Raw genomic sequence first — 115343 nt, 5'->3', positions numbered from 1 at the left:
GTGGAATAATCAGGAATCAAACCCTTTGCGAAGATTTTCCTTCGCCAAAGGGTTTTTCTATGCTTTATTCAAAACATTGCAAAAGTTGTTATTCTTGTTGAATATTTTGGTTTGTGTGGCAAAAGCTATGTAAAAAGGTGGGGTAAAGAATTAGTATAAGATGCGTAAACAGAAATAATGTTAAATAGGAGCATACTTCGATGAAACAGTTTTTAGATAAAGATTTTGTGCTGCAGACAGAGACTGCAAAGCATCTTTTTCATGATTATGCTAAGGATCTGCCCATAATCGACTATCACTGTCACATCTCACCTCAGGAGATTTATGAGGACAGACGCTTTGAGACATTGGCAGATGTGTGGCTTGGCGGATATCAGCCTGACGGCTCAATAGCAGGAGACCACTATAAGTGGAGACTCATGAGATCGAACGGAATGCCGGAGGAACTGGTGACAGGAAGAGGTGACGACTTTGCACGCTTCAAGGGCTTTGCAGAGGTACTTACCAAGGCTATCGGTAATTCCATGTATCACTGGTGCAACTTAGAGCTTCAGAAATACTTCGGAATTACAGAGCCTCTTACACCGCAGAATGCGGAGAAAATCTGGAATAAATGTAACGACAAGCTAAAGAACGATCCGCAGATGTCGGTTCGTGGTCTCATTAAACAGAGTAACGTGGAATACGTTGGTACAACCGACGATCCTATAGATTCACTTATCTGGCATGAAAAGATTGCAGAGGATAAGACCATAGACTTCCTTGTGCGTCCTTCATTCAGACCGGATAAAGCAGTAAATATCCACAAGGAAGGCTTTGCAGAATACATTAAAAAGCTTGCAAAAGCAGTAAATAAGGAATCACTTGATTCCACGCAGGACGTAATTGATGCACTTATCGAGAGAGTTGAATTCTTTGCTGAGCACGGCTGCGTGGCATCAGATCATGGTCTTGACTATGTGCCTTTCAGAAAACTTCCTATGGAAGAGTGTGATAAGGCATTCAAAAAAGCTATGAATGGCGAGGCAGTTACTGTAGAAGAAGCAGAGGGCTATCAGACAGCACTTCTTGTAGCTCTTGGAAAGGCATACCACAGACTTGGAATTACTATGGAGCTTCATTATTCCTGCCTTAGAAATATAAACGAGAGACAGTTCAAGACGCTCGGTCCTGATACAGGATATGATGCAATGGCAAATAATTCCTGTGGCGGAAACCTTGCAGCATTTTTATCTGAGCTTGATAAAACAGAAGAATTGCCAAAGACAATCGTATTTTCATTGAATCCTGCTGATAATGAGCAGATAGGAACAATTATCGGCGGCTTCCAGTCAGCAGAGGTTCCCGGCAAGATTCAGCACGGACCTGCATGGTGGTTCAATGATTCCAAGTCAGGAATGGAAGAGCAGATGAAGTCACTTGCTAATCTCGGACTTCTTGGCAATTTCATAGGAATGCTCACAGATTCAAGATCCTTCCTGTCCTATACAAGACATGATTATTTCAGAAGAATCATGTGTAATCTCATAGGTAACTGGGTTGAGAACGGCGAGTATCCAAATGATGATGAGGCCCTTAAGTCAATAGTTCAGGGCATTTCCTATTACAACGCAAAGAGATATTTCGGGTTATAAATGGAGGTATGAAATGGATTTTAATTTAAGAAAAGATGCTGCTTTTGATGCAGTTTCACTTGGGGAAATAATGCTGAGACTCGATCCTGGCGAAGGAAGGATCAGAACGGCAAGACATTTTAATGCATGGGAAGGCGGCGGAGAATACAACGTAGTAAGAGGTCTTCGCAGATGCTTTGGCCTTAAGACCACAGTTCTTACAGCTTTTGCAGACAATGAAGTAGGTAAGCTTATGGAGGATCTTATTCTTCAGGGCGGCGTTGATACTTCTTTTATTAAGTGGATGAAAACAGACGGTATCGGCAGAGAGTGCCGTAACGGTCTGAACTTTACAGAGAGAGGTTTTGGTATACGCGGAGCAAAGGGATGCTCAGACAGAGCAAACACAGCTATTTCCAAGGCAAAACCTGAGGATTTTGATCTTGAGAGACTTTTCGGCGAGCTGGGTGTTAAGTGGCTTCATACAGGCGGCATATATGCGGCACTTTCAGAGCAATCAAGTGAGACAGTTATTGAAGTTATCAAAACAGCGAGAAAATACGGCACAGTAATCTCTTATGACCTTAACTATCGTCCTTCCATGTGGAGCGCTATCGGCGGTATCGAGAAGGCAAGAGAAGTAAATAAAGAGATCGCAAAGTACGTTGACGTAATGATCGGTAACGAGGAAGACTTCACTGCATGCCTTGGATTTGAGATCGAGGGTAACGATGAGAACCTTGCAAAGCTTGATATTGAAGGCTACAAGAAGATGATCAGAGAGGTAGTTAAGACCTATCCTAACTTCAAGGCAGTTGCAACAACCCTGAGAGAGGTTAAGACAGCTACAGTAAACGACTGGAGCGCACTTTGCTTCGCAGATGGCGAGATTTACAAGGCAAAGGATTACAAGGGCCTTGAGATCATGGACCGTGTTGGCGGCGGTGATTCCTTTGCATCAGGACTTATCTATGGCCTTATGACAACCGGCGATGCACAGCTTGCCGTTGATTACGGCGCAGCTCACGGAGCACTTGCAATGACTACACCCGGTGATACTACCATGGCTGATAAGAGCGAGGTAGAGGCTATCATGGGCGGAAAAGGCGCAAGAGTACAGCGCTGAAGCGCTTTATCAGGATGCGCACTGGCGCGAAAGTAATGTATTTAGATAGATTGGAGAGAAATAGAGATGAGTGAAATACTTGAACAGCTTGCCGGATATGGCGTAGTACCTGTTGTTGTAATCGACAGAGTAGAAGATGCAGAGCCTCTTGCACAGGCACTGGTTAATGGCGGATTAAAATGTGCTGAGGTTACCTTCCGCACAGCAGCTGCTGCTGATGCAATTAAAATAATGACTGATAAGTACCCTGAAATGCTGGTTGGAGCAGGCACAGTTCTTACAACTGAGCAGGTAGACCAGGCCATTGCAGCAGGTGCAAAATTCATCGTAAGCCCCGGCTTTGATGCAGAGGTAGTAGATTACTGTTTGGAAAAGGGATACACAGTTGTACCCGGCGTTGCAACACCCTCAGAGGCTGCACAGGGCATAAAGAGAGGACTTAAGGTTCTTAAGTTCTTCCCCGCTGAGCAGGCAGGCGGACTTCCTATGATCAAGGCTATGGCAGCACCCTATACAGGTATTAAATTCATGCCTACAGGCGGTGTAAATGAGAAAAACATGAGAGATTACCTGGCATACGACAGAATTGCATGCTGCGGCGGAAGCTGGATGGTAAAAGGCGACCTTATCAAAGCCGGAAGCTTTGATAAGATCGAAGAAATGACCAGAGAAGCTGTAAATGTTGTAAAGGAAATCAGAGGAGATCGCTGATCTTCTTATTATAGAAGAAATCATGTTCCATCTTGTAAAATTCTTCCCACATGGGGAGGGTTTTACAGATGGATTTTCTATCACATTCGTAGTCTTCATCAGCAAGGCATGCAACAGGAGCAATTGAGCCTTCCATAAGCTCTATTACTTCGCCAACTGTGTATTCATCTGCAGGTCTTTTAAGCTTATATCCGCCGTGCTTTCCGCTGGCACCTTCAATTATTTTCCCCTTAACAAGTTCTTTGGCAATAATCTCAAGATATTTCTTGGAGATATCCTGCCTTTCCGCTATATCTTTTAACGGAATGAATTCATCCGAGTTCTGGCTTGCCAGATCTATCATAACTCTAAGTGCATATCTGCCTTTCGTAGAAAACATATTGTACCTTCCTTTCCCATATCACTTTCACCTATTATATCGCAAGGTGAATAGGCAAATCAATATAAAATTATGTGATACAATTGTGATAAATGGTAAAGTATATTAAATAAAATAAAGATGATTATATTTGAGAGGGGAAAGTTATTATGAAAAACAGAATGGTAGCATTGGTAATTGCAGGTATTATGGCAACATCACTTTGTGCTTGCGGCAAAACGGCAGAGACAGGAACAGATACTCAGGCAGAGAATACTGTTCAGGAAGAGCCGGCACAGGAAGAAGTTACAGATACCACAGAAGCTGAGGCAGAGGAGAGCTCTGAAGAGGCTCCCGCTGAAGAGATCATAGAGGGGACAACTGAAACAGAAGAAACATCAGAAGAAATATTCTATGCTCCTGACATCGACATCTCAGGTTGTGATACCTTCACTCAGATAATCGATGAAAAGCTTACAGATGGAATGGGCTATGCAAATGAAATGCTGGATCAGACAGATGTTTTCATGGTTTGCAGCAGTGCTTATGATAACCTTGACGGAAACATGGCAGCCATTGATTCTGCGATTTTTATTTATAAGGATGGAGTTCCTTTTGAGGTAGGAAGGGTTGAGTCCGGCGGCACAGCCAATCCTCTTGCAATCAAGGATGGCAAGCTCTATGTAGGTACACATCATAATATGACAAAGTACACAATTACAGACGATAAGCTTGTTGTAATGGAGCAGGCAGATGTTACCTATGATGCAGACGGTAACGGCACCTATACATACACATCTGATGATGGCGGCGATTACAGCAACATGGACAGCGCAGAGGCAGAAAAAATCTTTAACCAGCTTTATGAGGAATATTTTGACGCAACAGTTGTAAACTTTAGTGTTGTTGGCGGCGGCGAAGCTGCTGCAGTTACAGAAGGAGCGCTTCCCGCATACGAGTATCCGGGTCCCGAGGTTTTCTATTATGAAGTATATAAGGCTGTAATCAATGAGTTTGGTGCGGGTTATGATCCTGCCGATGTTGGAATACCTTCAATTAACATCGCAGCTGAGGATGATTCAGATCCTGAGGATATGCGCATTTATGGCGATTTCTGCTACTTTAATTACAAGCTTAATGGTCAGACTCTGGAGACTCAGTCAGGCGGATCCTATCCCGGATGCATACACGTGAAGAACACGGATGAAGGCTATGAAGTAACAAATATCGAGGTTGTTGCTGACGGATCAGATTTCGATGAAAGTGCAAAGAAGATCATGGGCGATCACTATGATGAATTTATCAAGCTCTTCTCAGATGACGAAGCAAAGGAACAGACCCGCTTGCAGATCATAGCAAACTATGTTGCGGCAAACGGATTAAACATCACAGAAGTTCAGGATTTTGGTTGGGATCCTGTGACATTACCTGAAGAAAACATTGATACTTTTTACAGTGATCTGTAATAAATTGAATAGATAAAAGGTTAGCAGGAGCTCTCACATATAAATGTGGGAGCTCCTATTTTGTGGCACGGATTTTTTTTAACACAAGATATAGTAAAGCACAAAAAACGTGATATTTTCTGGGTTTTTGAGGTTGACACGGTGGTCTATTTGAGGTAGACTCTGATTAATAAGTCGATAGCGAATAGACCAAAGAGGGGGGTTGTCATGGCTGTTGAATTAGGTGAAGTTCAAATGCAATTTGCCAAACTTATATGGGAGATGGAGCCTGTGGGTTCAGGAGAGCTTGTAAAGCTTTGTGCCGAAGAGTTTGGTTGGAAAAAATCTACTACGTACACAGTTTTGAAGAAGCTATGCGAAAAAGGACTCTTCAAGAATGTTGACGGTGTTGTTACATCGTTGATTTCTCAGGAGGAGTTTTATACAAGGAGAAGTGAGGAATTTGTCGAGGAAACATTTGGCGGATCATTACCCGCTTTTCTGGCGGCATTTACATCGCATCAGAAGTTGTCAAAAAAAGAGTTGAACGAAATCCAGAAAATAATTGACAACGCTGTAAATTAAATCAGAAAACGGCATAGGCATATATACGGCTATCATACAAGTGCAAAGTAGTAAAAAACGTGAACTATAACATACTTAGTCAGACGGAGGATAACAAATGGAAACGATTTTTATGAAAGTAATGGAAATGAGTATGGTAGCCGCATGCCTTATTGCCGTAGTAATTCTTTTGCGTTTTCTACTCAATATGGCACCAAAGTGGTTTATGGGTGCGTTGTGGTCTGTAGTGGCTCTGAGGTTGATGCTGCCATTTCAGATTCAGTCTAAGATCGGAGTACTTCCGAATTTTCACGGTATTGTAAAAGTTTTTAAATATGAAGAATTCCAGTGGATATGGTTAGCCGGTGTTTTAATCGTGCTTACACTCATGGAATTAAATTATATGAAGATCAGGAAAAAGGTTCGCGCATCGGTAAGAATGCCGAAGCTTGGCAGGAATGTATACAAATGCGATGACATTGATACACCATTCGTAATGGGCTTTTTAAGACCTGCAATTTACATTCCTTCAGGACTTGATAAAGCAACTATTGAAAATGTGCTGGCTCACGAGAGAGCACATATCAGAAGGGCCGATCATTTAAGAAAACACATCGGATTCCTGTTACTTGCTGTTCATTGGTTCAACCCACTTGTATGGATTTCATATGCACTATTTTGTAGGGACTTAGAGCTCTCCTGTGATGAGAAAGTAATTAGCCGTATGTCTCTGGATGAGAAAAAGTCCTACGCCACAGCACTTCTTCGTTGCAGTACCAACAAAAGATATGTTTATACATACCAGCTCGCCTTTGGCGGTGTCGGTGTGTCATCAAGAGTAAAGCATATCTTTGGCTACAAAAAAGCCACAACATGGCTGGTTTTGATTCTGTCGGTTTTGACTTTGGGTCTGGTTAGTTGCTTCTTTACAAGCTCTGCCGAAAAGGGCTCTGACGAGGCTGAAATAGAGATTTCGACAGACAAAATTCCTCGCGTGGATTTCAAGGATTCCTACGCTGAGATTGGCGAAGCTTCTGCAAATAATAGCGGGGAAGAGAGTAGCAAGGTTGTCGTGGACGGAGTTATTGTAGAGTCCAATGAAGTAAAGGTTCAGTTCGAGGAAGCCGCAAGTGCACAGGACCCTGGCAGTTCAGAAAGCGCAGAGGTTGTCGCTTCCGGTGATCAGGCTGATGCCCCGGTTTCTGTTGAATGGAGTAACGGTAAGATCAGAATTATGCGTGGATCGGAAGAAATCGCTTTCCTGACCAAGCAGCAGATCAAGCAGTATTACATGGCTGAAGGATATACTGAGGCTGAATTGTCTGATATAGAAAAGATTTTTGCAAGAGACGACGTAATAATTGATGACAGTTCCGACGGTCTTGTTATAGAAGAGGATGGTTCTGAAATGAACATCAGATTCCAGCTGTCCGGAAAAGAATGGCGTTCTGTTACCCTTGGTTACATCGATCTTCATTTGTCCAAAAATGATGACGGAAGCTGGAATGATAAGCCGGAGTTTGTTTTGGATTATTGATTTTTGATGTATTAAACCTCATACAATATATGAATAAAATCGATGCCACTGCAGTGAAATCGCAGTGGCATCGATTTTTTGTGTGATAAAAAATATATAAAATTTTATAAATAGTTTATGTGACGGTTTTTTGAAACAAAAATATGTATTATTATAAAATAAGGTGAGTTTAACAATTCATAATTATGGAGGGGAAAATGCATAAAGTACAGTCTGAACACGTAAAAATCGCGAATTTGGAATCAGCACTTGAAAGCGCGTATGGGACAGTTGATTCCTACATTGCTGAGACGGGTATTAAGGACAAGAGTGCCCTTCGTCTCAGACTTCTTTCAGAAGAGGTTCTAAGACTTGCAAAGTCCATCATTGGATACGGAATCATTGAATTTTGGTTGGAGGGAGATGCAAGAGTTTCAAGAATTTTCCTAAAGGCCGAGAATCATCTTGACAGGGATAAGCAAAAAGAGCTTTTGTCAGTGTCATCAACGGGTGAAAATGTAAGCGAAAAGGGCTTTTTCGGACAGCTCTTATCAGCTTTCATGATCGAATCACCCAGAAATTCAAATTGGTCCTTAAAGGAATATGAGGACGATCTCAGAAAAAAGAAGGAAACTGACAAGTTTTCTCAGGAAGCCTGGGATGATCTTGAGAGATCCATCGTTGCTAATCTGGCAGATGATATCGAAGTTGGTATCGATAAAAATACAATTCAGATGGTTGTTACAAAGGATTTCTCAGAGGCTCTTAATACCATAGGTTCAAAGCCTGCGGAGATCGTCAGCGGAATAACTATTATCGAGAGCAGCAAGCTCGACGAGGAAAGAGTTTATAGCAGAGGTGACGAGCTTGTAAGTGAGCTAGAGGTTTCACCGAAGGATGAAACCAGACTTAAACTCATTTATGAGGAGACAGTCGGAATGCTGAAGGCCATGACAACTGAATATAAGGCTGAGATATGGTTTGAAAGATATAAAAAGGAGTGCTGTCTTAAGCTTACTGCCAAGACCAACATGAGTGCTCCCGCAAAGAAAGAGCTTATCGATGTTTCAACCGATAAGAGCAACAGCGCTGTTAAGGGCGTAATGGGTAAGATCGGTGATATTATCGAAAACGGTATATTGCATTATACCGAGGTTATGAAGCTTTCTCAGGAGTATAACGGAACGCCCGTGGGCTACGGAACACTTGGTGTTTACGGTGCTATGGATGGAATAGATCCTGCAGTTATGTGGTCATTATCTGATTACAGAGAAGCGCTTCCTGAAGTTGATGTGGAGAAGGAAGCTATCAAACAGGCGACCGATGAGCTTGAAAAGTCTATTGTTGGAAGTCTTGCAAAGGATGTTCTTGTAGGCGTTAAGGGCAACAGAGTAGATATGACCATAGTGTACGAGCTTAGAGGTTGAGACAGACCCTTTAAAGTAAGTGAGACATAATTTTTTACCAGGAGGATAGAAAATGACAATAAATAAGACAGCAAATGGAAGCGAATTACTTATATCTGTGGCAGGGAGACTGGATACAACCACATCACCGCAGCTTGATGATGAGCTCAAGTCCCTTGGTGGTGTAGAAAAACTTGTTTTTGACTTTAAAGAGCTTGAATATATTTCATCTGCAGGCTTAAGAGTTCTGCTTTCAGCACAGAAGCTTATGAATAAGCAGGGCAGCATGGTTATAAAAAATGTAAATGAGACCATAAATGAGATTTTTGAGGTAACAGGTTTTGTAGATATTCTTACTATCGAGTAAGGTTAAGGTAGCGGGCGGAAATCGCCCGCTATTTAGGAAAAGGCGGATCCCTATGATTTTGGAAATGATTTTATATTATTGGCCAAGAGTTGTAGATACCTTCAGAGAAAGCTTTGATAAGATTCTGGAGATTCAACAGAAATATGCGGACTAAGAAAATTGCATAATTTATGAAAACAGCTCCCGCGGTATTTTTCAAAATTCCGTGGGATTTTTTTGCTCAAAACTCTTTACAGTCCTCTGTATTTTTTTGAAAGATACAGGGATAGCAGGAAAAGGCCGATGGTCTCTGTTGCGTGGTAAATAAGGGATGTCCATACGATGCCCACTGAACGGCCCATAAGATTTACCGTTTGCATCTGTAAGACCCCAAAGGCCAACATGAACAAAAGCAGAATGATGAGGGACGCTACTCTAAGGTAGGGATCACTTAAGAAAATACCGGTCATTACGACTCCAAGCAGTATGGCGCAAAGCATCTCTATGTATTTAAAGCCGTGGGTCATGTTGTAGAGCATGACAAATGTACCGTCGGTAAGACCGTCACCCACAGACAGTGCCGACATCAGAGCGCTGATGAAACGTCTGTAGGTAATAGATGTAAAAACATAGACCAGCTCCGAACCCACGAAAATAACGGTCCATAGCTGCAAAAGCCTGCTCACGGAGGATCCGGAGAGAGAGGCTATTTTATCGTTTATAAACTCCTTCTGAAGAAGACCCATTTTCTTCCTGTCTTCCGCGGGAACAAGACTCATGTAGTGATCAAGTTTTTTCCATGCAAAAAAGAATACCAGAGTGGCAAGGATAATCTGAACGCCTGAGTTGATAAGCTGCAACCTCCAGAGTACTGTATCCAGCATATCGGGGCTGAGGGAATTCTGTTTCTGAATGAAGAAACGCAGACCTGCCTCGCAAAGGGCAGCTATTATTTTTATGATTGCAACAAGCATTATGGAATTAGATAAAATATGTTTCTTGGCATTTGTATACATATTTCCACCAGATGTTGTATTATAAAAAGGATTGCTTTATATAATCTTATCATATTTTATATAATCAATGATTAGTTTTTGGGACGGGGAGATACTATCTTAATGAGTGAAAATCAGGCAAAAGAAGGCAAGAGAAGATCTATCTTGGAGAAGACAAAGTTTTCCATCGTGAAAACATCGGTAATCCTTGGCATCATGGCTCTTTTTGTTTCTCTTACTTTTTACGCAATGTCGCTGACAAAGCAGTATATAAGAGTCGCTGACGGCACAGCAAAGCAGACAAAAATGTCGATAATCCACACCACCGATATAGTCAATTTTTCAAAGCAGGTCATGGATATCTACAACAGTCTGTCTGAGGAAGAAAAGCTTATGAACGGGACAGATGAATATCATAAGTTTTTTTCAAAGGTGGATAAAAGGCAGGGCGGAACCTATGATTTCATGGTGCATTTGCTGGATTCTATTTGCAAATATCATGATATCTATGATGTTTACATCGCAATGTATGACCCTGAAAATAACAGGATCGTATATATCGTTGATTCCGACGATGTTCCTTCAGAAAGGCTCTATCCCGGTGAGTGGGAAGATGTAAATCACGAAGGCTTGATAAGATTTTTAAGCGGAGGAAAGAGTACAATCCTCACGGATATCGAGCTTACTGAAAAATATGGTCTTCTTTGCACTGTTGCTGAGCCAATAGAGGACGATGACGGAAATACATGTGCCTTTGTCCTCGTGGATATTTCTATTCATGATATCGTGACGGGAATGGCAGAGTTTTCCTTTAGACTGATTCTTGTAATCATTGCGGTAACCATACTGATTTCATTGCTTCAGACCAAGCGTATGAGGGAGGATCTGGTTGAACCCATAAAAAAGATCGAGAGAGCCTCTGCAAACTATGTAAAGAGCAGGCACGACGGCGCTTCAAATAATGAGCTTTTTTCAGCCCTTGAAATACATACAGGGGATGAGATTGAGGATCTAAGCAAGACCATGATTCAGATGGAGAAGGAAATCTCCGAATATGAGGAAAACCTTAAGGGAATCACTGCTGAAAAAGAGCGCATTGTCACTGAGCTTTCGCTGGCAACGAAAATTCAGGCGTCAATGCTGCCAAGCACTTTTCCGCCTTTCCCTGACAGGCATGAGATCGATATTTTTGCAATGATGGATCCGGCAAGAGAGGTTGGAGGAGATTACTACGACTTTTTCTTTATTGATGATGATCATTTGTGCGTGCTTATTGCGGATGTTTCCGGAAAGGGAATTCCTGCGGCGCTGTTTATGATGATAGCAAAGGTTATCATGCAGAGCTGCGCAATGCTTGGACGATCAGCTGCAGAGATTATGGAAAAGACCAATGAGGCCCTTTGCACAAACAATAAGCTTGGAATGTTTGTCACATCATGGCTTGGAATCCTTGAGATTTCCACCGGAAAAATGACCTGCGCTAATGCCGGACACGAGTATCCCGCGATAATGCGAAAGGGTGGTAAATTCGAGCTTTTCAAGGATAAGCACGGCTTTGTTATAGGAGGTCTGGAGGAGTCCAAATATAAGGAATACGAGCTGGAGCTTTTCCCCGGCGATAAGATTTTCCTCTATACAGACGGCGTTCCGGAGGCTGAGAATTCGGAACAGGAAATGTACGGAACAGGTCGTATGGTGGATGCGCTAAACCTTGAGCCTTTCGCATCACCGGCCAGGGTCCTCGAAAATGTTCGCTCAGATATCGATAAATTCGTTAATGATGCAGAGCAGTTCGACGATCTGACCATGCTGTGCATGGAATACCGCGGAAAATAGCGGGTAAAAAATATATTTTTGTAGGAGATAAAATGAATTTAAAATCATTACCGATTGGACAGTCGGCAGTTATAAAAACCGTAGGAGGAAGCGGTGCACTCAGACAGCACTTTCTTGATATGGGAGTGATTCCCGGAGCGGAAGTGACGGTTATTAAGCTTGCGCCCATGGGCGATCCCATGGAACTGCAGATTCACGGCTATGAGCTTACGCTTCGCCTTGCTGATGCGGAAAAAATCGAGATTGAGACAATTTCCGAGAGAACCAACAAACACGAGAGAATCACTAAGATTGAGAACTCGGAGCACCCGGGTCTTGGTGAGGATGGCAGATATCACGCCCCCGGTGAAGGCGAAAAGCTTCCTGAGGGAACAGTTTTAACCTTCGCTCTGGTGGGAAATCAGAACTGCGGAAAGACCACACTTTTCAATCAGCTGACAGGTTCTAATCAGCACGTTGGTAATTTTCCCGGAGTTACGGTGGACAGAAAGGATGGACCTATTAAAGAGCATCCTAATACCCTTGTAACCGATCTTCCGGGCATTTATTCAATGTCTCCCTACAGCAGTGAGGAGATTGTATCCAGAAATTTTGTACTTTCAGAGCATCCTAAGGCAATAATCAATATCGTGGATGCCATGAACATAGAGAGAAACCTGTATCTCACCATGCAGCTTCTTGAGATGGATATTCCCATGGTAGTTGCGCTTAATATGATGGATGAGGTTAAAGGAAATAACGGCTCCATTGACATTAACAGAATGGAGCAGCTGCTTGGGGTACCTGTTGTACCTATTTCTGCAGCGAAAAATGAAGGTGTTGCGGAGCTTATAAGGCACGCCATCCATATTGCGGATTATCAGGAGAGACCTGTTAAGCAGGATTTTTGCCAGAAAACAGATCACGGCGGAGCGATTCACCGTGCCATACATACCGTTGAAAACATCATAGAGGATCACGCAGAGAGAGCGGGACTTCCCATCAGATTTGCCACCACCAAGGCGATAGAGGGCGATTCTCTGATTTATAAGCAGCTTGATCTAGATGAAAATGAGCTTGAGATGATTGAGCACACCATTGTTCAGATGGAAAAAGAGAGCGGAATGGACAGAAGCGCTGCAATTGCGGATATGCGCTATGATTTCATTGAACGCGTTTGCGAGCAGACTGTGGTTAAGCCCGGTGAGAGCAAGGAGAGAATCCGTTCCGAGAAAATAGATAAGATATGTACCGGAAAATGGACAGCTATTCCCTGCTTTGTACTTATCATGACACTGGTATTTTATCTGACCTTCAATGTAGTAGGCCCGTTTTTGCAGGATATCATCGCCGCCGGGGTTGAAGCTTTGCAGGATAAGGTTGATGCCTGGATGACTTTTGCAGGCGTTAATGAGGCCATAAAGGCACTTGTTATAAAGGGTATATTTGAGGGCGTCGGAAGTGTTTTAAGCTTCCTTCCCATCGTAGTTACATTGTTCTTTTTCCTGTCACTTATGGAAGACAGCGGATATGTGGCAAGAGTTGCCTTTTTCATGGATAAGCTTCTAAGACGAATAGGTCTGTCAGGCAGAAGTATTGTGCCTTTGCTGATCGGCTTTGGCTGTACTGTGCCGGCTGTTATGGCCACAAGAACCCTTCCTTCAAGACGAGACAGAAGGATGACCATACTTCTGACACCTTTCATGAGCTGCACTGCGAAGCTGCCGATCTATGCGTTTTTTGTAAGTGCATTTTTCCCGGGAAGAGGCGGATTTATCATTACAGGTCTGTACTTCCTTGGAATTATCGTGGGTATTTTGATTGCTCTTATCTATAAAAATACGTTGTTTAAGGGCGAAGCGGTGCCTTTCGTAATGGAGCTTCCTAATTACCGCATGCCCGGCGTCAGAAACGTGCTTCAGCTTTTGTGGGAGAAGGCAAAGGATTTTATCACCAGAGCCTTCAGCATCATTTTCCTTGCAACAATTGCAGTGTGGTTCCTGCAGAGCTTTGACCTGCACCTTAATTATATAACCGACTCATCAAGCAGTATTATGGCAAAAATAGCAGGTGTTTTGGTTCCGCTTTTCGTGCCTCTTGGGCTTGGAGACTGGAGGGTTGTAACCTCCCTTATCAGCGGATTTATCGCCAAGGAAAGCGTTATCACCACCATGGGTGTCCTCTTTGAGGACGGCGTGGAAGCTGCCCTTACCACCACCGCAGCTGCAACCTTGCTTGTATTCTCCCTGCTTTACACACCCTGTGTAGCAGCCATCGCCTCAATAAGACGGGAACTTGGCTCAAAATATGCCATCAGCGTCGTTGTGTGGCAGTGCATCATAGCCTGGATCGCCGCCTTTATCGTGAAGCTGGTTGCATGATGTAAATTTGGAAACTCCCATGCCGGTATGAATATAAGAAGCCTGGGGCCCAGCGGATTATTCCGAAAAGCTCCGGCTCCGATCCGAAGGGGCAGGCAGTATTTCCTTCCTCTGACGAAATTCCGAAATCTTCAGCAGGTTATATGTGTGATTTTGCAACATGTCTGAGTACATTTCCACTTGATAGCACAGCCCCCTGAAGTTATTTCTTGTCTCGTTATCTTCGCGAGATTATTCTAATGCCCATGCATCCATCGTTTATGGCGCGCTCTCGAAATAAACTCACAAGGGCTTCAATTCATATAGAATATGAAGCAATCTAATACTAAGAAGCCCTTGTTCAAACAATTTCTTCGCGCGCACAATAGATGCTTATGGGCATAAGAATAATCATCACTCAGCTATAGAGACAAGAAATGACTTCAGGGGGCTTTTTGCTATCTTTCGGAAATGTGCGAGTTTTGCAAAAATCACACATGTTTATAACCTGCGGAATATTTCGGAATGTCCTGAGTCATGGAAGGAAACCCTGCCTGCCCATCTGGATCGGAGCCGGAGCTTTTCGGGCTACACATCCGCTGGGGCCCAGGCTTCTACATCATACCGGCATGGGAGTTTCCAATTTAAATATGATACAGCAGGCGCTTGGAGTAGGTGTTGCGGTAGGCACTGGGGGTTAATCCCGTAACGCGCTTGAAGGTACGGGAGAAGTTGTGCATGTCGGAAAAGCCCACTTCTGAGGCTATTTCTGTAATGGTTCTGTCACTGTCAGTCAGGTAAAAGCTGGCAGTTTCTATTTTTGTAGATGTTATAAATTGTTTGAGGGAGATGCCTCTGACCTCACTGAAAAGGTGTGAGAGGTACTTTGGGCTGTAGCCAAAGGCGTCTGCAATATCTGTAGTCTTTAAATTCTTGGAGATATTTCGTCTAATATAGTCTGTGATATCTGAATAGATTTGTTTGTTGCCGATGGAGTCAGTATCCGTGGGAAGTTCTATGGATAGCTGCCCGTAAAGTTCTGTTATAAGGGCGGTTATCTCGGCATTTAGTGAGATATCGGGGTAATTGTTCCTCTCCATATCCTGAAGCTGTTTCATTTTCACTATCATCCTTTGGGGACTGGGAACAGCAGCGGCCTGAGGAATCATGAAGCAGCCTGCTCTTTCATAGGTGATCTGCTCACCTGGGCGGATTCTTGCTGGAATATGCCCCAAATCGACAGTGAAATGCAACCAATAAAAGGAACAATAGGCTTTTTTTAGTCCCTTACGTACAGAATCACTGGGAGGGAGAATCAGATATTCTCCGGTCATAACCGTGAAATCTTCATCCATATATCTCAGGTACAGAGTTCCTTCTGTGACCACTATCAGCTCATAATCAAATTCAAGAGGAAGTACCTCGTGTTTCCAGTTTTCAGAAAGAGCCTGAAATTTCCCTGATCGTAGATAGCGAAAAAGTTGTTCCTTGGGGAAAACCATCAGTTTATTTTCAGGTTTAAATGATTTTTTGTTAGACATATTGACACCTTTTGTAGAAAAATGATACTTGCAACAACTAAATTAACACTAAAATGTATTGCAAATACAATTATAAGCAGTTTATATGCTGTTTTACAATACAATCCTAAATGACACATATTCTATCCTTGTACCATTCTAATCCCATCCTCAAAATGATAATCTTAGACACAGAGTGAGATAAAACTTTGTATGCCGCCCAATACGAATTAGAAATATCAGGCGCATTTTTGCAGTAATAGAAATAAACATAAGGATGGGAGATTTTCAATGGAAAAAATGTACTACGCATCAAAACTTGCAGACGTTAGTGTGAAGGACAGATATTTGGATGAAGCTTTTCATCTTGAAGTAAAGAATTTGCTTTTGTTGGATCCGGACAGGCTCCTTGCGGGCTTTCGTGAGACTGCGGGACTGATAAAGGGAATGGATGACGATGGCTGCATCGCCCTTATGAAGGGGAAAAAGCGCTACGGCGGAATGTGGGAGGATGGACTTATCGGAGGACATACTCTTGGACACTATATTACAGCACTGGCACAGGCTGTGGTTAATCCTGCACTTTCTGCTTCTGAGAAAAAGGATGTGGCTGACAGATTGACCTATATTTTAGTGGCACTTAGGCAGTGTCAGGAGCTTGTAAAGGGTACAAAGGGCGAAGGCTTTTTGTTTGGCGCAGCCTTTCCTTCAAAGGAATTCAGGGACAATCCGTTCCTGCAGTTCGATAATGTGGAGCATGGACTTCAGGAGCTTTTCACACAGGCGTGGGTGCCGTGGTATACGATGCACAAGATTTTAACCGGCATAAATGCATCCTTTAAGATAGCAGGAGATCCTCTTGCGTTGGAAATCGCAAATGACCTTGGAATTTGGATCGCAAAAAGGACAGAGAGCTGGTCTGAGGAGGTAAACAGGACCGTTCTCAGCATAGAATACGGTGGAATGAATGACTGTCTTTACGAGCTTTATCAGATAAACCGTGATCTTAAGGAGAGCGGCAGCACGCTGTATCACCCTGAGTTTGAGAGGTTTGCTGAGGCGGCACACCGCTTTGATGATGAAGAGCTTTTCGAGAAGGTTTTATCAGGAAAAGAAAACATTTTTAATAACGTTCATGCCAATACCACTATTCCTAAATTTATAGGCGCTCTTGCAAGATATGAGACCTTCCATGAGGAGACAAGGTACCTTGAGTACGCCGAGGAATTTTTCAATCTTGTTGTAAACAAGCACACCTATGTAACAGGCGGAAACAGTGAAAATGAGCATTTTGGCGAGGACAATGTGCTCGATGCAGAGAGAACCAATGTAAACAACGAGACCTGCAACACTCACAACATGCTTAAGTTCGCAAGACGTCTCTATGAGCAGACTGGGAAAAAGAAATATCTTGATTATGCAGACAGAACCTTTGTAAATGCGATCATGCCTTCTCAGAATCATGAGACCGGCTTTACTACTTATTTTCAGGCAATGGCAACGGGCTATCAGAAGGTGTTTAACAACCTTGACGGCAATTTCTGGTGCTGCACGGGAACAGGCTATGAGAATTTCACAAAGCTTCAGGACGGCGTATTTTTCACGGATAAGGAAAAGCTGGTGGTTGCTCTTTATATGGCGGCTGAGCTTAAAACAGAGGATTATTCTGTAGCTATGGATTGCGATTTTAATGCCTCTGACGAAGTGAAAATCGCCATGACTCCTGAAGAGGGCAAGAGCCTCACTAAGGATCTGTATCTTGCCATTCCCACATGGGTTCAGGGGAAGTTGACTGTTAAATTAGGCGGCGATGAGTATGCTGCTGCGGAAAAGGACGGTTTTCTTGTAATTCCTAAGGATGAGCTTTCCGGTGGCTGCGAGATAGAGATCAAATTACCCATGGGAATTACCTGCCACAACCTGCAGGACGGCAAGGACACCTACGCATTTATGTATGGCCCATACGTGCTTTCTGCAAGGCTTGGCACAGCAAAAATGATGACCAAATCCCACGGAGTTGCTGTGAGCGTTGCCTGTGAGAAGGCAGTGGACTCTGACGAAATTAAAATAGATAGTGAAAAGAGTGTGGATGCTTTTATCGGCAATATCGATAAATATCTTGTAAAGCGAGATGGCGAGATGGAATTTGACCTGTTAGGAACAGATAAAAAGCTGGTTTTCACAACTCACTATAATCAGTACAAAGAAAGTTATGGAATTTATTGGACATTTGTTGGACAGAGGCGATTATAATGCAAAATGTAAATTAAAAATTTCTTTTGTGAGGGAGAGAATAACAATGAAAAAGATCACATTTAAAAACGGTATTATAATCACCTTGGCTACAATGATGGCTATGGCAGCAATGACAGGCTGCTCAAAAAATGTTGCAGAGGACGAGGGTATTGCAAATGAGATAGCAGATGAGGAAACTCCTCTTGCTTCTGCAGAAGAGGTTGTTTCAGAAGTTTCCGCTGCACCTTATTTTTCTAAGGGCGTATATGTGAACTACGCTAAGGATGCAGAGAATCCGCCTAAGACCTATTTCTATGTTTTCAGTGATGATTCATATGGTTATACAGCAGACGGTGAGAACGACGACATTGGCGTTCCCTTTGATATTACACAGACTGACGGACAGGTAGAGTTTTCCTTCGGCGGCGCAGAGGAATCAAAGGATGTTCTTGTAATAACAGGTGCTGAGAACGGCATGGTATATGGATGCTTTGAGGATGTTCCTGATCGTGAGCTGGTATTCGAGCCTGTAGCAGATGCTGATCCCGAGAATTTCAGTGCTGTTAATTATCTGAGTTCTATGACCGGCGGAGATAATGTTTACAGAGATGCAAACGGATGGAGCGTGCATTACAATCCTTCATGCATCACAGTTAATCAGGGTGGCCCTGTAACAACTTTCGTTTACACAGGTGACTGCGCAGGAACATGTATGATAACTGCTACATACGATGTTGATAAGGATGCAAAGACAGCGGCAGAGGATCTTGCTGCTTCCTATGGCGATCAGGCAATGGTTTCAGATTGCGTATTTCCCGGAACAGAGGATGTTGAAGGCTTCTATGTAGATGCAGTTCCCGGACAGACAGGCCCCGGCCTCTATGCTTCTGCTTTTGTAAGAGAGTATATGGGTGGATACCTTATATTCGAGTTTACGCAGCATGTAGCAGGAGATGATGAGATGGATATGGCTGTATCTGACAATCTCTCAGCAATCATTGATTCACTTTCATTTGAATAATATCAAATACCAAACGGTGATGTGATAAATCCCTTAAGCAGATATCTGCTTAGGGGATTTTTAATGTCATAAAATATTTTTCCAGGCTGCATAATGTTTGCCCTAACTTTACTACTTTACTATAATATTCATGAGAAAAATCAGTGAAACAAAAGCTTAGGAAAGCAAACATAGAGATTGTAAAAACAAATGAAAACAAACGTAAAACTGATTACACTTGAAAATGTCACAAAAAAATACGGCGGCGAAACCATAATTGACAGTGTTTCGCACACCTTTTACAAGGGAGAATCCATCGCGTTTTGTGGGCATAATGGATGTGGGAAGAGCACGATGCTTAAGCTTATCTCAGGTATTATTCCGATTAGCAGTGGGAAGCTGCAGTACCATGAAAAACTGCGATTTTCCTACGTCCCTGAGAAATTTGCAGGTATGGAGATTGAGATGATCGACTATCTTCGCGGTGTGGAGCGGATGGAAGGGGTGGATCCTTCTGTGACGGATGGGCTGATAGAGGATTTCTTTCTGGAGTCCATGATTCACACGAGAATGGACAAGCTTTCCAAGGGGAGTCTACAAAAAGTCGGCGTAATTCAGGCGCTAATGGCGCCGCATCAGGTCATCCTGCTTGATGAACCACTTTCCGGTCAGGATGCTGATTCTCAGAAGGTTTTCCTGGATAAGATGAATGAGCTTCGAGGTCAGGGGGTCACGATTTTCATGGCCTGTCATGAGGAGAAGCTGATAGATGCACTTTCCGACAGGGTTTACACCATTGAGAAGGGTATGCTTTTGGAGATGGATGGGAGATAGCAGGCAGTGAAAAATACACTTGAATTATTCACACTACGACGAAAAATCTTACAAAAAGGGCAGGTACTGATAGTACCTGTGGTTGCAACTGCACTTTTTATAGGATTCATGTATTCCATGGCTCCTATCGGTGTTACCGGCAGTTTTTTGTTGTCAGCTGCATTCCTGTATTTTGTTTGCGTGTTCATATCCATGACTTTGAACGGGAAAGAGAATGATGTGTTTGAAGAAACGCTGATGATGCACTGCGATTCACCCCTTAATTACTATGCTTCCAGGGAGATGCTGCTGATCACGCAGTGTTTTGGATATACGCTCATCTTGACGGTGTTTCCTTCGGTGCTGTATTTGCTTAGAGGTTCCATGTTTATCAGACCCATAGGAATAAAAGATGTTATTCTGGGTGGCCTGTATATTTTTTTAAGCGGGCTATGCGGCATGGCGACCGGAGATTTCTTCCATCCGCGATTTTTACAGAGGAGAAAAGACGGAATACTGGGCGCACTCACGGTTTCAGTTCTTACGATATGTAAAGAAGGACTGATAGAGCACTTCATGCCTTTGGTGGCTTTGAATTTTGTACTTCCGCCTTTTCTCGATGGGTTTAAGTTGGTTGGCAGCTCGGATATCTTCGAACTACGTGGAATGGTGCTGATTTATCTGCACATGGTAATTTATACTGTGGTTGTGACGTGCCTTAAAGTCTGGGTGCTTGAAAAGAAAAAATTCAGGTATTGATGAGCCACCAAATGCATTATTCCTGATTCATCTCATGAATATAAATGTATAACTGAATCAGGCCCCGCAAGGTATAAGCGCCTTGCAGGGCCTGTTGTTACTGTATATTATTTTAGACCAAAAACCTCAATTTTTACTGTCTTACTTACACCGCTTCCGTCAGTGGCCGTGGCAGTTACTTCGATTTCTGAGGAGTCTGTATAAGCATGAAGTAAACCATTTTCTTCCATGGCATAATTACCATTAGACTCAGCTATTTCCTGATCAGAATATTTGCAGCTCCACTTTACTTTCTGACTTGCATTAGCCGGTAGTACTTTTGCGTATAGTTGTAATTCCCGAGATTCGTAAACCCAAAATTCTCCTGTTTCAGATGTTATTTCGATAGAGGTCGCAAGAGTGGGCACTTTAATCTGAAGAATAGCCTGCTTGTTGGAACCGTCAGTTGATTTAACGGTTACAGTGGTTTCTCCTTCTGCAATAGCAGTAACAAGACCGTTGGCATCAACTGTGGCAATGGCTTCATTTGCACTCTCATAGGTGCAGGTCTTGTTGGATGCATTAGCAGGAGCAACTGGAATTTTGAGGTTCATTTTTGCTTAATTTTAACGGAATGAATTTGCTCGAAATTCGCCTTAATATGCTTATCAAAATGAGATAAAATACATAGTAGACGCTACTAAATCACTGAGGAACAATAATTGAAACAAAGAGCTTATGTGGCAATAGATTTAAAGTCCTTCTATGCATCCGTCGAATGCATGGATATAAGCCGCGACCCGCTGACCACGAACCTTGTGGTGGCGGACAGAAGCAGGACCGAGAAGACCATATGCCTTGCTGTATCGCCGTCCCTGAAAAAATGGGGAATACCGGGGAGAGCAAGGCTTTTTGAGGTGGAACAAAAGCTAAAAGAAGTAAACAGAGATAGACTTAGAAAGGCACCAGGCGGTGTTTTTACAGGTGAATCCGATGATGACGAGGAGCTCTCTAAAAATCCATCACTCAAAATCGGATACATCGCCGCAACGCCCAGAATGGCCAGATACATGGAACTCAGTACCAGAATCTACAAGTGCTATCTCAAATATATCGCTCCTGAGGATATTCATGTTTACTCAATCGACGAGGTTTTCATGGATGTGACGAACTACCTTGGGACCTACAACATGACCCCCAGGGAGCTGGCATCAACCATGATAGAGGAGATTAGGAAAAACACGGGAATTACAGCGACTGCAGGCATCGGAACCAACCTTTACCTGTGCAAGGTTGCCATGGATATAGTTGCTAAGCATGTAGAACCCGACGAAAAGGGCGTGCGCATAGCAGAGCTTGATGAGATCAGCTACAGGAAAAAGCTCTGGGAGCACAAGCCCCTTACTGATTTTTGGCGGGTTGGAAGAGGATATGTGAAAAAGCTCACAGCCCTCGGCCTTGAAACCATGGGAGATATAGCAAGATGCAGCCTTGGCGGCGACAGGGATTTTTACAATGAAGAGCTTTTGTACAAGACCTTCGGCATAAATGCAGAACTTTTGATTGACCATGCCTGGGGTTACGAGCCCTGCACCATGGAGATGATTAAGGCCTACAAGCCTGAAAACAACAGCCTCAGTCAGGGACAGGTCCTCCACCACCCCTACACCTATGACAAAGCAAGGATAATCGTCAGAGAGATGGCGGATGCGCTGGCATTCCAGCTTCTTGGCGAGCACAAGGTGACAGACCAGATAGTATTGACCGTTGGCTACGACAGGGAGAGCCTCGATAATCCGGAAATTGCCCGCAAATACAAGGGTAATATCAAGAAGGATTACTACGGAAGAGCAGTCCCGGAGCATGCCCACGGAAGCAGGAATCTTGAAGAATTCACCTGCCTTGGCAGCCACATAATAGATGCAGCGCTTTCTATTTTTGATGAAAAGGTTGACCCTGATCTTCTTATCAGGCGTGTGAATATTGCCGCCATCCACGTGCTTGACGAAGAGGATGCGGTAAAGCTTGAGAGCGAATCCTTCGAACAGCTTTCGCTCTTTGAGGACATCAACCAGAAGGAAGAGAAAAAGCAGCTGGAAAAGATTCTTAACGACAAAGAAAGGGCCCTTCAGGAAGCAGCTCTGGAGATAAAAAAGCGCTTTGGCAATAACGCCATAGTAAAGGGGACCTCCATGCAGGAAGGAGCAACAGGCCTCGACAGAGGACGACAGATAGGCGGCCACAAGGCCTGAGTACGAAAAATGGGAAAATACGACGACATCATCAATCTTGAAAGACCAATATCGAAAAATCACAGGCCCATGGCTCTGGAAAACAGGGCTGCACAGTTCATGCCCTTCGCTGCCCTTACGGGCTACGATGATGCGGTGGAGGAGACAGGGCGCCTTACCGCAGACAAAATCGAGCTGACAGAGGAGCGAATCCGTGAGCTCGATGAGAAGCTGTCTGAATTAGGGGCAAAACTCCAGAACGGACCTGTGAAGATGTTTGTCACTTACTTTGTCCCCGATCTCTATAAATCCGGCGGAGAGTATGTGACAAGCGAAGTTACTGTACGAAAGATCGATTCATACAAAAAATGCCTTATCCTTACGGATAAGTCCGAGATTTTCATACATGATATTTATGATCTGTGGGAGTGATTCCAGGCAAAATCAGTCATGCATAGTTTATATATATTTTAGAAAAGTAATAATCGAAAAATGATAAAATAATATTACGTTGTAGCATAAAGGAGTTTAGAATAGTGCGATAAAACGGAGATTTTTTATATGGGAAAATCAAATGAAGACATAATTTCTATACCTGAGAAAATAGCTACTATTGCGAAAGAAAAGCCAGATGATAGCGCTATTATTGCCTCCGACAGAATTCTTACATTCAGGAATCTGGATGAGATGAGCAATAAGGCGGCGTATGCAATTATATCAATGTGCCCGGATTTGAAGGAAGAATCTGCCATAGGTCTTCTTTTGGATAGAAAATCATATGTTTTTCCTTTGGAGATTGGAATTGTGAGGGCAGGCTTTGCATACATTCCAATGACAGATGAATATCCTGAGGATAGAATCAACTACTGCATGGAGAATGCAGATAGCACACTCCTTATAACGACCAAAGAAATTCTTAATAAAAAAAGCGGGCTTGATACCGATAAATATAGGGTATTGCTGGTCGAAGAAGTGCTTTCCTATGAAGGGGAAGCTATGCCTCTGCCTGAAATAAGAATGGGCAGGCTTTCTCATATTTTCTACACTTCCGGGTCAACGGGGATTCCTAAGGGTGTCCGAAATACTGTATTGGCAGATTCAAAGATAGTTACTGTAACGGAAGACGATTATCCATTCTTTGAATTCTTTAAAGAGCCTAAAATATGCCTTGCCGTAACCCAGATATCTTTTGTGGCATCTTTGATTGATTATCAGGTTCTATATAGCGGTGGTTGCATTGTTTTTGCAGAGGAAAAAGACTATAAGGATATGACTCTGCTTATCAATAAGATGCTTGATCACCAGGTTCAATGTTTCTTTGCGACTCCATCATTTGTAAACAATCTTCTTTTAATAAAACAATCAAGACCGGCACTGGCTATTCTTGATTGTTTGGTTTTGGTGGGAGAAAAACTTGATTCCACTATTCTTGATCCTATATTTAAAATCAATCCTTGGCTGCACATTGTTAATGCCTATGGAATGACAGAATCCAATTCCTCTATTTTCAGCAAACTGATAGTAAATGAAGACAGAGAAGTCAACGTTGGTAAGCCTATGCCCATGATGACGATCATAGTTCTTGATGAAGATGGAAATATCGCACAGACAGGTGTTACCGGTGAAATTATCATAAGTGGAGATGCTGTCACTCAGGGATATCAGAAGCTTGAAGAGAAAAGTAAAGAAAGCTTTATTGTGATCGATGGCAAGAAATTTTACAGAACCGGAGATCTTGGCTGTTTTGATGAAAAAGGCGAGGCTCATTTATCCGGCAGAGCCGATGATATGGTTAAGTATCATGGACAGCGAGTTGAACTTGGTGAAATAGAAAGTGTTATCAGGCAATATCCCGGTATTGAGCTATGCAAGGTTCTGATGAAGAACAACGGAATAGAAGATTTTCTGGTGGCATTTTTTACTTCCGTAGAAGAAGTAAGCAACAAAGAAATCATAGAATTCTTAAAGCAGAAGCTCCCTCCCTACATGGTGCCCGGAGTGTTTGTTCATCTCGATGAGATGCCCCTTAATACAAATAAAAAAATAGACAGGATGAAGCTCCTTGAAATGGAAACTGACTTTGGCGGCGGAGATTATGAGGAGCCGGAGACAGAGCTTGAGGCAGTGCTTTGCGGACATTTTGCAGATGTCCTTGGCCTTAAGAAAATAAGCGTGACAGGTGACTTTTTTGACTACGGTGGAACATCACTTTCAGTATCGAGACTCATTTCGGAGCTTGATAAAGGTGGTTACAGCGTATCCTATGGTGATGTTTTTGAAAATTCCACCCCAAGGGCACTGGCTTTCTTTATTGAAAACGCAACCAGTAAAGCTTCCATACCGCCTATGGACAGGGATGAGTATCCTCTGACTAAAACGCAGCTTGGAATATATCTTGAGGGATTAACAGGCGGAAGCAAAGAAACCTACACAACGCAGTATATGATGGAAGCTGATCCTGATATCGATGAGAATCAGCTCATTGCTGCGGTAAATGCACTTTTCGACGCTCATCCTGCCCTTAAATATGTGATAAGGTGCCGGGAAAATGAACTTCCGTATATGGAGATGGTTCCGGACTATAAAATAGAGATTCCGGTATTTGAAGGTGAAAGTAAAAATCGCATTGATTTTATTGGCAGTTACATGCCTGTAGTTAAAGTGCTTGATAATCTGCTGTTTAATTTTGCTGTCTATAAGACTGAAAAATGCTGTTATCTGATATTAAAGTCCCATCTTATTGCATCTGATGGCACGTCACTTAGCCTTATCATTTCCGATCTTAACAGAGCCCTTGGTGGCAAAGAACTGCTGATGGAGGAGTGCTCAATTCAGCAGGTTGGCATGTATGAAGAAGCTCTTATTAAAAACGGAGCTTATGAAAAGGCAAAGGAATATCACAAAAATCTCTTTGCCAAAATGGACAGCATAGATCAGCTTATGGGAGATCTGAACAATCCTCTTACTCCCGGTGTCAGTATGAATTTCAGATATGAGCCCGGAACACTTAAGGCGCAGGAGGTGAAGGAGTTCTGCACCAGGACTCAGGTTTCAGAGAGTGCATTTTTCATGGGAGCAATGGCTCTGCTTCTTGGAAAATATCTTTATGCAGATCAGGTATCCTTCTCAACAGTTTATAACGGCAGATCCGTAAAGGAGATGGATAATACCATCGGAACTCTTATCAAGAGAATTCCTGTTTACGGAGATCTGACAGAGAACCTGACTGTGGCACAGTATCTTTCTGCCATGAGCAGGCAGGTGTTTGCCAACATGAGCAATGATATTTTCTCCTTTGATGAAGTATTAAAAAGCTGCCCTGTAAACGAGGATGTGGAGCTTATTTTCCAGGGAGATCTTTTTACAGATAATATGGGCATGGATGCCGGAAAACAAAGGCTTAAGAGTGACTCATATTTTATGGAACAGTACCATACAGGCATGGTCACAGGCTGCATGTCTATTCAGCTTTTCTCTACAAATGGTCTCTACAACATGACAATAGAATACAGAAATGAGAGATTTTCCGAAAGCTGGATAAACCGTTTTGCCGATCACCTTTTTATCATTGCCGATCAGCTGCTTTCATGTGAGAAAATCGGCGACATCGTTATGATGAATGACGATGACAGGGCTATAATCGAGAAGTTCAACGACAAAAAGATTGAAATGGAGTTTGTTCCTGTCCATAAGCAGATAATGCTTCACGGAAAGAAGACTCCTCAAAAGACGGCTGTAATATGCCAGGGAAAATCCCTTTCCTTTGAAGAGCTTTATCTTTTGGCAAATCAGGGAGCTGAAAAGCTGCTTTCTTACAAGGTTACAAAGGACGTTCCGGTGGGCGTACTTTTAGACAGATCAGTTTATGTTTACGTGGCTGAAAATGCAATCCTAAGCGCCGGAGGAGCCTTTGTTCCCTTTATACCTGAATATCCTGATGACAGAATCGATTTTTGCATGAGGGATGCCGGCATAGGACTTTTGATCACTACAGAGGCTATAAAAAAAGAAAGAGAAGGCCTTCTGGGAAAAGAGTACAGAATACTGACTCTTGAGGAAATATACGGCGTAGCTGATCTGTCAGAGATAAAGGCAGATCAAAGGTATAAGGACTTTGAAGCTTATAGCTCAGAAAAAGAAAATCTTGCTTATTGTATTTACACCTCCGGCTCTACAGGAAGACCCAAAGGTGTAATGATTGAGCACGGAAATATTGCCAATTATGTGCACAAAAATGAGAAATCTGTTGAGATAATGCACTATGCAAAAGATGGAAGAGTGAGTCTTGCTCTTGCTTCCTTCTCCTTTGATGTCTCTGTTGTAGAGGAGTTTGTTCCCCTGTGCAACGGAAATACTGTTGTTATCGCTACTGAGGATGAAATACATAATCCGGACAAGCTGGCAAAGACTATCATCGATAACGACGTTGACGGTATAACCTGTACTCCGACTTACCTTTCAAGCCTTATTTCGATTCCATCGTCAAGAGAAGCAATTAAAAATATCACCTTCTTTGATGTAGGTGCGGAAGCTTTTCCTTTATCGCTCTATGACAAGCTGCGAAGTCTTAGGACAGACAGCGTCATCCTCAATGTATACGGACCCACAGAATGTACCATGGGATGTTCTGCAGATGTTGTGGGGGACACAGGGGCTATTACAATTGGTGAACCCATAGCCAACACTTATTTTTCTATCTTTGATAAGTTTGGAAATGAGCTTCCGGTGGGAATACGAGGAGAGCTTATTATCGGTGGAGACCAGGTAGGAAGAGGATATGTGGGACTCCCTGAAAAAACTAAGGCATCCTTCTTTGAGCATAAGGATTATAAGGCTTATCACAGCGGGGATTTATGTGCCTGGACAGATGAGGGCAAGGTACGAATATTCGGACGAATTGACAATCAGGTTAAGCTGCGCGGATTCAGAATTGAGCTTGATGAGATAGAAAGAGTAATGGCTGAATTTGGGGGAATCAAAGCCGCGGCTACCAAGATTGTAAAAACTTCCTCCGGCGAGTTCCTGACAGGATATTACGTGTGTGAGGATGCACCTGATGAGGATGCATATAAGGATTTCCTCAAGGAAAAACTCCCGGAATACATGGTGCCTCAGGTTATGAAGCAGGTGGAGAGTATGCCGCTTACTGTTAATGGCAAGATTGACAGAAAAGCTCTTCCAGACCCTGATGTTTCAGAATTCAAGGCAGAATATGTTGCGCCGGAAAATGAAATAGAAAGAAGACTTTGCGAGGCATTTGCCAAGGCTCTTATGCTTGATGACAGGATCGGAACGGCAGATGATTTCTTTGAGCTTGGAGGAGATTCACTAAAAGCAATGGCGGTACTGTCGGATGCGACCATAGATGGACTGACTGCGGCTGATATTTTCCAAAAGAGAACACCAAAGGAAATCGCAGAAGCAGTTAATGAAAGAAATGCCCTTGGCAATCCGGATGAGCGTGAAAAGAGGGCAAGGTCTGTTCCTCACATACTTACGCCAATGCAGATAAAGATGATCGATTATCAGCTGTATAATCCCGGATCCTCCATGTGGAGCAATATGCATTTTCTCATAAGACTTGGAAAAGAAATAGATCCGGAAAAGCTTTGTATGGCATTAAAGAAGGCCATAGAGAATCATCCCGGACTCTGCGTTATCTTTGAATATAACGATGATCTGGAGCTTCAGCAAAGATATGCGCCTGAGGTTATGCCCAGTATAGAAATTGAAGATATAGAAGAGGAGGATATAGAAGAACTTAGGAAGACCCTGGTGACGCCTTTTAAAAGAATATTGAAATCCTGTCTTTTCAGGACACGCATCTTTAGGTCCAAAGAGGCTTCCTATCTGTTTTTTGATGTGCATCATCTGCTTATGGATGGAGGTTCTCTTGGGGTTCTGCTTCAGGATATTACTGATGCTTACTATGGCAGAGAGCTTAAGAAGGATTACTACTTTATGCTGCTTGAAAACATGGAAAAAGCCCGCAAGGACGGAACCTATGAAGCGGATAAGAAATATTTTGAAGAGCAGTTTGGACCTGAATCGGAAAAATATCTGATTATACCAAAGCCGGATCATGAGTCCAACAAGAACTCGGCTGCAGGAAGGATAAAGAGACTTAAGTTTAATGCAGAGGAAGTAAAAGCAGCTGAAGAATACTGGGGCGTTACACATTCCTGTATGGCGATTGCCAGTGCTCTTATCGCTTTATCAGAGCATGAAAAAGTAAGTAAGGTTATGAGTAACTGGATATTTAACGACAGGCTGGCTCCGGAGTCTGAAAATGTCGTAGGTCTTTTGATAAAGAATCTGCCTGTAGGAGTTGATATGGATGCCTTCGAGGATTTGCAGGATCTCCTTTTAGAGGTCAAAAGGCAGATTGGTGAAGGAATTGCCCATTCTTCATACGATTACTTTGCGGAAACGGATTCTGCATTTTATTCAGACCCCATGGAGGTTAATCTACAGCTTGGAATAAACGGAGATGAGCTTGATGAGCTTTCTGCGGAGCCTGTTGAATTGGATGATCCATATTCGGCGGCCAGCGCCAGACTCGAGCTTGAGCTTTTGGAAAATGAATATGGTGATGGTGGTTTTGACGCAGAGCTTGAATATGTGAAAGAGATATTTGATGAGGATAATATATATCGTTTCCACGATACTTATGTAAGGATGCTGGAAAAGCTTATAAGTGACGGATCAAGGAAATAGAGCTGTATTTAAGAAAGGCGAGAGGTTCGTTTTATCAACATGGAAAAAATAAAGTTATCGGATCACTTCACGATTTCCAGAATTTTGCTTTTTTCCCTGCCCAGCATCGGTATGGAGATTGTGGACAGTACCTATCAGGTAGTAGATGGTTTTTTTATTTCCAATTATATCGGTGAAAGTGCCTTTGGTGCGGAAAACCTCATTTATCCGCCTCTGCTGATCATTATGAGCCTGGGACTCATGTTCGGAAGTGGTGCCAGCGCTCTTTTATCAAAGGAGATGGGAGAAGGACATGGTGAGCGGGCTAACAGGCTGATGACCATGCTGACCGGAATCCTGACCGGTGTAGGCATTGTTCTGTCGCTTGCGATGTTTTTACTTATGCCAAGGGTGGCAAGATGGGTGGGCTCATCTGATGAAATGCTTGGAAACTGTATCGCCTACGGCCGGGTACTGAGCATTTTCATGCCCTTTCAGATGCTCAGTATGGCCTTCCATGCTCTGCTGATTGCAGCTGAAAGGCCCGGACTGGGGTTGGTGGTGACTATATCCAACGCTGGTTTGAATATCATTTTGGACTGGGCCTTTGTGGTCATATTTGGATGGGGCATGGAGGGTGCTGCTGTGGCAACAGGCTTGTCATGGGTCATCAGCGCGGCCATTCCGTTTGTATTTTTCCTTAGAAAAAATAGTGAATTGCACTTCACAAAGCCAGCATTTGACCTGAAGGCTCTGGCTCAGACCGTATACAATGGTGCATCAGAGATGGTGGATGCTGTGGCATATGCTGTTGTGGCGGTAATTTTTAATTTGCAGCTGATCCGGTACTTTGGTGATGCAGGTGTGGAAGCTTATGCGGTATGTGAGTATGTAGGCGGTTTCTTTAATGCGGTGTTCTATGGAATCAGCATGAGCATCGTTCCTGTAGTTGGATATCATCTGGGACAGGCCAATAAGAAGGAGCTCCATAGCCTCTGGCACAGAGGAATGATTTTGATGGGCTCATGTGATCTGGTTATTACCATGATCTGTATTGGCTTTGCAAGGCCCATAGCCAGCGTCTTTGTGGGATATAATGCGGAGCTTACAGCACTGTCTACTCACGCACTTAAGCTGGTTTCGCTTTATCTTTTATTAAATGGCGTTACGATATACGCAGGCTCCTATTTTACAGGATTAAATCAGGGGACGGCATCTCTTGTCATAGCGCTTATTAAGGGAATAATTGGGCCGCTGCTGTTTATCTGGATGCTGCCAGTGGTATTTGGACCTGATGCAATATGGCTGGCAACCCCGGGATCTGAGTTTATTGCAGCGATTGCGATGTGTTTGTTTATAGCATGGTGGTGGCTGGGTGCTGAAGACCGCCATCTGGGCGAGAAGGAGGAATAAAATATGGCAATGGTACTTATGCTGAATGGAAGTGCTCATGAAAATGGGAATACTGCTGAGGCTCTAAATGAAATGGACGTTGTTTTCAAGGATGAAGGAATCGATACAAAAGTGTTTCAGATTGGAAATCAAGCTATTTATGGCTGCGCAGACTGCGGTTACTGCGAGGAAAATGGTAAATGTACCTTTGAAAATGATGCGGTCAATGAAGTAGCTGCTTTGCTGGAAAAGGCTGACGGACTGATAGTAGCAAGTCCTGAGTACTTCAATTCCCCAAGTGGAACAGTGCTGGCCTTTTTGGACAGATTGTTTAGAAGTGCACGGTTTGACATGGGGATGAAGGTTGGAGCCGGCATTGTGACAGGAGATAGCAGCGATCCTGCCGGAAGTATTGATACATTAAATCAGTACTTTGCAATTGGTGGGATGAAGATTGCAGCCATATCCTTCTGGGGGCAGAATTCCGATAATAACCCTGATAAAAAGGAGCCGTTTTGGCAGGTGCGACAGCTTGCCCGTGATGTCAGTTCAATGATTAAAGCCCTGACGACTGTAGCGGAAAATGGGGAAGAGCCTGACACTGACATAGAGGATATGTATAAAACTGATTATACTGATGGGGATTTTGAACAGATCATTAAGCGACCTACCAGTGTGTTTATCTTAGATGAGGAGAATCCGGTTTTCCCTGATCCGAGATATGCATCTCCTACAGGCCTTTTGGCAGTCGGCGGCGGATTGTCAGTCGAATGGCTTATAGCCGCCTATAGAAAAGGGATTTTTCCATGGGCTGATGATGGACTGCCGATGATGTGGTTCTGCCCGAAGGAACGCTTCGTCCTTAGGCCTTCCGATATCCATTTGTCCAAAAATATGGCAAGGTTTATGAGAAACCATACGGTTACACTGGAGGTAAATCGTGATTTTGCAGATGCCATGCACCATTGCAGGACAGTAAGGGAAGAAAAAGGAGAAGAAACCTGGATATCTGATGAAGTTGAAGAATTATATCTTGAGCTGTGGAAGGCCGGATATGGATACTGCGCAGAGGCGTATATCGATGGAGAGCTTGCAGGCGGATCGTACGGAATCCGCATTGGGAAATGTCTGATTGCTGAAAGTGGATTTTCTTTGTTGCCCGACGGATCGAAGCTGTGCATGTATTTACTTGCAAAAAAGATGGAAGAGGATGATGATCTTCTGTTTGATGCGCAGGTATATTCGGAATACCTGGCCCGGATGGGATTTAAATCAATGTCATACGATGAGTATGTGGAAATAATGAACAGGGGATTACAAGCTGATTAAGCAAATAGGGGGCTGTAGTGCCACTGGGGACGGTTCTTTTTGGCACGCTTTGCCATTGTCGTGCCAAAGAGAACCGTCCCCAATGGCATACGGTATAAAGCGGGATGGATTCCTACAATTAGTAGGAGCGATAAACCTGAGAAATGCGGCTGCGGACATTTGTTGGACATTGTGTGATAAAACAGTGACAGTAAGATTGATATGATGAAATCAGCATCAGATCAAGCGATGTGACTAAAATTATTAATTGTTTCAAAAGGGGGAACAACAAATGGCTGGAAAAGATAAAATTTATACAAATGATAATACTCCTTCAGGAGATAATATTATTGAAAGCTCCGAGAATCAGGAGAAGGAAATAATAGATAATCCTTATTTAAATGACGATCAGAATGATCCTGAACATAATCCTGATGAGAATCAAAATAATAATGTGTTCGGCGATATGTTTAATATCAGAGAGCCCGAGCTTGGTGAAGTATACATCGATGAAGATGTAGAAGAGGTCCTGGAGAAATACAGGGAAGAGCAAAGACAGCGCGAAGAGGAAATTCGCAGAGCAAAGGAAGCTGAGGAAAAAGCTAAGTATGATCTTGAGCATCTCCGTTTTGTAAACAAAAAACCTGAGCTCTATGATATCGAAGATGAGGCAAAGGAAAACCGGGTCAAAGATCAGAATGATAATGATTTTAGTATCTTTTCAAATTATGAGAAGCAGAATGAAGATGAAGAGAAATATGTAAACACACCTACCGGCAATGAAAACTCTGAAGCGAAGAAGCCTGACGACATAGGCGAGAATCCTTTTGCTAAAGCCAGAAAGGATAATGTAAAGAAGGTAAGTGCAAATGACCTTCAGAAAGAAGTGATGGCTCAGCAGAAGCAGGTTTCCGGCATAGAAAAACCATTAAACAAACAGATGGTCGACGATCCCGACATCATTCCTGTAATGGACACTCCTATGCCTATGACTTCTAAATATAAAGGCGATGTCATCGTTAAAGAAAACCATAATGGCATTATAAATGACATTATCAACGCCGGAAGCAAAGAAAGCAGAATTATTGATAATGAATCTGTAATTATCAAGGAAGATAAAGCTGTTAAAAGCATTAACCTGATCAACATTGAAGAATCCGTTAATGGCGGAAATAAACGTCAGAATAAGTCGAAGGGATTGCATTACCAGCCTATCTTAGGTAGTGAGACTCCCGGCTGTCTGAAAAAGACATATCCTGTAAATGGGGATACCGTTTCTTATTTGCAGGCCATGGTTGATACTGCTAACATGAGCCGTGGATTTTTCCGCGATTCAAGGCAGTACAACGAGTTTGTACACGCTATGGTCATTTGCCATGATTTAGCATGGGATATTAACAAGCATTCAAAGAAAAGAAATTATGACCCGGCAAAGCTGGCTCGTGAACAGAAACAGTACGACGAAGCAGTTGAGCACTTAAAAGAGACAGCCAGAGCTTACAAGGCGTACAAGTATTCAAGTAAGGAAAAAGAACTTGATCCTGCTAAGAAGAAGCTTAACAGTGATGACAGGAAAAAGCTTAAGCTTATGGATGATGTTTTAGGTAACAGAAATCGATATTTTAGAGGAAAAGATCCTCTCAATAACATTTCTCTGTAAAAAATAATTTTTTTAATCATATAACCTAAAGTAAATAACAAATTATCCGATAATATTATCAGAAAGATAAAAATACAGGGAACGCGACAAGACTCCGGTTTCTGTATTAGCACTTCCCGAGAGGGCCCGAGCTCTCAGAGGTTGAACCAAACGAAGCATAACTAAAGAGCTGAAACCCAATAACGATAGTAACGAGATAGAACTCCTTTTTTTAATTCCTCCCATATAGCAATAGTGTAAAAACAGTCCGGTTCGCCATTTCCGGACTGTTTTTATTTGTAAGATACGTACAACCGTATTAGAATAGTAAATGTGTTTTGCACGAATTATAGTAGAAATGGAATTTAATCATGGTTTTCAGCTCAACAGTATTTTTGTTCTGCTTTCTTCCGGTGACCATAATCGGATATTTCATTATAAATAATCCTACATACAGAAACACCTGGCTGCTTCTAATGAGTCTGGTGTTTTTTGGCTGGTCTCAGCCGGGGTACCTGTGGATCATCATTGTCAGCATTATCGTCAATTACCTGTCGGCCTATATAATTGCTTATTCTAAGGAAAAAGAAAACAGGCATATTCCCACGGGATTTATCCTGTTTGTGGCAGTTACGATAAATCTGCTCCTTCTATTTTACTTCAAATATCTGGATTTCATGATACAGACAGTGAATGATCTGGCCCACACGAATTTAGAGCTTAAAAACATCGTGCTTCCCATAGGTATTTCATTCTTTACCTTCCAGGGAATGAGCTATGTTATCGATGTTTACAGAGGTGATGTGCCGGTTCAGAAAAATCCTCTGAAGGTTGCGCTCTACGTGGTGCTTTTCCCTCAGCTGATCGCAGGTCCCATTGTCCGTTACATCGATATCGCAAATGAGATCAATGACAGAAAACACACCATCGATGATTTCACCAAAGGAATTACAAGATTTGTAATAGGTCTTGGAAAAAAGGCTATCATAGCCAACACTATGGCAGAAGTCGTTGACAGCGTCTGGAATGCAGGCGTTACCAACAACACGGTTGCAATTGCATGGATTGGAAGTATCGCCTATTCACTGCAGATTTTCTATGATTTCTCAGGCTACAGTGACATGGCTATAGGTATCGGCAGGATTTTCGGCTTCCATTTCATTGAAAACTTCAACAGACCATATATTTCAAAGAGTATTACTGAGTTCTGGAGAAGATGGCACATTTCACTGTCCACCTGGTTCAGGGATTATGTTTACATCCCTCTTGGCGGAAACAGAAGGCATCTTTACAGAAACCTCAGTATAGTGTTCCTGCTTACCGGTCTTTGGCACGGTGCTTCCTGGCATTTTGTGCTGTGGGGTATCTGGAATGGCCTGTTTATGGTAATCGAAAGGCGCTTCAGGAAAAAGCCTGCAGATAAGGTGACGACTAAAATCCTCGGTCATATCTATGCTCTTTTTGTAATAAATCTTGGCTGGGTGCTCTTCAGGGCAGATAATTTCAGCCTTGCCCTTAAGTACATAGGTACCATGTTCGGCGTTGGAATTTCGCAGACACCGGGCTTTACCATTATGTGGTATTTGAACAACTGGGTTATTTTCGTATTTATCCTTGCGGTTTTGGATATTGCAGGCGGTTTTATGGGGCTCAGAAAGGTTGTGGAAAACAGCTTAAATCCGGCACTTTGCAAGGTAGCGAAAATAGTGGTGGTTTATGGAATCCTGATTCTCTCTATCATGCGAGTTATGTCGGGCACCTATAATCCTTTTATTTACTTTCAGTTTTAAGAGAGCAAGGAAATTCAGAGATGTAGGAGCTGCAGGTTAAAAGCTCCCTCGGAGTAACAATATATGGAAAAAAAGATTTTTGAAAAAATATATATCGCCGGCGTTGCGCTGATATTGCTGCTTCCGGTTCTTACGATAAACAGGGATCCGGACGCAATCTCAGAGAAGGAGAACAGACCGCTGACAGGGCTTCCCAAGATCATAAGGGATGGCAGTATAAATAAGAATCTTCCTACGGATATCGAGAGCTATTTAGACGACAGAATAGGTTTCCGTGACCTTCTTATTTCCGCCAATGCTCTTTTGCAGTATCACGTATTTGGAAGAATGGAGGATGGCACCAGGTACAGACTTGGTCCTGACGGCGAGTTCAATATCGTTGAGAACGACATGGTGGAGACCTATCAGCATGCTAACCTGTTTTCAGATGAGGAACTGGCAGAAATAACAAGTGATTTCAAATCGATTTCGGATGGATTAAAGACTAAAGACTGCGAGTTTTATTATATGCAGTGCTGGGATAAGCAGTCTATTTATCCTGAGTATTTTCCTGACAGTGTTCTTCAATACGGCGACATCTCAAGGACAGATCAGGTGCTTACGTCCCTGGCGGAAAATACTGATGTAAACGTAATTCCTCTCAAGGATAAATTCATCAGTGAAAAACCAAATTACGAGGTTTACAGTAAATATGGTGATCCCGTCCACTGGACTCCAAGAGGAGCGCTTATTGGCTATGCAGAGACCATGAATGCCATCAATGAGGGAAGGGATGAGCCCTTTAAGGTCCTTACCGATGACGATTTCAACATAACCATGACTGATCAGGGAATGAGCTTTTACGGCGGTGTAAAGAGAAGCAATATCTCCGAGTCCTTCGAGAGAAAAGAGACACACGCAGTTATGAATGAGGATTACGATGAGGAGCATGAGGCCTTTGACGGCTACAGAACCTATCATTTCACCAACGAGAATGCAGGAAATGACACGAAGGTCCTCATAATCTGTAACAGCTTTATCGTCAATTATCTCAAGGAGGATTTTGCAGAATCCTTTGGAGATACTCTGGTTGTCTGGCATGATGTAAACAAGAAACTGCCGGCCTGGATAGAAGATTACAATCCCGATATCGTGATCTATGAGATGGTTGAGAGATATGTAGAATACAAGCAGCTCCACAAGGCCGGAAAAGCCATGAGAAAAGCTTATGACAAATAATAATAAGTCCTATCGCGAAATATTAACAGCGATGGGACTTATTTTTGTTTAGAATTTAATGTTAGATGATTAAAAGAGGAGGTACTTTTAATGAAAGCACTTTTTATTGGTGGTACAGGAACAATCAGTATGGGGGTTGTGAAAATGCTTGCGGAAGATCCTCAGTGGGAGGTTTATTTATTGAACCGAGGAAATCGCGCGGATGAAGTTCCGGAGGGGGTTCATCAGATAACAGCTGATATAAATGATGAAAACAGCGTACTTTCAAAGCTTGAGGGTATGAAATTCGACGTGGTAAGCGACTTTATTGCCTTTGATGTAAAGGCTGCAGAGCGTGATTACAGATTATTTAAGGATAAGACAGCTCAGTACATTTTCATCAGCTCGGCATCAGCGTATAACAAACCATCAGCAAGCTATGTGATTACTGAGGGAACAACTCTTGCCAATCCTTACTGGGAGTATTCCAGAAATAAGATAGCCTGTGAGGAATTCCTTATGGAAAAATATCGCAGCGAGGGCTTCCCTGTTACTATCGTAAGGCCCAGCCACACCTATGATGAGAGAAATGTGCCCCTTGGCGTACATGGAAATAAGGGCTTTTATCAGGTTATTAAGCGTATGCAGCAGGGCAAACCCGTAATTATTCAGGGTGACGGAACATCTCTTTGGGCACTGACCTTTAACAGAGATTTTGCAGTTGGTTACACAGCTCTTATGGGCAACAGACACGCTATTGGCGAAGCTTTCCAGATTACAGGCGATGAAATTCTCTCATGGAATCAGATTTATCAGACAATCGCAGATGCTCTTAGGGTTGAGCTTAAGGCCTGCCATGTTTCATCAGAATTCCTGAGCGCCGCCGGAGAGGCATACGGCTATGATTTCACGGGAAGTCTTATAGGAGATAAGGCAGTGTCCGTAGTTTTCGACAACAGTAAGCTTAAAAAGCTTGCGCCTACAATGACAACGACAATTCCTTTCCATAAGGGTGTCAGAATTTCTCTGGACTACGTGCTTTCACATCCTGAGAAATATCAGGAGGATCCTGAATTTGACGCATTTTGCGACAATGTGATAGCTGCAATGGAGAAGGCAAAGCAGGAGGTTATTGCAGCAAAATCTGTCAAATAATGGTGAAATGCGACTTTTTGATATTTAATTCATAAATTAATAATAAGTTCATAAGAAATAAATTATTAATGATTTGCTATAATTGTATGTGGCACAGTATTTGTTGTAACTCTGCATACGAAAGGCGGATTGCAGCTATGAATTTTCAAAATGTGGCAGATAGCATAAAAGCAATGACCTGTATAGTATCCGTTGAAAAGCTTGAAGGTGGAGGCCACGGCACTATACGAATTGTAACCGGCAATAAGGCATATATTGACTCCATAGAGCACCCTATGGATGGCGTTGCTATGCTTACGAATAAGTTTGTTCCAAACTGTGAGTACACAACATATTTGCCAAAGGACCTGAATTTTGAGGATTTCTGCTACAGATCTGCTGTTGAGAAGAAGTGTCTGCATTCCTATGCACATCCGGATCGTTTCGATGTGTGGTTTAATATGACTTTTATGCCGCTGTGGCCTGATGATGGGAATATCTGCTATTGTACGTATTCCATGGAAATCAATCAGGAAGCAGATGCTGCCAGAATGTCCAATATGTCCAGCGATATCGCAGCTGCTGTACTTGAGACCTGTATCATGCTCCGTGGAACAACGAATTTTATAAAGACGATAGGCGATATTGTCGGTTTTGTAAGATCATTGTGTAAGGGTGACAGGTGCTGTCTGATTACCATGGATCATGTCGAAAAAACAGTCACTGTTCTTGGAGATGATTTTGATGAGAGCTTAGGAGTCAGAGAAGTAGAGGAAGCTTTTGGCGATAGATTCTATGAGATTGCATCCACATGGGAAGATACAATTTCAGGCAGTAACTGTCTTATAGTTAAGGATCAGCAGGAAATGGAGGTTGTTAAAGAACGCAATCCGGGTTGGTATGAGTCCCTGGTGGCAGCGGGAATAAAGACCATTGTTCTTTTTCCTCTGAAATACAGACTTGAGCTTCTTGGTTATATGTGGGTAATCAATTTTGAGTCTTCTGAGGCACCGCGTCTTAAAGAAGCCCTTGAGGCTGCTTCATTTATTCTGAGTTCTGAGATATACAATTATCTGCTGCTGGGACGCCTTAAAACCCTTAGCTCCAAGGATATGCTTACCGGTGTACAGAACAGAAATGAGATGAATAACATGGTTGACAGTTATGTCAATGGCACTGCAGAGTATTCAGACAAGTCTGTCGGCATCATTTTTGCAGATCTTAACGGACTTAAAGCCATTAATGATAATGAAGGTCATGTAGCAGGTGATGAACTGTTGAAGGATGCAGCTGCGGTACTGGCTGAAGTCTTCGATGAGGATAATATATATCGTGCAGGAGGCGATGAATTCACCATTATAGCTCCGGGAGTGACGGAGAGTGACCTTGCTGTTAAGGTTGATAAGGTCAGAACCGTAGCAGAGAAATATGATGACGTATCCTTTGCAATGGGATTTGCGGTTGTAGAGAACTCAGCAGAAATCAGAAAAGCTCTTCGCCTTGCCGATGAGCGAATGTATGCAGATAAAGAGGCATATTACGAAAAGCATCCCGAAAAGCGTCGTGATGCAACAAGATAATACTTACCATCATACAGAAAAGCTCTTATGAGTTTCTAAATAGTGATATACTTTCAGTGGCACCGCATTTTTTGCGGTGCTGCTTTTTGAAAAAAGTAAGGAATGAGAGGTTTTATATTAAGTGGCCCAAAATATGCATTTAAATCTGGGAAAACCGGAAGAACTGACTGCCGTTGGAAGAGCACTTTCTGTGCCTATCAGAGCGCAGATTTTGTCTATAATAAGTAAGCAGCAGCTCAGCATAGCTGATATTGCAAGGGAGTTAAAAATACCTGCATCAAGCTGTGCAGCTCACATAAGGGCGTTGCAGGAGGCCGATCTTGTGAGAGTGGAGCAGATTCCCGGCACAAGAGGCAGCATCAAGGTGTGCATGCGAAACGTAGACAGGATCGATATCAGACTGGTGGAGCCTGAGGAGCACGTGGATGATGTTTTGAAAATAGAGATGCCTGTCGGAGCCTACACCAATGTGAAGGTTCATGAGCCCTGCGGCCTTGCAGATGAGTATGGCATTATCAGTATGGACGACAGAGAAGAGAATTTTTATCTTCCAGAGCACATACATGCGCAGATTTTGTGGACCTCCAAGGGATATATTGAATATTCTTTTCCTAATCAGATATTCTCGCTGCCCTTTAAAGCCAATATCAACAGGGTTTATGTTTCTGCTGAGATATGCTCGGAGGCGCCGGGCTTTAATCCGGAATGGAAGTCGGATATAACGCTCTGGATAAATGATACCGAGTGCGGCACGTGGGTATGCGGCGGCGATTACGGTGAGAGGAAGGGGCTGAATAACCCTGATTATTGGACAAGCGGCAGAACCCAGTACGGAGAGCTGGTTAATTTCGAGATTACAAGGGAAGGCACCTACATAAACAACAGGAAAAACGGCGATGTGACAGTTGATGATTTAAAGCTTATGGATTCCCACAAGATCACGGTGAGGTTTGGCAACAAAGAGGATGCCAAGCATGTTGGTGGCTTCAATCTTTTTGGAAGAAAATTCGGGGATTATGCCCAGGATATAATAATGGGAATCGGCTATCAGTACGCCGGTTCAGGCAAAAACGGAGCTTAATGCTTCGTTTTTTTGTTGCCCTCTTTTCAAATGGAAGTAATTGAACAAAAATCATGTGTAAACACATAAATATTTCACCAAAAGGCTGTTTTTTAACAACAATCATGTTGAAAGAGTGATGTAAACAGGTCGATAATTATCATGTAAAAACAAGCATATCTATAGTATTTCTGATTTTGGAATGAATAAAAACAGGGGCTTTTCTAAGTCAGAAGATAGCAGAAAAATTGGGGAGAGAGGAATATTTAAATGGCTACAAAAAGCTACATTAAGGATTATCCGAGACCGCAGATGGTGCGCGATAATTTCGAAATTTTAAACGGAAGCTGGGATTTTGCTTTTGATGATGAAAACCGTGGAGAGGAGAAGGGCTGGAATGCAGGCTTTGACTCGGATCTGGTGATTCAGGTGCCCTTTACCTATGAGACTAAGCTCAGCGGAATATGTGATGAGACAAGACACGACCATATCTGGTATCAGAGAAAAATTACTCTGGAAAAAGCTGAAGATAAGCAGTACATCCTGCATCTTGAGGGAAGCGACTATCTGACTAAGGTATGGGTCAACGGTGTTTTCATAGGAAAGCATGAAGGCGCTTACGAAAGAGCCAGCTATGATATGACAAATGCGCTTAAAACAGGCGTGAATCGTATTGTGATCGGAGTATCGGATTCTTTTTCGATTTCACAGCCAAGGGGTAAGCAGCGCTGGATAAACGATAATTTCGGCTGCTGGTACGTTCAGACCACAGGTATCTGGAAAACAGTTTGGATGGAGGCGGTTCCGAAAATCCGTTTTGATGAGTTAAAGCTTACTCCTGATATAGATAATGGGGAGATTGCAATTGCCGCTGTAGTGAAGGGGGGCGAGTGCCATGCTGATACCAATGGCAGTGACGTTGATGCTTCGGAAGCCGGCGATAATTATGATGGCAAGGGCCTTAGCTTATATGGCGAAATCTCCTTTGATGGCAGGATTGTTAAGACCTTCTGTGAAAATATCCATAAGAGCCTGACTGAGCTAAGTGTTGATATCAGAGACTATGAGCTTACAGAGTGGGGACTTAAGATCTGGAATACAGAGGAGCCGAATCTCTATGATCTTTGCCTTGAAATAAGATGTGGAGATCAGTGCATCGACAGAATCGGCTCATATTTTGGAATGCGCAAGGTCAGCATAGAAAACGGCGAAGTGATGCTTAACAACAGGCCTGTTTATCAGAAGCTGATTCTGGATCAGGGATATTTTGCCGACTCACATCTGACACCACCCAGCGAGGATGCGCTTATTGAGGATATCGACAAGATACATCAGCTTGGCTTCAACGGTCTTCGTAAGCACATGAAAATAGAGGATGAGCGCTTTTTATACCACTGCGACGTAAAGGGAATGCTTGTATGGAGCGAGATGGCAGCCTGCTATGAGTTTACGGATGAGGCGGTTTCCAATTTCACGGATGAATGGATTCAGATTGTGAAGCAGAACTACTCACATCCCTGCATAATTACATGGACTCCCTTTAATGAGTCCTGGGGCGTTCCGCACATTGCCAGAAATGAGAAGCAGCAGAAGTTCACTGAAGCAATCTATTATCTCACAAAGAGTATCGATGATACCCGTCCGGTCATCGTAAATGACGGCTGGGAGCACACTGTATCAGACCTTCTTACCCTCCATGATTACGAAGAGGATGGCGATGTTTTCAAGGAAAGATATGTGGACAACAAGGATGGTATTCTTGGAGGAACCTTCTACCACAACACCGCTAATCTGGCTCTTGTAAAGGGCTACAGCTACAAGGGACAGCCTGTGATCATCAGTGAATACGGCGGAATCGCCTTTTCTTCTAAGGAGGATGACCAGTGGGGCTATGGCAACAGCGTTTCCGATGAGGAAGAATTCCTGAAGCGCTATAAAAAGATAACCCACGCCATCATGAGCATTCCTTATATCAAGGGATTTTGTTATACGCAGGTTAGTGATGTCCAGCAGGAAGTAAACGGCCTTATGACAATTGACCGCAAATTCAAGGTAAATCCCGACAAAATCCGCGAGATTAACGAGGGAATTTAAATCATTTAATTGAGCTTGACGAATGACAGGGAGCTGCAATGCGCAGCTCCCTGTTTGCGTGCCAAAAAGAACCGTCCCCAATGGCATAGGATTTAAAAGGGTAGATTGCACCTGTGATCAGTTCAGATGTTCAAACCTTACTCATTATAGCGCCTGGTTGCTTAATAGTTTCTTTATGTTTTTTAACACTCATTTTAGAGAATAATTTATATAATCAAGATATGCAGTATATCAACATTCTAAAATGAGGAAGAGCATTGAGACATCGATACTTGACAGTAATGCGGAATAGACCTACGCTCCTTAGAGCAGAGCAGAGCAGAGCAGAGCAGAGCAGAGCAGAGCAGAGCATGGGCTAACTGCGCCCGCCTGTGCCCTTTAGGGTATTTTGCGTCTTGCGGGGCGCTTGAAACTGAATACAACATTCGAGATGGATAACCGTCGGATTTGACGGGGTTACTATACCCTGTCAGGTTCGGCGGTTTTATTGTGTTCAACATGGTTAGCGGCGGCCATAACAGCCGTGAATAAGAAATAAAGGAGAAATAGCTTATGAGAATTAAGATGAAAAGATTTTTAGGCATCCTGCTCAGCATTGTGTTGGCGCTGGGCCTGATGCAGGGGATGAGCTTGACGGCGTATGCAGCTGAGAAATCAGAGACCATTTCTCTAATTAGTGATAATAATATTACAACCGCTACGGGAACCCATTTTAAAGTTACTTGCGGCTATCAGTGGCTTGACGCTTTAGGCTTGACAATTAATAAGTTTGGAGCGATGACTGTTTCGTCACTTGACGAGACTGTCATGACAAAGGTGGTTTGGACCTATTATAACGGTAGTAATAAAAATACCATATCAGTTTCACGCGGTACTTTTAATGGTAACAATACTGTTACCGGGATAAACAGTACCGAACTGACAGTTTCTTCATCAAGTCCTGCAGGTGTCAAACTTAACTCAATTACGATTTACTATTATGATGGAGCCCACACTCACACATGGGCTACAGCATGGTCACATGACGCTACATACCACTGGCACGCCTGTACAGGCGAGGATGCATCGGATGCTTGCCTGAATGAAACGGGTGCGGCAAAAGCAACGCATACATACGGCGATAGCGGCGACGCACGCTTTACCTGCACGGTCTGCGAGTATGTAGATACAACCAAACAGGCGGAAGCGGAAGCGGCTGATCTTGCTGCCGCGAAGACCGCCGCGAAGGCTGACCTCGACACGCTTCTCGCCGGCAAGACCGAGGCTGACTATGACGCAGCTGACTGGACGACACTGACGCAGGCCATCGCGGGCGGCAAGACTGCTATCGATAATGCGACAACGATCGACGACGTTGCCACAGCGAAAAGTAATGCGGAAACCGCCGCGAATGCAGTGAAGACCACAGCAGAGAAAGCATTTGACAATGCGAAGACAACTGCAACCGCAACAGTGAATGGCGTGAACGCCACCGACTACATTGCGGCAGACCAACAGACCGTGACGGAAGCAAAGACCGCTGCGCTGAATGCGATCAATGCGGCCACGACAGAAGCGGAAGTCACAACAGCTCTTAATACTTTCAATGACGCCATTGCGAACTGCACCACGCAGGCAGCGGCAGACCAGGTTGTGATCCAGCAGGTCATGAGTGAAGTATCCGCAAGAACTGGCAACGACATGACTTATAACGGAAGTCCGATCCAACTGATCAACACGCCGACGACCGCACTTCCGGCAGGCTACACCATGAAGTATGCCGTGACCACCGAGAACACGGCTCCGACGGATGAAAGCCTTTATACCACATCCATCCCTACAAAAACCGAAGCCGGAACCTATTATGTCTGGTACAAGGTAGAGGGAGATGCTAACCATGAAGACTCCAAACCGCAGATGTTAGAAGTCACAATAGCAGAAATGGCTGAAGCAAATGAGCAGTTCTTTACATCAATGAAGGTTCAGCAGAAGAATGGAAAACTTAAGATCAGTTGGGATAAAACCGATGCCAAAAAGGTCGAAGTTTATGCCACTTATTGCGGAAATGATTTCCCTGCAAAGCCCATAAAGACAACCACAGGGACATATGTAACATTAAAGAAGATTAAAGGTAAGAAGATTGACTTCAGTAAGAGCTTCAAGATATATCTCAAGGGCTATGGCAGTAAGGATCAGGAAATCGGAAAGACTGTTTCTGCGTATGTGGCAGGTAAAAACAACAAGAAGTATACAAATGTAAAATCCATTAAAGTGAATAATACAAAGGTAACCCTTACAAAGGGCAACAATACGAAGATAGTTGCTACAATAAAACTTGAAAATAAAAAGAAAAAGATGTTTAAGAAGAATAAAGTAGCAAAGTTTCGTTTTGCATCAACCAATCCGGCTGTAGCAACAGTAGATAAAGATGGAAATGTTACCGGAGTAGGTGCAGGCACCTGCGATGTTTATGTTTATGCAGTAAACGGCCTTGCAAAGAAAGTTGCTGTTACCGTAACAGAATAATGAAGAACAATGTCATTTTTACTCAGGGAGCTGTACCATTGTACAGCTCCCTGAAGTTATTAATGTACTTTACATAATCAATCAATAATGCTATAGTCGAATCTGTCTTTATTTTTGTATCTTGCGTTGTCGCAATTTTTTCATGTTTTTATGCGAAGAGTTATTTGGAGTATGTGTGTTGCCAACAAATTTTTTAAATGTAATAATTGGAGTAATAAGCAAATGAATACAAATCTATCGCAATTGATAGATATCTCAAATGAAAGTGCAAGATATGATGAATATGTAAAGGAGATATTTGCAGATAAGCAGATTTTAGCCAGGATCCTTAAATATACATTAGATGAATTTTCAGATGTGGATATCGAAACGATAATAAACAATATAGATGAACCGGAAGTGTCCAGAATCAGGATGGAACCGGGCTATACGAACAATGAAAAGATTAAAAAACTGTCAGAGGAAGACAACATTCCCTTTGAAGGTAAGGTTGTTTTTGATATCAGATTTTCAGTGTACTGTGGCGAGGAATCCATAAAGATTCTGATAAACATTGAAGCCCAAAAGACAACCAATGCATCGAAGCTTGGTTATCACCTGGACAATCGAATAATCTATTATCTTGGCAGGATGATCTCTTCGCAGAAGGAAGTGGAGTTTTCCAAATCTGATTATGACAATCTGAAGGCTGTCCGAAGTATTTGGATATGTATGGATGCAGGTGATGAAGAGGATTCCATCAATCGTATAAGCTTCAGACAAGAAACGCTTTATGGCAAAGAGATGACACTTTCAAATATAGACAAAGTCCAGGGTGTGATCATCAGGCTAAGAAGTAACGAAGAAGCAGATAAATCAAAGAACCTCCTCATAGCGATGCTGGAGGAACTTCTGCGAAAGGAAGATATAAAAAAGAAGAAAAGGAAACTTTCAGAGGAATATGGACTGAAAATAAATACCAACACTGAAAGGAGATTGGAAGAGATGTGTAACTTAAGTCAGGTACTTGTGGATAAGGGCATTGAACAGGGCATTGAGATTGGTGAAATTACCGGGAAGGTATGTGCAAGATATGAAGATGGGATGTCTATCGCTGAAATAGCAGAGAAATCCAATGTTTCAATTGAAGTGGTCGAAAACATCCTTAAAGAAAAAGGATTGCTTTAATGGTTAAGGACTGCCAATGGGGACGGTTCTACTTGGCACGGACTTTAGGGGTTGATAACAGAACGGGTGTTTGGTAGAATGGTGGAAAAGTTAAACAGTGTATTTTAGGTAGTCGATTTATGCAGGAGATTCTGGACAAATTAAATGATGCGCAGAGGCAGGCCGTTACCACAACGGAGGGCTACGTGCGCGTAATAGCAGGGGCAGGAAGCGGCAAGACAAGGGCGCTGTCCCATAGATTTGCATACCTTGTGAATGGTCTTGGAATCATGCCGGGGCATATTCTTTGCGTTACCTTTACCAATAAATCTGCAAATGAGATGAGACAGAGAATTCACAGACTGACAGGGGATAACGATACAGGCTATATCAATACTTTCCATGGTTTTTGTGTATCTGTGCTTCAGGAGGATTCCCACGCGGTTTCCTATCCCAAGAATTTTCTGGTTCTGGATAATTCGGACATAGACGATATGCTGAAGATCATATATGAGGAGAGAGGGCTTTCTCTGCGGGATATGACCTTTAGCGCCGCCAGAGATATGTTCGAGATACGCAAGATTTTTAATGAGCCTGAGTACTACCTTGATATGATCACCATGTCCCTTGATACTCTCAAGGAAAAATATGACAGTGCCACGGAGGTCAAAGATATTCTTTTCTACGGATATCTCTATCAGGAGAAAAAGTGCTTTGGCCTCGATTACAACGATCTCATCAAATTTTCACTCTATATTTTCAGTCAGAATGAGGATATTAAGCTCAAGTGGCAAAAGAGACTTGAATACATAATGATCGATGAGTTTCAGGATATAGACAGCCTCCAGTATGAGCTAATGGAGGTTCTTTCCGGTTATCACAAGAACCTTTTCATAGTGGGTGACCCGGATCAGACAATCTATACCTGGCGCGGTGCCAATGTGAAATACCTGCTGGATTTTGATAAGAATTTCCCTGATGTGAAGACCATCATGATGAATGATAATTACCGCTCGACACCGCAGATTCTATCAGCTGTGAATTCTCTTATAGCCACCAATAAGCAGAGGATAAAAAAGGACCTTGTACCCACACTGCCGGATGGAGACAGCGTTCTTTGCCATTTTGCGCCAAATACTGCCGATGAAGCGGATTGGATAACAGGTGAAATCCTTGCACTGAAGGGTATGGGCGTACCATATAGAAACATGACGATTCTCTACAGAGCTCACTATGTGACGAGGACCATAGAAGAGGGGCTTTTGAAGGAAAAAATACCCTACACGATCTATTCCGGAGTGCAGTTCTTTGGCCGAATGGAGATCAAGGATGCCCTTTGTTATCTCAGGATGATCGTCTATCGTGATGATATATCCTTTAGAAGGATTGCCAACGTACCTAAGAGGAATCTTGGAAAAAGGCGCATGAGCTTTCTTGAGCAGTGCGCCGCTGAAAATAACTGCTCTTTATATAAGGCTCTCAGCGAGAACCTTGAACATGAGGTAATGCGCGGAACAAAGGCAGGAAGATTCATAGAGCTGATAGAGCGCTTTTCAGACAGCTACGAAGGGCTGCCGGTTTCTGAGGTTCTTTCGAAAATACTGAATGAGAGCGGCTATGAAGAGATGCTGAGAACAGAAGGAGCTCAGGACAGGCTTGATAACCTGGCTGAGCTTAAGCAGTCTGTTTTTGAATATGAGACCACCTGCGGTGAAGAGGTAGGCCTTGAGGATTATCTTAAGCACGTGGCGCTTTTTACCAATGCCGATTCGGATGCAGGGCAGGAGGACAAGGTTCGTCTTATGACCGTTCATGCTGCCAAGGGCCTTGAATTTCCCTATGTTTTTCTGTGTGGAATGAATGAAGGAATCTTTCCCTCAAGAAAAATACGTACCCTGGAAGGAATGGAGGAAGAGAGACGTCTTGCCTTTGTTGCCATGACCAGAGCCCAGAAGAGACTCTTTATCTCGGAGGCCGGAGGCATGAATTTTGAAGGGATACCGCGATATCCCTCCAGATTCATACTTGATATAGATAGAAATCTCCTGGAGTTTACTGAGAAACCGGATGATTCCCTTATAACTTTTGTAAGGAAGTATATAGATAATGAATCAAGGTTCCTTAAAGGTGCAGAAAAACTGAATCTGCTGGAGCCCGGAGAGAGAGTTAAGCATGCGATTCTTGGTATGGGTACTATTCTTGAACTAAATACCGAGGATCAGTGTTATCTTGTCCAATTTGATGAGATGGAGACTCCAAGGCAGATTTCATTTAAGGTTAAGCTTTCATGTAAAGAAGATCACTCTTCATCAAAGGCGGAGTAGGTAATTTGACCATCCTCTATGGTAAAGATAGCAGTGCTCATGTCGTCATTTGTGTACTGGAGACATACAGGGATAGGTGATGAATCGTCGTCTGTCCAGTCTTCCTCCCAGCTGTTTACTGCATCTAACCAGCTCGGAATTATTTCCTGTGTGAACGACTCTGAATCAGCGTCTTCAGCACTTTCCAGACCGGTTCCGGCTACCTGTACGTAGATCCAGCTTTCATCATAGGTTGTATGGTGGGATGTGGTTTCGCTGTCCCACTGATCAGTCAGAACCTGATCAATCCACTCTGCCTTTTGAACAACCTCATCAGGAAAATCATATTCTTCTTCATTGTCAGCTGCAGATGCTTCTTCCGTTACCTCTTCTGTATCGGCAGGAGTTTCGGTTTTTGAGCTTTCGGTTGTTATTTCACCATTATTGTTTTCAACCTTATATTCAGCAGAAGTGGTGCCATCATCTGTTTCCACAGAATAATTCATGGTGGTTGTGGATGTGTGCTCCGTTTTGCAGCCTGCAAGAGATGCAGCGCAGAAAAGCGTGCAAATAAATAAAATTTTTGCTTTCATAAATTAGTTTTCTCCTCATAAGAAAAAGTTATTCTATAGTTAGGATTATACATCCCTAAATTGCTCAAAACCGTGACATTTGTATTGTTTAGAAAAATTTTAAGTTTTGATAATAAATAATTGTTATATCATAATAATTGTAAACGAATAAGAATTCCCGATCAGTATATTTTCGGGTTTAAGGAATAGAGATTGAAATGAAAATTGTAAAAAAGGCGTATTATCATCTACCGGGGCTGTTCGAGTTTTATGAGCTGTACAGAAGATTCCTGCCGCTTTTCCGGGAACATAGAGAATATTTCTACGACTGGTGTGAGATAGGCTCCATATATGGTGCTCCGGCAGATTGTATCTGGGGCGGAGGCCGCGTGGGCTTTGGAGATGAGAGCCCCTTGGGCGTGGCAGCTCTGATGAGAGAGTACGGCATTTCCGCAAGACTCACCTTCAGTAATTCGCTTCTTAGGGAGGACCATGTAGGTGACAGGAAGTGTAACGCACTTTGCGAATTATTTGAGAATAACGGCCCTGTTCAAAGCGGTGTGATAATTCATTCAGATCTTTTGATGGATTATTTAAGTGAAAAGTATCCGGGATTTTACTTTGTATCATCCACCACCAAGGTCCTGACAGAATTTGATGAGTTTGAAGCTGAGCTTAACCGTGATGAATTCAGGTTTGTTGTGCCGGATTTCAGGCTGAATAAAGACCATGACAGGCTAAAGGAGCTTACGGAACAGCAGAAGGATAAGGTCGAATTCCTCTGTAACGAATGCTGCTGGTACGACTGCTACGACAGAAAAAACTGCTATGAAAATGTCAGCAGGAAGAGCCTTGGCGAAAATGTAGAAGATCATATCTGCGTATCGCCGGATGCTGCTAAGGGCTATACATTTTCAGAAGCTATGAAAAACCCGGGATTTATCGGACTATCCGCAATTCAAAATGAATACATGCCGGAGGGCTTTTCCAATTTCAAAATCGAGGGTCGAAGCCTTGGAAGCGCATTAGTTCTTGAGTTTTTGCTGTACTATATGACAAAGCCCGAGTATCAGCTAAAGGTTAGGGAAGAGATATATTTAGACAGTACGCTGGACTTGTTTTAATTGCGCTATAGTGTCAAACACTCCTGGGTATACGAACTATAAATAACGCAATGGTCTGTGTAAAACTTAGAAAAAACGGCTCAGATGAGCCTTAACAGGGGGTATAGGTATGAGAGAAGCACATAAAAAGATGATTGATGCGGTAATAGCCAAAGGGCTGAAGGTATGTCCGGAGAGCCTAGCGCTGGTTGGAATCTATGGCTCTGTATCCACGAAGGAGGAGCACCCAATGTCTGATCTGGACCTTCTTATCGTAATAGACGATGAGCAGGGACGACAGCTTAGCAAAACCTTCATTCTTGATGATGAGGGCATCGGCTATGATATCTACTGCACCACATGGGAAATGCTTGAAGGCGATGCGGAATGCAGCCATTCACATATCAGTAAGCTGATGGATTCGGAGATCGTCTATTCAAGGGACGAGGCTTCTACAAAGCGACTTGAAGAGCTAAGACAGAAGGCTGCAGAAATGCTGGCCTCTGATGAAATTATCGGTAAAGTTTTGGAAATTCGTGATCAGATAAGCCGCGAGTACGGATATGTGGCTGCCGCTGATTCTATCGGAATGCAAAGAGCACATGCGTCCTTTATGATTTCACTTTGTTTTGATGCGGTAATACTTTGGAATCACAGATATTTTAAGCGAAGCGGCAAGTACGCCTTTGAGGAACTAAAAGGGCTGAATGTTCCGGAGAATTTCTCTGAAAATATCGACGGAATCATCCGGGCTGACGACTCTGAAAAGCTCATAGCGTCTGCAACAAAGCTTCTAAAATCCATAGTCGCTTTTACAACCATTTCTTCTAAAAAGGCTGCACCAACGAAGGAAACCATTGCCGGTGCCTACGAGGAATCCTTCTCTAACTGGAGGAATAAAATGTATGACGCCCTTGAAAGAGGCGATGTATACAGCTCCTTTATGAATCTTGCATGTCTTCAGTCAATGATGGACGATATCGGCAGCGAACTTGACATTCAGAAGTTCAATGTGATGGAGGATTACAGAGCTGAAGATCTTAAGCATAACGCAGAACTGTTTGATTCAGAGCTGGAGCGTTTTGGGCAGGAGTATAAGAAGATTGGCTTAGATGTGCTGCGTTATAAAGACGCAGATGATTTTATAGCAGATTATCTTAGGGATTAAGAATTAGATAGTGAAAACATGCTGCTGCAGGCAATTTATCAGTAATTACCTGCAACCATTTTATTTCAGGTTTATATAAAATTTTCATGTTGACATTTATATCAAGGTTGGGGTATAGTTTGCTTACATCGGAAAACGTTTTCCGAAAAGTTAAGGTCAACATTACAAGGAGCTATTATGAATTTAAGCGCAATTTACCATAGAATGTCAGAGCAGTACTGCTATCCACTGGATTCAGAGCAGCTTATTATAAATATCAAAACCGGCTATGACGTAGATGAAATCTGGATAATCTGGGGCGATCCCTATGATGCGGGAATTATGGGCGGAAGTGAGCGCTGGAGCGGCAAGAGGGAAGAGATATATTTTAAAAAGCGCCTGAAGGATCACATCTGGTGGACCACAACCCTTCGTCCCGAATACAAGAGATGCAAGTATTACTTCGAGATCCACAGCGGCGATGAGTGCATGTATCTTTTCGAGGATGGCTTTTTAACAGAGGATGAGATGAACATGGAGGGCAAGACCCTTTCTTACTTCATCATGCCCTGGATGAATCCCGCAGATGTCTGCAAGACTCCCACATGGGTCAACGATACTGTGTGGTATCAGATTTTTCCTGAGAGATTCTGCAACGGCGATAAGAGCATAGATCCTGAGAATGTTCTTCCCTGGCAGTCCGGAAAGGTTGGCATGAAGGATTTCTACGGCGGTGATATCAGAGGAATCAGGGACAAAATCCCTTATCTCAAGGACCTTGGAATCACAGGAATCTACTTAAATCCTGTTTTTGAGTCCAAGAGTAACCATAAGTACAACACTCGCGATTACAAGAAGGTTGATCCTCACTTTGGAACCAATGAAGATCTTAGAAAGCTGGTGGATGAAGCCCACGAAGCAGGCATAAGAGTTATGCTGGATGCGGTTTTCAATCACACAGGTGCCGATCACCCCATGTGGCAGGACGTTCTCGCAAATGGACAGGATTCAAAGTACGCCGACTGGTACATGGTAAATAAATGGCCTATAGAGCAGGGCAGGGGTACCAGAGACGGAAGATATTATTCCTTTGCCTTTGCTGAATATATGCCAAAGTTCAACACCAACAATCCTGAGGTTCAGGACTATCTTCTTGATATAGTAAAATTCTGGATTGAGACCTTTGACATCGACGGCCTCAGATTTGACGTAGGAAATGAGGTTTCACATTCATTCCTTAAGGCTCTTAGATACATGACAAGCCGCATGAAATCAGACTTTTACCTGCTTGGAGAAATCTGGCACGATTCCATGTCCTGGCTTCATGGGGATGAGTACGATTCGGTTATGAATTACCCGCTTTCCACAGCCATTGCGGATTTCTGGGTTTATAAAAACAGGGGCAGAGAGACCTTTGAATACGACATAAACCGCTGCTTTACCATGTACTATTCACAGGTAAATGATGTGCTTTTCAATCTGCTGGATTCACATGACACCAACAGACTTCTTGAAAAGGCCGGCCACAACATTGATATTTTCTATCAGCAGCTGGCGGTTCTTTTCACAATGCCCGGAAGTCCCTGCATCTACTATGGTACAGAGGTTGCCATGGACGGAACCTACGATCCTGACTGCAGAAGATGCATGCCCTGGGATGAGATTGATTCCGGCAAAAAGGACACAGAGCTTGGGGAGATGAAGAAGCTCATCAATATGAGAAAAACGCTGCAGTCCTGCAAGAGCAGAAATTTCCATTTTCCTAATGATGTTCCCCAGGAAAGAGTTATTTCCTATATAAAAATCGGAGATAGCGAAAGCATTCAGGTTTACCTTAACTGTGAGGAAAAGGATGTGCAGATAGATGTCCGCGATTTTGGTGAAGTACTCTATTCCCGCAAGTGGATGGCAGATAGTTTAGAGTCCGGAACCCTTGGTGCAAACGGCATTCTCATACTTCGCACTTCCAAAACCTGCTAAAAAAGAGAAATAACGCCACATCTTTTGCTGTAATAGGCATATATATGTTGATTTTCACGTCGTATACTCTTAATATAAAAAAGACGACAGGCATGAATTCACAGCATCGCCTGTACGAATGGTCGGAGAACTGGTATTTAGGAAAAGGGGTAGTTATCATGAGTGAAAAGAGACTTTACAAATCCAACGAAAGAAAAATCTGTGGTGTATGTGGCGGAATTGCCGAGTATCTCGGAATTGATCCGTTTATCGTAAGACTTATCTGGGGCATACTTGCTTTTGCATGGGGCACAAGCATTTGGATATATATTCTTCTTGTATTTATCATGAGCGACAGACCGGATTATGTTCCGGATGACGAAGAAAATCATCAGGTGAAAAAAGAAGCTCCCAGAAATATCGAGCAGCATGAGTATATCGATGCTGAGCCTGTCGGATTCAGACTCAACAACGGTGAGAAGGAAGAAATGTACAGATAATAGCACAGAAATACTTACTAAGAGAGTTGATTTTATCAGCTCTCTTTTGTTATTCTTGGATGAGAAAGTATTTTGGGGGTATTAAAAATGCACATGGACAGGACTGAAAAGGCGGAATTTAACTGTCAGCTCAGGAAGCTTGCTGTACCGCTGGCATTACAGACTTTATTGGGGGCTCTGGTTGGCGCTTCGGACGCACTTATGCTTGGAAGGCTGAACCAAGATTCTATCGCAGCAGTATCGCTGGCAAATCAGATTTTTTTCGTAATGACACTTTTTTCAGGCGCCATAACAGGCTCTGCAGGCGTTCTGATAGCCCAGTATTGGGGCAAAAACGATTATAAAAATGCGGGAAGATTCCTGGCTATGGCTATCAGGTATTCACTGGGAGTTAGCCTTGTGTTTTTCCTGGCAGCATTTTGCTTCCCATCATTTTTGATGAAGATATTTACTTCTGATGCAAGCCTTGTGGCTATAGGTGCGGGATATCTCAGAATCGTCAGCTTTTCATATATTTTTGCAGCTATAGCGAGCTGTTTCCTTATGAATATGAAAATTGCGGGGGATGCGAGACTAAGCGTAATTGTTTCCGCACTGACGGTTACCATAGACATGGTATTGGACTATTTCCTTATTTATGGAAAAGCGGGAGTTCCGGCCCTTGGTGCAAACGGATCTGCTTATTCCACTATCGTGGTTGAGCTGTTTGCTCTTGTTTTTGTAATTGTATGGGCAAAGCGTAAAAAGGCCATAGAGCTTGGCGTCAGCAGCTTCACCTTTTTCTCAAAGGATTTTGAGAAGGATTTGTGGTCGATACTTCCTGCTATGCTGGCAAGCGCACTGTCCTGGGGACTTAGCATAACGGTGCACAATATCATAATGGGTCATCTTGGATCTGATGCAACGGCTGCAGCTTCAGTAACAAGCGTTGCTCAGGAGCTGATTTCCTGCGTATCTCAGGGTATAGCCGGGGGTTCAGGCATTATGGTTGGAGAGCTTCTTGGTTCAGGACAGCTTGATAAGGCTGTTCGATATGGCGACAGATTCTTTGATGTTTCCTTTGTAAACGGTATCGTCAATGCGATTTTGATGGCAATTATAGGACCTATAGTGTATATATTCTATGTTCTTACACCCACTGCGAAGCATTATCTCGTAGTAATGCTGATATTTATGGCATTCTATATGTTTGCCTACGCGTATAATGCTATTTTCACCTGCGGAGTACTGCCTGCGGGAGGCGATGCAAAATATGATGCAGTCAGCGTATTCTTTGCAACCTGGTGCTTTGCAATCCCTGCTTCACTGATTGCGGCATTTATATTGAAATTACCGGTGCTGGTGGTTTACATCATCATGTGCCTTGATGAGATAGTTAAGCTGCCGTTCCTTAGATGGCATTACAACAAACATATATGGGTTAAAAATCTCACAAGAGAGATTGACTAAAGAAAACAGACCGCTCCGAGCTATTGATACTGATAGCTCGGAGCGTTTTTTTGCAATATTCAGGAAGTGCCAGTTTTATCGATAAGTTCCACCTTGCGCAATTTCAGAAAAAACGGGATATCTATTTTGCCAAAGTAACAATTTACTATTTTAATCAATGTGATATCATAATGATATCAAATAGATAATTGTCATAACAACTGGAGGTGATATTTATGACAACAAATATAAAAGAAAAAGTTTTAAGCGGACACAAAAACGGAATGGCTGCACTTTTCATTACAACAGTTTTATATGCGGCAGTCACAGCACTTCTTATTCACACAGCAATGGGGCTTGAAGAAAACGATGCCGGTAACAATATCCTGTTTATAATCAGTATTGTTTACCTGTGCCTTGGTTGGATCCCCTACATGGGACTTAGGGTTCTTAAGCCCGGTGAAGCACTGGTGCTTACACTTTTCGGAAAATATGTGGGAACTATCAAGGAAGACGGCTTCTATTATGTAAATCCCTTCTGCACAGCAGTTAACCCTGCAGCAGATACAAAGCTGGGACAGAGCGGTGATATCTCTGATAATAAGAAGGGCATTATGGGAAGTCTTGAGCTGAGTAGCGGAAAGGTTGAGATTCCTGCCAGCAAGAAGATTTCACTTAAGGTGATGACTCTTTCAAACTCACGCCAGAAGGTAAACGATATCCTGGGCAATCCTGTTGAGATAGCTGTAGCGGTTATGTGGAAGGTAACTGACACAGCCAAGGCTGTTTTCGCAGTTGATAACTATAAGGAATATCTTTCACTTCAGTGTGACACCGCAGTTCGTAACGTTGTAAAGCTTTATCCTTACGACGTAACTGAGAACGTGGATACAACCGGTGATGGAAACGCAGATGACGGAAGTCTTCGCGGATCAACAGAGGTTGTTGCAGGTAAGATCATGGAAGAGATTCAGAGCAAGGTTGCAGATGCAGGTATTGAGATCGTGGATGCGAGAATCACATATCTTGCTTATGCTCCTGAAATCGCAGCAGCAATGCTTCAGAGACAGCAGGCTGCAGCAGTAGTTGATGCCAGAAAACTTATCGTTGACGGCGCAGTAGGAATGGTAGAGCTTGCCCTGGAGCGCCTTAATGAGAAAGAACTTGTGGAACTTGATGAGGAGCGTAAGGCAGCCATGGTATCAAATCTCCTTGTAGTTCTTTGTGGTAACCACGACGCACAGCCTGTGGTTAACTCAGGAAGCCTGTACTAATGGCAGAAAAAAAGCAGGTACCCCTTAGACTGAGCGCAAAGTTATACGATGCGATAGCTGCCTGGGCAGAAGATGACTTCCGCTCAGTCAACGGACAGATAGAATATCTTTTGACCGAATGCGTTAAGCAGAGGAAAAAGGACGGAAAATATGTATCACAGCACCTTGATGAGCCACCGGAGTTTGATATTAAGTAATCCGGGTGTAAATGTCAGAATCTAATCGGTTCCGGTGCCGATGGATTCTGAAAAGTTATGAGGTAGGTTATGAATACATTTAGGAATGAAAAAATAATAGTTGGCGAGGGAACGGATTATCCTCTTAACGGAATGATAACCCTTCCTGAGAATTCTGAAGGGAAGGTCCCCGGAGTTGTTTTCGTACATGGCTCCGGATCCAGCAACATGGATGAAAAGATTTTCAAGAACACACCCTTTAAGGATCTGGCAGAAGGCCTTGCAAAACGTGGAATAGCATCAATTCGCTACGACAAGAGATCCTTTGTCCATGTGAAAAAAATGATAAAACAGGGCATTACTATGAAAGAAGAAACCATTGATGATGCAATCCTTGCAGCAAAGCTTCTTGGTGAGCATTCCGCAGTTGATCCTGATAATATTTTCATAGTGGGTCACAGTATGGGAGCAATGCTTGCACCCAGAATTGATGCGGAATGTGGACTTTTTAAGGGGCTTATCCTTATGGCCGGAACACCTTATCGCCTTGAAGATATCATGATCAGACAGTTTAAACAGGCAGGAAATTCAAAGAGTGCGATTACGAGGTTTGCCGGTAAACTTGAGGACAAGATTTTTTCTAAAAAATTCGACGGTCTCTATGAAATGTCAGATGAAGAGGCGAAAAATAAGAAGTTTGCCGGCGGTACAACACTTTGGTATTTCAAGGAAGCAGGTAAAAAGGGCGCCGCTGATTACCTTCTTGAATCTGAAAAGCCTGCTCTTATAATGCAGGGCGGAATGGACTTCCAGGTTCTTGCAGATGTTGATTTTGCAGGTTTTAAGGAGCTTTTAAAGGATAGGAAGAACGTGGAGTACCGTTACTATGCTGATCTCAACCATCTTTTCATAAAGGGTATCTATAATGATATCGGAATGGCAGCTAAGGAATACAAGGTTGAGCAGCGTATCGGTGATAATGTCTATGATGACATTGCAGCTTTTATAAATTCGAAGAAATAATCTGTAAGGCAGGCTCTGCGCAGTCTGCCTTTGCAGGATTGAGAGTAATTGCGCAGGCTCGGCAGTATGGCATAGGGGGAAAGCCATGAATGAAGTTAACAGAACTCTTTTTATTCCTTTATATGGGAAGGCTATGGTCAGCAGGAAGGGCATAATCCTGAAGGACCCTGATGCAGAGAAAATCTGGGATTCAGAGGCCTTTCCAATAAAGGGAAAATCCAAATCCAAGTGGCTTGCTTACAATATGGCAATGAGGGCACGGGTTTTTGACGACTGGACAAGGTCCATGCTGGAGCAAAATCCTGAGGCCCTTGTTTTGCATGTTGGCTGTGGCCTTGACAGCAGATGCAGAAGAGTGAAGGCGTCATATAAGTGCTGGTATGACTGCGATTTTCCTGACGTTATAGATATCAGGAGAAAATATTACGGAGACTCTGACAGCTACCATATGCAGCCCTTTGATGCTACCAACCCTGAGATGATAGAAATGCTTCCTGACAGCGACATAGTGATAGTGGTTTTTGAAGGAATCAGCATGTATATGTCCGGGGAACAGCTTCATGACTTTTTTGAGGCGCTGGAGGAAAGATATCCTGAGATTCACGTGCTGATGGATGTGTACACTGAACTGGGAGCTAAGGCATCAAAATATAAGAATCCGGTAAACGACGTGGGTGTAACCAGGCTCTATGGTTATGACGATCCCAGAGATTTTCTGGATGGTTTAAAATTAAGAGTAAAGGCTGAGCACAGTTTTACTCCGCCGCAGCTGGTAGAGCAGCTAAAAGGCGCAGATAAAGCATTTTTTAAGCTATTATTTACAGGTGAAACCTATAGAAAAATATATCGACTTTTTGAACTTAACTAAACATTTTTGCGACAACGCGTTATAATTGAATATGGAAAAATAAATAAGCCTGGATGACCTGATAGGCCTCAACAGACTTACAATAACTGCTTTATGTATCTGGGAAGGGGGGTACCAATATGATAAGCTTTTTTGTATGTTTAGGCGTTTTAATTGCAGGTTATTTTGTTTACGGTGCTATCGTCACGAAAATCTACGGGCCTGATGACAGGGAGACTCCTGCTGTCAGGATCAATGACGGCGTTGATTTCGTGGTGATGCCCAAATGGAAGCTTTTCCTTATTCAGTTACTTAATATTGCGGGGCTCGGACCCATATACGGTGCTCTTGCGGGAGCTCAGTGGGGCACCTCCGTATTTTTATGGATTACAATCGGAACCATTCTTGCCGGCGGTGTTCATGATTTTTCCGTGGGCTTTATGAGTATGCGTCATGACGGAGTCAGCGTTTCCGAGCTTACAGGCATGTATCTTGGAAATGTTATGAAGACTATCATGCGCATTTTCAGCGTAGTTCTTCTTTTAATGGTAGGTACTGTTTTTGCGGTCGGACCTGCGGGGCTTATTTCACTTCTTATAGGAAATCAGGGCACAACAGGGCTTCTTACAAACACCACCTTTTGGCTTGTTCTTATTCTTATCTACTATTTCATTGCAACCTTTATTCCAATCGACAAGATTATAGGTAAGCTTTATCCCGTTTTCGGCATTTGTCTTATAGTGATGGCTATCGGCGTGGCAATAGGCATTTTTACCCATGGCTATACAATTCCTGAGATTCAGCTTGCTAATCTTCATCCTTCTAAAACTCCCATTTGGCCAATGATGTTCGTATCTGTGGCCTGCGGAGCTATTTCCGGCTTCCATGCAACCCAGTCGCCTTTGATGGCTCGCTGCTGTAAGTCTGAAAAGGAAAGCCACATGGTATTTTACGGCGCTATGGTAAGCGAAGGCATTATAGCTCTTATCTGGGCAGCCGCAGGTAGTGCAGTTTATGAGAAAACCGGAGGTCTCACAACAGGACTTACTGAGATGCTCTCAAATGGCCAGGCAGCCTGTGTATACGATATCTGCACCAAAACCATGGGCGGCGTTGGAATAGTTCTTGCAATGCTTGGCGTTATTGCATGTCCCATAACCTCCGGTGATACGGCCTTCCGCTCAGCAAGACTTGTTATCGCAGACTGGTTCAAGATCGACCAGAAGTCCTATTCCAAGAGACTCATCCTTTGTGTGCCGCTGCTTCTTGCAGGCGCATTTATCAGTCAGCTCAACTACACCGTTGTGTGGAGATATTTTAGCTGGTCCAACCAGACGCTGGCTATGATAGCTCTTTGGACAGCATCCATGTATCTGTTTAAAAACAAGCGTAATTATTTGATTACAGTTGTTCCTGCAGTGTTTATGTCGGCGGTTTCTGTAACCTATTTCTTCTGCGCACCGGAATGCCTGAATTTATCAGTGGTTGTGGCATATCCTGTAGGAATAATTGCGGCTGTTATTTTCCTTGGAATCTTTCTGATGAGTATAAAAAAGCGTGAATCATGATGGCAAATGGAGTAAAATCTAAACATCATTGTTTAGAATAATAAGAGGTTATCATCATGAATTTGCAGGAACAGATAATTGAAATAGCAAAAGAAGCCGGAACAATAATGACTACGGCTAAACGCCCTAAGATCATGGAGAAATCCGGACACGCTAACTTTTGCACTGAGACAGATGAGAAGGTTCAGAGATTTTTAATTGAAAGGCTGACAGAGGTTATGCCGGAAGCAGCATTCCTTGGGGAAGAGGACGGACAGGATGTTTTTACAGCGAAGATGAGCAGCGGCTACTGCTTTGTGCTTGATCCCATTGACGGAACCTCCAATTTCATCTATGCCTACAGACCATCAGTGGTTTCAATAGGCCTTCTGAAGGATGGAAAGCCACATATTGGCGTAATCTACAATCCCTATGATGACATGGTGTTCTCTGCAAAAGCTGGAGAGGGTGCTTACCTGAACGGCGAGAAAATAATGTCAACGGAGGCTCCACTTTCGGATTCTCTGGCAGTTTTCGGAACAGCGCCGTATTATACCGAGCTTCAGGACAAGACCTTTGAACTGGCTAAGAAGGTTCTTCCTCTCTGCGTAGATCTTAGAAGATCCGGCTCTGCCGCATGGGATATGTGCTGCGTAGCCATGGGAACCGCTGCCCTGTATTTTGAGATGAGAGTGCAGCTCTGGGATTATGCTGCTGCAGCTTTGATCGCAACAGAGGCTGGCTGCAGGATCACTGACATCGAAGGTAAGCCTCTTTCCTACACAGGCCCCACATCAGCGCTGTGCATGGCAAGAGGAATAAAGGAAGTTCCCGAGTGTTTTAAGTAAGACTTACGATACTCCCGGCAAGTTGACAAAATGCGAATTTTGGAGTAAATTGATTGTACACAATCTATTACAACAAAATGCAATTATCGACTGATACCGGGAGTATTTTTATGGGTAAAAAATTATTATTTCACAAACCGTCATTCGAAGAAGCTGCAAAGCTGGCCGAAATTTATGCACTAAGAGATAACAAAACCTGTGACAGCACGGTTTTGGATACATTTATCTGGAAAGACCTTTATAATACCGAGATTTACGTAGAGGATGAAGCCGCATTAGTACTTATGAAGGATGATAAGGGATATTTTGCGGCAATGCCTTACTGTAGTGAAGAGAAGCTTCCCCAGTATTTCGACGCTCTAAGAGAGTATTTTAATGAGGAGCTGAAAAGCCCCTTGAGAATTGATCTTGCTGATGAGGATGCTCTTAAGGCCTTGGGACTTTTGGACAACCCCGGATTTATCATAGAGGAGGAGTTTGATCTTAAGGACTACCTCTATGATGCAGAGGAGCTCAGAGCCCTTCCCGGCAAGAAATTCCAGAAAAAGAGAAATCTTATAAACAAGTTTATGAAGGAATATGAAGGCAGATGGAATTATAAGACCATGTGCTGCGTAGATGAGTATTTCCTCGAGGAATTCATGAATAACTGGATCGAAAAGAGGCTGGCTGAGGGTGTTGAAAGCAAAGATACTCTTATTCTTGAGGAAGAAGGCGTTATAGAGCTGCTTAGAAACTGCGATAAAGTTACCTATAGGATCGGTGGAATTTTCATCGATGAGATTTTGCAGGCATTTACCATAGGATCCTACAACAGCAGAGAAAAAATGGCTGTCATCAGTATTGAGAAGGGAAATTCGGAGATTCCCGGAATTTACCAGGTGATAAATCAGCAGTTTTTGCTTAATTCCTATGAAGATGCAAAGCTTGTAAACAGAGAGGATGACATGGGAATCGATGGATTAAGGCAGGCCAAGGAAAGCTATAATCCCATCGGTTATGCCAGAAAATACAGAGTTTGCGAGAAGGCTGCAGAGCTGGGACAGTTTTGTAAAAGCGCCTGATAGTATCATGGCAGAAGGTCATAATATCAAAGGATTCGAGAATAAATGATTACAGAATTAGCAGAAAAAAGCTGCACAAGAGAGCTATATGAAGAGGCTTTTGAGGACCCAAAGGAATTCGTAGATTATTACTACAAAGATAAATGCAGCGATAACAGGATTATTGCTGATGTGGAGGAGGGGAAAGTCCTTTCCATGCTTCATCTTAATCCCTACAGAATTTCTCTGGATGGCGCGATTTTTGAAAGCTACTACATAGTTGCGGTCGCCACAACAGAAAAAAGACGCCGCGAAGGCCGGATGGCAAAGGTATTTGAAAAGACTCTGGGGCTCCTAAAAAATGAGAAGATACCTCTTGTTTTTCTGATGCCTGTGGATGAAGCCATCTATTCCTGGATGGGCTTTGAGAAAATCTGTGATTTTGCTCTGGAAAAAATATCTTCCTACGAGGAAATCCGTGAAAATTACGATATGTACTGTGTTAGAGATGATGTCTACATCAAAAGGATGGAAAAAGAAGATGCCTTCAGAGAACAGGATAATGGCGAGGTTTTGCCTGATGATCCTGTGATAATGGCGAAGATTACCGATCTTGAAGCCTTTAATTCATTGACAGGTCAGAGCTTTCAAGGTGAAAAGGAAGCCCTTTTGTGGCTGAAAAAGAAAAAAATCTACATATGCGAGGAAGTTTAGAGCAGATTATTGAAAAAGCTTCCCAAAATATGACTGTGAGTCATAAATGGAAAACTTTTTCGGATTCCGGTTTTTTTGTCTCAAGAAAACTAAACATTAAAACAATACGTCAAATTGTCTAAAAATCGCCCGAGATAGAAACGATATCTTGGACGATTTTTTTTGATGTTATTTCATTGATAATAAGTGTTTGGTTTTTCGGAAAGCCGCATAAAACCGCCTATTTTCAGACAATTTGGGACACGAAATTATGATAAGATAAAGTGCATTATTTTTAGGAAGGTAGGATTTTTTTCTAAATGGGAAACAGTATCAAAGAATGGCAAATCGGTGATCCCATGATCAATGAGAATGATTATTGGCAGGATCCCAACTACGTGGCGGAGGACCCGGAGAAGGAGAAGCTGGTACTTAAGCTGGCTACACTTATCACCGACCGCTATGTGAAGAAACTTTTTAACAAGATCAATAACAGAGATCCGGAGTATTGGATGCTTGATATGATTCTTGATAAGGCTCAGGTCAAGTTCCTTCTGAATTTCAAGAAGACAAGAGTTCCGTACAGTATTGAGGAGCTTGCTTCCATGAACAACATGAGTGTGGAAGAGGCTCAGAAGATGGTAGATCGTCTTGTGTGGATCGGTATTATCGAGATGAACCGCGCAAAGACTGAAGATAAGCATAAGCAGTACGAGCTTCCGATTTTCGTTCCGGGCTCAGCTGAGTTTATGATGATGCAGGAAAAGCTCACAGACGAGTTTCCGCAGCTTGCAACCTTTTTCAACCTGATGACACAGCTTCCCCTTGGCGGAATTACACAGATGGTTCCTCCCGGAGGCGCAGGCGTGGGAATGCACGTAATTCCCGTTGAGAAGGCAATCAGCTTAGAGAACCAGTCGGTTTCTGTTGAGCACCTTTCACGCTGGATCGATATGTATGATAAATACGGCATTTCTGAGTGCTCCTGCAGAAAACAGCAGGCGATGCGTGGCGAGGGTTCAGGTGAAATTCGCGGAGATTACTGCATCGGTATGGGTGACATGGCTGAATACATGGACAGCCGCGGAATCGGTCACTACGTAACAAAAGAAGAGGTTTATGAGATTCTTGAGAGAGCTGAGAGACACGGCTATGTTCACCAGATCACAAATATAGACGGCGAGGGTAAGATCGTAGCTATCTGTAACTGTGCTCCCGGAGTTTGTAACGCTCTTAGAACATCACAGCTTTACAACACACCTAACCTTTCAGCATCTGCTTACCGCGCTCATGTTGATAAAAGTAAGTGCGTAGCCTGCGGTAAGTGCGTTGAGGTTTGTCCTGCAGGTGCAGCAAAGCTCGGTCAGAAGCTCTGCAAAAAGGACGGAACAGAGGTTAAATATCCCAAGGCTGAGCTTCCCGACGGACAGAAGTGGGGCCCTGATAAGTGGAATTATAACTACCGCGATGACAATAAAATCAACTGTTACGAAACAGGAACAGCTCCCTGTAAGACAGCCTGCCCTGTGCATCTTTCAGTTCAGGGTTATATCAAGATGGCTGCTGAGGGCAGATACGAGGATGCTCTTAAGCTTATAAAGCAGGACAACCCGCTTCCCATGATCTGTGGCGCTGTCTGCAACAGACGTTGTGAGGATGCCTGCACAAGAGGCACTATCGATCAGCCTCTTGCTATCGATGAGATTAAGAAATACATCGCATCCCTGGATCTTAACAAGGATGAGAGATACATTCCTCTTTGCGAGAAGCATGACGGCGGAATGTGGTCAGATGATTACAAGATGGCTATCATCGGCGGTGGCCCCGCCGGACTTGCTGCTGCATATTTCCTCAGAAGAGACGGCTATCCTGTAACTGTATTTGAAAAAGAGAAGCGTCCCGGCGGAATGCTTATGAACGGTATTCCCAGCTATCGTCTTGAGAAGGACATCATCGAGGCTGAAATTGACGTAATGAAGCAGATGGGTATCGAGTTCAAGTGCGGAGTAGAGGTTGGTAAGGACCTTACTATAGAAGGCCTTAGAAAGCAGGGCTACAAGGCATTTTTCCTGGCTATCGGTTGTCAGGGCGGAAGAAAAGCCGGTGTACCCGGTGAGGACGCTGAGGGCGTTCAGACAGGTGTTGAGTTCCTTAGAAAGATCAACGCTGATCATACAAACAGACTTAATGGCGAGACAGTAGTTGTAGGTGGCGGTAACGTTGCTATCGACGTTGCCAGAAGCGCTGTAAGAGCAGGCGCATCCAAGGTTACAATGCTTTGTCTTGAGAGCCTTTCTGAGATGCCTGCTGCTAAGGATGAAGTTGAAGAGGCGAAGGAAGAAGGAATTGAGATCATTAACAGCTATGGTCCCAAGGAAATTCTTACAGAGAACGGCAAGGTTAAGGCTGTTATCTTCAAGAAGTGTACTTCAGTTAAGGACGCTGACGGAAGATTTAATCCTCAGTATGATGAGAATGACACTATCACAATCAACTGCGAGAACGTGCTTCTCTCAATCGGACAGTCAATCGTATGGGCTGACCTCCTTAAGGGCACAAAGGTTGAGCTTCGTCCCAACGGCGGCGTAATTGCCGATCCTCTTACACTTCAGACAGCAGAGCCCGATATTTTCGCAGGTGGTGACGTATTTACAGGTCCCAGATTTGCTATCGATGCCATTGCAGGCGGTAGAGAAGCAGCTGTTTCCATGAATCGTTTCGTTCATCCCGGAAACAGACTTGACCTTGCAAGAGACAGAAGAGACTTCATCGAGCTTGATAAGGACGATATTCTTGTTGAGAGCTTCGATAACGCTCCCAGACAGATTCCCGGCAAGAAGGCAGGAATCGCTAAGGAGACCTTCGAGGATCTCAGACTAACTCTATCAGAGGAGCAGGTTAAGGCTGAGGCTAACAGATGTCTTGGCTGCGGTGCAACCACAGTAGATGAGAATAAGTGTATCGGCTGCGGTCTTTGTACAACAAAATGTGAGTTTGACGCAATCCACCTTACAAGAGATATCCCTGAAGCAAGCACAATGGTTCGCTCAGAGGATAAGCTTAAAAAGGTTGGTCCCTACGCTGCAAAGCGTGCTGTAAAAATTGTTGTAAACAAGGTTACGGGTAAGAAATAATATAGTTCATAAATGCAGTATTTTTGCTGTGTTTTACTTCAAAAACTCCCCTCCATCCCTTATACTTAAGAGGTTGGAAGGGAGTTTTTATAATGGCAGATAAAATTGTAATGGGATATTGGGACTGTCCTTCCTGTGGCAGCAAAGGTATCCCCGGAACCACCTACGACTGTCCCAATTGCGGAAGGCAGCGTGGTAAAGAGACAAAATTCTATATGAAATCCGGTCCCGTCGAATATGTGGCCGGTCATAAGGTTGTAGGCGCTGACTGGTACTGTGAGTATTGCGGTGCCCTGAATTCAGCAGGAAAAACTGTTTGTGAAAACTGCGGCTCGCCTAAATCTGAAAGTAAGGATGATTACTTTTCTCTAAAGAATCCACCAAAACCTAAACAGCCGGAGCCTTCTGTTAATAAGATTACGGCGTCGAATTCTAATTCACAGTCGATTTTTGACAAAATAAAGCAGTCTTCACTGGCACTTAAGATAATTGCAGGAATCATTCTTCTGATAATTGTATCGAACCTGATATCTTTGTTTATTTCAAAGCCAAGGGATTACACCTATGACGTCAAGGAGTTGACCTGGGAAAACTCCATTGAAATCGAGGAGTACAAGACCTTCCGGGAGTCGGACTGGTACCTGCCAAACGGCGCCCGGCTTGTGGATACGAACTGGGAGATCAGGACCTATGAGTCGGTTCTGGATCATTATGAAACAGTCACCAGATCCAGACAGGTTCCGGACGGAGGTCACTATGAGACCAGCTATTCGGATAACGGCGACGGAACCTTTACTGAGAACTCCACTTATGTAACTGACTACACGACGGAGTATTACGAAGAGGAAGAGCCTGTGTACAGGGATGAGCCGGTTTACGACACCAAGTATTATTACGACATAGACAGGTGGGTCTACGAGCGAACGGAAACCACCACAGGTAAGGACAAAAATCCCTACTGGGCAGATATTACACTTAATGATAAAGAGCGAGAAAGCGGCCGCAATTCCAAGTACACCATGACAGGAATCAGACATTACAGATCATTTTTCAAGGACAGAACTAAGGAAGAGACCTACGAAATTCAGGAATCCTGGTGGAAACAGATTCAGAGCGGCCAGACACTTAATATTACCGTTGAAAAAGGGAGGGTTACAAATTGGGAATGACTAGAAAGGTAGAGATAGGCGACATTTTAAAGTACAAATACCCTGAAAATCCGGTGTTTAATCCCGCAGGTACAGCCTACGTTTACAACGTGGCTTATGCTGACAAAGAGAAAAACACCTATAAGAGAGATGTCTGGGCAGTTAAGGAGGATAAACCTTTTCAGCTCACAGCCACAATAGATGCGTCAGTAGCCTTTTGGAACAGCGACAGCGAGGTTATTCTGAACAGGAAAAAGCCAGAGGATGAAAAATCCGAGGATACTGAGCTTTTCTCTATTTCAATTGATGGCGGCGAAGCAAAAATCTGGGCTAAGCTTCCCATTGCACTGGGGGATATAAAGAAGGTATCTGACGGCGTGTACGCTGCGACTGTTCAGATCGAAGAAAATGATCCGGACGCATATCTTGATGATGAAGAAACCCGCAAAAAGAAGCAGGACGAGAAGAAAAAGAACCTTGAGAGTGACTATGATGTTTACACAGAGGTCCCATATTGGTTCAACGGCCAAGGCGTAACAAACGGCAAGAGAAATGCTCTTTTCATCATTAAAGCCACAGATGATACGGAAAAAGCGCCCGAAAACAGGTTTGAATTAAAGAGAATTACAGCGCCTGATTATAGCGTCTATGATTTTGAGATTGATGGCGACCAGGTGGTTTTTGCAGGAGCTAAGGCCTCAAAGATTCCTGACTTTTTCTGCGATCTGATGGCTTATGATTTGGAAAAGGATGAGATTACTGCGTTATACGACAAGCACGATGTGGGCTTTGAGGGACTTTTTGTAAAGGATGGCAAGGCTTACGTATTTGCAAACGACTTTAAAGATCACGGGCTTAATGGTTCCGCATATCTCTATAAGGTTGAAGGCGGAGAGCTTAAGAAAATAGAGGGCTATGAGCCCACCCATTCCCGCGGTAACAGTATTGTCGGAGATGTTGCCCTTGGTGGTGGAAGACAGGCGAGAGTTCTGAAGGAGGATGAGGATATCATCCTGTATACACTTTCAACTATAGAGGATCACACAGCAATTTCCAGAATTACCCTGGAGACAGGAAAAGTCGAGACAATACTGGATATGCCCGGTAATATACATTTCTTCGACATTGTTTTTGGAAGATTTGTTCTTGGTTATACAGGACCTGACAGTCTGCCGGAGATTTATGTTGCCTATAAGAGAGACCTTGAACCTGTAGAAATAGAGGATCAGAGGACCTACACGCCGTCAGGCTCCAAAGCCATGCTTACTCAGGTTTCCCATCACAATGAGGAAGCCTTGAAGGATACTTATGTGGCAGAGCCTCAGAGAATCGACTATGAATCTGAGGGACTTGTTCTTCACGGCTGGGTTCTTCTGCCGGAGGATTTTGATCCTGCTAAAAAATATCCCGCTGTTTTAGATATCCACGGCGGTCCAAGATGCGTTTATTCCGAGGGCTTTTTCCACGAGATGCAGGTGTGGGCAGCAAAGGGCTTTGTTGTAATGTTCACCAACATCAAGGGAAGCGATGGAAGAGGTGACGATTTTGCCGATATTCGCGGCGATTACGGCGGAACTGATTTTAAGAATCTTATGGATTTCGTTGATGCTGTTTTGGAAAAATATCCTGCCATCGATAAGGATAAAGTCTGCGAAACAGGCGGATCCTACGGCGGCTTTATGACCAACTGGATTGTTACACACACTGACAGATTCTGCTGTGCAGCCAGCCAGAGATCAATTTCCAACTGGATTTCCATGAGCTATATCAGCGATATCGGTCCTTATTTTGGACCCGACCAGTGCGGAGCAGAGTTTGGAAAGTGGTTCGACACAGATCATACTGAGATTTTATGGAAATATTCACCTCTAAAATATGTGGAAAATGCCAAGACACCCATTCTTTTCCTGCACAGTGATCAGGATTACAGATGCCCGCTTCCCGAAGCGATGCAGCTGATGCAGGCTATGACAGTAAGAGGTGTGGAAACCAGAATGATAGTTTTCCATGGTGAAAACCACGAGCTTTCAAGATCTGGAAAACCGAAGCACAGAATCAGAAGACTGGAGGAGATAACAAACTGGTTCGAACAGCATATACAATAACTTACTAATCCTTAGCAACAAATGAGAAATATTTATGAAATGTGGCAAATTCTGAGAAATTTGATGTTCCGTTTATAAAATTTTCATAAAATATTGTATGGTATCACACTAGATTGCGTTCACCTATTATATAATTGAATCGTCTAATTTTATTTTTCTTATATGAGGAGGTACCATTATATGGTAAAGAAGAGAAGTTTTTTGAAGAGGCTCGCTGCGGTTGTCATGGCTGCTGCAATTGCGATTCCGGTCGTTCCCGGATTGCCTCAGGTTGCTGAGCCTGTAACAGCTAAGGCTTATTATTCAAATGTGTCAGACCATCTGACCGGAGATAAGCTTTCTGTTTACAGAGCCTATGATTACCTTGATTCCCGTATCAAGGATAAGGATGTACAGATCACCTCAGCAAATTTCAAAGAATATGATTCATCAGGTTTTTACACAGTCTATGAAAACAAGGATGAAAAGAAGAAGGTTGCTCAGAGTGATGTGAAGTATGGTCGCAGAGCTTATGTTTATTCTCATCCTACTGATCTTGCTTCAGCAATGGCTGAGCTTAAGTTCGTTTATATTAAGACCGATGCAGGTAAGTACAGCTGCTATGCATATCTTAAGAGAACCGGTGATAACAACTATTCAGCCGAGCAGAAGCAGTTAAAGAGCGCAATTAAAAAGATCATGAACAGAATCGATGCTGATCAGAAGGACTTCGCAATAGAAGTAGATCTTTTCTATGAGATGCTTGATACAGTTACTTATTCAGCATGCGCTATTGATAATAGAGATCTGAGAAATACTCCTTATGGAGCACTGGTTAAGCATAAGGCTTCATATCAGGGCTATGCTCTTGCATTTGCAGTTTTGCTTGATGAAGCAGATATTGATAACAATATTCTTTTCTCGGAGAACAAGGTATGGAACCAGATTCGTATCAAAGCCGGCACTACCAGTACTAAATGGTATGAGACAGATCTTGTATATTGTGACAGAAAGAATGGTAAGATCAGCTTCGATGCATTTAATATTTCACGTAACGCAATGGCAAATCTTGGTGCAAAGCGTACAGACTGGTGCAGTGATTTCCCGGATTCAACAGGAAAAGCCAAGAATACAAAGAACGCTCTTGCCGACTATGAGCTGGAGGAGCTTGATGATGAAAGCATCATGACTCTTGGTATTGTTGAGGAAGACGGTTCAATTAACAGAACAACAATATTTACTACTGAGGAAACCTTTAAGGTTACACCTGTTTACACATATACCAACGAACTTGAAAGTATGTCTCCACTTTTAAGTAATTGTGAAATTACACCTATGGAAAACAGCATGTTTGAAGTAGTTTCTCAGTGGACACCTGCAACTCCATATGCTGTCCTTAAGAGAGTACCCACAGGAACAAATAATAAGCTTAAGGTTACTCTTACTGCAGCCCTTGATGGTTATACCGCAAGTATCTATTGCACAGTTGTAACTCAGGATGATAACAGAGGAAAGAACAGCTACTCTATCAAAAATGGCGAAGCTGTTTACAACGGACCTACAAACAAGAAGGTAAAGAATGTAGTTATTCCTGCAACAGTAAACATCAACGGCCAGGTGTATAAGGTTACAAAGATTGCTCCTAAGGCTTTTGCAAAATGTAAGAAACTTGAATCCGTAACTATCGGTCCCAACATTAAGGAGATTGGTGCCAATGCATTTACCGGTAAGTCAAAGCTCCAGAAGGTTGAGATTCAGAACTTCCACGGTAATCTTAAGAACAAGGGAATTAAGTCAAATTCGTTTAAGGCTACAAATGATGAGACCTTCTTCCTTATAATCTCTAAGAAGAGTGAGTACAACAAGCTCGTTAAGGGCTTCAAGAAGGCCGGCGCTAAGGATGCTATCTATAAGCTCCGTCTCTATGCTTACTATTGATTTAAAAAATCAGAGGTACAAAATATCGATTGATATTTAACTTGGATTTAAGAGCTGCCGCACTTAAAGGTGCGGCAGTTTTTTATATGCCAAAGCATTCCGAATAATGTTATTTCTTTGATAGCCGAAACCATTATCTGGGTGTTTTACAGACTAAACAAGCTTGGTATAATAAGCAGAGGATTTTAACCGGAGGAGTTTTACTTTGATTAAGGGGATAATAATCGCATCTTTCATTTTGCAGACAGCTTTTAGTGAGTATATGGATTACCTGGATAATTCATATCTTTCAAAGGAGCTTCCCGAAAACGTGAAGGATGTTTATGATGAAGAAAAATATAAAAAATGGCAGTCTTATGAGAAGGACAGAGGGAAGGTTTCTATTATCAGGGATATAGTTACCGGACTTCTGCTTTTTTCATACCTGTCATTTGATGTTTACAGCAGACTTTTCAATGCATTTTCAGGTCACGGCATATATCTGCAATATTTGCTGATGATGCTTTCCTTTGAGCTCATTTCGCTGGTGGTTTCGATTCCCTTTTCTTATTACAGCATCTTTGTAATCGAGGAAAAATACGGCATGAATAAGACCACCGGGAAGACCTTTGTGCTGGATATTATCAAGGAAACGATCATCTCTGTGGTTGTGTCCTTCGGTCTTTTGATGCTTGTAAGGTTCTTTTTCGAAAGATTCGGAAATATGGCAATCATCATTACAGCGGTAGCATTTATTCTGCTATCACTCCTTATTAACCTGATCGTAATGCCAATTTTGAGGATTTTTAATAAGTTTGATCCCCTGGAAGACGGTGAGCTTAAGGATGCAATTCTTGGGCTTTGCCACAAATACGGAATGACCGTAAGGAAGCTGTGCGTAAGAGATGCCAGCAGGAGAACCACCAAGGCTAACGCCTTTTGCACAGGCCTTTCAAAGAAAAAGACAATTTCACTGGATGACAATCTGGTGAACGAGTACAGCACAGATCAGATAGTTTCGGTTTTTGCCCATGAATTCGGACATGCGAAGTTCAACCACATGATAAAATCGCTGCCCTTTAGCTTCATGAGGACAGTAATAACAGTGATTACGCTAGGTATCATCCTGAATTTCAAGGTGCTGTTTGAGGCCTTTGGTTTTACTGAGGTTAACTATTATTTTGCGTTTTTACTGATAGAGCTTATCAGTTGGCCGGTTTCACTGGTATTTGACCTTATTGGCAATCATTTATCGAGAAAGCACGAATACGAGGCAGATGCCTTTGCAGCAAAGGAAGGCTACGGAGAAGCGCTTATTTCCGCTCTTAAGAAGCTTAGCGGAGATTCACTTTCAAACCTGAATCCGCACCCCTTTGTGGTGAAAATTGGGTATTCTCATCCCACGCTGTCTCAGAGAATTGACGCCATAAGGGCGATACAGTAGTTACAAGCAGAGAATAGGTGTTTCTGAAGAAACGTAAGTAATTATCAGAGAGTGTGTGCCATCAGATGGATTGAAGAAGTATTAGTAGAGAATAGATGATGTTAGTGAGATTGAAGGATAGATTTTGATGAAAGATTTTGGCAGACTTAAACAGGAATGTATTGATGAAATAAATGCCTTGGGCATCGAGCTTGGGAAAATCAAGGGCTGGACCATAAACACCAGAGCCCGTAGCAGATGGGGACTTTGCAAGAAGGAAGTAGACGGAACCTACTCAATTCAGATAGCAGAAGCGCTTTTAACTGATGATCGAATCTCAGAGAAGGCCTGCAAGGAGACCATAATTCACGAGCTGCTTCACACCTGCAAGGGCTGTATGAAGCACCAGGGCAAATGGAAAACCTATGCGCAGCTCATGAATATGCGATATGGTTATGATATAAAGCGTGTAACTTCCGGCAATGAGAAGGGCGTTGAAAACTACAAGCCCCGCAGTATAGCCGTCAAATACGTATTTACCTGCGGAGGCTGTGGCGCGAAGATTTACAGAAAGCGCGACAGCAGATTTACCAAGTACTACAGACATTACGGCTGCACCAGATGCGGCGCCATCGACTGGCGAAAGCAGACCGTTCGCCGCGACCCGGCATAAAGAATTGGAGGAGAAGAGTATGACTAGAGTAAATGACGAGATTGTGATCAATGGGAAAAGGCTTAAAAACAGAATAACCATGGCACCCACAGTGAAATTCGATTTTGCGGGTGAAGATGGAAAGGTTACGGAAAAGCATATCGCGCATTATAAGGAAAGAGCTGAGGGAGGCTGTGGTCTTATTTGCGTGGAAGCTACTGCGGTTACTCCGGATGGCAGATTTGGAAAAATCCATATGGGACTTTGGGATGACGACCAGATTGAAGGCCACAAGGAAATAGTTAAAAACTGCCATGACAATGATGTTGTTGCAATAATTCAGCTTAACCACACAGGAATAACGGCAAATCCCGAGTGCGGCGAAGCCATCGGACCTTCCGAGGTAGAAACAAGAAATGGCGGAAAATCCAGAGCCATGACCACAGATGAAATTCATAAGATGCAGGCTGCCTTTGTAGCAGCAGCCATCAGAGCAAAGAAGGCAGGCTATGACGGAATTCAGCTTCACGGCTGCCACGGATATCTGATAAATCAGTTTGCAACAAAAAGAACTAACTTTAGAACCGACGAATACGGCGGAAGCGCTGAGAACAGGGCAAGATTTGGCGCTGAGATCATTCGCGATATTAGAAAAGAGTGCGGAGATGATTTTCTCATTTCCATCAGAACAATCGGCGCTGATCCTGACCTCGATGACGCCATTGAAATTGCAGAAGAGTACGTAAAAGCAGGCTGTGACTATCTTCAGGTATCTCACGGAATAGGCGAGATTGATCCTGCACTTCAGGATGATTCCAAGCCCTACACCATTATCTGTTCCCTGGGTGTTCATTTCCACGAGCATTTTAAGGGCAGAGTACCTGTATCCTGCGTAAACTCGATCTTTGAGCCTGATCAGGTTAAATACATTATTGAAAATGACCTTGCAGACACTGTTGATCTTGGAAGAGCCGTTCTTGCGGATCCTGATTTTCCCAAGGCCGTTCTTGAAGAGGGAAAATCCTATGTGAGATGCTTCGAATGTGCAAGATGCCAGTACGGTCCCTTCACACCTCATAAGTGTCCTGCCGAGATGAAAAGGAAAAATAACGGTTAAGAAGCTTTAACGGCAGTCTGAACATGTGATACGCCGACGATTTATATTTCGGGAGGCAGTATGAAAATAGTTACAGCAATTGATTCTTTCAAAGGAAGTCTTACTTCAATCGAAGCCGGAAATGCGGTAAAAGAAGGCTTTGCCCGTGTTGATAAGAGCATAGAGACCATAGTCCGCCCGCTGGCAGATGGCGGCGAGGGCACAGTGTATGCGCTTGTAACAGGAACAGGCGGTCATTTTGAAGACGTGACTGTCACAGGGCCATTGTCCGATAAGGGTAATTGCCGATACGGAATTATACCCGGAGATGTTGCAGTTATAGAGATGAGCGGTGCTGCAGGAATAACGCTTGTTACCAATGAGCAAAGAAATCCTCTGAACACCACCACTTACGGCGTTGGAGAGGTTATTTTTGATGCCATAAAAAAGGGATGTCGCAAATTCATTATCGGAATTGGCGGAAGTGCGACAAACGATGGCGGAGCAGGCATGCTTATGGCTCTTGGCTTTGATTTTCTTGATGAAGAAGGAAACAGCATCTCTCTGGGAGCAAAGGGACTTTCGCAGCTACGAAGTATTTCCTGTGAAAATGCCTGCAAGGAGCTTTCCGAGTGCAGTTTTCATGTGGCCTGTGACGTAACAAATCCTCTCTGCGGACCAAATGGTTGCAGCAGTGTGTTCGGCCCGCAAAAGGGTGCGAATTCTGAGATGATAGCCATGATGGATAGCTGGCTCGGAAAGTATGCTGAAATTGCAAGAACAATAAAGCCTGCCGCAGACCCTGACATCTCCGGAAGCGGAGCAGCAGGCGGAATGGGCTTTGCGTTAAGGACTTTTTTAGGTGCTTCTCTTGAGAGCGGAATCGATATAATCTTGAGAGAGACGGCGCTTGCCGATTATATAAAAGACGCAGATATAGTCGTAACCGGAGAAGGTATGCTTGATGCACAGACTTCCATGGGTAAGGCTCCTATTGGAGTGGCAAAATTAGCTAAAAGTTATGGAAAGACGGTCATAGCTTTTTCAGGAGCTGTTTCTAAGGATGCTACCGCATGCAATGGCCGAGGAATCGATGCATTTTTCCCTATACTGCGAAGAGTCTGTACTTTGGATGAAGCCATGGATCCGGAAAATGCGAAAAATAACCTGGCAGATGCGGCAGAACAGGCTATGAGACTGATATATGCCACCGGATCAATTACTGAGATACGGGGATAAGTGAATTCACAAAAACTGTAATTGAATTGCTATTCGCAGAAGACGCAGCGTCTCTTACGTGAGCGGAATCATTTACTGCGTTATAGGGCTCATAGCCATCGATATGAAAAAGGGTATCATCCGTCGCCTTCAGGTTCTCCATTTCAGCAGTAGTCCTATTGTAGTAGTGATGAATGAGATTATCATACTCGTCCTCATAGCTTGAGAGTAAAGCGTAAAACTCATCATATTCGCCCTCATCGTATTCCTGATCATCCCATGTGGTATCAACTTCATACCATTTTTCTGAGATTTTTACCGCATTCCAGGCATGACTTAACTGGTCATCGTCAGAAGGCGGAATAGTAATGGCGCTTCCTGAAATTTTAATATCATTCAGACCTTTTGAAACTTCAAAAGGAATATATTCATCATCCGGGGTTTTTGACCATATATTATTGAACGCATAGATCAGTCCCCAAAATATAAAGCATAAAAATATGATCTGCAGAAGGGGAAATGGCTTATTGTTGCGTGATTTTTTCTTTTTATGATGTTTGTTAAATTTTATCAGATGGTCGCTCATGATTTATTTTCCGGTACATCTTTGTTGAAATAAATATATAATGAAATAGAATCTTTGTGGTCTGTTGTCATAAGTATACAATAATATCCAAAAATCGTAAAAAAAGGAACAAAAAATTGAGAGAATACAACGTAAACATAAACGGAATAGATGTAAATGCAAAATATAGTGAAGCTACGATAAACTCAGTATTCATGCCGCTTCTTGAGAGGCTCACTGCCATGCAGAAGGAGAAAGACGGGCGAATTCTTGTTATGCTCGCAGCACCTCCCGGCGCAGGAAAAAGTACGCTAAGCAGCTTCCTTGAAGTACTGTCAAAGGAAAGGGAAGACATCTGTAATGTGCAGGCAATCGGAATGGATGGCTTCCACAGAAGGCAGGAATATCTGCTTTCTCACGACACGGAGCGTGATGGAAAGACCATAAAGATGGTTGAGATTAAAGGCGCTCCCATAACCTTCGACCTGGAAAAGCTCACAGCTGCCATAAAGAGAGTAGCTGCAGGCGATATCTGTGGCTGGCCTTCCTATAACAGGCATCTCCATAATCCTGTGGAAGACACATACACAGTTACTGAAAAAATCGTCATTCTTGAAGGAAATTATCTGCTTTTGGACGAGGCTGGATGGCGTGATCTTAGGAAATATGCGGATTACACCATAAGACTTGTGGCTGAGGAGAATTTTTTACGAGACCGTCTCATCGACCGAAAAGCAAAAAGTGGAAACTCTCTTGAAAAGGCAACTGCCTTTGTGGATTTTAGCGATATGGAAAACGTCAGAATTTGCCTGAATAATTCGCTGGAAGCAGACTTAACATTGGCTCTTGATGGAAACGAAAATTTTTTTATTAAATAGCATGCGCTATATGTTGTATCTGAAAATTTTCTACTGTACAATATGATGTGAAAACAAACAATCAAACAGTTTCATTCCAAAGGAGGCAGTGATGATAACTGAGTTCCCACAGAGAATAACTATTGACGGTTTCGTTTATGAGAGGAAAAGTGCGCATAACAACGCAATGTATTATGATTCAAAGGATAATCCTTCAGAGATTACCAGTCGTTTTATCAGTTTATATCCTAACGGGGAGCTCACCTACTTATGGGATGGTTTAGAGCTTAAGTGGAATAAGCAATTCGAAGTAGTAAAAGAAATTGCTAACTAATTATCATTGAGATATGTCTTTGTATTTTTACAGACATACTTATGATCAAATGCACACATTAAATACAGACCGAAGTCCATGATTGGAGCGGTCTGTATTTTGTTTAAGCAGAACACTTTGCGATGTACTTTCGAATTCGGAGGAGTGTTACTGTTTTTGGAGGACACATGAAACCAAAATCAAAGATGAGCAGAATGCTTTACGAAATTATGCTTAATGATGGCTACGAAGAGCGTTTCTGCGATCTTATAACACAAAATCTCAACACTGATTTTACCGCAACTCGCATGATTGGCTATCTTTCGCATTATTCACACCCGCCCCAGGGCGAAATAGTAGATGAGATGCTGGCTATTCTCAGCGACAGAGAGCGGATCATCGAGAAAAAGACCGCTGAGCATTATAATGCCAGATGGAATGAGATAATGATGGAAGGTCCCTTTGATGTGGATGAGGATTGGGACTAGGAAGAGGAATGATGATATGAGACTTATTTTTGTAAGGCACGGTGAACCCAATTATGCTAAGGATTGTCTTACTGACAACGGAAAAGAGCAGGCAGCATGCACTGCCAAGAGATTAAAGGACGAAGATATCAAGGCTGTATACGCATCTCCCATGGGGAGAGCTGTAGAAACCGCTTCATATACAGCAAATGAGCACGGTCTTGCTGTGAAAACTCTCGATTTTATGCATGAAATTGACTGGGGTGATGTAAGAGGCGACGCTGTAAGCGAAGATGAGAAGCTTGAATTTGACGGACATCCCTGGACCCTGGGCTACAAGCTTCTGACAGAGAATCCGCAGTTTGTCGGTAGCGATAAATGGCACGAACATCACTATTTCAAGGACAATATATGTCTTCAGTATTATCAAAAGGTCTCTGAAGGCATGGACAGGCTTCTTGAAGAGTATGGTCTTTTCAGGAAGAACGGGCTGTACGAGTATTGCGCAGGAGAGGCGGATAAATTCAATGATACTATAGCGCTTTTTGCTCATGGCGGGTCCGGGGCGATCATGTTTTCTCATCTTTTTAATTTGCCCTTCCCCTATGTGCTGACTTCAATGCCATACGGCGTCTGCTCTGTTTCGATCATCAGCTTTTACCCGGAGGAAAGCGGCATCATAATTCCCCGTCTGGAGCTTTTCAATGATATGGGGCACATTCGGGAGTTCAAAGCCGAAAAACTCCACTTTGAGAAATGATTTTGTTTTAGCTGATTTAGCTGCTTAATGTGCTTCTTGATAAGCGGCTAGAAGTTCTTTATTTTAGCTGTTCAATTGATTTTGTCTAACCTGCTTATGTCAAAAGCGGCTGTTTTTCGTTGTATTTTATATCTGTGGCAACCAAAGGTATTGATGAACCTTTATCAAGTTCTTTCAAGTTGGTCGCATCTTCAAATAGCGGTACCTCAGAAGATATCATAAATTCTCCTGCTGATATTGTTATTTCACTTCACCGGCGGCGTAATCCGGTATTAGAATTATTTCACCACTTTTAGGTGAACCATCATATTCGAAATTCATTTCCATTACTCCGGTGTCTTCCTGTTTATCCGAATTGCTATCAGCGTAGTAGAGCTTTAGGTATTTGTATTTATCGGTAGTGGTAAATTTGTAGATAAAAATGTCATCTGGGATAGCGGCGAATTTTATCGCTCATTCCCAGCTTTTCAGCGAGCTGTCTCTGTGTCATACCAAGCTCTTTTCTTTTTCCGGCTATATATCTGCCAATTTTTACAAGATCCATACAAATTCTCCTCCGGCGAAGATGATTTCGTTTTGCGATTTTCTGCCAAATCCATCATCTGTATGCCACCTACTATAGTATTGAATTTTCGGAAAAAATGACACCCCTCGAAAGTAGAATTGGTAATTTTATTAGCTTTTTCGCTGCATTTGAGATTTGAAAAGATAAATAGGTAACAAATTCTTTATCATTTTTATAAGAACTTAATTTTCCTTTTGATTAACTATAAAAGATAATATATTTGTAGGATTCTATTTGATTCCTAATGGATTAATAAGCTATTAGGCCTAAGTGGCATTTTTGCATCTATCAACTATTGTCAAAAAAGGAGATTGAAGATGGGAAATACAGATCAGCAGGAACAGACACCGGTTAAAAAGACTACCAGAACCAGAAATACAAAGGCTGCTGCAGCGGCACCGCCTTCAGCTGACGAAATGATAGCGGCTATGGCTGCTGCTCAGACTGCTGCAGATGTAGATAAAAACCTTGAAGAAATGGCCCAAGCGGCTGTGGCTGCACCTGTAGAAGAGGCACCTCCTGCTGAGGCTGCTGTTGTCGAAGAAATGGCTCCGGTGACAGAAGATGCTCCTGTAATTGATGGCGTTTTGATTATCGAAGAATCTACGCCGGAAGAGGCCACTGCTCCTGAAGAAGCACTTGTAGATGAGATTTCAATAGATATACCGGAAGCTCCTGCTGCAGAAGCCGCACCGGAAATTGAGATACCCGCTGAAGTTGTAGCAGAGGCACCCGCTGTAGAAGCGGTTGCAGAGCCTGCTCCTGAGGTTGAGATTCCTGTGGAAGCGGTGGCAGAAGCACCTGTTGTAGAGGCAGTGCCCGAAGTCGAGATTCCTGTAGAGGCAATGGTAGAAGCAGCTCCTGAGATCGAGATACCTTCTGAAGCTGTAGCAGAGGCACCAGCAGTAGAGGCGGTGCCTGAAGTCGAGATTCCGGTAGAGGCAATGGCAGAAGCGGCTCCTGAGATTGAAATTCCTGCAGAAGCAATGGCTGAGGCTGTTCCCGAGGTTGAGATACCCGTTGAAGTAGCAGCGGAAGCACCAGCAGTAGAGGCGGTGCCTGAAGTCGAGATTCCAGTTGATGCAATGGTAGAAGCAGCTCCCGAGGTTGAGATACCTGTTGAAGTTGCAGCTGAAGCACCGGTGGTTGAGGCTGTGCCTGGAATTGAGATTCCTGTAGAAGCGGTTGCTGAACCTGCTCCTGAGATCGAGATTCCGGTAGAGGCAATGGCAGAAGCACCTGTTGTAGAGGCAGTGCCCGAAGTCGAGATTCCGGTAGAGGCTGTTGCAGAAGCCGCACCTGAGATTGAAATACCCGTAGAAGTAGCAACGGAAGCACCGGCGGTTGAAGCTATGCCTGAAGTTGAAATTCCGGTAGAGGCTGTTGCTGAGCCTGCTCCTGAAGTTGAAATACCGGTAGAAGCAATGGCAGAAGCTGCTCCTGAGGTTGAAATACCTGTTGAAATTGCAGCGGAGGCACCGGTTGTTGAAACAGTGCCTGAAGTTGAAATACCGGTTGAGGCAATGGCAGAAGCTGCTCCCGAGGTTGAGATTCCTGTTGAAGCGGTGGCAGAAGCACCTGTTGTAGAGACAGTGCCCGAAGTCGAGATTCCGGTAGAGGCAATGGCTGAACCTGCTCCTGAGGTTGAAATACCTGTTGAAATTGCAGCGGAGGCATCGGCGGTTGAAGCTGTGCCTGAAGTTGAAATTTCGGTGGAGGCAATGGCAGAAGCTGCTCCCGAGGTTGAGATTCCTGTTGAAGCGGTGGCAGAAGAACCTGTCGTAGAGGCAGCTCCTGAAATCGAAATACCCGTTGAGGCAATGGCGGAAGCACCGGCTGTTGAGGCTGCACCCGAGATCGATATCTCCATGGAAGCCATGCCTGAAGAGGCTGCAATGGCTGACGAGTTTTCAATAGATATACCTGATGAGGCTGCATCCGAGGAAGATGCATCTCTTGATGAAATATCTATAGATATCCTTAAGGATGACGTGGAAGAAGAGTCGGAGCCTGAAGCAGAGATTGAAGAAGAAATCACGATCGAGCTTCCTGAGCTTGATTTGGATATTCCGGAATTGAATCTGCCTGAGTCTGATAACTCTGAGGACATTCCGCTGGATGACGATATCGAGCCAATTACCGACATCGTAGAGGACGCTACTCCGGATGAAATTGAAGCAGAACCTATATCATCAGAATTTGATGAAGTTTCTATTGATAGCTTTGATCAGGCAACAGATGCAATGCTTGGTGCAGTTGATGACATTACAAGCTTCCTGAAAACCGAAGATTTCGAGTATACCGAAATTGTGGCAAAGGGCAGCAATACCGTCATTATTCTGGTAAAAATGGAAGATGACGATGTTCTTTGTGTTGAATATGAGGAAGATGAGTTCGTATCACTTGTTTCTCACTTCGAAAAGGACGGAAAGTGTAGTTACAAGGAAGTACTAAACACATACATAAAGGATTCCATCGCAAAGGGATGCAACTACAAGATCACCAGAAGTAGGGGCAGCAAGTCCGTAAGCAAATATAACTAATTAAAACTTAACATAAGTGTGGTTATAAGTGACAACTTCACTTCTTACCAAGAAGTCAGTTGGCAGCGGTGCTTTCAAGAATATACATAAGGCAGCCAAGTGTAAGGTTCCGAAGAAAGTCTTAAAAAATTACCAGAAATTCCTTATAAAGAAAGGACTTAACGGCAAAGGACAGAAGATAACTAAATAATACAAAAATAATAAAATGAAGAATCCGAAACTTTAGTGTACGAAAATTACAAAAAAAGTTTTGAATTCTTCATTTTTTATTTATGCCTTCTCTTGGATAATACATATGTAACGTAAATATACGTGGCGCTAACATCTGACATATAAAGCGCTAAAGAAGGGAAGGTTACATATATGAAAAAGAAACTTGTTAGTACAATGATGAGTCTCACTATGGTTGCAGGACTCCTCGCAGGATGTGGAAGCAGCACTACTACAGATGTTGCAACAGATTCTACTACAGAAGTTGCTGAAGAGGTTGCTGAGGAAAAGGTAGAGGAAGCAGCTGAAGAAACAACAGAAGAGGCTACAGAAGAGAAAGCAGAAGAAACAACTGATTCAGGAGATAAGGTAACAATCAGCATTTACACACAGTATGCTGATGACGATACAAAGGTTCCTTATGACTATGCTGTAGAGCAGCTTGCTGAGGCATATCCAAATGTTGAGCTCAACCTTATTGTTCAGGCTCAGGATGATGGACAGACACTTAAGACACTTGCCGCTACAGGCCAGCTTCCTGACATTTTCCAGGCAAGTACTGATGTTATCAATACATTCCGTGAGAGTAATCAGATCATGGTACTCAATGACGTAGCAGAGTCTACAGGATTCCTTGATAAGCTCTATGATGCAAACAAGGATCTTGCATATTCAGATGACGGAAATATATACGCATTCCCGTTCTCAGGACAGGAATATGTTCTTTGGTATTACAACAAGCAGCTTTTCGAGGATAACGGACTTGAAGTTCCCAAGACTTATGATGACCTCAAGAACTGCATCGACACATTCACAGCAGCAGGCATCACACCTCTTGCACTTTTTGGTCAGGAAGGATGGAACACAGCAGCAGCTTATGATGTGATCGCAACTCGTTACGCAGAGGGCGGTATCAAGGATCTTGATCTTCAGAAGGCAAATATCACAGATCAGGGTTATGTAGATGCAGCAAAGACAATGGAAGAGCTTGTAGCTGCAGGCCTTTATCAGAAGGATGCTACAACAACAAACTATGATCAGGCTTCAGAAATGTTCCTTTCAGGAAATGCAGCTATGTTCATAAATGGTCAGTGGTACATCGAGGATGCAACTAAGGCACTCGGCGATAATGTTGACTGGATGTTCTATCCTGCAGCAGATGAAGCTTCTTATGAAGCAGGCAAGAGCGTATTCTCAGGCGGCGGCTCATCTTCAGGATTTGCTGTTAACCCCGATTCAGAAAACGCAGAGCTTGCAGCTGAAGTTGCTGAGTTTATCACAGAGAAGTACTGCGAAGCAAAGGTTATGTACAGACACAATCCTCTTGTTGCAATCAACACAGGTAAAGAACCTGAGTCAGAGTATCCTGCAATGATGAAGAAGCTTTCAGATACACTTCCTTCAGTAACAGGAACAACAAAGTTCACATGGGGACTTACAAATTCAACATTCAACGATGGAATCCAGTCAGAGACACAGGGTCTTGTATCAGGCCAGTTTACAGCTGATGAATTCATTTCCGATATGACCGACATCATGGAAGACATGAACGATTAAGATTTGAAAAGTCACAGGAAGCATGTTTATATGCATTCCTGTGACTTTCATAATCAAACGAACAATTCTTTTTTGAGGAATGCACGATGAAAAAATACATGGGCAACAAGCTGGCAATTCTCCTTTTTGTGGCGCCGGCACTTGCGATTTTTATTTTATTTGACTTTATACCGATAGTTCAGGTTTTTGGATATAGCTTTACCAATTGGAACGGATTAACCATGCCTGATTTTACAGGCCTTAAAAACTACATCAAACTATTTGGAGACAAAGTATTTGTCACATCTAACCGCAATCAGCTTATTTTTGCGATAATTATCACAGTCTATCAGATGTTTTTCGCAACCATCTTTGCGATTACCATTTCAGATAAAAAAATGAAGGGAAGAAAATTCCTCAGAGTAGCGTATTTTATTCCTGTCATTTTGTCAGTAACCGTTGTTTGTCAGCTCTGGGGTTCCATACTTGATGGAAATGGACTCCTTAATAAATTCTTTGAAGTATCAGGATCTGATTTTAAGCAGAACTGGCTGGGCGATAGATATAAAGCAATCTATGTTATTTCCTTTGTAAATGCCTGGCAGTGGATGGGATATCAGTTTGCACTTATTGTTGCCGGAATAAAATCAATTCCAAGCGATTATTACGAGGCGGCAGTAATAGACGGATGTTCCAATGTAAAAGCTCATATGAAGATTACTATTCCGCTTCTTGCAGAGACTTATAAGTTCTGCCTTATCATTTCACTTACAGGAGGTATCAAGGCATTTACAGAGATGAACATTTTGACCGGCGGTGGACCGAATAAATCCACATTTACTCTGACATATATGATGTATAATGCAGCATTTAAGAAGTCAGATTATGGATACGGTCTTGCGGCAGCTTCTATCATGGTGCTTGAGTGCATGATGGTAATGCTTCTTATTAACTTTATTTTCCGTGACAAAGATCAGGGAAAAGAAGAAGAAAAATCCAGGAGGAAGAGAAATGCTTGAGGGAAGAAAGCGCAGCATTGCGCATTATATATTTGTGGCATTCTGCTGGATTTATGCGGCATTTTCCCTTTATCCGCTTATATGGATGCTCTTTTATTCATTTAAAAATAACCAGGAAATCTTTGTTACGAATCCTTTTGGATTCCCATGGCCACTGCATCTTGAGAACTATGTGACAGCATGGACAAAGTATGATGTTCCGCTTTACTTTATGAATTCACTTATTGTTTCTATAGGAACTGTAGCAATAACCATAGCAGCGGCTCTTTTGTTCTCATATGCAACAAGCCGCATGATCTGGAGAGGAAAAACCTTTACAAGACTGTTCCTTGGACTAGGTATGTTTATTCCGGTACAGGCAATAATGATTCCTGTTGTAAAAGTAGTTCAGAAATTCAACATGATGGGAACAAGATGGTCACTGATTTTCCCCTATGTTGCTATAAATCTTGCTTTTGCATGTATGGTTTACTATGGATTCTTTAAGGGAATTCCGATTGAACTCGAGGAAGCAGCGTGCATGGATGGTGCGAACATATTCCAGACATTTTTTCTTATAATCGAGCCTCTTGTAAGGCCCGCAACAGTTACCCTTGTTATTTATATTTTCCTTAATGCCTGGAATGAGTTCATCCTTGCTAACGTTGTCGTTGGAAGTATTGCAAAGTTAAAGACTCTGCCTCTCGGCGTGCTGTTTTTCCAGGGAGAGTTTACAACAGATTGGGGCGGAATGGGCGCAACAATGGTAATTGCAAGTTTCCCTGCAATAATTGTATATACTCTTTTCTCAGAGCAGGTTGAGAGTGCTATGACAATAGGCGGAGCAGTAAAAGGATAAATTATATTCAGAAAAAAGATATGGTAAAATAATACCATGAAAGACATGACAATAAAGGAGATGGAGAGGCTTCACGGCAGGAAAAAGAAGCCTCTCATGAACATCTCGCTAAAATATAAAATTGCTTTTTTTACAGCGCTTGTGGCACTGATTCCAATGGTGACACTGGCGCTTCTTATGATATTTTTTTATAGCCGCGCGATTCTTGAGAGAGGAAACAGGCAGATAGAGGAAAATATCCGCATAATGTCGGACAGAATTGCGGCGGTTATTGATAACGGGACAGTCTGTTCCAACAATTTCACCATTTCTGCAAGTAATTACTATAACGACAGATCCATTAAAAAGGTTACCAGGGAAAGCCGCATTTTGTCTGAAATGACGCAGGATCTTTTGATTTACAGAGGGATAGATTCAATAGTCTTTTTTGATGAGGAAGATTTTTTTATTGCGACGGATCCGGCTTTTTACAAGATGGAGGATGAGATAACTAAATGCGATTATGCCATGAAACTGGTAGGAACAAATGGCATAACAATCCTTATGGATGCGGAAAATAATCCTATGAGCAGTGATGAAAATGAGGTCATAACTCTGGGGAAAAGGGTTATAAATACTGTAACCGGAGAGGGCATAGGATATGTTTTTATTAACATGGATAAGGAAAATCTGGTTAAATCCGCAAAAAGTGAGATAAGCTCATACTTTTTATATGACAACGAAGGATTTTGCCTAAGCGACGCTTATGGTGATGAGATTTTGAACAGCGAGGAGCTCAGGGCAAAGCTGTTTGAGGGTCAGAACTCTGATTTTGAATACAGTGGTAAAACTGCGCATCTTAAATTCGGAAAAGGGGAAGATGATTCCGATTCCGAGTTTACAAAGCTTATGGGTGCAGGTGAGAGAAGTGCGATTTTAAGCTATGACGGATCAAAATATCTGATTGCCAAGGCTGAAGTTCCGTCATATCACTGGAATCTTATTGGAATAACCAACCTTAACAAATTCAATGTTACAGACGAGGAGTTCAAATTTATAATTGGAACCACTAGTGCAATAGCTGCGGTGCTCCTTCTCCTTTCAATCATAATCTCGGTAACGCTCGTTACTAAACCCCTTACGGTTTTGCATGATGGCGCTGAGCAGATTGCTGAAGGTGATATGTCAGTTCGTTTCCACTTTAAGACCAGGGATGAGATCGGACAGCTGGGAAGAATTTTCAATTATATGACAGAGCGAAACAGAGAGCTCTTGATACAGGTAGACGAGGAGGCAAAAAAGAAGAGAGAATACGAGCTTTCTCTGATGCAGGAGCAGGTAAAACCGCATTTTCTGTATAATACCCTGGATATTATTATTATGCTCATTGAGATGAACAGGAGCAGAGAGGCTGCAAGGGTTACGCAGAAACTTGCAAATTACTACAAAAACTCCCTGTCGGGAAGCGATGAGATAGTAACTGTTGAGCGGGAAATTCAGATTACGAGGGATTATCTGGATTTGCAGGTTATGCGTTACGGGGACAAATTCAAGTATTCCTTTGATATTGATGAAAAGATAATGAATATGCATATACCCAAGATGACGCTGCAGCCCCTTGTGGAAAATGCTATTTACCATGGGCTTAAATATAAAGAAGACTGGGGTAGCATAGAGATAAGCGGTAAGTTTATCGATGATGAAAAGGGTGCGGCTATCATCGTTAAGGATGATGGTATAGGTATAAAAAAAGAGGATCTTGTGGTTATGCAGGATGTCCTGTCAAAAGGAGATATTCCGGAGGACGCTGAGAGAAAGCATTTCGGAGTATATAGTGTTGATCACAGGCTTAGACTTTATTTTGGAGATGGCTACGGCATAAATATAGAAAGTGAGCCGGGAGCCGGATGTACGGTAACCATTCCTATTCCAAAGAATGTATAGAATTGGTATTTGGAGCATTTTATGAACAAGATAATGATAGTGGACGATATGCCTATTTTTCTTGAGTATTTGAGAGGGTGTATCGATTGGAATTCATATGGATTTGAAATATGTTGTGAAGCTCATGACGGAAAAGAAGCCCTTGAAAAAATGGACGAATTTCTTCCGGATGTTGTGCTTACGGATATCACAATGCCTTATCTGAACGGGCTGGAACTGTCTGAAAAGATAATGCAAAACTATCCGGACACATCAATAATTCTCATCACAGGAAACAATGAATTTGAATATGCAAGGAAAGCAGTAAAAATCGGTGTCTGCGATTATATAGTCAAACCTTTTGAGAAGGAAGAGTTAATCCTAAGCCTTCTTAAACTTCAGGATAATATAGGTAAAGCTGTTGAAAATGATATAGAAAAAGAATCTCAGACTGATAACAGCGAGCAGGAAAAATTTAGACAGATTATTTATTCTGCAGGTTCTGTTGCTAATGAAGAGATATACTCAGAGCTTAATGATTCCGGAAAATATCCTCTTCTTGCTGTATGCAGCGTTAATCAGAATGCCAGAAACTTTAGAATGGAGCTGGAGCAAATCATGAACTGGGAGAAAATGTTTGTGAGAATGCTTCAGGGAAGGATTGAGATAGATGGCACATACAGGCTTTTCAATGATTATGAGAATAATATAGTCATTATCTTTTCTTTTAAGACAGAGGAAGCAAGAGCAGCTTATAAAGGCTATGAATTTGTTGATCTGTCGCAGATAATCAAGAATCAGCTTGAACTTGACATGCTCACCTGTTTTGGGGTACCTGAGAATGGATACGAGGGAATACATGATTTTTACGAAAAAATCCTTGTAACCATGGCTGAAAAGACCACGGAGTCTGTCATTGATATGAGAATTCCAAAGACCGGAAAAGAGTTTATGGTCAAACCGCAGATTTCACTTAATGCGATAATGCGTCTTAATCATGATCTCGAGACGTTGCAGGATGATGATGCGGCCAAAACAATCAGTGATATCTGGGAAAAAATGAAGGAAAGCTCCCTTCCAATGGCAGATATAAATATCCTGTCAGGGGCCGTGGGAGTACTTATGACCAATATCATCCAGTCCGGATTCTCAATTGAAGCTATATATGGCAAGGGCTTTTCTCCGGAAAAGGAACTGATGTCACTTAAAACAAGAGAAGAGATGCGAGACAAGATAATTGAGCTTTATCGCATCAGAATCAATTATCAGAAGAATAAGACAGACTCGAAATCTCACAATATAGCAGTTGCGGCGAAGGAATATATAGAAGAACACTATGCTGATAACGGACTTTCCATAGCGGATATATCAGAGCATCTGCTGGTTAATCAGACCTATCTACGTCGTATGTTCAAAGCTGAGATGGATATGACTCTTCAGGAATATATGACTCAGTACAGAATGCATAAGGCAAAAAAGATGATTCTTGAAACAGATGAGAAGCTGGCGGAGATTGCAGAAAATGTAGGTTATAGTGATGTCAGCTATTTCTCTAACTGTTTTAAGAAATTTTACGGAGTTTCACCCAGAAGCATGCAAAATAAGCTTTTATAGTGAAGTCAAAAAAATCCTCAGAATTTCAAAAACGAAGTTCTGAGGATTTTTCACTTTATTTTTTTAATGCATTTTTTAGAATGAATTCTCACATAATATAGTAAAATGGTACTAGGGCATTTTTGCGATAAGGATGCATTATGAAAAAGAGAAGTGAATTAGTCCGCTCAAGAATTAAGCAGGCCATTTTCATATTTGTCGTTTGGCTTTTTGCATTTCTTTCTGTTGCTATGGGCGAATGGAAAGTAAATGCAGATACTGCCATGCTTGCGGATATTCATGAGGGCTGGACCTCGAACCGGTATTTTCGGATACGCCTGTAGGTATAAGAGATATAACTATCGGTGATGCCGGACAGTTCCTGACAAGCGTCTTTAAAAGAAATCTCTTTTCATTCCAACAAGGTGTGATAAAAGCCATAGAGGCAAAAGAAACATGATAACAGGGAGCAATATAGAAAAAGCCCGGCATTTGCTGTAAACAGAATCTATTCAAGTCGTGATATTGAGTCTGCCTGCAAGAGAGACATTAATTTCATGTACCTTCTGGACGGAGCGCCTGCTCCTGATCATTCCACCATAGCAAGATTTATATCAATTCATCTCTCACAGTGCGCCATTTGATTTATAGCATTGTTCATATGACAACATTTTCCCATTCATCCTTAAACGCAAGTATTACAAATAGTAACAATCTTGAATCACAGATTCGAGATTGTGTATAATCTATTTATGTATGAAAAAAGTTCTTCCCCTGATATGAAAACAATTTCATATCCTTTTCCTGTGTGTAAATCGCTGAATGAAGCGGTTATGTTAATGTGCGGTGAAAATACCACAATAGAAAGCCGGCAGACGATTATGGGCGGAGACGCAAACGACGCGTATCTGCTGCATTTATCGAATGGAGAGAAGGCTTTTATTAAAGTGAACGTCCGCGGAAACGCAGATTTTTTCTGGGAAGAGGCCCGTGGTCTATTGGCAATAGACTCAACAAAAACAATGCGGGTACCAAAAATCTATGCGGCAGGCACTGATGGAAATATCTCATTCCTTCTGATGGAATACATAAACAGCGGTTGTCTTTCAAGTAATTTCTGGGAATCCCTTGGGATAGGCCTTGCAAAGCTCCATCAAGCAGATACATCGGGTTTTGTAGTAAGAGAAAAATACGGCTTTACCACCGACAATTACATCGGGGCGGGAAAACAGATAAATACCCCAAAAAACAGTTGGATAGAATTTTTTGCTGAATGCAGGCTAAAGCCGCAGTTTAAGCTGGCTGAAAGATACTTTGACAGCTACCTGATAAAGGCAGCAATGAAGCGGATATCGCTATGACAGAGCTGTTTGGCGGCTTCGATAATCGTTTTTATGAGGCATATTTTGATGCTATGGGAATTACACCGGGCTACGAGGACAGGCGTGATTTGTACAATCTTTACCACCTGACCAACCACCTTAATCTTTTCGGAAGATCATACCTATCGGCGGTAATACGGATTATTAATAGATATTCAACATGAGGAAAAAATGGCAACCTACATAATTTCAGACCTTCACGGCCAACTTCATATTTTTGAAAAGCTTCTCGAGAAAATCGCTTTCTCAGAGGAGGACTTTTTGTACGTAATTGGCGATGCCATAGACAGAGGACCGGACGGAATCGCGATTCTTTTAAAAATCATGGATTCACCAAACATGGACCTGCTTCTTGGAAACCACGAGTTCATGATGCTTAACACCGTTTCACCGGACGGCTCTATAGATATAATTACCGGAAGAGACAGTAAACTCTGGCTCATTGCCAACAAAGGTATTTCTACTTTGGAGGAGTACCAGAAGCTTGATGAAAACAGAAGAAAAGAGCTGCTTTCCTGGCTCTCATCAAGGCAGCTTACCAAGCTTGTGGATGCAGGCGGTAAAACCTTTTGCCTTACCCATTCCTATTACAGCGAGAATTCCATAGAAAAAACCTATAGTGAGCTTAGCTATGACGAGGTTTGGGACATAGTATGGAAAACGCCCTACAGGTATGATATCTACGCACCAATTTCGGAATATTCGAAAAAGCCCTGGACCTTTGTTATCGGGCACGTTCCGGTTCAGCGCATCATGGAAGAAGCAAAGCTTGAACTTTATCACGAGGAAAACATCTATGTTATCGATGGCGGATGCGCCTACAAAGCAAGCGGGAACCTGCCTGACAGCACCTGCGGCATAATCTGTATGAGACTTGAAGACCTGGAAGTAACGACACTGTCTTTCGCTGACATACAGTAAAATAGCCATTCCCGGAACTTTTTACTTGTTTTTATCATGAATGAATTATAAAATCTTTAGAGACTAAAAAACGCAGAAAAGATGGAGAGAAACATGGCACAGAGAACAGATATCCACAAGGTACTAATCATTGGCTCAGGCCCTATTGTTATCGGACAGGCCTGCGAATTTGACTATTCAGGAACCCAGGCCTGCAAGGCGCTGAGGAGTCTTGGCTATGAAATCGTCCTGGTTAATTCCAATCCGGCTACAATCATGACCGATCCGGAGATGGCGGACAGGACTTATATTGAACCCTTAAATGTCAGCCGCGTTGCGGCTGTAATTGAAAAAGAAAGACCGGATGCCCTTTTGCCTAATTTAGGAGGGCAGTCTGGTCTTAATTTGTGTTCAGAATTATACAAAGCAGGAGTTCTGGATAAATATAACGTGAAGGTTATCGGTGTTCAGGTAGATGCCATTGAACGAGGCGAGGACAGAACTGAGTTTAAGAAAACCATGGATAAGCTCGGAATCGAGATGGCAAGGTCAAAGGCCTGCTACAGCATAGAGGAAGCGCTGGCTGAGGCTGACGAGCTCGGATATCCCGTTGTTCTTCGTCCCGCATATACCATGGGCGGCGCAGGCGGCGGACTTGTTTACAACAAGGAAGAGCTGCAGACAGTATGTGCAAGAGGTCTTGCTGCATCCATCATTCACCAGGTTCTGGTTGAGGAGTCAATCCTTGGCTGGGAAGAACTTGAGCTTGAGGTTGTAAGAGATAAAGACAACAATATGATTACCGTATGCTTTATCGAAAACGTAGACCCTGTCGGTGTTCACACCGGCGATTCCTTCTGTACCGCACCCATGCTTACAATTGACGAGGACCTTCAGCAGGAGCTTCAGCGCCAGGCCTACAAGATTGTTGAGCACATCGGCGTTATCGGCGGAACCAACGTACAGTTCGCCCATGATCCAAAGACAGGCCGAATCGTTGTTATCGAGATCAATCCCAGAACCTCCAGATCATCAGCCCTTGCAAGTAAAGCAACAGGCTTCCCCATCGCCCTTGTTTCCGCAAAGCTTGCTACCGGACTTACACTTTCCGAGCTTCCGGATTCCAAATTCGGAACCCTTGATAAATACGTACCTAACGGCGACTACGTGGTAGTAAAATTTGCCCGCTGGGCATTTGAAAAATTCCACGGAGTTGAGGACAAGCTCGGCACTCAGATGAGAGCTGTCGGCGAAGTCATGTCCATCGGTAAAAACTTCAAGGAAGCCTTCCAGAAAGCCATCAGATCCCTTGAAAAAGGCAGATATGGCCTTGGAAATGTGAAAAAATATGAGGAAATGGACAAGGAAGAGCTTCTGCATCTTCTTAAGGACGCTTCTTCCGAGAGATATTTCCTTATTTACGAAGCCTTCAAGAAAGGCGTTACTGTCGACGAAATCTTTGATATCACCAAGGTTAAGCACTATTTCCTTAATGAGATAAAAGAGCTCGTCGAAGAGGAAAATGCATTGGTAAGCAGCTTCAAGGGAAGTGTTCCCTCAAATGAAGCCCTGATCAAAGCTAAGGAAGACGGCTTTGCAGACAGATATCTTTCCGGAATTCTTGGTGTATCCGAGGATGACATCAGAAATACAAGAGACGAGCTTGGTCTTACGGAAAAATGGGACGGTGTCCACGTATATGGAACTGACGGTGCCGCTTACTATTACTCAACCTACAAGACAGATGCAAACATTGAAAATCCCAAGGCAGACGACAGCGCCGATACAAAGAAGATCATGATCCTTGGCGGAGGCCCCAACAGAATCGGACAGGGTATTGAGTTCGATTATTGCTGTGTACACGCTGCCCTTGCCCTGAAAAAACTTGGCTTTGAGACCATAATCGTAAACTGCAATCCTGAGACAGTTTCAACGGACTACGATACATCCGATACACTTTACTTCGAGCCTCTGACCTTGGAGGATGTACTTCAGATTTATAAAAAGGAAAAGCCCGTGGGCGTAATCGCACAGTTTGGCGGACAGACTCCCCTTAACCTGGCTGCAAAGCTTAAGGAAGAGGGTGTAAACATCCTTGGAACCACTCCTGAAGTAATTGATCTTGCAGAAGACAGAGATCAGTTCCGTATGATGATGGAAAAGCTTGAGATTCCCATGGCTGAGTCCGGAATGGCTTCGGACGTAGAAACTGCAAAGGAAATCGCTGCAAGAATCGGTTATCCCGTAATGGTTAGACCGTCCTTCGTCCTTGGCGGAAGAGGAATGGAAATCGTAAGAGATGAGGAGAGTATGGAAGGCTACATGAAAGCCGCTGTTGGCGTAACTCCTGACCGTCCGATCCTTATTGACAGATTCCTCCACAATGCCATGGAGTGCGAAGCAGACGCCATAAGTGATGGCGAGAAGGCCTTCGTTCCTGCAGTTATGGAGCACATCGAGCTTGCCGGAATTCACTCAGGTGACTCTGCCTGCATAGTTCCCTCCAAGCACATCTCAGAGGAGCACCTTAAGACTATCGAGGAATATACCCGCAAAATAGCGGTTGAGATGAATGTTGTAGGACTTATGAACATGCAGTATGCCATCGAGGATGACACCGTTTACGTCCTTGAAGCTAACCCGAGAGCATCCCGCACAGTACCGCTTGTTTCAAAGGTATGCGGCATAAAAATGGTGCCCATCGCAACCGATATTATCACAGCGCAGCTCACAGGAAGACCGTCCCCTGTTCAGGGCCTTATCGATGCAAAGAAAAACACCGAGCCTGAATACTACGGCGTAAAAGAAGCGGTATTCCCCTTCAACATGTTCCCTGAGGTTGATCCTGTACTTGGACCTGAAATGCGCTCCACAGGTGAAGTTCTCGGACTTGCAAAGACTCCCGGCGAAGCCTTCTTCAAGGCAGAAGAAGCTGCAAATGCTGCGCTTCCTCTTAAGGGAGCAGTGCTTATTTCTCTCAACACTGAGGATAAGCCTATGGCTTCAGCAATCGCGAAGGGCTTTGCGGATGAAGGCTTTAAGATCTATGCAACAGGCAAAACCTACGAGACCATCGTCGAAGCAGGCATCGAAGCCACAAAGATTCTGAAAAACTACGAGGGCGGAAGACCCAACGTTGAGGATCTTATCAAAAACGGTGACGTGCAGCTTGTTATCAATACACCTATAGAAAAAGGCGCAAAGTATGATGATGCTTACCTTCGCCGCGCAGCCATAAAGGCACGCATTCCTTACATAACCACAGTTGCAGCCGCAAAAGCAGCTGCCCAGGGCATCAGGGAAGTAAAGGCGAACGGCGCAGGAAATATCAAATCCTTGCAGGAATATGCAGAAAAATAAAAAACACCAAAGGAGAGAGAAGGTATGAAAGAAAAAGTACAGAAAAGAAGTGAGTTACTGGTTTCAAACAGAGATCTTATTCACAAGGGCTTCATGTTTGAGAACGGTCTTATCACAACAGTTGCAGCTGCAACTTTCACAGAGAAGGACAAGGTTGCAGATGCTGAGCACATGAAGGAATGCAGGAAGCTTCTTCGCGATAGAAAGGGTGCTTTTTCAGAGCTCAGAGGCAATAACGAGCTGGTTGTGTCAGCTAAAATGGCAGTCAGTGAGAATCCTGAGAAATTTCTTGATGAGCTTATCGAGGTTTATGAGAAGTTCAATAAGGGCAAATTCTTTGGATCTTCCTACAAAGTAATGGCTTCCATGACCATTGTTAGTACAGGCAAAGCTGCAGAAGCAGACAATATCATCGAAAAAACAGATGCGATCATCAAGGGAATGAAGAGCCAGCATCCTTTCCTTACTTCTGATGAGGATATATGCATTGCAGTTCTTCTTGCCATGACTGATAAGGATACAGAAGATATTCTTGCTGAGCTTGAAGAGACATTCCAGAGCGTAAAAAAGAGCTTTGCTTTCCACGAAAATGCAGCTTATTCTCTTGCTCAGGTACTTACTACTTATGGTGGAGAGTGCAGCGAGAAAGTTGAAAAGGTTCTTTCATTCTTCGATGCTTTCAAGGAAGCAGGAGAGAAATATGGTAAGGACTATGAGCTTGCATCTCTTGGAACCCTCATTGATATCGATGCTGACAGAGATGAGCTTGTAAGCGAGGTCATCGAAGTGGCAAAATATCTGAAGGGCCAGAAGGGCTTTGAAACCTTTGATATGAATAAATATACCAGACTTATGTTTGGTGCAATGATCATTTCAGGCGTTTATTCTGATGATAACCTCAAGAATAGTGCATCCGTACTTGGCGGAACCCTTGCAGAAGTAATTGCGCAAGAGACAGCTATGCTTGTAGCTATCATTGCAGCAACCACAGTAACATCTACAACATCATCAAACGGTTGATTTGAGGTTATTGTTATTTCAATATAATTTTATTGTTTTTTTATATAATAACTTTCCTCCTCATGTATAATTATTCTGTAGAGACTACAGGTCATATTATGAGGAGGAAATAACAATGGATGAAAACAACAACATGAACGGGAATCAGCAGCCACAGTATTCACAGCCTGTTCCGCCGGTGAACAACACAACTTATGTTCAGATGCCGCCGGTAGAGGAAGTAACCTCTGTAGGAGATTGGGTATTAACCATTTTTCTTACTACAATTCCCTGTGTAGGTCTGATAATGCTTTTTGTATGGGCATTTGGTGGCAGTGCAAAGAAATCAAAGTCCAACTGGGCTAAGGCACAGCTTATCTGGGCGCTTATCTGGGCTATTATTGGCATAATCACTTATGTATTTCTCGGAGCTGCGCTTATTGAACTTGCAAACAGTTTGAGTTAAAAGCATGACTAAAGCATTAAACCGTCTTATTAAGGATATTATTCAAAATCGAAAGGTCATATTGATAGTATTACTTATTTGGGGCGGAGTAGTTCTTGTATTTCATAAATTTTGCCCGATGGTGCTGCTTACGGGGCTTCCGTGTCCCGGATGCGGCCTCACCCGGGCTTTCTTTTCGTTCTTAACGCTTCATCCCATGGAAGCACTGACTTATAATGCCACATCGGTTCTGTGGATAGCGTTTATTCTTTATGCCTTTTGGAATCGATATGTCTGTGATCGCAAAATAAAAGGCTTTGGAATAATTCTTGGAATTTTGCTTATTATCACTATCGGTTATTACCTCTGGCGCATGGCACATTTTTTCCCGGGAGTGGGTACCATGGCCTATTTTGAAAATAATTATCTCGCGCATATGATTCCGGATTATAAGCATCTCATCTCTGTCATTTTTGATTCTCTGAACTGAATTCTAAAATCACGTATATACTAAGCTGTCAAGTACGAATTATGCACGGATTCCTTCATTTTTCGTACTCTAAAATCATGACCTTTTCGCTATAATTATTGTGGTGGAAAAGAAGTTAAATTCGTGAAAAGAATCGAGGGGGATATGGTTAAAAGATCATTTCTAAAAATTCTTGGTTTAGGACTCACACTTACAATACTGTGCGGTTGTTCAGGAAATAAGGCTACGACGGATTCTTCCGCAGCTGATACAGAAGGACAGACCGCTGCGCCTACAAAGGCAGTTGACGCCGATCAGGACAATAGCGGCTCGGATACGGAAAACGCCGAACAAAGCGGCACTGACGAAGCTTCGCCGCAGCAGGATGATTCTGCTTCTGCCGGTGATTCATCTACTGACAGCGATGGAGCTTCTGATGGTGGATCTTCCGTCGATTCTGCCAGCGCAGACAGCACTTCAAACGCAGATAAAGATGCAGATTACGTTGCTAAATACAAGCCTGTTCTGGATGAGGCCTACGATTGTATCACAAATGAAAATTATTATGAGAACATGACGATCTATACGCCCATGGGGCTTATGGAGATCGCAAATTATTGGGAAAAGCCCGATCTTATGGAATATGTGGGCTATATTTTCACAGATATCAGTAGAGACGGAATTCCGGAGCTGATAATTGCCGATAATAAGGATAATGAATATGAAGACGGCGAGCCCCACAGTGTTGTTCTTGGCTGCTACACGCTGAAAAATGGTGAACCCCACATGACAATAGAAGGCTGGGCCCGCAACAGCTACGAATGGATTGGAGATGGGAAGTTTTCCTATCTTGGTTCCGGCGGCGCTATGAATACATATCTCGGAACCTGCCATTTAAGCGATGATGGAACAGAGATTGTTTGGGATACCTACTATTTTTCAGATGAAGTAAACGGTGAGCTTAAATATTTCACCAACACCACAGGAAGTGATGAGATAGCTGCTTCCGAAGAATTCATCCCGGAAGGAGCTGAAGGTATATGGGGATATGAAGCCGATCCGCCATGTCCCAAACTTGAGATCACACCCTTTAAGGATTATTTAGGTGAATCTGATTCAGTAGATGATGAGAGAAATCCTGCAAATATGCAGTCAGAAAAAATAGCATACTTTAACATTCCGGGGCCCGGAAAAGAGAGCTGCAGCGCAGATCTGGACGGCGATGGAAAAGCTGAAACCATAACTTATGATATGGCTGTGGATGAAAACGACATGACCACAAGCTTTTTCCTTAACATCAACGGCAAAGACTATGAAATGCCTAATGAAGGTGACCTGTATTATTATGCTATGCGCGGTCTTGACTGCTTTTGGTTTAGAACAAATGATGCAGCAAAATTCCATTATCTCTACATGCAGTACACTTCCGACAGCGATTATCTGATGACTGCCATGTACAAATTTGATGGAAAAAGCTTCACTCATTTATATGATCTGAACGGAGCCATAGCTTTTTGGAAGATGAAAGAGGGTGCTGAATACGAGTATACCTATCCCACAGATCCGGAGGATTTCTTTGTAGAAAGCTCGCAGCAGATTCTGGGTACTCAGTTCCTTACCCAGAGATGTAAGATTGGTGCTGATGGTATGCCTGAACCCATTGAGGAGTTCATGTATTATCAGACAGGCGCTGAGCCATACATTTCTGCATCAAAGCTGATACCATGCGATTTGATGGCAGATGAAAATGCTACCAAGGGCGTTGCAAATGCCATCTGGCAGGATAATATGGTGACTCCTTATCGCACAGACGGCAAAACCTTTATAGACTTAAAGGTTGAGAGTTATCCGGGACTTTACAGAATCTATTATGCCATGGAGGATGGACGATATGTCCTTACTTATACAGACGGAATGCTTGGATCGGCGTTAATTACAGAGTGTTTTAACGGTCTTAATTTTGCAGGATAACGAACCATTTAGGATGCTTGCTATTTGGTCGATGTGAATATATCGGTGAATCAGAGGTAATTAAATCAGTTCTATAAAACCGGCGCTTAAGAGGAGATGAAATGAGTTCAATAAAATACCACACAGGTGATATAACAAAATTAAAAGTAGATGCCATTGTAAACGCGGCAAATTCGAGCCTTCTTGGAGGTGGCGGCGTTGACGGCGCAATTCACAGAGCTGCCGGCCCTGAGCTTCTTGCCGAGTGCAGAACGCTTAATGGCTGCAGAACCGGAGAAGCCAAGATCACAAAGGGCTACAAGCTTCCCGCAAAGCATGTTATTCACACGGTTGGCCCCATTTACAGCGGCAGGGATACTGACGCGACTGTCCTTCGAAACTGCTATTGGAACAGCCTGGAAACAGCAAAAGCAAATGATCTTCACAGCATAGCATTTCCCGGCATTTCCACAGGAGTATACGGTTATCCCAAAAAGGAAGCTGCAGTAATTGCACTTAAAACAGTGAGAGAGTGGCTTGAGGAAAACTCAGGTTATGATATCGAGATAACAATCGTCAATTTCAGCGAAGAGGACTACGTTATCTATCAGACCGTGGCTGCAAATATGTGAGAATAAACAGTAATTCATTTCAGTGTAAAACGAACCTTTTTCAGTGTGATAAGGGTTCGTTTATTTCTTTGGATATATGATGTTTTCGTAAAAAGAAACGTCACATGCAGGAAAAGAGGAATAAATATTACAATTTTGCCACAACAGGTGTTTTCACCGGGCACTTTACGAATTAAAATACTTATAAAAAAGTAAGTTGCTTCGAGAGAAGGAAAGGGGTAGTGGTCATGAGAGGAAGACTTTATAAAAGTAGAGATAAAAAAGTATGTGGCGTTTGCGGAGGAATCGCAGAATATTTCGGAATCGATCCAACAATTATAAGAATCATTTATGCACTTCTTGTATTTGTGGGCGGCGTTGGAATTCTTCCTTACATAATCGCAGCAATCATAATGGATGATGCACCGCAGCAAAGCGAAGACTATAAAAGAATAGAAGAAAAGAATTTTTACGAACAGAACACGTACTCGGCAAAACCTTATTATGAAGAGTCAGAGGAGCCTGTAGGCTTTACACTTAAGTCTGATAATGTTTCATACATGAAGTAAATAAAAAAGTGATGCGCTTTTGATGCGCATCACTTTTTTCGTTTAGCTGAACTTATTTTTTAAGCTTTACGGAAGAACCGCTCTTTTTAAACAGCTTCTTATAAGCCTTGTACTTAGCCTTCGGAACCTTTGCTGTAAAGCCGCTTGCGTTCTTTGCGAAAGCTCTTTTTCCAACAGATGTAAGGGCGGTAGTATTTATCTTTGCCTTTTTAAGCTTTTTACATTTTTCGAAAGCGGATTTTCCGATTGATCTTACGTTACTTCCGATAGTTACACTGGTTACCTTGCCGTTTCCTGAAAGTGCTTTATCAGCAATAGCTGTCACTTTATAGGTGTATCCCTGATGCATTACTGTGTCAGGGATATTTACTGATTTAGTCTTTTTGGTAACACCGGTAAATTTTACCTCATCATCAGCTGTTACTTCGTATGAGCAGTTGTTTTCAGAAAAACTGTTTTCGCGGATAATTCTTTCAACTGTGCCGTTTTCGTTCAATCTTACATAGCCGTAGCCGGGGTTACTGAAAAGAAGCTTAAGCTTGAAATATCTATCCCCATTAGCGTTTGTTGCGTTGATTCCATAGAGATACTCTACAACGTGAAAAACGTAATCAATGTCTTCATTTGTAAGTCCTTTGCGCATGGAATTCTTTGTTACAACAGCTTCATAAGTACCAACTGATGACTTGGGATCAGCGTAAAAAAAGCTATAGTCATCACTGGTATTAAAGCTGATACTCTGATTAGGAGCAGCGGAGATAATGAACTCCGCACCTCTCGCGGAATCTTGATTTAAGGATATTTCTTCCAACGAATCTAAAATATAAGTCAGAGACATCACTGCCTTTGCATCATCATCAAGATCGCTACTTTTTGTCACACTGCTAACAGTGGGAGCGTATTTCTGAAAATCGAAACTCTTGGGCTGGCCGTTTGAAAAATCCACTACGATTTCATCGCCTGCTGCAAGAGCATTTGTTTTCCAACCGAAAAACATAATGATAGCCATCGCAAATGCGAAGACTATGCGGTTAATAGTTGCCTGTACTTTTTTCATAGTAACCTCCCACCATTTCCGTATACCCCCTCATTAACCCCATATAATAATAAAGTATAAGCATGATATAAGCAACGTGCGTTACTTGACGAAATATCATTTATTTTCTATGCCAGCATTCAAAAAAAGGGCATTTTGACATTAAACCGTTCATAATTCTCCGATTGGGGGAAAATAGAGTAGTTATATTTGCTCTATATGTTATGTAACAGAAGCTTCCGGCAGATTAGAATAATAACATAAACAAACAACAGTTGTTGCCAAACAGAAGGGGGCAATAACAAACGAAGATGAACATGATTTTTATATTGTGAAAGTTTAAGGAGGAGACAACATGAACATCACACTTGAAGCTATTGAAAAGGTAATGGAACTTACAGGAGTTAACTATCAGACAGCAAAGGCAGCTCTTGAACAGACAGAGGGCAATGTTGATGCCGCAGTTAATCTTATCAAGGCAGACGATAAAAACATTGCTGATGATGTCAAGGAACTGATCGAAAAGCTTAAGAAAGTTGTAGAGGAAGGCAATGTCGATAGAATCCAGGTTAAGAAGGACGATCAGATAGTACTCAGCGTTCCGCTTAATGTAGGAATCATCGGCGGTATTCTTGGACTTGCAGCAGCACCCTGGGCACTTATAGCAGGAACTGTTGCAGCATTCGGTCTTGGTTGCAAGCTCATCGTTGTTAAAAAAGATGGCTCAACCAATGAAGTAAAGTAAACTTCACACCCACAATATTTTTAGTTTTTTGCTTTACCAAAGAGAGCTGACCCCCATCAGCTCTCTTTGGCATTAATGAAACTTTCTGTTATAATGGGTTCTGTTTTGTAAAAATTTCAACGTGTTTTTTTATTAGAAAGTGTTTTACAGGTAATAGTAATGTCTTTTTTTGAAAAGCTGTTCTTATGGACAGTGATGTTTTTATTTGGATATGTTGGAATTGATTATTCCATCAAGGCATACAATGTTTATATGATGCAGGATACACTGGCAGGAAAACTGGTAACCTTATGCGTCATTCCTTTTATAGGCTTATGTTTTTACGGAATATATATTTTACTTAAGGAATTTTATGGTGAACATGGCAAAAAGGTGAGCTTTTTTAATAAGCTCCCGCATTTCGGGGATATGCTTAATAAGAGACAGGTCATGAAGATCATCAGAAAAGCTAAATTTCAGAAGTATTACACCAGAGATGGCAAGCTGCTCAATCATGTAAAGATCAGCGACGACGATAAGTGGGTATGCATTCTCGGCGGATATATGCCGGTTGACCTTATCTGCGGCTACAATCCTGAAAACAATGAGCTTTATTCCATAGATGGCGGAGTTATCAGACTTCCCCGCAGGGCAAAGAAGGAGAGCATTCAGGCAGAGCTTAACAGCTTCTTTGAGGACAGAGGCATCTGCTATACATCCATTCCCAAGAAGGCCAACAGCAGATTTAATCTGTTTCTCAATGTGCCTAAATCCGAGATCGATAAGGCCGATTTTAGCAGAGTTCGTTATCAGTGGGAAAAGGCAACAGCTGCCAAGGATCAGAAGCACAGCACGGAAAAATTCAAGCCCGTATCGAAAAAGGGAAAAATCCGCAACGACATTTTTGAAAGAGTTCTTTCAGATAAAGATGTCATGGATACCGTTAAGGCTGTGCAGCAGAAAAAGGTGGAGCTTGCCTATTATATGAACTTTGATGAATACAAAAGCGAGTTCAGTATCTGCAACGGCGTAACTCTTTTAGAGCAGCTGGAGTATCCGGAAAACAAGGAGGGCATTGATTTTCTTTTCAGATGTCTCGGTGATGTCGATGAAGCTTACTTTGGCCCTGCCGTTGACGTACTTTTGGATTTTCCTAAGAACGTGCTCCAGGAAAAGCTCGAGGAGGAAGCAAGACTCGCCTATGAAAACACAGATGTAGTCGGTCTTGCAGGGTTAATCTACTTTTCCAAGAAGATAAACTATGAAATCAAATTCATCAAAGAGCTTAAAGATGCTCAGAATGCTATAAAATTCGATCCTGCTAAAGCAAATTTATTTTCCGGGGATGTGTCTAAATTTGATTTTGATGAGATCGAAGCCTACGGCACCAGCACTGCTAAAGGATTTTCTCTTGGCGGCATGGCTTACAAAGAGCAGGCATGATATCGTGCCAAAGGGGACGGTTCTAAGTGGCACGGTTTTGGGTGCCAACGGGGAGAATGCCAAAGGGGACTGCCAAAGGGGACGGTTCTAAATGGCACGGAATTTCCGTGCCATTTAGAACCGTCCCCTTTGGCACTCTTTGACACATTTGCACAAAAATAGTAGAATACTGATATTTGAGGGGACAGTTTCCAAAATTTTTTTTGTGAAAGGGTATGTTGGGGAAATCGTTATGAATCAATGTTGTCGCAGGTTGTTACTTTCTGTAACGGCCATCTTTTGTTCGCTCGTCTTTTTTTATCCAATTCATGTAAATGCATACAGTAATATCATGCATGTTGTGGACGCTACCGATACTACGCTTACTGTTGACTGGAGCGAAGCTGTGGATGATTTCTGCGCGGAGAGACAGGAAGGTAACAAAAAAATAAAGTTTATATATTTCAAGCTTGGTTATGGGCTGTCGTCGGAAATGAACAAGGTAAGAAGAGAGGCAAACATCTCAGTTAATACTTCTCTTAGGCAGTACACAATTAAGAATCTTAAGCCTAATACCAGCTATTTTGTATCTGTTGCCTATGAAGCTCAGGGTAAGGGATATACAACGCACAATTTTCAGACAAATTACGCAAGAACAACCGGCGGAAGTCCCGAAACAGCTACACTTCTTGGAACTACAGGGACAACAGCAACTGTCAACCTGACCGATGCTATTGAAAGAGTAGCTTCAGAGCTTGTACCGAGTGGTGATTATTATTACTACTTTGATGGAAACGCTGGATATGCAGATCAGTCCGTAGGAAAAGATAAGGCTCTGAAAAGTGCTAAAGAAATAGTAGGAAAAGAATTCAATCCTCTTGGATACAAGCAGGGAATGTATACTATGCGCGGATTGAAGCCTGGCCATAAATATACCTATGTGGCAGGTGTTGATCTTACAGTTGTAAGAAAAAGCGACCGGAAGTATTATAACCGTTTTGTATACATAACTTTACCGGATATCGCAACAGGGAAAACAGATGACTCCGATATTTATAAGGCTAAAGAGAGCGTAACCAGGCACGATTACAGAGAGGATTCCCGAAGAAAGGGCAGAACCATTGTACCTATTAAGACGGGGCTCTGTGGTATGAGTTTTTCATCAACATGCACCGAGAATTCTATTACAATTGACTGGTCTAATGAGAAGGATTTAGAGGCTGTCAGAAACGGACTTAAGGAAAAAGATATTGTTTTGTCCTGTGTGGAAGCTGAAAATTATGACCATTTTGTTGAAAAGCAAAAATATGGGCCGGTACAAAATTACGGTCCTGCTGTAATAAAGGCAGCTGATAAGATTGATGCACACCAGTATACAATTCCTATAAGCAAAACTTCTTTTACTTTCAATAATCTTAAGCCTGCAACAAGATATATTGTCATGGTGAAATGCTCTTATAAGTGTCCTCCGTGGGTGGGAGCAACCGTTTATGCATATGATAATGTTGGAACTACGGGGAGTAAATCTGACCAGGAGATTAAAACACAGATTACCCAAGAGTTTAAATACGGATATCTGTATGATGCTACTGTTAAACATGATGGAAAGGAAGCATATCTGGACTGGACAGGGGCATTAAACAGTTTTATGGGAAGAAGTGTATTTGATGATCATTATCTGAGACCACTTGTTTCTCAATTCACTGAGATTGGATATGCCAAGCTTCCTGAGAAGTACAGTAAAGCGGATGTTGATAAAGCTTATAAGGAAGCAGAAAGAATGATACGTGCATACGATCCTACGGCATATCAGGTGGAAGCATCCTTAACTAATACCAAAATATATGGGTTAAATCCAAATGATAAATATGTTTTTGCGATAAGTGTACCGGTGACCTGGTATCAATATCGTAATTTTAATAGCAAGGATACCATGATCTATGCTGATGAGACAGGAATAAACTTTGTTAAAGCAAAGGAGACCGGGGCTCAGTATGATGGACATGACATAGACATGAAACCGGGAGGAGGAAGCGGTTCAGGTAACAGCGGCGAGAGTGGCTCCGGCAATAGTGGTGAAAGCGGCTCCGGTAAGAGTGGTGGTAGCGGTTCCTCTAACAGCGGCGAGAGTGGCTCCGGTAAGAGTGGTGGCAGCGGCTCATCTAACAGCGGCGAGAGTACCACAACTCCTTCCCCGGGAGCAGCGGAAGCAGGTTCTTCCGAGGAAAACAGCGATAGCAGTAGTAATGGAAGCAGTGATGCAGCCGGCTATGGCAGCACTTCTGAGAGTCAGATAAAAACTGCAGAGATGCCCCAAAACGACTTTGCTCAGATTATTTGTAGTACTGATAAGATTTCTCATAAGAAGCTTAAGAAAAAAGCAAAGACAGTAACTATCAATGTAGAAAATTCAAAAGGCGCAATTACCGTCAAGGATGTTTCTTCCAAGAAAAACAAAAATGTTGCCGAGGTTAAGGTTAAGGGAAGAAAGGTCAAAGTTAAGTTTAAGAAGGGTACTGCCAAGGGAGTCTATAAATTCAAGGTGACCGTAGGTGCTTACGGCGAAACAAAGAAAACCACTGAGACTATCAAAATCAGGGTTAAATAAGCACACAGAAAAGATTTTTGGGGTATAAAGGGGAACAAGAGTAACATGAAGCAATTTCTAAAAAAATTACTAAAGGGTTCAGCTGTAGCATTTGGTTTGTGGATGCTTGTAGGGCCTATGAGTGCTAAGGCATATAACAATACGATGCATGTGGTAGATGCGACGGATACTACTATAACCATAGACTGGAGCATGGCGGCTGATGATCAATTCGAAGAACAGAAGGCCGATGGCAATACGTCATACAAATGGGATTATTTTAAAGTTGGCTATGCGGCTAATCCCTGTGACAGAAATAAGATAAAACATAACATTTCAGTTAATACAAAACTGCGTCAGTATACAATAAAAGGACTTAAACCTGATACTGAATATACAATTGAGGTGGATTGGAGAATATCTCATTCCGGCCCAAAGGGAACGGGAACTACGGTTCATAATTTTCAGGTGCTTGACGCCGCAACAACCGGCGGCTCCAATGAAACTGCAAAGTTTGTAGGCTCTACCGGAACAACTGCTGCTGTTGATATCAGCGAAGCTTTAAGAAACATTGAATGTGAATGTCGTGAGAAAAATCACAAACCGAGTATGTATACCATCAGTGTTGGATATGCAGATCAGGCAGCTGGCACTGAAGCAGCTCTTATGAAAGCAAAGGAGATTGCAGGAAAGAAATATTACAAGCTAGGTAATAAGCAAGGCATTTACAACATGAGAGGACTTAGTCCAAATCATACCTATACATTTGTTGCGGCTGTATGGCTTAGTGCTAACAATGCAGATACAGGTAATTACAAGAAATTCTTTAAATACGTTCAGTTATCAGATATCAAAACAAAAGACACCGATGATTCCGCGATCTATAATAGTGTTGAGCCTGTGACTAAGTTTGATTCCCGCAAAGACAGTGATGCCGCAGGAAGATACCTTTCTTCTTCCTACGATTCCTATGGCGTTACATTAGCAACTACTGTTACTGCAGACAGCATTACCTTAGACTGGTCTAAGCAGAAACAGGCAGACAGGAAGATTAAAGCTGCCAAGGATGAGAAAAAACTCTGTTTTGCCATAGTTGAAGATGAGCAGTATGATGCGGATGCGGACAGACAAAAGTATGGCCCTAGCAACAATTGCGGACCTAATGTCAGAAAGGCAGCAAAAAAAGCAGATGCACATCAGTTTCAAGCTGATGTATCAACTAAAAGCTTTACTTTTTCCGGTCTAAAACCCGCTACCAGCTACACGGTAATAATGAAATGTAGTTGGGAGAATAAAACGGGTAAAAGTGAAAAGATTTATCCCTATCTTACTCATATCTGCACGGAAGGCGCAAAAACTGACAGCGAAATCGACAGCCATGTAAAAAAAGACAAAGTTATCGCATATATGTATGACGGCGTTGTGAAGCATCAGGGCAGCGAAGCACATCTTGATTGGACAAATGCCATCAAAAACTATTGCGGTCAGACTGTGCTTAGTGAATACTGCGCAAGACCCGGCATCGACTGTGTGACTGAGATAGGATATGCCAAGCTTCCGGCTGACCTTAAAAATTCAAGTGCTGTAAAGGCAAGCTATCAGGCAGCTGAGAAAATGTTAAAAAATACTGATTACAACGCTCTTGCTGTCAACTATCCATACTCCAATACCAGAATATATAACCTGGATCCTGGTGCTAAGTATGTATTTGCCGTTAGATTTACTACCTACTGGTATTTATGTGGCGTAAGACACAGCTTTACAGATACGTTTTATATAGACGAAACCGGCATCAATTATTATAAAGCAAATAAGACAGGAGCTTCATATGGCGGCTCCAGTAGTGGATCCGGAGAAAGTGGCTCCGGAAACAGCGGCGAAAATGGTTCCGGTGATGATATTTCAAGCCCTGATGATCAGCAGAATGAGGAAAATCCTTCCGAAGAGAAAAGAGATGGCCGCACTAACGATAGCAATACTGCTCCGGGCTCAAACAGTAAATCCGGCCGTCAGGTTAATTCCGGAAAAGCCAATAATCTTGCGCAGATTACCTGCAGCAGTGAAAAGGTATCCTATAAAAAGCTGAAGAAAAAGGCTCAGACTGTAACAATTAAAATAGACAATTCAAAGGGAAAAATTTCTGTAAAGGACATTTCTTCCAAAAAGAACAGAAATGTCGCATCGATCAGCATTAAAGGAAGAAAAGTTATTTTAAAGTTTAAGAAGGGTACATCCAAAGGCGTTTATAAGTTTAAGGTAACAGTTGGCGCTAAGGATGGTATCAAAAAGACTACCGAGACATTTAAAATTAAGGTAAGCTGATAGCGTGCCAAAAAGAACCGTCCCCAGTGGCACGCGTGCCAAAGAGAACCGTCCCCAGTGGCAGAACCGTCCCCAGTGGCACGCTAAATGCCATTAAGTGTCATTTTGGCAAGCTTTAAAATCTTGGCGGCGATTTGTTCTTCCGATTCAACAAAACCTGATTTATTCCAGTAATCTATGACTCCGGCACTACCTGCAGAGATGTATGCAAAAAGCACTTCTTTGTTCAGGTTAGGGTCGGAGTTTGCATATACTTCCAGTGCTTTGGAAAAATGATCATAGAAGAGAAACACAATTTTTCTTGAAAATTCTGAGCCATTCTGTGACATAAAGGACATCAGACTAAGATCATCATTCATGCTTTCCCGCAGATATCTCAGGGTATTTGTCACAAATTCATCGATATTTTCATAGCTGGCAGCTTCCAGTTTTGCAGATATCTCATCTATTACAGCTTCCTGCAGCTTATCCACAAGATCCGGAACATCCAGATAATGCTTATAAAAAGTCGCTCGGTTTATCTCTGCACGGCTGCAGATGGATGTGACTGTGATTTTTTCATATCCGATTTCCTGTAATAATTCATAGAAGGCAGTACGTATGCGCATTTTTGTATAGCGTATCCTGCCGTCTTCTTTTTTCTTTGCAACGGAATTTTTCACGTTGTTTTTATCCATGGAATTCTTAATTTTCTCTGACATAATCAACACTTTTCTCCAATGTGTTTACTAACTAACAGTTTTGAAAATATTGATGGTTGCTAGCTTTTTTAAGGCTTCTTATAATCAACATAAAAATAATAAACAACTGTTGATTATTTTACAAGTGTCAATAATTTACAGAAATGTGCTAATTGCTTTGTGGCATATTTTCATAATTTTAATAAGGCGGAGATTAGTTTATGGAAGATAAGAGAAATAAGATTTACGAAAGTGACAACCTCTGGTGGTCGATCCTTGGAATGGTGATGCCGGCGCTTTTGGCGATTCTGGTAATCCTTATTTATAACATGGCGGACATGGTATTTGTGGGACAGACCGGCGAAACGGCCCAGGTGGCGGCGGTATCAATCGTAGGACCGGTGTTCAACCTCATAATGGCAGTAGCAATGCTTTTGTCATCGGGAGGAACCGTTCTGATTTCAAGGGATCTTGGGGCAAAGGATGAGGCACATGCGAAACAGGTCAGCGCAGTATGTATGTGGGGTGCGATTATTCTTGGAATAGCCTCGGCAATACTGATCATTGCAGCACACAAGCCGCTTCTTGGGCTTCTTGGAACCACCGCTGATACCTATGAATATGCAAGAACCTACATGATAATTCTGGCCCTTGGCGCACCGTTCCTGCTTCTAAGCAATATGCTGGGTCAGCTCATGAGAGCAGAAGGTGCGGTAAAATATGGGCTCATCGCCAATCTGTCAGGAACATTTATAAATATAATCCTTGATCCTGTCTTTATCCTGACCTTAAAAATGGGTGTGGCCGGGGCAGCAATTGCAACGGTTATCGGCAATTTTATTGCCACAATGATCAGTCTGTATTACATGAACATGAAGGCTGTTGTGCTTAATATGAAGCTTTCAAATGCTCTGATAAAGCCCCAGCTTATTTTCTCAGTGATGGCACTTGGAATTCCAAATGCTGTAAGTACGTTCCTGTCAGGCTTTGCAGGTTCTTTTTCAAACAGGCTCCTTTCAGGCTATGGCTCTGATTCCATCGCAGCGAATGCGGCGGCAGGCCGGGTGAACATGATAATCGTAATGATCCTTATGGGAATCTGTATGGGCGCTCAGCCGCTTATTTCCTACAACTACGGCGCCAAGAATTTAAAGAAGCTCTCCGGAATCATGAAAAGAATTCTGATTCTGTGCGTGGCAGTGGGCACGGTAACTACAGCCCTTGTAATAATGTTCAGACATACAGCAATAGGCCTTTTCCTGAAGGATGCGTCAGTGGCCGCTTTGGCGGAATCCATAGTCGTTCTTTTGATGATCAGCTCCCCATTCCTTGGATTCTTTTTCCTTGCAACCAATTTCCTTCAGTCCACAGGGAAGGCCATGTCAGCCACAGTAATGTCCACCTTGCAAAAGGGAGTGCTGCTTATTCCGCTACTTTTTATCCTTGAGCATCTCTTCGGATTTTACGGAATTATATATGCCTATGTAGTTGCAGATTTTGCCTCAAGTGCGATTGCGATAGTGTTCCTGATTGTAAATTGGAGAGCAGTTAAGAAGGAGCTGAAAAAGGAGATGACAGATAAGACAGTGACCTTTCTAAACTCAGATAATAAAGAAATAAATGCTCACGCAGTGTGATGCAAGATAATACATGGAGGAGAATTGAAAATGCACGAAATTATTGTAGATATGTTTGTTGGACTTAAGTATTTCCTGATTTATATGTTTTCCCTGGCGGGAGTGGTGTTCCTGATAAATAAGATATTCAGATTACCGAAGGAGCTATTCAGAAAACTGCTTCACTTTATAGCCTTTTCATCTGTGATAGTTATGATATATTCTGCAAAAAACTGGATCGCAGCTACGCTTGTTCCGATAATGATAATCATTATTATGTATCCGGGACTGCTACATGCTGAAAAAGATAAGCGATTTACGCAGATGGTTTCGCAGAGAAGAGAGGGTGAATTAAAATCAAGTCTCCTGCAGCTTTTTCTGACAATAGCAGCTATTATCGCAATTAGCTGGGGGCTTTTAGGACATAAAGAATTCGCAGTTGCGGCCATACTTATGTGGGGCTTTGGTGATGCAGCGGCAGCTCTTATAGGTAAAAGATTCGGAAAACACAAGGTGCTTCGATTTAAGCATGTTGATCATAAAAAGAGCTGGGAAGGAACCGCTGCAATGTCGGTCGTAGCTTTTGCTTTTGGCCTTGCAAGCCTGATGATAGTTGGGAATATTCCCCTCGAAAGCAGTCTTCCCGCGGTTATCATAGCAGCTCCTTTAGCGGCATTAACGGAATTATTTACCAAAAACGGTTACGATACTGTAACAGTGCCTTTTGTGAGCGTGGCAGCCCTGTTCTTTTTCCTGTAACCGGATGGAGTCATGCCATACACTTTTTTAAAGACCTTTACAAAATAATTATTATCTGAGTAACCCACATAGCTGCTGATTTCCTGGATTTCATTATCAGTATCACGAAGGAAACCGGCGGCTTTTTCACATCTTTTTCCGGCTATATACTCGGTGATGGTCCTGCCTGTTTCCTTTTTGAATACCTTAGATAGATGAGAGGCAGAGACGTTTGCTGCACGGGACAGATCATCTATAAGTATTTCTTCGCTCAGATGAAAATCTATGTATTCAATAACCTTCTGAATAGGCGCAGAGTAATCACCCATTGAGAGCTTGTACTCATGCACGGCAGATGTAAGCTCCACTATCATGCTTTCAATGTAACTATGCTGCATTATTGCCTCCTTTACGGAGTCCAGAAGCTGCACATATTTCTGGGTGATTGCATTTATTGTTATGACTGAAAGTCCGGATTCCTCGGCGGCTTTTCTGGCAAGAACTCTGATTATAGCAAAAGAGATTTCGGGTTTTGAGTAGGAAGGATTGTCCTTCATAAATTCTTCATTGGCTTTGATGTTGGTCATGGCAGAATATGCCTGTTTTACATTTTCTACATCCCCGTTTTTTATCATAGACAAAAAGCGCTTTTCGTTGTCATAGCGCCTGTAAATATCGCTGAAATCTGTGTTTTCAGGCAGAGCCCCGTGAGAAATATCGGACGATTCCTGAATAAATCCGGAGAGCTTTCTGTAGTTATAGTCAAGAATCCCCGGCTCAAAGGACTGCATTATGGATGTAATTAGCGCCTGCAGCTGACTGGAATAGATTATCGGAAAAGAGGTGTAGTAAAGCCTCAAAGCTATGGTGCTTGAGGAAGGAACATTGTTTTTAATTAAAATCTGTTCGGTTTTTGTCTCAGAATACTCACTCTGAACATATGGACCAACTAAAATCATCCTGTCACCAAAGTTAAAAAAACAGGTACAAACCCCAAGCTGATCTACAATTTCGTAAATAGTAGCCGGGACCGATGAATTCATCAAAAGCGACAGCGCTTCACGGGTAAACATGGGCTGCAATTTATTGCTAAAACAGTATTTCTCCTCGAAGCTGCGGAGATCCTTGTCGTAGTCCGCTATTTCCGTAGCAGAGACGTTAGCTATATTTCTGATTAATCTAAGAAATAATTCAGTGTCCATAAAAACCTCTTTTTGAAAACACTTGCCAATAATAGCAAAAATGCATTACTAAAATCGAATATTACTATATTAAATGTAGATTACAGTATATTTATCTTATTTTCAACACATAATAGCTATAATATTGCTATTTCAAATATTTATATTCTAATAGTTTGCCATCCCGGATGCTATCATTATTTTTGCAAACACATAATTAACATATCCGACACTTCTTAGATGCATCCGGTGCCTGGGGATACAGTCGGATTTAAACTGGCGATTATTGAGGAGAATAATTACATGCGCAGCACTTTTTTATGGAACGACAACTGGACTTTCATTAAAGAAAACAATGAAGAGAAGGTAACGCTCCCTCACACTTGGAATGCAGAGGATGGTCAGACAGGACCACAGCAGTATTACAGAGGTACCTGTTTTTATAAGAAGTCATTTGGAAAACCCGTCATGGAAGAAAATCAAAGATGCTATCTGGAATTCAGAGGCGTTAATTCCTCCTGTAAGGTCAGAATAAACGGAAACGATATCTGCTCTCATGACGGAGGATATTCCACATTCAGATGCGATATCACTGATTTTTTATCTGATGAAAATGAGATAGAAGTGAGCGTATCCAATGAGCCAAATGACAGAGTATATCCTCAGAGAGCTGACTTCACATTCTACGGCGGAATATACAGAGATGTGTATCTGATAATAGTAGACAGCGAACATTTTGACCTTGATTATTACGGCGGAAACGGCCTGTATGTTACGCCTTCAATAGATGGAAAAGATGCAGTAATCGATATAAAGACCTACCTCACAGGCGAGCCTGACAAAGTTCTGATTTCAATAGATGGTGTTGGTGAAAAAGAAATTGAAATTTCGGAAGAAAATGGCAAAAAGGTCGCAAAGGGCAATTTCAAAATAGAAAACGTTCATCTCTGGAACGGAATAAAAGATCCGTATTTATACAGAATTACAGCGACTCTGTTTAAAGGAACTGAGCAGGTGGACAGGCTCTATGAGAGATTTGGAGTAAGAAAGTTTTCATTTGATCCGGAAAAGGGATTTTTCTTAAATGGGCGAAGCTACCCTCTACATGGCGTTTCCAGGCATCAGGACAGAGCCGGGGTTGGAAATGCTCTTACAAAAGAAATGCATGATGAGGATATGGAGCTGATCCTGTCCATGGGCGCAAACTCCATAAGACTTGCTCATTATCAGCACGATCAATACTTCTATGACCTATGTGATGAGAAGGGCATTGTTGCCTGGGCTGAGATTCCATATATCACGGTGCACATGGATGGTGGCCGTGAAAACACTGTTTCACAGATGAAGGAGCTCATAACTCAGAATTATAACCACGCATCCATTATGTGCTGGGCCCTTTCCAATGAGATAACGCTTCAGGGTGTTACGGACGACCTCATGGAAAACCACAGAATTCTGAACAATCTGGTTCACGAGATGGATCCCGGCAGAGTATCCGCAATGGCAAATCTTTTCATGCTTGAGACGGATTCACCCCTTGTAGAGCTTCCCGACATCAGAGGCTATAACCTGTATTATGGCTGGTATGTGGGCGATATGGAGGATAACGATAAGTGGTTTGATGATTTCCACAAGGAGCATCCAAATACTGTGATCGGCCTTACGGAATACGGTGCAGATTCAGTTATATCACTGCAGTCGCCAAAGCCTGAAAAGGGCGATTTTACTGAAAGCTATCAGGCAATTTATCACGAGCACATGCTTGAAATGTTCAGCACAAGACCCTATATCTGGGGAACCTATTGCTGGAACATGTTTGAATTTGCAGCAGCCGGCAGAGAGGATGCAGGGGATCCCGGGAAAAACCATAAAGGACTTATCACTTTTGATAGGAAAACAAAGAAGGATGCCTATTACATATACAAAGCATGGTGGTCAGATGAGCCTTTCGTTCATCTGTGCGGAAGAAGGTATCACGATCGGATAGAAGAAAACACAGAGATTAAAGTGTATTCCAATCTGAATAAGGTGACTCTTTACGTGGATGACAGAGAAGTGGAGACCAAAGAAGGAAAACATATATTTAAATTCATGGTTCCGATTTCTGCAGTACATAGAATCAAAGCTGTGGCAGAGGAACAGAGTGATGAGATGGAAATAGTAAAGGTTTCAGAGCCAAATCCCTCATATTTTATTTCGGCAGACAAGGTTAGAAACTGGTTTGACGAAAAGGATGAGGAAGTGTCAAATGACAGCGAATATCTCTCACTTTCCAGTACCATGGCAGAAGTAAATGCTGTCCCTGAAGGGAAGGCGATACTTGATAATATGATGGCTGCCATGAATTCCAGAACAGCAGGTGGTATGGGAGAAGGAGTGAAAATTCCTAAAGCAATGCAGGCAATAATCGCAAGACAGCCGATTAATAAGCTGCTTAAACAAGGCGGATTTGATGCAGATTCTCCTGAGGTTAAGGCACTTGAAAATGCACTTTCACAGATTAAAAAAGCAAAATAATAACGGGGTTAATTTAGATAAACTGAGGGTAACATGGAAAACTTAAATGTAAATAATTCAGATAAAAATAATGTATATCACAAGGCCAAAACCTGGCAGATCATTCTTTTTGCCTGCAACGGACTTGTGGGTATGAGCATATATTCACTGATCGGCCTCGCCAGCTATTCAGCCAATGTGGGCTATGGAATCGCAACCGTAGCAGTTGGCGGAATCCTGACATTTACCAGAATTTTAGATGCTATAACAGATCCGCTACTGGCATTTGTCTACGACAGAGTTAATACCCGATGGGGAAAAATCAGGATACTTATCATCGCAGGCTGGATTATTGAAGCTATCGCACTTTTCTGCATGTTCAGCGGCTTTTCAAGTAAGGGCCATGGTCTGATAACCTTTGTGACATTCTATATTCTTTATGTAATCGGCTATACCATGACCAACATGACTGCGCTTACTGTACCGAATCTACTGACCAATGATCCAAAGCAGAGACCCACTATCGGTGTTTGGCAGACAGTATTTAATTATCTTGTTCCTATAACACTTAGTATTGTTCTCAATGTAGTTCTTCTTCCGAAATTCGGCGGAACCTACAACCAGGGCTATCTCTCCGCGGCATGCATTTTAACTATTGCAGTATCAGCACTCGGAGTGTTGCTTGTATGTATCGGTGTGTCTGAATACGATAAGCCTGAAAATTTCAAAAACTATACTGCAAACAAAGAAGAAAAGCTCAGCCTTAAGGATATGATCAGTGCAATTAAGGAAAATAAACCTTTTCAGTGCTATATAGTTGCAGCAGCATCAGACAAAATTGCACAGCAGGTTGCGAGTCAGTCGATTGTGGGAACATTACTTGCAGGAATCGTAATCGGAAATATGGGACTGTCAACAATACTGAACATGGTAGCTATTCTACCTGCAATCTTGTTCGCTGTATTTGGTGCACGTTATGCCGGCAAACATGGTAATAAAGAATCTATCACAACCTGGACCTGGGCATGCATGGGAATTTCTGCAGGACTTATAGCTTTCTTTGGAGTAATTGATCCACATCACATTGCGACCTTTGGACCCATGATGGTAATTTATGTTGTTCTCACACTTTTGCTTAATGGAGCAAAAATGTGCGTAACAACAGCCGGATCAGCGTTTGTATCGGACTTGATTGATTATGAACTGGACAGAACCGGCAA

General features: G+C 42.7%; 92 protein-coding genes and 1 pseudogene (2 of these 93 cut by a window edge). 82 read left to right on the top strand and 11 right to left on the bottom strand.

Annotated elements, in window-relative coordinates:
* The 4 genes from G608_RS0109240 to G608_RS0109225 all read left to right on the top strand — a co-directional run.
* Nucleotides 1-9: the 3' portion of an ABC transporter permease gene (locus G608_RS0109240; protein WP_026495790.1), read on the top strand. 2382 nt of this gene lie to the left of the window's left edge; only the last 9 of its 2391 coding nucleotides appear in the window; the start codon falls outside the window, past its left edge; the stop codon is at nucleotides 7-9.
* A 191-nt stretch (nucleotides 10-200) separates the two neighbouring features.
* Nucleotides 201-1634 (top strand): glucuronate isomerase, encoded by a 1434-nt coding sequence (gene uxaC / locus G608_RS0109235; RefSeq protein ID WP_026495789.1) that lies wholly within the window; start codon nucleotides 201-203, stop codon nucleotides 1632-1634.
* A gap of 13 nt (nucleotides 1635-1647) precedes the next feature.
* Nucleotides 1648-2739, top strand: coding sequence for a sugar kinase (locus G608_RS0109230; RefSeq protein WP_026495788.1), 1092 nt, complete (start codon nucleotides 1648-1650; stop codon nucleotides 2737-2739).
* A 66-nt stretch (nucleotides 2740-2805) separates the two neighbouring features.
* Nucleotides 2806-3450 (top strand): bifunctional 4-hydroxy-2-oxoglutarate aldolase/2-dehydro-3-deoxy-phosphogluconate aldolase, encoded by a 645-nt coding sequence (locus G608_RS0109225; RefSeq protein ID WP_026495787.1) that lies wholly within the window; start codon nucleotides 2806-2808, stop codon nucleotides 3448-3450.
* Here G608_RS0109225 and G608_RS0109220 read toward each other — a convergent pair.
* Entirely contained in the window at nucleotides 3434-3829 is a 396-nt protein-coding gene (locus G608_RS0109220; RefSeq protein ID WP_026495786.1) for an RrF2 family transcriptional regulator, read from the bottom strand. The two genes, G608_RS0109225 and G608_RS0109220, sit on opposite strands and share 17 nt — an antisense overlap.
* A 149-nt stretch (nucleotides 3830-3978) precedes the next feature.
* On the opposite strand from G608_RS0109220, the gene G608_RS20645 reads away from it, so the two are divergent.
* The 5 genes from G608_RS20645 (at nucleotide 3979) to G608_RS0109195 (ending at nucleotide 9106) form a co-directional block, all read left to right on the top strand.
* Nucleotides 3979-5274: a hypothetical protein gene (locus G608_RS20645; protein ID WP_035795121.1), complete on the top strand. Its 1296-nt coding sequence runs from the start codon at nucleotides 3979-3981 to the stop codon at nucleotides 5272-5274.
* 207 nt (nucleotides 5275-5481) lie between these two features.
* Nucleotides 5482-5838 carry a BlaI/MecI/CopY family transcriptional regulator gene (locus G608_RS0109210; protein WP_026495785.1) on the top strand — a complete coding sequence of 119 codons (357 nt, stop codon included), beginning with the start codon at nucleotides 5482-5484 and terminating at the stop codon, nucleotides 5836-5838.
* 97 nt (nucleotides 5839-5935) lie between these two features.
* Complete coding sequence (locus G608_RS0109205) at nucleotides 5936-7354, top strand: M56 family metallopeptidase (RefSeq protein WP_026495784.1); 1419 nt, start codon at nucleotides 5936-5938, stop codon at nucleotides 7352-7354.
* Nucleotides 7355-7551: 197 nt separating this feature from the next.
* Nucleotides 7552-8760 (top strand): hypothetical protein, encoded by a 1209-nt coding sequence (locus G608_RS0109200; protein WP_026495783.1) that lies wholly within the window; start codon nucleotides 7552-7554, stop codon nucleotides 8758-8760.
* Nucleotides 8761-8812: 52 nt separating this feature from the next.
* Nucleotides 8813-9106 carry an STAS domain-containing protein gene (locus G608_RS0109195; RefSeq protein ID WP_026495782.1) on the top strand — a complete coding sequence of 98 codons (294 nt, stop codon included), beginning with the start codon at nucleotides 8813-8815 and terminating at the stop codon, nucleotides 9104-9106.
* A 230-nt stretch (nucleotides 9107-9336) separates the two neighbouring features.
* Here the strand turns inward: G608_RS0109195 and G608_RS0109185 are convergent, their stop codons facing one another.
* Complete coding sequence (locus G608_RS0109185; RefSeq protein ID WP_026495781.1) at nucleotides 9337-10101, bottom strand: hypothetical protein; 765 nt, start codon at nucleotides 10099-10101, stop codon at nucleotides 9337-9339.
* A 102-nt stretch (nucleotides 10102-10203) separates the two neighbouring features.
* Here G608_RS0109185 and G608_RS22415 point away from each other — a divergent pair, with 102 nt between their 5' ends.
* A complete protein-coding gene (locus G608_RS22415; RefSeq protein WP_051209080.1) occupies nucleotides 10204-11916 on the top strand; it encodes a PP2C family protein-serine/threonine phosphatase in 1713 nt (570 codons plus the stop codon).
* A 32-nt stretch (nucleotides 11917-11948) separates the two neighbouring features.
* Nucleotides 11949-14276 (top strand): ferrous iron transport protein B, encoded by a 2328-nt coding sequence (gene feoB, locus G608_RS0109175; RefSeq protein ID WP_026495780.1) that lies wholly within the window; start codon nucleotides 11949-11951, stop codon nucleotides 14274-14276.
* 623 nt (nucleotides 14277-14899) lie between these two features.
* Here feoB and G608_RS0109170 read toward each other — a convergent pair.
* Complete coding sequence (locus tag G608_RS0109170) at nucleotides 14900-15796, bottom strand: helix-turn-helix transcriptional regulator (protein ID WP_051209078.1); 897 nt, start codon at nucleotides 15794-15796, stop codon at nucleotides 14900-14902.
* A gap of 270 nt (nucleotides 15797-16066) precedes the next feature.
* Between G608_RS0109170 and G608_RS20635 the strand changes: the two genes are divergently transcribed.
* The 4 genes from G608_RS20635 (at nucleotide 16067) to G608_RS0109150 (ending at nucleotide 20582) form a co-directional block, all read left to right on the top strand.
* Nucleotides 16067-18028 (top strand): beta-L-arabinofuranosidase domain-containing protein, encoded by a 1962-nt coding sequence (locus G608_RS20635; protein WP_051209076.1) that lies wholly within the window; start codon nucleotides 16067-16069, stop codon nucleotides 18026-18028.
* 46 nt (nucleotides 18029-18074) lie between these two features.
* Nucleotides 18075-19031 (top strand): hypothetical protein, encoded by a 957-nt coding sequence (locus G608_RS0109160; protein WP_026495778.1) that lies wholly within the window; start codon nucleotides 18075-18077, stop codon nucleotides 19029-19031.
* 189 nt (nucleotides 19032-19220) lie between these two features.
* Nucleotides 19221-19844, top strand: a complete 624-nt coding sequence (locus tag G608_RS20630; protein ID WP_051209074.1) for an ATP-binding cassette domain-containing protein — start codon at nucleotides 19221-19223, stop codon at nucleotides 19842-19844.
* 6 nt (nucleotides 19845-19850) lie between these two features.
* Complete coding sequence (locus tag G608_RS0109150; RefSeq protein ID WP_026495777.1) at nucleotides 19851-20582, top strand: hypothetical protein; 732 nt, start codon at nucleotides 19851-19853, stop codon at nucleotides 20580-20582.
* Between the two features lie 107 nt (nucleotides 20583-20689).
* Here the strand turns inward: G608_RS0109150 and G608_RS0109145 are convergent, their stop codons facing one another.
* Nucleotides 20690-21175 (bottom strand): Ig-like domain-containing protein, encoded by a 486-nt coding sequence (locus G608_RS0109145; RefSeq protein ID WP_026495776.1) that lies wholly within the window; start codon nucleotides 21173-21175, stop codon nucleotides 20690-20692.
* Between the two features lie 126 nt (nucleotides 21176-21301).
* Here G608_RS0109145 and G608_RS0109140 point away from each other — a divergent pair, with 126 nt between their 5' ends.
* The 15 genes from G608_RS0109140 to G608_RS0109070 all read left to right on the top strand — a co-directional run bounded on the left by G608_RS0109140 (nucleotide 21302) and on the right by G608_RS0109070 (nucleotide 48657).
* The gene (locus G608_RS0109140; protein WP_442852220.1) at nucleotides 21302-22813 is read left to right on the top strand and encodes a Y-family DNA polymerase; all 1512 of its coding nucleotides are present in this window, start codon (nucleotides 21302-21304) and stop codon (nucleotides 22811-22813) included.
* 9 nt (nucleotides 22814-22822) lie between these two features.
* Entirely contained in the window at nucleotides 22823-23224 is a 402-nt protein-coding gene (locus G608_RS0109135) for a hypothetical protein (RefSeq protein ID WP_026495774.1), read from the top strand.
* A 129-nt stretch (nucleotides 23225-23353) separates the two neighbouring features.
* Nucleotides 23354-29509: a non-ribosomal peptide synthetase gene (locus tag G608_RS0109130; protein WP_026495773.1), complete on the top strand. Its 6156-nt coding sequence runs from the start codon at nucleotides 23354-23356 to the stop codon at nucleotides 29507-29509.
* A gap of 39 nt (nucleotides 29510-29548) precedes the next feature.
* Nucleotides 29549-30901: an MATE family efflux transporter gene (locus G608_RS20625; protein ID WP_051209073.1), complete on the top strand. Its 1353-nt coding sequence runs from the start codon at nucleotides 29549-29551 to the stop codon at nucleotides 30899-30901.
* A 3-nt stretch (nucleotides 30902-30904) separates the two neighbouring features.
* Entirely contained in the window at nucleotides 30905-32209 is a 1305-nt protein-coding gene (locus G608_RS22410) for an NAD(P)H-dependent oxidoreductase (protein WP_051209071.1), read from the top strand.
* A gap of 271 nt (nucleotides 32210-32480) precedes the next feature.
* Nucleotides 32481-33848 carry a hypothetical protein gene (locus G608_RS0109115; RefSeq protein WP_026495771.1) on the top strand — a complete coding sequence of 456 codons (1368 nt, stop codon included), beginning with the start codon at nucleotides 32481-32483 and terminating at the stop codon, nucleotides 33846-33848.
* Nucleotides 33849-34198: 350 nt separating this feature from the next.
* Nucleotides 34199-35617 carry an MBOAT family O-acyltransferase gene (locus G608_RS0109110; RefSeq protein ID WP_026495770.1) on the top strand — a complete coding sequence of 473 codons (1419 nt, stop codon included), beginning with the start codon at nucleotides 34199-34201 and terminating at the stop codon, nucleotides 35615-35617.
* A gap of 63 nt (nucleotides 35618-35680) precedes the next feature.
* Nucleotides 35681-36835, top strand: a complete 1155-nt coding sequence (locus G608_RS0109105; protein ID WP_026495769.1) for a hypothetical protein — start codon at nucleotides 35681-35683, stop codon at nucleotides 36833-36835.
* A gap of 90 nt (nucleotides 36836-36925) precedes the next feature.
* Entirely contained in the window at nucleotides 36926-37969 is a 1044-nt protein-coding gene (locus tag G608_RS0109100) for an NAD-dependent epimerase/dehydratase family protein (protein WP_026495768.1), read from the top strand.
* Between the two features lie 137 nt (nucleotides 37970-38106).
* Nucleotides 38107-39528 (top strand): GGDEF domain-containing protein, encoded by a 1422-nt coding sequence (locus tag G608_RS0109095; protein WP_026495767.1) that lies wholly within the window; start codon nucleotides 38107-38109, stop codon nucleotides 39526-39528.
* 133 nt (nucleotides 39529-39661) lie between these two features.
* The gene (locus tag G608_RS0109090; RefSeq protein ID WP_035795118.1) at nucleotides 39662-40609 is read left to right on the top strand and encodes an ArsR/SmtB family transcription factor; all 948 of its coding nucleotides are present in this window, start codon (nucleotides 39662-39664) and stop codon (nucleotides 40607-40609) included.
* A gap of 249 nt (nucleotides 40610-40858) precedes the next feature.
* Complete coding sequence (locus tag G608_RS0109085; RefSeq protein ID WP_026495765.1) at nucleotides 40859-42682, top strand: glycoside hydrolase family 2 protein; 1824 nt, start codon at nucleotides 40859-40861, stop codon at nucleotides 42680-42682.
* Nucleotides 42683-43246: 564 nt separating this feature from the next.
* Nucleotides 43247-45187, top strand: a complete 1941-nt coding sequence (locus G608_RS0109080; protein ID WP_196810170.1) for an Ig-like domain-containing protein — start codon at nucleotides 43247-43249, stop codon at nucleotides 45185-45187.
* A gap of 222 nt (nucleotides 45188-45409) precedes the next feature.
* Nucleotides 45410-46354, top strand: coding sequence for a hypothetical protein (locus G608_RS20620; protein WP_051209069.1), 945 nt, complete (start codon nucleotides 45410-45412; stop codon nucleotides 46352-46354).
* Nucleotides 46355-46473: 119 nt separating this feature from the next.
* On the top strand, nucleotides 46474-48657 hold the full coding sequence (locus tag G608_RS0109070) for an ATP-dependent helicase (RefSeq protein WP_026495763.1): 2184 nt from the start codon (nucleotides 46474-46476) through the stop codon (nucleotides 48655-48657).
* Here G608_RS0109070 and G608_RS0109065 read toward each other — a convergent pair.
* Entirely contained in the window at nucleotides 48633-49229 is a 597-nt protein-coding gene (locus G608_RS0109065; protein WP_026495762.1) for a hypothetical protein, read from the bottom strand. The two genes, G608_RS0109070 and G608_RS0109065, sit on opposite strands and share 25 nt — an antisense overlap.
* Nucleotides 49230-49426: 197 nt before the next feature.
* Here G608_RS0109065 and G608_RS0109060 point away from each other — a divergent pair, with 197 nt between their 5' ends.
* From G608_RS0109060 to G608_RS0108960, 21 genes are all read left to right on the top strand, one after another.
* Nucleotides 49427-50332: a hypothetical protein gene (locus G608_RS0109060; protein WP_026495761.1), complete on the top strand. Its 906-nt coding sequence runs from the start codon at nucleotides 49427-49429 to the stop codon at nucleotides 50330-50332.
* Nucleotides 50333-50441: 109 nt separating this feature from the next.
* On the top strand, nucleotides 50442-51479 hold the full coding sequence (locus G608_RS0109055; RefSeq protein WP_026495760.1) for a nucleotidyltransferase domain-containing protein: 1038 nt from the start codon (nucleotides 50442-50444) through the stop codon (nucleotides 51477-51479).
* Nucleotides 51480-51656: 177 nt separating this feature from the next.
* Entirely contained in the window at nucleotides 51657-53438 is a 1782-nt protein-coding gene (locus tag G608_RS0109050; RefSeq protein WP_026495759.1) for a glycoside hydrolase family 13 protein, read from the top strand.
* A gap of 158 nt (nucleotides 53439-53596) precedes the next feature.
* Nucleotides 53597-53917 (top strand): PspC domain-containing protein, encoded by a 321-nt coding sequence (locus G608_RS24285; RefSeq protein WP_081677373.1) that lies wholly within the window; start codon nucleotides 53597-53599, stop codon nucleotides 53915-53917.
* Nucleotides 53918-54004: 87 nt separating this feature from the next.
* Complete coding sequence (locus G608_RS0109040; protein WP_051209068.1) at nucleotides 54005-55366, top strand: MATE family efflux transporter; 1362 nt, start codon at nucleotides 54005-54007, stop codon at nucleotides 55364-55366.
* Nucleotides 55367-55581: 215 nt separating this feature from the next.
* Nucleotides 55582-56619 (top strand): SPFH domain-containing protein, encoded by a 1038-nt coding sequence (locus G608_RS0109035; protein WP_330366945.1) that lies wholly within the window; start codon nucleotides 55582-55584, stop codon nucleotides 56617-56619.
* Nucleotides 56619-56816 carry a PTS ascorbate transporter subunit IIC gene (locus G608_RS0109030; RefSeq protein WP_026495756.1) on the top strand — a complete coding sequence of 66 codons (198 nt, stop codon included), beginning with the start codon at nucleotides 56619-56621 and terminating at the stop codon, nucleotides 56814-56816. The genes G608_RS0109035 and G608_RS0109030 overlap by 1 nt, the downstream gene beginning before the upstream one ends.
* A gap of 69 nt (nucleotides 56817-56885) precedes the next feature.
* Complete coding sequence (locus tag G608_RS0109025; protein ID WP_026495755.1) at nucleotides 56886-57818, top strand: alpha/beta hydrolase family protein; 933 nt, start codon at nucleotides 56886-56888, stop codon at nucleotides 57816-57818.
* Nucleotides 57819-57903: 85 nt separating this feature from the next.
* Nucleotides 57904-58686, top strand: a complete 783-nt coding sequence (locus tag G608_RS0109020) for a class I SAM-dependent methyltransferase (RefSeq protein ID WP_026495754.1) — start codon at nucleotides 57904-57906, stop codon at nucleotides 58684-58686.
* A gap of 119 nt (nucleotides 58687-58805) precedes the next feature.
* Nucleotides 58806-60233 carry a carbon starvation CstA family protein gene (locus tag G608_RS0109015; RefSeq protein WP_026495753.1) on the top strand — a complete coding sequence of 476 codons (1428 nt, stop codon included), beginning with the start codon at nucleotides 58806-58808 and terminating at the stop codon, nucleotides 60231-60233.
* 56 nt (nucleotides 60234-60289) lie between these two features.
* Entirely contained in the window at nucleotides 60290-61060 is a 771-nt protein-coding gene (locus tag G608_RS0109010; protein WP_035795109.1) for an inositol monophosphatase family protein, read from the top strand.
* A gap of 110 nt (nucleotides 61061-61170) precedes the next feature.
* Entirely contained in the window at nucleotides 61171-62124 is a 954-nt protein-coding gene (locus G608_RS20610; RefSeq protein ID WP_051209066.1) for a DUF2156 domain-containing protein, read from the top strand.
* Nucleotides 62125-62169: 45 nt separating this feature from the next.
* Nucleotides 62170-62817: a GNAT family N-acetyltransferase gene (locus tag G608_RS0109000; protein ID WP_026495751.1), complete on the top strand. Its 648-nt coding sequence runs from the start codon at nucleotides 62170-62172 to the stop codon at nucleotides 62815-62817.
* Between the two features lie 338 nt (nucleotides 62818-63155).
* Nucleotides 63156-65930: an FAD-dependent oxidoreductase gene (locus tag G608_RS0108995; RefSeq protein ID WP_051209085.1), complete on the top strand. Its 2775-nt coding sequence runs from the start codon at nucleotides 63156-63158 to the stop codon at nucleotides 65928-65930.
* Between the two features lie 92 nt (nucleotides 65931-66022).
* Nucleotides 66023-67099 (top strand): zinc finger Ran-binding domain-containing protein, encoded by a 1077-nt coding sequence (locus G608_RS0108990; RefSeq protein WP_026495749.1) that lies wholly within the window; start codon nucleotides 66023-66025, stop codon nucleotides 67097-67099.
* Nucleotides 67096-69183: an alpha/beta hydrolase family protein gene (locus G608_RS0108985; protein ID WP_155833258.1), complete on the top strand. Its 2088-nt coding sequence runs from the start codon at nucleotides 67096-67098 to the stop codon at nucleotides 69181-69183. The genes G608_RS0108990 and G608_RS0108985 overlap by 4 nt, the downstream gene beginning before the upstream one ends.
* A gap of 180 nt (nucleotides 69184-69363) precedes the next feature.
* On the top strand, nucleotides 69364-71100 hold the full coding sequence (locus G608_RS0108980; RefSeq protein ID WP_026495747.1) for a leucine-rich repeat protein: 1737 nt from the start codon (nucleotides 69364-69366) through the stop codon (nucleotides 71098-71100).
* A gap of 205 nt (nucleotides 71101-71305) precedes the next feature.
* Nucleotides 71306-72523 carry a M48 family metallopeptidase gene (locus tag G608_RS20605; protein WP_051209064.1) on the top strand — a complete coding sequence of 406 codons (1218 nt, stop codon included), beginning with the start codon at nucleotides 71306-71308 and terminating at the stop codon, nucleotides 72521-72523.
* A gap of 124 nt (nucleotides 72524-72647) precedes the next feature.
* Nucleotides 72648-73175 carry a hypothetical protein gene (locus tag G608_RS20600; protein ID WP_196810169.1) on the top strand — a complete coding sequence of 176 codons (528 nt, stop codon included), beginning with the start codon at nucleotides 72648-72650 and terminating at the stop codon, nucleotides 73173-73175.
* Nucleotides 73176-73194: 19 nt separating this feature from the next.
* On the top strand, nucleotides 73195-74271 hold the full coding sequence (locus tag G608_RS20595; RefSeq protein WP_051209060.1) for an oxidoreductase: 1077 nt from the start codon (nucleotides 73195-73197) through the stop codon (nucleotides 74269-74271).
* Nucleotides 74272-74331: 60 nt separating this feature from the next.
* A complete protein-coding gene (locus G608_RS0108960; protein ID WP_026495746.1) occupies nucleotides 74332-75489 on the top strand; it encodes a glycerate kinase family protein in 1158 nt (385 codons plus the stop codon).
* On the opposite strand, the gene G608_RS0108955 is transcribed toward G608_RS0108960, so the two are convergent.
* Nucleotides 75470-76054, bottom strand: a complete 585-nt coding sequence (locus tag G608_RS0108955; RefSeq protein ID WP_026495745.1) for a hypothetical protein — start codon at nucleotides 76052-76054, stop codon at nucleotides 75470-75472. The two genes, G608_RS0108960 and G608_RS0108955, sit on opposite strands and share 20 nt — an antisense overlap.
* 116 nt (nucleotides 76055-76170) lie before the next feature.
* Here G608_RS0108955 and G608_RS0108950 point away from each other — a divergent pair, with 116 nt between their 5' ends.
* From G608_RS0108950 to G608_RS20590, 4 genes are all read left to right on the top strand, one after another.
* Complete coding sequence (locus G608_RS0108950; RefSeq protein WP_026495744.1) at nucleotides 76171-76911, top strand: nucleoside/nucleotide kinase family protein; 741 nt, start codon at nucleotides 76171-76173, stop codon at nucleotides 76909-76911.
* A gap of 91 nt (nucleotides 76912-77002) precedes the next feature.
* Nucleotides 77003-77224 (top strand): hypothetical protein, encoded by a 222-nt coding sequence (locus G608_RS0108945; protein ID WP_026495743.1) that lies wholly within the window; start codon nucleotides 77003-77005, stop codon nucleotides 77222-77224.
* Nucleotides 77225-77391: 167 nt separating this feature from the next.
* Nucleotides 77392-77691 carry a hypothetical protein gene (locus G608_RS0108940; protein WP_026495742.1) on the top strand — a complete coding sequence of 100 codons (300 nt, stop codon included), beginning with the start codon at nucleotides 77392-77394 and terminating at the stop codon, nucleotides 77689-77691.
* A gap of 16 nt (nucleotides 77692-77707) precedes the next feature.
* The gene (locus tag G608_RS20590; protein WP_051209059.1) at nucleotides 77708-78430 is read left to right on the top strand and encodes a histidine phosphatase family protein; all 723 of its coding nucleotides are present in this window, start codon (nucleotides 77708-77710) and stop codon (nucleotides 78428-78430) included.
* 94 nt (nucleotides 78431-78524) lie between these two features.
* Here the strand turns inward: G608_RS20590 and G608_RS24135 are convergent, their stop codons facing one another.
* On the bottom strand, nucleotides 78525-78650 hold the full coding sequence (locus tag G608_RS24135) for a hypothetical protein (protein WP_255345326.1): 126 nt from the start codon (nucleotides 78648-78650) through the stop codon (nucleotides 78525-78527).
* Between the two features lie 204 nt (nucleotides 78651-78854).
* The gene (locus G608_RS0108920) at nucleotides 78855-78974 is read right to left on the bottom strand and encodes a helix-turn-helix domain-containing protein (RefSeq protein WP_026495741.1); all 120 of its coding nucleotides are present in this window, start codon (nucleotides 78972-78974) and stop codon (nucleotides 78855-78857) included.
* A 338-nt stretch (nucleotides 78975-79312) separates the two neighbouring features.
* Between G608_RS0108920 and G608_RS22405 the strand changes: the two genes are divergently transcribed.
* The 19 genes and pseudogenes from G608_RS22405 (at nucleotide 79313) to G608_RS24280 (ending at nucleotide 99321) form a co-directional block, all read left to right on the top strand.
* Nucleotides 79313-81538, top strand: a complete 2226-nt coding sequence (locus G608_RS22405; protein ID WP_051209057.1) for a hypothetical protein — start codon at nucleotides 79313-79315, stop codon at nucleotides 81536-81538.
* A gap of 28 nt (nucleotides 81539-81566) precedes the next feature.
* On the top strand, nucleotides 81567-81728 hold the full coding sequence (locus tag G608_RS23220; RefSeq protein WP_155833257.1) for a hypothetical protein: 162 nt from the start codon (nucleotides 81567-81569) through the stop codon (nucleotides 81726-81728).
* 173 nt (nucleotides 81729-81901) lie between these two features.
* Complete coding sequence (locus tag G608_RS0108905; RefSeq protein ID WP_026495740.1) at nucleotides 81902-83305, top strand: ABC transporter substrate-binding protein; 1404 nt, start codon at nucleotides 81902-81904, stop codon at nucleotides 83303-83305.
* Between the two features lie 86 nt (nucleotides 83306-83391).
* A complete protein-coding gene (locus G608_RS0108900; protein ID WP_026495739.1) occupies nucleotides 83392-84303 on the top strand; it encodes a carbohydrate ABC transporter permease in 912 nt (303 codons plus the stop codon).
* Nucleotides 84296-85141 carry a carbohydrate ABC transporter permease gene (locus G608_RS0108895; RefSeq protein WP_035795106.1) on the top strand — a complete coding sequence of 282 codons (846 nt, stop codon included), beginning with the start codon at nucleotides 84296-84298 and terminating at the stop codon, nucleotides 85139-85141. The genes G608_RS0108900 and G608_RS0108895 overlap by 8 nt, the downstream gene beginning before the upstream one ends.
* 36 nt (nucleotides 85142-85177) lie before the next feature.
* Nucleotides 85178-87064, top strand: coding sequence for a sensor histidine kinase (locus G608_RS20580; protein ID WP_026495737.1), 1887 nt, complete (start codon nucleotides 85178-85180; stop codon nucleotides 87062-87064).
* A gap of 21 nt (nucleotides 87065-87085) precedes the next feature.
* A complete protein-coding gene (locus G608_RS0108885) occupies nucleotides 87086-88657 on the top strand; it encodes a response regulator transcription factor (protein WP_035795103.1) in 1572 nt (523 codons plus the stop codon).
* Between the two features lie 140 nt (nucleotides 88658-88797).
* Complete coding sequence (locus G608_RS0108880; protein WP_026495735.1) at nucleotides 88798-88980, top strand: hypothetical protein; 183 nt, start codon at nucleotides 88798-88800, stop codon at nucleotides 88978-88980.
* 153 nt (nucleotides 88981-89133) lie between these two features.
* Nucleotides 89134-89274: pseudogene (locus tag G608_RS22860) on the top strand (transposase); the annotation flags it as partial.
* Between the two features lie 141 nt (nucleotides 89275-89415).
* The gene (locus tag G608_RS0108875) at nucleotides 89416-89997 is read left to right on the top strand and encodes a fructosamine kinase family protein (RefSeq protein WP_196810168.1); all 582 of its coding nucleotides are present in this window, start codon (nucleotides 89416-89418) and stop codon (nucleotides 89995-89997) included.
* Nucleotides 89994-90182 (top strand): fructosamine kinase family protein, encoded by a 189-nt coding sequence (locus tag G608_RS23215; RefSeq protein WP_026495733.1) that lies wholly within the window; start codon nucleotides 89994-89996, stop codon nucleotides 90180-90182. Before G608_RS0108875 ends, G608_RS23215 begins: the two co-directional genes overlap by 4 nt.
* Before the next feature lie 7 nt (nucleotides 90183-90189).
* On the top strand, nucleotides 90190-90939 hold the full coding sequence (locus G608_RS0108865) for a metallophosphoesterase (protein ID WP_026495732.1): 750 nt from the start codon (nucleotides 90190-90192) through the stop codon (nucleotides 90937-90939).
* A gap of 93 nt (nucleotides 90940-91032) precedes the next feature.
* A complete protein-coding gene (gene carB, locus G608_RS0108860) occupies nucleotides 91033-94278 on the top strand; it encodes a carbamoyl-phosphate synthase large subunit (RefSeq protein ID WP_026495731.1) in 3246 nt (1081 codons plus the stop codon).
* Between the two features lie 24 nt (nucleotides 94279-94302).
* Nucleotides 94303-95298, top strand: coding sequence for a DUF4003 family protein (locus tag G608_RS0108855; protein ID WP_026495730.1), 996 nt, complete (start codon nucleotides 94303-94305; stop codon nucleotides 95296-95298).
* 115 nt (nucleotides 95299-95413) lie between these two features.
* Nucleotides 95414-95743, top strand: coding sequence for a hypothetical protein (locus tag G608_RS0108850; RefSeq protein ID WP_196810167.1), 330 nt, complete (start codon nucleotides 95414-95416; stop codon nucleotides 95741-95743).
* A gap of 4 nt (nucleotides 95744-95747) precedes the next feature.
* Nucleotides 95748-96212, top strand: a complete 465-nt coding sequence (locus tag G608_RS20575) for a DUF2752 domain-containing protein (RefSeq protein ID WP_035795101.1) — start codon at nucleotides 95748-95750, stop codon at nucleotides 96210-96212.
* A gap of 144 nt (nucleotides 96213-96356) precedes the next feature.
* Nucleotides 96357-98162, top strand: a complete 1806-nt coding sequence (locus G608_RS0108840; protein WP_026495728.1) for a hypothetical protein — start codon at nucleotides 96357-96359, stop codon at nucleotides 98160-98162.
* Between the two features lie 101 nt (nucleotides 98163-98263).
* Entirely contained in the window at nucleotides 98264-98773 is a 510-nt protein-coding gene (locus G608_RS0108835) for an O-acetyl-ADP-ribose deacetylase (protein WP_026495727.1), read from the top strand.
* 227 nt (nucleotides 98774-99000) lie between these two features.
* On the top strand, nucleotides 99001-99321 hold the full coding sequence (locus G608_RS24280; protein WP_081677370.1) for a PspC domain-containing protein: 321 nt from the start codon (nucleotides 99001-99003) through the stop codon (nucleotides 99319-99321).
* A gap of 52 nt (nucleotides 99322-99373) precedes the next feature.
* Here the strand turns inward: G608_RS24280 and G608_RS0108825 are convergent, their stop codons facing one another.
* Nucleotides 99374-100378 carry a leucine-rich repeat protein gene (locus G608_RS0108825; protein WP_026495726.1) on the bottom strand — a complete coding sequence of 335 codons (1005 nt, stop codon included), beginning with the start codon at nucleotides 100376-100378 and terminating at the stop codon, nucleotides 99374-99376.
* 334 nt (nucleotides 100379-100712) lie between these two features.
* Here G608_RS0108825 and G608_RS0108820 point away from each other — a divergent pair, with 334 nt between their 5' ends.
* The 4 genes from G608_RS0108820 (at nucleotide 100713) to G608_RS0108805 (ending at nucleotide 107412) form a co-directional block, all read left to right on the top strand.
* Nucleotides 100713-101102: a DUF4342 domain-containing protein gene (locus G608_RS0108820; protein WP_026495725.1), complete on the top strand. Its 390-nt coding sequence runs from the start codon at nucleotides 100713-100715 to the stop codon at nucleotides 101100-101102.
* A gap of 159 nt (nucleotides 101103-101261) precedes the next feature.
* On the top strand, nucleotides 101262-102524 hold the full coding sequence (locus G608_RS0108815; protein ID WP_026495724.1) for a hypothetical protein: 1263 nt from the start codon (nucleotides 101262-101264) through the stop codon (nucleotides 102522-102524).
* 331 nt (nucleotides 102525-102855) lie between these two features.
* Complete coding sequence (locus tag G608_RS22400; RefSeq protein ID WP_051209055.1) at nucleotides 102856-105111, top strand: fibronectin type III domain-containing protein; 2256 nt, start codon at nucleotides 102856-102858, stop codon at nucleotides 105109-105111.
* Between the two features lie 45 nt (nucleotides 105112-105156).
* On the top strand, nucleotides 105157-107412 hold the full coding sequence (locus G608_RS0108805; protein WP_026495723.1) for a fibronectin type III domain-containing protein: 2256 nt from the start codon (nucleotides 105157-105159) through the stop codon (nucleotides 107410-107412).
* An 83-nt stretch (nucleotides 107413-107495) separates the two neighbouring features.
* On the opposite strand, the gene G608_RS0108800 is transcribed toward G608_RS0108805, so the two are convergent.
* On the bottom strand, nucleotides 107496-108113 hold the full coding sequence (locus tag G608_RS0108800) for a TetR/AcrR family transcriptional regulator (RefSeq protein ID WP_026495722.1): 618 nt from the start codon (nucleotides 108111-108113) through the stop codon (nucleotides 107496-107498).
* Between the two features lie 200 nt (nucleotides 108114-108313).
* Here G608_RS0108800 and G608_RS20560 point away from each other — a divergent pair, with 200 nt between their 5' ends.
* Both G608_RS20560 and G608_RS0108790 read left to right on the top strand, forming a co-directional pair.
* On the top strand, nucleotides 108314-109729 hold the full coding sequence (locus tag G608_RS20560; RefSeq protein ID WP_051209053.1) for an MATE family efflux transporter: 1416 nt from the start codon (nucleotides 108314-108316) through the stop codon (nucleotides 109727-109729).
* 30 nt (nucleotides 109730-109759) lie between these two features.
* Nucleotides 109760-110467 (top strand): diacylglycerol/polyprenol kinase family protein, encoded by a 708-nt coding sequence (locus G608_RS0108790; protein ID WP_026495721.1) that lies wholly within the window; start codon nucleotides 109760-109762, stop codon nucleotides 110465-110467.
* Here the strand turns inward: G608_RS0108790 and G608_RS0108785 are convergent.
* On the bottom strand, nucleotides 110410-111648 hold the full coding sequence (locus G608_RS0108785) for an AraC family transcriptional regulator (RefSeq protein ID WP_026495720.1): 1239 nt from the start codon (nucleotides 111646-111648) through the stop codon (nucleotides 110410-110412). The genes G608_RS0108790 and G608_RS0108785 overlap by 58 nt on opposite strands.
* A gap of 282 nt (nucleotides 111649-111930) precedes the next feature.
* On the opposite strand from G608_RS0108785, the gene G608_RS0108780 reads away from it, so the two are divergent.
* Both G608_RS0108780 and G608_RS0108775 read left to right on the top strand, forming a co-directional pair.
* Nucleotides 111931-114144, top strand: coding sequence for a glycoside hydrolase family 2 protein (locus tag G608_RS0108780; protein ID WP_026495719.1), 2214 nt, complete (start codon nucleotides 111931-111933; stop codon nucleotides 114142-114144).
* Nucleotides 114145-114177: 33 nt separating this feature from the next.
* A protein-coding gene (locus tag G608_RS0108775) for an MFS transporter (RefSeq protein ID WP_026495718.1) crosses the window boundary here: on the top strand, nucleotides 114178-115343 show its 5' portion. It continues 304 nt past the right edge of the window; 1166 of the gene's 1470 nt are visible here — the first part of the coding sequence; the start codon lies at nucleotides 114178-114180; the stop codon falls past the right edge of the window.

Source organism: Butyrivibrio sp. WCD3002, assembly GCF_000424265.1.
In the GTDB taxonomy this organism is placed as follows: Bacteria; Bacillota; Clostridia; order Lachnospirales; family Lachnospiraceae; genus Butyrivibrio.
This window is presented reverse-complemented; position numbering and strand designations above follow the sequence as displayed.

Excerpts from the sequence above, each read along its gene's own strand:
- G608_RS22410 (WP_051209071.1), top strand. The coding sequence starts at position 30,905 with ATGGCAATGGTACTTATGCTGAATGGAAGTGCTCATGAAAATGGGAAT.
- G608_RS0108940 (WP_026495742.1), top strand. The coding sequence starts at position 77,392 with ATGAAACCAAAATCAAAGATGAGCAGAATGCTTTACGAAATTATGCTT.
- G608_RS0109000 (WP_026495751.1), top strand. The coding sequence starts at position 62,170 with ATGATTACAGAATTAGCAGAAAAAAGCTGCACAAGAGAGCTATATGAA.
- G608_RS0109085 (WP_026495765.1), top strand. The coding sequence starts at position 40,859 with ATGGCTACAAAAAGCTACATTAAGGATTATCCGAGACCGCAGATGGTG.
- G608_RS0108835 (WP_026495727.1), top strand. The coding sequence starts at position 98,264 with ATGAGTTCAATAAAATACCACACAGGTGATATAACAAAATTAAAAGTA.
- G608_RS22405 (WP_051209057.1), top strand. The coding sequence starts at position 79,313 with ATGGGAAATACAGATCAGCAGGAACAGACACCGGTTAAAAAGACTACC.
- G608_RS0108850 (WP_196810167.1), top strand. The coding sequence starts at position 95,414 with ATGGATGAAAACAACAACATGAACGGGAATCAGCAGCCACAGTATTCA.
- G608_RS0109065 (WP_026495762.1), bottom strand. The coding sequence starts at position 49,229 with ATGAAAGCAAAAATTTTATTTATTTGCACGCTTTTCTGCGCTGCATCT.
- G608_RS0108960 (WP_026495746.1), top strand. The coding sequence starts at position 74,332 with ATGAAAATAGTTACAGCAATTGATTCTTTCAAAGGAAGTCTTACTTCA.
- G608_RS0109200 (WP_026495783.1), top strand. The coding sequence starts at position 7,552 with ATGCATAAAGTACAGTCTGAACACGTAAAAATCGCGAATTTGGAATCA.
- G608_RS0109195 (WP_026495782.1), top strand. The coding sequence starts at position 8,813 with ATGACAATAAATAAGACAGCAAATGGAAGCGAATTACTTATATCTGTG.
- G608_RS0109170 (WP_051209078.1), bottom strand. The coding sequence starts at position 15,796 with ATGTCTAACAAAAAATCATTTAAACCTGAAAATAAACTGATGGTTTTC.
- G608_RS0108825 (WP_026495726.1), bottom strand. The coding sequence starts at position 100,378 with ATGAAAAAAGTACAGGCAACTATTAACCGCATAGTCTTCGCATTTGCG.
- G608_RS0109050 (WP_026495759.1), top strand. The coding sequence starts at position 51,657 with ATGAATTTAAGCGCAATTTACCATAGAATGTCAGAGCAGTACTGCTAT.
- G608_RS0109210 (WP_026495785.1), top strand. The coding sequence starts at position 5,482 with ATGGCTGTTGAATTAGGTGAAGTTCAAATGCAATTTGCCAAACTTATA.
- feoB (WP_026495780.1), top strand. The coding sequence starts at position 11,949 with ATGAATTTAAAATCATTACCGATTGGACAGTCGGCAGTTATAAAAACC.
- G608_RS0108895 (WP_035795106.1), top strand. The coding sequence starts at position 84,296 with ATGCTTGAGGGAAGAAAGCGCAGCATTGCGCATTATATATTTGTGGCA.
- G608_RS20575 (WP_035795101.1), top strand. The coding sequence starts at position 95,748 with ATGACTAAAGCATTAAACCGTCTTATTAAGGATATTATTCAAAATCGA.
- G608_RS0109020 (WP_026495754.1), top strand. The coding sequence starts at position 57,904 with ATGAATGAAGTTAACAGAACTCTTTTTATTCCTTTATATGGGAAGGCT.
- G608_RS0109015 (WP_026495753.1), top strand. The coding sequence starts at position 58,806 with ATGATAAGCTTTTTTGTATGTTTAGGCGTTTTAATTGCAGGTTATTTT.
- G608_RS0109095 (WP_026495767.1), top strand. The coding sequence starts at position 38,107 with ATGAATTTTCAAAATGTGGCAGATAGCATAAAAGCAATGACCTGTATA.
- G608_RS22400 (WP_051209055.1), top strand. The coding sequence starts at position 102,856 with ATGCATGTTGTGGACGCTACCGATACTACGCTTACTGTTGACTGGAGC.
- G608_RS0109100 (WP_026495768.1), top strand. The coding sequence starts at position 36,926 with ATGAAAGCACTTTTTATTGGTGGTACAGGAACAATCAGTATGGGGGTT.
- G608_RS0109230 (WP_026495788.1), top strand. The coding sequence starts at position 1,648 with ATGGATTTTAATTTAAGAAAAGATGCTGCTTTTGATGCAGTTTCACTT.
- G608_RS0109110 (WP_026495770.1), top strand. The coding sequence starts at position 34,199 with ATGGTTTTCAGCTCAACAGTATTTTTGTTCTGCTTTCTTCCGGTGACC.
- G608_RS20580 (WP_026495737.1), top strand. The coding sequence starts at position 85,178 with ATGAAAGACATGACAATAAAGGAGATGGAGAGGCTTCACGGCAGGAAA.
- G608_RS0108855 (WP_026495730.1), top strand. The coding sequence starts at position 94,303 with ATGAAAGAAAAAGTACAGAAAAGAAGTGAGTTACTGGTTTCAAACAGA.
- G608_RS0108985 (WP_155833258.1), top strand. The coding sequence starts at position 67,096 with ATGACTAGAAAGGTAGAGATAGGCGACATTTTAAAGTACAAATACCCT.
- carB (WP_026495731.1), top strand. The coding sequence starts at position 91,033 with ATGGCACAGAGAACAGATATCCACAAGGTACTAATCATTGGCTCAGGC.
- G608_RS23215 (WP_026495733.1), top strand. The coding sequence starts at position 89,994 with ATGACAGAGCTGTTTGGCGGCTTCGATAATCGTTTTTATGAGGCATAT.
- G608_RS20645 (WP_035795121.1), top strand. The coding sequence starts at position 3,979 with ATGAAAAACAGAATGGTAGCATTGGTAATTGCAGGTATTATGGCAACA.
- G608_RS0109115 (WP_026495771.1), top strand. The coding sequence starts at position 32,481 with ATGGCTGGAAAAGATAAAATTTATACAAATGATAATACTCCTTCAGGA.
- G608_RS0109185 (WP_026495781.1), bottom strand. The coding sequence starts at position 10,101 with ATGTATACAAATGCCAAGAAACATATTTTATCTAATTCCATAATGCTT.
- G608_RS0108880 (WP_026495735.1), top strand. The coding sequence starts at position 88,798 with ATGAAAAAGAGAAGTGAATTAGTCCGCTCAAGAATTAAGCAGGCCATT.
- G608_RS0108995 (WP_051209085.1), top strand. The coding sequence starts at position 63,156 with ATGATCAATGAGAATGATTATTGGCAGGATCCCAACTACGTGGCGGAG.
- G608_RS0108905 (WP_026495740.1), top strand. The coding sequence starts at position 81,902 with ATGAAAAAGAAACTTGTTAGTACAATGATGAGTCTCACTATGGTTGCA.
- G608_RS24285 (WP_081677373.1), top strand. The coding sequence starts at position 53,597 with ATGAGTGAAAAGAGACTTTACAAATCCAACGAAAGAAAAATCTGTGGT.
- G608_RS0109010 (WP_035795109.1), top strand. The coding sequence starts at position 60,290 with ATGAATTTGCAGGAACAGATAATTGAAATAGCAAAAGAAGCCGGAACA.
- G608_RS0109025 (WP_026495755.1), top strand. The coding sequence starts at position 56,886 with ATGAATACATTTAGGAATGAAAAAATAATAGTTGGCGAGGGAACGGAT.
- G608_RS0109160 (WP_026495778.1), top strand. The coding sequence starts at position 18,075 with ATGAAAAAGATCACATTTAAAAACGGTATTATAATCACCTTGGCTACA.
- G608_RS0108840 (WP_026495728.1), top strand. The coding sequence starts at position 96,357 with ATGGTTAAAAGATCATTTCTAAAAATTCTTGGTTTAGGACTCACACTT.
- G608_RS0109030 (WP_026495756.1), top strand. The coding sequence starts at position 56,619 with ATGGCAGAAAAAAAGCAGGTACCCCTTAGACTGAGCGCAAAGTTATAC.
- G608_RS0108900 (WP_026495739.1), top strand. The coding sequence starts at position 83,392 with ATGAAAAAATACATGGGCAACAAGCTGGCAATTCTCCTTTTTGTGGCG.
- G608_RS0109060 (WP_026495761.1), top strand. The coding sequence starts at position 49,427 with ATGAAAATTGTAAAAAAGGCGTATTATCATCTACCGGGGCTGTTCGAG.
- G608_RS0108945 (WP_026495743.1), top strand. The coding sequence starts at position 77,003 with ATGATAACTGAGTTCCCACAGAGAATAACTATTGACGGTTTCGTTTAT.
- G608_RS0108990 (WP_026495749.1), top strand. The coding sequence starts at position 66,023 with ATGGCAGATAAAATTGTAATGGGATATTGGGACTGTCCTTCCTGTGGC.
- G608_RS0109135 (WP_026495774.1), top strand. The coding sequence starts at position 22,823 with ATGGGAAAATACGACGACATCATCAATCTTGAAAGACCAATATCGAAA.
- G608_RS0109105 (WP_026495769.1), top strand. The coding sequence starts at position 35,681 with ATGGAAAAAAAGATTTTTGAAAAAATATATATCGCCGGCGTTGCGCTG.
- G608_RS20635 (WP_051209076.1), top strand. The coding sequence starts at position 16,067 with ATGGAAAAAATGTACTACGCATCAAAACTTGCAGACGTTAGTGTGAAG.
- G608_RS24135 (WP_255345326.1), bottom strand. The coding sequence starts at position 78,650 with ATGATATCTTCTGAGGTACCGCTATTTGAAGATGCGACCAACTTGAAA.
- G608_RS0108920 (WP_026495741.1), bottom strand. The coding sequence starts at position 78,974 with ATGGATCTTGTAAAAATTGGCAGATATATAGCCGGAAAAAGAAAAGAG.
- G608_RS0108885 (WP_035795103.1), top strand. The coding sequence starts at position 87,086 with ATGAACAAGATAATGATAGTGGACGATATGCCTATTTTTCTTGAGTAT.
- G608_RS0108805 (WP_026495723.1), top strand. The coding sequence starts at position 105,157 with ATGAAGCAATTTCTAAAAAAATTACTAAAGGGTTCAGCTGTAGCATTT.
- G608_RS22415 (WP_051209080.1), top strand. The coding sequence starts at position 10,204 with ATGAGTGAAAATCAGGCAAAAGAAGGCAAGAGAAGATCTATCTTGGAG.
- G608_RS0109055 (WP_026495760.1), top strand. The coding sequence starts at position 50,442 with ATGAGAGAAGCACATAAAAAGATGATTGATGCGGTAATAGCCAAAGGG.
- G608_RS20560 (WP_051209053.1), top strand. The coding sequence starts at position 108,314 with ATGGAAGATAAGAGAAATAAGATTTACGAAAGTGACAACCTCTGGTGG.
- G608_RS0108875 (WP_196810168.1), top strand. The coding sequence starts at position 89,416 with ATGAAAACAATTTCATATCCTTTTCCTGTGTGTAAATCGCTGAATGAA.
- G608_RS0109090 (WP_035795118.1), top strand. The coding sequence starts at position 39,662 with ATGCATTTAAATCTGGGAAAACCGGAAGAACTGACTGCCGTTGGAAGA.
- G608_RS0108780 (WP_026495719.1), top strand. The coding sequence starts at position 111,931 with ATGCGCAGCACTTTTTTATGGAACGACAACTGGACTTTCATTAAAGAA.
- G608_RS0108785 (WP_026495720.1), bottom strand. The coding sequence starts at position 111,648 with ATGGACACTGAATTATTTCTTAGATTAATCAGAAATATAGCTAACGTC.
- G608_RS0108815 (WP_026495724.1), top strand. The coding sequence starts at position 101,262 with ATGTCTTTTTTTGAAAAGCTGTTCTTATGGACAGTGATGTTTTTATTT.
- G608_RS0108820 (WP_026495725.1), top strand. The coding sequence starts at position 100,713 with ATGAACATCACACTTGAAGCTATTGAAAAGGTAATGGAACTTACAGGA.
- G608_RS20595 (WP_051209060.1), top strand. The coding sequence starts at position 73,195 with ATGACTAGAGTAAATGACGAGATTGTGATCAATGGGAAAAGGCTTAAA.
- G608_RS20625 (WP_051209073.1), top strand. The coding sequence starts at position 29,549 with ATGGAAAAAATAAAGTTATCGGATCACTTCACGATTTCCAGAATTTTG.
- G608_RS0109035 (WP_330366945.1), top strand. The coding sequence starts at position 55,582 with ATGACAACAAATATAAAAGAAAAAGTTTTAAGCGGACACAAAAACGGA.
- uxaC (WP_026495789.1), top strand. The coding sequence starts at position 201 with ATGAAACAGTTTTTAGATAAAGATTTTGTGCTGCAGACAGAGACTGCA.
- G608_RS0109130 (WP_026495773.1), top strand. The coding sequence starts at position 23,354 with ATGGGAAAATCAAATGAAGACATAATTTCTATACCTGAGAAAATAGCT.
- G608_RS20630 (WP_051209074.1), top strand. The coding sequence starts at position 19,221 with ATGAAAACAAACGTAAAACTGATTACACTTGAAAATGTCACAAAAAAA.
- G608_RS20620 (WP_051209069.1), top strand. The coding sequence starts at position 45,410 with ATGAATACAAATCTATCGCAATTGATAGATATCTCAAATGAAAGTGCA.
- G608_RS0108800 (WP_026495722.1), bottom strand. The coding sequence starts at position 108,113 with ATGTCAGAGAAAATTAAGAATTCCATGGATAAAAACAACGTGAAAAAT.
- G608_RS0108980 (WP_026495747.1), top strand. The coding sequence starts at position 69,364 with ATGGTAAAGAAGAGAAGTTTTTTGAAGAGGCTCGCTGCGGTTGTCATG.
- G608_RS0108790 (WP_026495721.1), top strand. The coding sequence starts at position 109,760 with ATGCACGAAATTATTGTAGATATGTTTGTTGGACTTAAGTATTTCCTG.
- G608_RS0109040 (WP_051209068.1), top strand. The coding sequence starts at position 54,005 with ATGCACATGGACAGGACTGAAAAGGCGGAATTTAACTGTCAGCTCAGG.
- G608_RS20610 (WP_051209066.1), top strand. The coding sequence starts at position 61,171 with ATGGGTAAAAAATTATTATTTCACAAACCGTCATTCGAAGAAGCTGCA.
- G608_RS24280 (WP_081677370.1), top strand. The coding sequence starts at position 99,001 with ATGAGAGGAAGACTTTATAAAAGTAGAGATAAAAAAGTATGTGGCGTT.
- G608_RS0109080 (WP_196810170.1), top strand. The coding sequence starts at position 43,247 with ATGAAAAGATTTTTAGGCATCCTGCTCAGCATTGTGTTGGCGCTGGGC.
- G608_RS0109220 (WP_026495786.1), bottom strand. The coding sequence starts at position 3,829 with ATGTTTTCTACGAAAGGCAGATATGCACTTAGAGTTATGATAGATCTG.
- G608_RS0109225 (WP_026495787.1), top strand. The coding sequence starts at position 2,806 with ATGAGTGAAATACTTGAACAGCTTGCCGGATATGGCGTAGTACCTGTT.
- G608_RS0109205 (WP_026495784.1), top strand. The coding sequence starts at position 5,936 with ATGGAAACGATTTTTATGAAAGTAATGGAAATGAGTATGGTAGCCGCA.
- G608_RS0109070 (WP_026495763.1), top strand. The coding sequence starts at position 46,474 with ATGCAGGAGATTCTGGACAAATTAAATGATGCGCAGAGGCAGGCCGTT.
- G608_RS0109145 (WP_026495776.1), bottom strand. The coding sequence starts at position 21,175 with ATGAACCTCAAAATTCCAGTTGCTCCTGCTAATGCATCCAACAAGACC.
- G608_RS0108955 (WP_026495745.1), bottom strand. The coding sequence starts at position 76,054 with ATGAGCGACCATCTGATAAAATTTAACAAACATCATAAAAAGAAAAAA.
- G608_RS20590 (WP_051209059.1), top strand. The coding sequence starts at position 77,708 with ATGAGACTTATTTTTGTAAGGCACGGTGAACCCAATTATGCTAAGGAT.
- G608_RS0108865 (WP_026495732.1), top strand. The coding sequence starts at position 90,190 with ATGGCAACCTACATAATTTCAGACCTTCACGGCCAACTTCATATTTTT.